Here is a 115,343-nt window from a genome sequence, read left to right as displayed (position 1 = left end):
TGATCGCGGTCGCGGTCCCCGTCAGGGACGCCGCGGGTCAGGCGCTCTGCGCGCTGAGCGTGGTCAGCCACACCAGCAGGCACACCATGGCCGGGCTGCGCGCCCACGCGGTGGCCAGGCTGCGTGAGACGGCCGCCCGGATGGAGGCCGCGCTGGCCGCCGTCCCGCCGCCCGCCCGTCCCGTGCCGCCTCCCCCCACCGTGGACGTCTCGCGCCCGGCGAAGGAGGCGCTGGGGGCGGCCTACCTGCAGTCACTCGCCCGTGGCCTGGCCGTGCTCGTGGCGCTCGGCACGGTTCCCGGCGGGCTGTCCCCCGCCGACGTCGCCAGGGTGACCGCTCTGCCGAGGGCCACCGTGGGACGGGCGTTGCAGACCTTGGAGCGGCTGGGATACGCCCGCACCGAGGGCTCCCGCTCCGTCCTGCTGCCCCGGGTCCTGGAGCTCGGATACGCCCACCTCTCGGGACTCTCCTTCGGCGAGATCGTCCAGCCACACCTGGCGGACCTGGCGGCCAGGATCCACGAGTCGACATCGGTCGCGGTGCTCGACGGCGACGACGTCGTCTACGTGGCCCGGGTGCCCACGACGAAGATCATGCGGGTGGACATCGTCGTCGGCACCCGCTTCCCCGCGTACGCCACGTCGATGGGCAGGGTGCTCCTGGCGGACCTGCCTCAGGAGCGGCTGGCCTCGATCGCCCTGCGCCCGCTGACCCGGGACACGGTCACCTCCCCGGCCGAGTTCGCGTCCGCCGTACGGCGCGCGGCCGTGGACGGCTACGCCGTGGTCGACCAGGAGCTCGAAGAGGGGGTGCGGTCCATCGCCGTCCCGGTGCGCGGCCGGGACGGCCGGGTCGTCGCCGCCGTCAACGTCGCCACCCACGTCGACCGCGCCACCCCTGCCGCTCTGGTCGAGAAGGTCCTGCCCGCGCTCGTCGAGACCGCGGCCAGGATGTCGGCCGACCTGGCCTGCGCCCGGGTGACTCCGCCGCAGCGCTGACCGGTGGCCGTCAGTCGTGGAGGGTCGTGGGGCGCACGACGCCGCTCTCGTAGGCGAAGACCACGACCTGGGCGCGGCTGCGCAGCCCGAGTTTCAGCAGAACGTGGCTGAGGTGCGTCTTCACGGTGGCCTCGGCCAGGTTCAGCGCCACGGCGGCCTCGGCGTTGGACAGTCCGCGCGCCACCTGGACCAGCACCTCGTACTCGCGGGAGGTCAGCCGCGCGAGCCGCTCGTCGCGTTCGGACGCGGACGGTGTGAGCTGGGGGGCGAACCTCTCAAGCAGGCGGCGGGTGACCCTCGGGGACAGCGCGGCCTCCCCCGCCGCCACGTCACGGATCGCGCCGAGCAGCTCGGCGGGCCGGGTGTTCTTCGGCAGGAAGCCGACCGCCCCTGCCTTCAGTCCGGCGAAGGCGTACTCGTCCAGGTCGAAGGTGGTCAGGATGAGCACACGTGAGCGTGGGCAGTCCCTGACGATCCTCCGGGTGGCCTCGATCCCGTCGAGGCCGGGCATGCGCACGTCCATCAGCACCACGTCGGGGCGCAGCCGCCGGGTCATCCTGACGGCCTCCTCGCCCTCGCCCGCCTCCCCTGCCACCTCCATGTCCGGCTCGGCCTCGAACACCATCCGGAAGGCCATCCGCAGCAGCGACTCGTCATCGGCGATCAGCAACCGGATCGTCACGGTCTTCTCTCCCCTGTCAGGTTCAGGTCGGCCGCCACCCGCCAGCCGCCGGGCACCGGTCCCGCGTGCAGGGTCCCGTCGTAGGCGGCGACCCGTTCGCGCATCCCGGTCAGGCCCCGCCCCGGCGTCCCGTCCGCCGTCCGTCCGGGGCGGCCGTCGTCGACGATCTCCACCTCGGCGCGCCGAGGCGTCAGCCGGACGCGGACCTCGGCCGTCGCGCCCGGCGCGTGCCTGAGCGTGTTCGTCAGCGCCTCCTGGGTCAGCCGGTAGACGGTGAGCTGGGCGGCGGCGGGGATCGTCCCGGGGTCTCCGGCGACCCGCAGGCTGGTCGGCAGCCCGGCCGCGCGCATCCGGTCGGCCAGGGGACCCAGCTGGTCGATCCCGGGCGCCGGGTGGCGCGAGGCGTCCGCCCGCTCGGCGGGGCCGGCGCCGAACTCGCCCGCCCCGGGTTCGTCGGCGCCGAGAGAGCGGCGCATGTCCTCAAGCGCCTGCCTTCCGATGCCGGCGATCCGCTCCATCGCGTCGGCCGCCCGCTCCGGCGCGCGGTGCCGTACGTGGGCGGCGCCGTCGGCCAGAGCCACCATGACCGACAGGTTGTGGGTGACGATGTCGTGCATGTCGCGGGTTATTCTGGCGCGTTCCTCGGCGACCGCGAGCCTGGCCCGCTGTTCACGGTCGTGTTCCAGCGAGGCGACGTACGCCCGCCGGGCCCGCGCCCACAGACCCGTGGTGACGGCGACGGCGGCCATCGCGGTCAGCGCGGCCACCGAGAACGGGAACTGGCCCGGTGGCGCCCACCGCGCCGCGGCCAGCACCACCCCGGCCTCCAGGACGAGGGCGGCCGTGAGCGCCCACCGCCACGGACGGTGGGCGACGACCGTGTAGAGGGCGACCAGCAGTGCGACGTCGGCGGGAAGCTGCACGCCGGCGGCCCACTGGATCGCGGCGGCGGCGCCGACCGCGCAGAAGACCGTCAGCGGCGCGCGACGCCGCCACAGCAGCGGCGCCGTCAGGGCCACCTGGAGCAACAACGTCCACGGCTCTCCCCGGGACAGCACCTGGCCGGGTCCGAGCGTGACGAGAAAGATCACGGCGGCCGGCAGCGCGTCGGCGGCCAGGGACGGCCATCGGATCGGATCCGTGGGCCAGGCCACCGGGCGGTCGCCTCTTTTCATGCCGCTCACCCTACTTGTCCTGCTGGTTCTCCCCCCATCCTTCTCAGGGAGGAGCGTCCGGGCACCTCAGCCGGAAGTCGTAGGTGTGGATCAGCCGTATGCCGCTGGCCCGGGGCCGTGTCCCGCTGCCAGCCTCGTCGGCGCAGGAATCCACCACTCGTAAGGAGTCCCACATGTCCCTCGGCACGATCGCCTCGGCGGTCGCCGGTCTGGCGCTGACCGCGGTCGCCGCGGCTCCCCTCGCCACTCCTGTCTCCGCGCCCCTTTCTGCGCCCCTCTCTGCGCCCGTCGCCGCCTCCGCCGTCCCTGCCGTGCACGCCTCGGACGGTGCCCCCGTCACGATGACGCTGCCCGCGCCCGGCGGGCCGTACCCCGTCGGCACCTTCGCCGTGCGCCTGGTCGACCGGTCCCGCCCCGACCCGCTGGTCAGGTCGAAGCCCTACCGGGAGCTGATGGTCAGCCTGTGGTACCCGGCCAGGGGCACCGGCGGGAACCCGCGCACGGCCCCCCACATGGCTCCCCTGGCCGCGGCCGACTGGGACCGGCACTCCGCGCCGCCCATGGGCGTTCCGGCGGGCGCGGTGAACTGGGCCGCCACCCCGACCCACGCCCGCCCCGGCGCGCCGGTCGACCGCGGCGCGGGCAGGCTGCCCGTCGTGCTCTTCGGTTCCGGGGACGGCGGGCCGCGCACCCTCGGCACCTCCCTCGTCGAGGATCTGGCCTCCCGCGGCTATCTGGTCGTCACCGTCGACCACACCTATGAGGCCGACCAGGTGGAGTTCCCCGGCGGGCGGGTCGTGCGCGCGCTGCCGCTGCCCTCGAAGCTGACCCCGCGCGTCATCGCCAAGCTGCTCGACCGGCATTCGCGGGCCCGTCTGGCGGACATGCGGTTCGTCCTCGGCCGGATCGCCGCCCTGGGACGCGGCGACGCCCTCGGCGCGGGGGAGCCCGCGGGGCTTCGCGGCGCCCCCGACCTGTCCCGGGTCGGGGCGCTCGGCCAGTCCCTCGGCGGGTCGGTCGCGGCGCAGCTCGTCCACGACGACCCACGTGTGGACGCGGGCGTCAACCTCGACGGCGGCTACGTCGGCGGGGTCGCGGACAGCGGCGTCGCCAAGCCGTTCATGCAGCTGGCGGCCGAGGCGCACACCCGGGCGAGCGAGCCGAGCTGGAAGTCCTTCTGGGACGCCTCGACCGGCTGGAAGCGGGAGCTCCGGTTCAAGGGGGCGGCGCACGGCTCGTTCACCGACCTGCAGGCGTTGCTGCCGAAGATCGCGGAGACGGTGCCGAAGGTGCCCGTCGCCGACTTCGTCGGCACGATCGACCCGGTCCGGTCCGTCGCGGCCCAGCGGGCCTACGTCGCGGCCTTCTTCGACCTGCACCTGCGGAGGAAGGCGACCACACTGTTCGAGGCCCCCGACGCCCGCTTCCCCGAGGTCTCCCTCATCCCCTGACCCGTCGTCCGGGGTAACCGGTCGCGATGGAGCCCCGGCCGCCGTGGCCGACTGGTTAAATCATGACATGTAGGTTCGCAAGATCCCGGTGACGGATCACCGGGCGTGGCCGAAGAGACGGGACGAGGATATGACGGGCCGTGCTGGCGCCCGGTGACCCGGCGACGGCCCACCCGAGCCGTGTCCCGGCGGGCCGTGCTCCAGGAGGCCTCCCGTGACGGCCCGCCGTACGCGCCTGGAAGGCCTGCTCGCCCGGTCCCGCGCCACCGTCGACGCGCTCGATCACCTCGTCGGCGGGGTGGGGACCGGGATCCTGGCCTTGACCGCGCTGCTCTGGCTCGCCGTGGTCGCGCTGCTGTGCCTGGTCGGGGTCGGGCTGCCGATGGCGCCCGTCGCGCTGCGCGGGCTGCGCGTCGTCGCCGACCGGGAACGGGTCCGGCTGTCGCAGCGGGATCCCGAGCTGGTCGGCCCCGGGCCGCCGCCTCCGGGGCTGCGCGCCGCCCTGGCCGACCCGGGTGTCCGGGGAGAGCTGGGCTGGGTCGTCTGCCACTCGACGCTGGGGTTGCTGACCGGTGTGGTCGCCATGTCGCTGCCGCTCGCCGCGGTGCGCGACCTCACCTTCCCGCTGTGGTGGCGGCTGCTGCCGCCGGGTGAGGCGGAGGACGCGGCGTTGAACCTCTGGCGGGTCGGCGACCAGCGCAGCGCGCTGGCGGTGTGCGTGTTCGCCGTCGGCTGGACCGCGCTCTCGTTGCTGGTCATCCCGGGCCTGGAGCGGCTGCAGTCCTGGCCGGGACGGCGATTGCTGAGCGCGCCTCCCGGCGGCGACCTCGCCCTGCGGGTCGCGCACCTCACCGCGACCCGGGCCGCGGCGCTGGACGCGCACGCCGCCGAGCTGCGGCGGATCGAGCGTTCCCTGCACGACGGCACCCAGAACCGGATCGTGGCCGTCACCGTCCTGCTCGGCGCCGCCCGCCGGGCGGTGGCCCGCGACCCCGCGAGCGCCGGGGAGATCCTCGAACGCGCCCAGGGCGCCGCCGAGCAGGCCCTGGCCGAGCTGCGCGCCGTGGTGCGCACCATCCTGCCGCCGGTCCTTGAGGACAGGAGCCTGGCCGACGCCCTGTCCGGGCTCGCCGCCGCCTGCCCGGTGCCCTGTACGGTCACCGCCGACCTGCCGGGCAGGTGCGCCGCCTCGGTCGAGGCCACCGCCTACTTCACGGTGGCCGAGGCGCTGACCAACGTCGCCAGGCACAGCGGGGCGGGCCGTGTCTCCGTCGCCCTGAGCCTGCGGCGCGACCGGCTGCTCGTCCAGATCACCGACGACGGTCACGGCGGCGCCGACGAGCGCGCCGGGTCCGGACTCGTCGGCATCCGCCGCCGGGCCGAGGCCCACGACGGGACGTTCATGATGACCAGCCCCCCGGGGGGACCGACCACGCTGAAGGTGAGCCTGCCATGCGGATCGTGATCGCCGAGGACGACCCCCTGCTGCGCGAGGGCCTCGCGCTGCTGCTGCGCGCCGAGTCGCTCGACGTGGTGGCCGCCGTGGACGGCCCGAAGGCCTTCCTCGACGCCGTCGACACCCACGAGCCGGACGTGGCCGTCGTCGACGTGCGCATGCCGCCGACCCACACCGACGAGGGCATCGTCGCCGCCGTCGAGGCCAGGCGCCGCAGGCCGGACCTGGCCGTGCTGGTGCTGTCGGCCTACGTCGAGCAGGCCTTCGCCACCGACCTGCTGATCCACGGCAGCTCCCGCCTCGGCTATCTGCTCAAGGAGCGGGTGGGACGGGTCGAGGAGTTCATGACGGCCCTGCGCCGCGTGGCGGGCGGCGGGACGGCCATCGACCCGGAGGTGGTCGCGCAGCTGCTGTCGCACAGTCGCCCCGGCAGGCGGCTCGACCGGCTCAGCCCGCGTGAGCTGGACGTGCTGGCGCTCATGGCGGAGGGGCTGGGCAACACGGCCATCGCCGAGCGGCTGGTGGTCACCGAGGGCGCGGTGCACAAGCACATCCGCAACATCTTCGCCAAGCTGGACCTGGCGCCGAGCGACCGCACCGACCGGCGGGTGGCCGCGGTGCTGCAGTATCTGGAACGGGGGGCGCCCTGAGGATCACAGCCCGGTGAGCTCCGGCGCCCGGGTGACGGCCCGCAGGATGCCGGACAGGGCGGCGCGCATCTCGCCGACGGTCTCCTGGGGCAGGTCGAGGCTGATCTCGAAGACGGTCTCGGTCTCCAGGGTGTCGGCCGTCCTGGGGGACAGCTCGAACCGGAGCACCCGGCCGTCCAGCGTGACCGCGCGCAGCCCCTCGCCGCTGCCGCGCATGCCGTGGCGCGCCATCCAGAAGGTGTCCCGGTGCCGGGAGACCAGCAGATGCCCGGCCTGCCGGTCTCCGGGACGCTCCCGCAGGAAGACCGTCGGCTGGCCGTACTCCCAGGTGTGCTCGAAGGAGCGGGCGGTCATGGTGGCCTCGGGGAGGTAGGACAGCTCGCCGGTGACCGGCAGGGAGGGCGGCGGGGGCTCGCCGGGGCTGCGGCGCCCGTGGTCTCCGCCGTAGGCGACGGTGAGCCCGAGGGGCGCGGCGGTCGGCAGCGCGGCCAGCAGCCAGTCCGGCGGTTCGTCGCGGGGGAACAGGGTCAGCTCCGTCAGCGCCGCCGTCGCGGGCACGCGCTCGAACGGCTGAGCCCGGGAGTCGACGTGACCGGTGTAGCCCCTGCCGCCCGGGGAGAAGGACAGCTCGCAGGTGAACCAGGTGCCCTCCCCCGCCCGGTGTGACAGCTCACGCAGCCGCCTGAACGGCCCCGCGAGGTCTTCGGCGAGCCCTTCGACGGTGATCTCGTGGCCGTCGCGCAGGACGGTGGTCCTCGTGCGCGTGCCGACCTGGGCGTGCCGGACGGTGAGCCGTGACCAGCCGGGCTCCGCCGCGGCGCGGACGAGGTCGCCGACGGCGGCCCGCATGCCGTGCCCCTCCTCGTGACGGGAGCGCCAGTATCCGGATTCCATGATCATCCTTTCTTGGCGGTGCCGCCGGTGAGCAGGTCGTGCAGCGCGCGGACCTCGCGGAGCAGCCCGCTGCCGCCCTTGCGTGCCGCCATGTCGCGCACCTGGGGGATCTCGCCGCGCGCGCCGCACCACCCGGCGACCGTGGCGGCGAGCATGACGAACCCGGCCAGCCCGTTGCGCGGACGCTCGCCGGGGGCGGGAAGCAGTGCGGGCAGCGCGGCGGCGGCGATCCGCCACACGCTCTCGTGGGCGCCCCGCCTGGCCGCCGTGTCGAGCGCGGCGGCCACGTCGGTCACCCTGACCTCGCCCGCGGTCACCAGGAGCCCGATCTGACGGCCGATCTCACCGGTGGGCAGCCCGTCCCGGGAGGCGGCCTCGACGAGCGCGTCGACCGCCTCCGGTGCCCGCGGGTCGGCGAGGAAGCGGGCGAGCACCGCGGAGAACGCCGCTCCGGCGGGTCCCTCCGCCCTGACGAGGTCGCGGATCTGCTCCGGCCCGGCGGCCGGGGCGCCCCAGGAACGCCTGAGCGCGTAGGGCACGAGGTGCGCGGCGGCCACCTCGCGGTGCGAGGGCAGGGTCGAGGGCCACCAGCCGGAGTGCCCGGCCCCGGCGCCGTGCCCGGGGGCGCGGAACATCAGGTCGACCAGTGGCAGGCCGGTCGGCGGGGCGGTGATCACCGGGACCGGGCGTGTGCCGTCCCGCCCGCCCTCATTCTCCGTCGTCCAGCCGAGTTCGACCTCGGCCTCGACGGCGGCCCCGGGGCGGATCCACCCGGCGAGGATCTCGCCCGCGGCCGACGTCAGCCGGGCCGCCCGCTCCGCCGCCTCGGGGTCGGGGACGCGCGGCAGCCGAAGCAGCGCCTGCTGCAGGTCGGCGGCGAGCGGCCGCGCCCCGGCCGCCTCGACGACCTCCATCCGCCCGACCAGCTCGGCCGCCGCCACGTGCCCGGTCTCGTGGGTCGGCGTGGCCAGCAGTACCGGCGGCAGGGTGTCCTCCTCGACCGCGCGCAGGACCTCGGCCGCGCGGTGCAGCAGCAGGACGTACGGGGCGGCCAGATCCTTCGACGGCATGAGGGTCCGCCAGGCGCCCCGGCCCGAGCCGGTCGTGCTCAGTGAGCGGACGGCTCCCCAGAGCCACTGGTCCGTCCGCTCCCAGGTCTCCTCCCGGTACGGCCAGGCGGGCTCGCCGAGCAGCCAGGGGCGCAGCGCGGCCGTCAGCGCCGCCCGGTCGCGGACGGCGAGGGTGACGAACCCGGCCAGCAGCCGTTCCCACGACTGCCAGGAGTCGTCCCGCCGCTCCAGCAGCTCGGCCAGCTCCTCGGCCGAGGCGGGCGGGGGCGGCAGGGTGGGGGAACCTTCCGCGGGCTCGGGCAGCGGCGGCGGAGCGAACACGGGCCCGGGACGCGGAGCCGTACCGGTGCCGTGGCCCTCCTCGAAGGCGGCGGCGGCCCGGTCGGCGAGGTGGGGGGCGAGCAGGGCCGCCGACTCGCGCACGCGGGAGCGTCCCTCCGCACCCATGGCGTCCGCGTGCGCGAGGGCCAGCTCGACGGCCCTGGCCTGGAGCTCCACGGACTCCGCGGCGAAGGCCCTGGCCAGTGGCGCGGCCGCCACCCCGGCCAGGGCGGGGTCACGCCGTACGGAACGGTCGAGCCATGACAGTCCGGCGCGCACCAGGACCCGTTCCTGGCGGAACAGCAGGCAGTCCCACGCCTCGGCGAGGTCGTCCGCGGTGAGATCGTGCCCGCGCAGGCGCCGTACGGCCAGCGTGGCGACCGGGCCGGGGGAGACGGCCAGCAGGCGCAGGTAGTCGCGCGTGCGGGAGGCGACCTCCTCGGGCGAGGGGTCGAGCGCCTCGTGCAGGTGGACGAAGAAGCGCAGGTCGGTGGCGGTCCCGCCGAGCAGGAAGCGGCGCAGGCAGCCCTCGACCAGGGTCTCGCGCCGTACCCTGCCCGTCTCCGCCAGCCCGGACAGGGCGGCCAGCCAGCCCCTGTCCCGCTCCTTCTCGCCCCGCAGTGCCCGGCCTGCCCCCTGGGCCTCGAACAACCTGGGCAGCAGGTGACCGAGCAGCGGGTCGGCGGCCAGGCGCGAGGGTCTGCGGCTCACCCAGCCCGCGACCAGCGGGTCGTGCGGCGGAGGCTCGACGCCGGTCTCGCGCAGCAGGGTAAGGGCGAGTGTCATTCCCCGGTCGTCGGGGGTGCGGGTGCGCAACGCGAGCCGCCGGGCAAGGTCGGCGCGCCAGGCGGCGGGGCGGTCGGCGATCACCGCCAGGACGAGGTGCACGTCGTTGTCGGGACCCGCCCACTGCGGGGCGAAGTCGCGCCGGTACAGCCAGGACGCGACGGCCGCGGCGCCGCCGAGGGTGCCCGCGCCCGCGACCCGCAGCGCGGTGCCGTGGCGGACCAGGGAGTCGTCCCACCGGTCGGAGCGGCCCCGCAGCTCCTTCAGCAGGCCGGGCAGCCGGGTCGCGACCTCCTTGCGGGCCTCGGCGCCCAGCGTCGTGATCCGCCCGGCGAGCCGGTCGGCGCGTCTTTCCTCGATCAGTTTCCTGATCTCGTCCCAGTGCTCCACGGCTGGGGACACTAGCCAGCGACGCCGACACTTTCGACCTTCGCCGGCCCGCCGGGGACGGCCTCTGCCCGCGGGTGACCCCGGAAGCGTCTGACAAAAACACCAAATACCCCTTTACACGCTTCCCTCTTGATAGGGACCTAAAAGGCCATAAGTGCTGGCTAATCGCTATATACCTGCGCCTTTTTGGGGTGGTATATCGTGTGATTTCCGTCACACGACACCCGCCACGCCGAGGAAAGAGGCGCCGGACGGCGGGAAACGCCGTGGAAATAGGCGGCGGCAAAGAGGGAACGGCCGCCATCCTCCGGGGAAACGCGGCGCCCTCCCGGCGGGGCCCGAACCCCGGAGAGGCCGCATAGATGAGCAGACCTCGTCTTTTATCCCGGACAGCCCTTCACTTCTCCACCCCGATCCCGCTTTGCGCGCACATCCCGGACATTCATAGTTACGCCCAGCGTAACCAGCCGGTCACGGAATTATGCCTGCGATGAATCGTGGGAACGGCCCGTTCTGTCGATTAGCATTTGCGGTGAAAGTCGTCTCAGCGGCGATAACGCTAATGTCATGGAGGTTTGTCGTGGCGCGTCACGTGCCGGCCTGGATCATGGCCGTGGTGACCGCCTTCCTGTTGACGAACGTCGTCGTCGCTCCTGACGGCGACCGCAGGACGGCGCCGCCGAGCGCCGTCTCCGCCTTCATGACGATCTTCACCTCGGGTGGCACGGGTGGCACGGCGCGGACCGTCAGGGCCGCCTCCGCCTCCGCCCCGGGAGTCTCGGCGACTCCGAGAGGCCCGGGCCGGGAGGCCGAGCCGAACCCCGACCACGGCGGCACCGACCTGCCCACCCGTGGCTGCCGCCACCAGGCGCCCGCGCGATGGGCGGGCGGGCCGCAGTGCCTGTCCCCGCTGCGCGGTCCGGGTCAGCACATGACGACGGCGCTCCCTTCTCCGGAGACGTCGACGCGGTCTCTCTCACGTCCCGGAGCCGGGCGGCGAGAAACGGCCGTCGCGGCTCCCTCACAGTCCCGGCTGCAGGTGTTCCGCTGCTGACAGGGCCCGCCGTCTCCCGGGTGCCCGCTTCGGCCTCCTTCCCCGCCACCGCCCCGCTGGACGGGCGGACGTGTGAGGCGCGAGCCGGGGCCGCGTGAGACGGCGCCGCGGTGCGACGCGCACCGCTCAATCCCCCCTGCGAGGAAGGCGGTAACCGCCCCTCGCCCGTCCTCCCCTGCCGCCCTCCGCGCCTGACCGGCCGGAGGCGCCTCGGGAGCGAGCCCGGCCCTCCCCCAGGCCGGGCGAGTGAGCCGGCCCACGGGCCCGCGCCGCCGGTCGCGAGCACCGGACGTCCGCGTGTCCCGCGTGCCCTCGGGCACGCCCGGCTCCCCGGTCCTCACGACCACCTCCGCTTCACCGACGTGTCCGAAGCAACGACTGTCCGAAGGGCTTTCGCATGCACGCATTCATCGAGCACGCCCGTTCCTTCCCCGCCCGCGCCGCCGTCGCCGGGGAGCGGCTCGACCGGCACGCCGCCGGTCAGGCCCCGCTCGCGCTCTTCATCACCTGCTCCGACTCCCGTGTCGTCCCGTCCCTGATCACCGGCGCGCGCCCCGGTGAGCTGTTCGAGCTGCGCACCGCGGGCGGCATCGTGCCCCGCTACGACCTCGACCGCCCCTCCGGCGAGGCCGCCACCATCGAGTTCGCGATCGAGGCCCTCGGTGTCGGCGACATCGTGGTCTGCGGTCACTCGCACTGCGCCGCGGTCGGCGCCGTGGTCCGCCGCGACGACCTGGCCGCCGTCCCCGCCATGGGCGGCTGGCTGGCCCACGCCGCCGACTCCCTCGGCGACGAGCGGACCGACCTCGGGTCGGCGACGAAGCAGCACATCCTGGCCCAGCTGGACCGGCTGCACGCCTACCCCGCCGTGCGGCGGCGGATCGAGGAGGGCCGGATGCGGCTGCACGGCTGGTTCTACGAGGTGCACACGGGCATGGTGTTCGCCCACCGTCCCGGCCACGACACGTTCCTGCCCCTGTGACGGTGACCACCATGCTGAGAACCTCGACCCTGCGTGGCGACGTGGCCGCCTCCGTCGTCGTCTTCCTCGTCGCCCTGCCGCTGTGCGTCGGCGTCGCCGTCGCCTCGGGTGTGCCCGCCGAGCTCGGGCTGATCACCGGCATCGTCGGCGGCCTGGTCACCGGACTGCTGCCCGGCAGCAGCCTGCAGGTCAGTGGCCCGGCCGCGGGCCTGACCGTCCTGGTCTTCGAGGCCGTCCGGCTCTACGGCCTGCCCGCCCTCGGCACGCTCGTCCTGGCGGCCGGGCTCCTGCAACTGCTGCTCGGGGCGCTGCGGTTCGGCCGCTGGTTCCGTGCCATCTCCATCGCCGTCGTCGAGGGGATGCTCGCCGGGATCGGGCTGACCATCATCGCCGGGCAGCTGTACGCGATGGCCGGCGTCGCCGCCCCCGGCTCCGGTCTCGGCAAGCTGGCGGGCCTGCCCGCGCTGGCCGCGAGCTCCCTCACCTCACCCGGTGTCCTGGCCGCCGTCGCCGTCGGCACGGGCACCGTCGTGCTGCTGGCGCTGTGGCCGCGGCTGCCCGCGCGGGCCCGGATGGTCCCCGCGCCGCTCGCCGCGGTCGCGCTGGCCACCGCCGCCGTCGCGCTCCTCGGCCTGCCGGTGGCCAGGCTTGAGGTGAACGGCCTGCTCGGCGCGATCAGGCCACCCGGCCTCGACGATCTGGCACCGCTCGCCGAGCTCGGCTTCCTCGGCACCGTCGTGGCGTTCACCCTGATCTCCTCCGCCGAGAGCCTGTTCAGTGCGGCGGCCGTCGACCGTATGCACGACGGCCCCCGCACCGACTACGACAAGGAGCTGATGGCCCAGGGAGTGGGCAACGCCGTCTGCGGGGCGCTCGGCGCGCTGCCGATGACGGCGGTGATCGTGCGCAGTTCGGCCAACGTGCGGGCGGGCGCGCGGACCAAGGTGTCCCGCGTGCTGCACGGGCTGTGGCTGCTGCTGTTCGCCGCCCTGCTGCCCGCGGCGCTTGAGGTCATCCCGCTGGCCGCGCTCGCGGGCGTCCTGGTGCACACCGGCTGGAAGCTCATCCCGACCACGCAGCTGCTCTCGCTGTGGCGGCGGCACCGGGGCGAGGCGGTGGTCCTGGTGTGCACCGCGGTCGCGGTCGTCGCCCTCAACCTGTTCGAGGGGGTGCTGATCGGGTTGCTCATGGCGGTGGTCAAGACCGCCTGGGAGACCTCGCACATCCATCTGGAGGTGGATGAGGAGACTCCGGACGGGCCGATCAGGGTCACGCTCAGCGGCAACGCCACCTTCCTGCGGCTGCCCAAGATGCTCGACACCCTGGAGGCGCTGCCTCGTGACCGGCACATCGAGCTGGAACTGTCCGGGTTGCGACATCTGGACCACGCCTGCCGTACGGCGCTGACCTCGTGGGCCGCCGGGCACAACCGGGAGGGAACCCCCGCGGTCTCGGTGCCCCCGGTCCTGACCGGCACCTGACAGGACGGTGCGCGAAACGGTGCCGGGCACCGGGCCGACGGGCCTGGCACCGTTCCGGAACCGGCCGCCAGGAAGGGTCCGGCAAGTGAGCAACAGGCAAAATTAACTGACAAGAATCTTAACAGTTAGGCACGGATCGAGTTATGCTGCCGACGGTGTCACCGCCCCCGGTGACGCCGTACACCCCCCAACGGCACCGACGGCGCGCGCCACAACCCCCCGGGCGCGTCGGCTGAAAGGAGCCCCAATGAGTATCAGGCAGCGCCTGATCACCGCCCTGTCCGTGTTGCTGGCCGTACCGCTGACGGTGGTTCTCACCACCGCGGCCCCGGCCAGCGCCCACGGCTGGATCACCTCCCCGCCCAGCAGGCAGGACATGTGCGCCAGCAGGCGGGTCAGCGGATGCGGCGGACTCGAGTACGAGCCGCAGAGCGTCGAGGCCCCCAAGGGCTCGAGGCTGTGCAGCGGCGGCAGCGGATGGCGTGTCCTTGACAACGAGGGCAAGGGCTGGCCCGCGACGGCCGTCTCCAGCACGGTCACCTTCCAGTGGCGGCTGACCGCCGCCCACCGCACCAGCACCTGGCAGTACTACGTCGACGGCGCCCTGTTCAAGACCTTCAACCAGGGCAACACCCAGCCGCCGTCGAACATCTCGCACACCATCAGCGGGCTTCCCGGCGGCCGCCACAAGATCCTGGCCGTCTGGAACGTCGCCGACACCGTGAACGCCTTCTACAACTGCGTCGACGTCCAGGTCCGCTAGCCCGGACCCGACCCGCGGGAGGGCGTGCGCCCCGCCCTCCCGTTTCCCCGATCGCGGCCCCCACACCCGCTTCTCCCCAACGAGGCCGCCAATTCTTCCGGCGGGAAACGCAAACCCGCAGTGCGGGAACCGGCCACGGAAGGGCCAACCACCCTCCAGGAAACCGGCGTTTCCCCTGGTCAGCAACCCGAAGCCAAACATCTCCCCTTAAATCCATTAAAGCAATTTAATCGCCATATTTCACCCAAAGAATCAAGCGGTATTGCCTTTCCGGCATACCGTATTAAATCGGGGTGATCTTATGGCAGAACCGGCGGTTTCCCCGCCTCCACCGCCCGGCGGCAAGCCCGCCGAGGCGCTGCTGCGCGCCGCGCAGTTCTTCACCACGGGCACGCCCTCGCGGGATGGGCACGACCTGTACCACGTCGACGGCCGGGGCGCCGAGGAGTTCTACCGCGAGCGCTGGCGCCACGACAAGGTGGTGCGTTCGACCCACGGGGTGAACTGCACCGGATCGTGCTCCTGGAAGGTCTACGTCAAGGACGGGATCATCACCTGGGAGACCCAGCAGACCGACTACCCCTCGACCGGGACGGACTCCCCCGAATACGAGCCACGCGGCTGCCCGAGGGGCGCGGCGTTCTCCTGGTACACCTACTCCCCCTCCCGGGTGCGCCACCCGTACGTGCGGGGGCCCCTGCTGGAGATGTGGCGGCAGGAGCGCGAGCGGCTCGGCGACCCGGTCCTGGCCTGGGCGGAGATCACCGGCGACCCCGAACGGGCCGCCCGGTACAAGCAGGCGCGGGGCAAGGGCGGGTTCGTCCGCTCGACCTGGCCCGAGGTGAGCGAGCTGATCGCCGCCGCCCACGTGCACACCATCAAGGAGTACGGTCCCGACCGGGTGGCGGGCTTCTCCCCCATCCCGGGGATGTCGCTGGTGTCCTACACGGCCGGGACACGCTTCCTCTCGCTGATCGGCGGCACCATCCTGTCGTTCTACGACTGGTACGCCGACCTGCCGATCGCCTCGCCGCAGGTCTTCGGCGACCAGACGGACGTGCCCGAGTCCGGTGACTGGTGGAACTCCTCCTACCTGATGGTCTGGGGGACGAACCTGCCCATCACCCGCACCCCGGACGCGCACTTCATGACCGAGGCGCGGTACCGGGGGCAGAAGGTCGTCGTGGTCTCCCCCGACTACTCCGACCACACCAAGTTCGCCGACGACTGGCTGGCGGCCCGTCCCGGCACCGACGGCGCGCTGGCCATGGCCATGGGGCACGTCGTGCTCTCGGAGTTCTTCCGCGACCGCCAGGTGCCCTACTTCACCGACTACGTCAAGTCCTACACCGACCTGCCGCTGCTGGTGACGCTGACCGAACGCGGTGACGCCCACGTGCCCGGCCGTTTCCTGACCGCCGCCGACATCGGCGAGACCGGTGAGGGCGCCGCGCACAAGCAGGTGCTGCTCGACGCGGCGGACGGCGCGCCGAAGGTGCCCAACGGCTCGCTCGGCTTCCGCTTCGGCGAGGAGGGAAAGGGCCGCTGGAACCTCGGCCTGGACGGGGTCGACCCCCTGCTGACCCTGTACGGCAGGCACACCGACGCGCTCGCCGTCGACCTGCCCCGCTTCGACACCGGGGCGACCGAGGGCGGCACGAGCGTGCGCCGGGGAGTCCCGGTGACGCGGGTCGGCGGCCACCTGGTCACGACGGTCTTCGACCTGGTGATGGCGCACTACGCCGTACGGCGCGACGGCCTGCCCGGTCGGTGGCCCGCGGGCTACGACGACCCCGAGCCGTTCACCCCCGCCTGGCAGGAGGCGATCACCTCGGTGCCCGCCGCCGCGGCGACCCGGGTGGCCAGGGAGTTCGCCCGCAACGCGGAGGTCTCCCGGGGCCGGTCGATGATCTGCATGGGCGGCGGCACCAACCAGTGGTGCAACTCCGACCAGACCTACCGGGCCTTCCTCACGCTGATCATGCTGTGCGGCTGCCAGGGGGTCAACGGCGGCGGCTGGGCCCACTACGTCGGGCAGGAGAAGATCCGCCCGCTCACCGGCTGGTCGCAGCTCGCCTTCGCGCTCGACTGGCAGCGGCCCGCCCGGCAGACGGCCGCGACGCCGTACTGGTACCTGCACACCGACCAGTGGCGCTACGAGCTGTTCGGCGCGGGAGAGCTGTCCAGCCCGCTCGGGCCCGGGCTGTTCGAGGGCCGCTCCTTCGCCGACTGCGTCGTGCAGGCCCAGCGGCTCGGCTGGACCTCCGCGGCCCCCGCCTTCGACCGCAACCCGCTCGACCTCGCCGACGAGGCCGCGCGGGCGGGACGGCCCGTCGCCGACCACGTCGTGGCGGAGCTGAGGGCGGGACGGCTGCGCTTCGCCGCCGAGGACCCCGACGACCCGCGCAACTTCCCGCGTGTCCTGATCGCCTGGCGGGCCAACCTGTTCGGCTCCTCGGGCAAGGGCATGGAGTACTTCATGCGGCACCTGCTCGGCACCGTCGACGCGGTCAGGGCCGAGGAGTCACCGCCCGCCGTACGGCCCGCGGAGGTGACCTGGCGCGCGGAGGCACCGCGCGGCAAGCTCGACCTGCTCGTCACGATCGACTTCCGGATGACCGGCACCTGCACCTACTCGGACGTGGTGCTGCCCGCGGCGACCTGGTACGAGAAGTACGACCTGTCCACCACGGACATGCATCCGTTCATCCACTCCTTCAACCCGGCCATCGCCCCGCCCTGGGAGGCGCGCAGCGACTTCGAGGCGTTCATGACGATCGCCGAGGAGGTGTCCCGGCTCGGTGCCGTGCACCTGGGCACCCGCACCGACGTGGTGGCCTCTCCGCTGGCCCACGACACCCCGGACGAGCTGGCCCAGCCGGGCGGCAGGGTGCTCGACTGGAAGGCGGGGCAGTGCGAGCCCGTACCGGGTGTGACGATGCCGAAGCTGGTCACGATCGAACGGGACTACGGCGCCGTGGCCGGCAAGATGGCGGCGCTCGGCCCGCTCGTCGACACCCTCGGCACCGCGTGCAAGGGCATCTCCTGGGTGCCCTCTGCCGCCGTCGGTCAGCTCGGGCGCGACAACGGCCTGGTGCGCGGCGGACCCGGCGACGGCCGCCCCTCGCTGGCACGCGACGTGAACATGGCCGAGGCCATCATGGCGCTCTCCTGCAGCACCAACGGGCAGGTCGGCGTCCAGGGGTGGCGGGCGCTGGGCGAGCGCACCGGGGTGAGCTTCGCCGACCTGGCCGAGGAGAACGCGGGACGGCGGATCAGCTTCACCGACACCCAGGTCCAGCCCAGGACCGTGTTCGCCTCCCCCGAGTGGTCCGGCCTGGAGAACGGCGGGCGGCGCTACTCGCCGTTCACGATGAACGTCGAGCGCCGCAAACCATGGCACACGCTGACCGGGCGCATGCACTTCCTCCTCGACCACGACTGGCTCGCCGAGTACGGCGAGATGCTGCCGAACTACCGTCCGCCGCTCAACTACGCCCGGCTGTTCGGCTCCCAGGGGCTGGGCGAGGACGGCCGCCCCGAGGTGACGGTGCGCTACCTCACCCCGCACTCCAAGTGGTCGATCCACTCCGAGTACCAGGACAACCTGCACATGCTGCGGCTGTTCCGCGGCGGCCCGGTCGTCTGGATGAGCCGTCAGGACGCCGAGCGGATCGGGGTCGCCGACAACGACTGGATCGAGGCCTACAACCGCAACGGCGTGGTCGCCTGCCGTGCCGTGGTCACCCACCGGATGCCGGAGGGGACGGTCTTCATGTACCACGCCAAGGACCGCAACCTGATGACCCCCCACTCGGAGATCTCCGGCTGGCCCGGAGGCGCGGACAACTCGCTGACCAGGGTGATCGTCAAACCCACCCACATGATCGGCGGGTACGGCCAGCTCACGTTCGCCTTCAACTACTACGGCCCGTCGGGGTTCCAGCGGGACGAGTTCGTCGTCATCCGCAGGCGGTCACAGGAGGTGCGGTTCTGATGCGCGTCATGGCGCAGGTCGCGATGGTGATGAACCTCGACAAGTGCATCGGCTGTCACACCTGCTCGGTCACCTGCAAGCAGGTCTGGACCAACCGGCCGGGCCTGGAGTACGTCTACTTCAACAACGTCGAGACCAAGCCGGGGGTCGGCTACCCCAGGCGGTACGAGGACCAGCGGCAGTGGCGGGGCGGCTGGAAACTGGACGGAAAGGGGCGGCTCACCCTCAGGGCGGGCGGCAGGCTGCGCCGCCTGCTGGAGATGTTCTACAACCCCGACCTGCCCACGATCGACGACTACGGCGAGCCGTGGACCTACGACTACCGCACCGTCATCGACGCGCCGCTGGGCACGGTCAACCCCAGCGCGCACTCCGTCTCCACCCTCACCGGTGAGGACATGCGCATCCGGTGGGGCAGCAACTTCGACGACGACCTGGCGGGCGCGCCCGAGCACGCCCCGGGCGACCCCGACCTCGAAGGGCTCCAGGAGCGGGTGCGGATGGAGTTCGAGCAGGTCTTCATGTTCTACCTGCCGCGCATCTGCGAGCACTGCCTGAACCCCTCGTGCGTGGCCTCGTGCCCGTCGGGGGCGATGTACAAGCGGCAGGAGGACGGCATCGTCCTGGTCGACCAGAACCGGTGCCGGGGCTGGCGCTTCTGCGTCTCCGGCTGCCCGTACAAGAAGGTGTACTTCAACTACAGGACCGGCAAGGCCGAGAAGTGCACGTTCTGCTTCCCCAGGATCGAGTCGGGCCAGCCCACGATCTGCTCGGAGACGTGCGTGGGACGGCTGCGCTATCTCGGGCTGCTGCTCTACGACGCCGACGCGGTGCTCGCCGCCGCCTCGACGCCGGACCCGCAGGACCTCTACGAGGCGCAGCTGTCGGTGTTCCTCGACCCGGGTGACCCGCACGTCAGGGCGGAGGCCGCGCGCTGCGGCATCCCGGACGACTGGATCGAGGCGGCCCTGCGTTCCCCGGTGCACGCGCTGGCCGTACGGCACCGGGTGGCGCTGCCGCTGCATCCCGAGTTCCGCACGCTGCCCATGGTCTGGTACATCCCGCCGTTGTCGCCGGTCGCCGACGTCGCGCACGCCGAGGGCTACGACCCGGCCGACCCCGACCGGGTCTTCGCCGCCATCGACGCGCTGCGGGTGCCCGTCGAGTATCTGGCCAACCTCTTCACCGCGGGCAGGACGGAGACCGTGCGCCTGGTGCTGCGCAGGCTCGCCGCGGTCAGGGCGGTCATGCGGGCCGTACAGCTCGGCAGGGACCCCGGGGAGGAGGTGCCGCACTCGGTCGGCATGACCCCCGACGACGTGGACGACCTGTACCGGCTGCTGGCGATCGCCAAGTACGAGGACCGCTACGTCATCCCGCAGGTCCACGCCGAGGAGGCCGGGGCGCTGAGCGCCCAGCACCAGGAGCTGTTCTGCAGCCTCGACGGTGAGGGCGGGCCCGGCATGGGCGGTCACGGACCGCCTTCCGCCCCGGCCGGGGAGGCGCCCGTCTTCCGCGGGCAGGACGGGCGGCTGCACGCCAACCTGCTCGGCTGGGACGGCACCGGCGACCCGTCGCGGCTGTTCCCCGGGGCCCAGTTCCCCGAAGCTCAGTTCCCCGAGGCTCAGGGGGAGGCGACGTGAACGCGGCCGAGACGGCGTGCAAGCTGGCCTCGGTGCTGCTGCAGTACCCTCGACCGGCCCTGTTCGAGGGGGCCGACCGGCTCGACGAGGCCGCCCGTGCCACGCCCAGGGCCGCGCGGGCGGGGTTCGCCGCCTTCCTGGCCTGGCTGCGGGCCGAACCGCCCGGTGAGGTGGTCGGGCACTACGTGGAGACCTTCGACCTGCGTCACCGCTGCGCCCTCTACCTGAGTTACCACCGGCACGGCGACACGCGCGGGCGCGGGATGGCGATGCTCGCCTACAAGGCCGCCTACCGGCGGGCGGGGCTGCTGCCCTGCGAGGAGGAGCTGCCCGACTTCCTGCCGCTCGTGCTTGAGTTCGCCGCCCTCCACCCGGAGGGGATGGCGCTGCTGCGCCGCCGCCGTGCCGACCTCGACCTGCTCAGGCGGTCGCTTGAGGCGGCGGGCACGCCGTACACGCATGTCGTCGAGGCGGTCTGCGCACTGCTTCCCGGGCTGCGGCGCGCGGAGCTGAGGGCGGTGCGGGCGCTGTGGGAGAGCGGCCCGCCCAGTGAGGAGGTCGGGCTCGAACCGTTCGCGCCCCCGGAGTACCTCTCCGGCCTGACCGGCGGACAGGAGGCACGATGAACGGCGCCGGTGCCCTGGACGTGTTCTGGTGGGTCGTGCTGCCCTACGTCGCGATGACCGTCTTCGTGGTCGGTCACGTGTGGCGGTGGCGCTACGACAGGTTCGGCTGGGACTGCTACTCGACCGAGCTCCTCGAACGCCGGCTGCTCAAATGGGGGGCGCCGCTGTTCCACTACGGGGCGTTCGCCGCGATCCTCGGGCACGTCATGGGCATTCTCGTCCCGGCCTCCTTCACCCACGCCCTCGGGATTCCCGAGGAGGTCTACCGGTGGTTCTCCGCCGTCGGCGGCGGGCTGGCCGCGGTCGTGGTGGTGGTCGGCATCGTGATCCTCGCCGGCCGCAGGATGCTCGTCCGGCGGGTCAGGGCCACGACGGCGAAGATCGACTACGTCGCCCTGGTGCTGCTGCTGGTCATCGTGATCACCGGGGTCGTGCCCACCATCTGGTGGAACCTGCTGGGGCCGGGATACAACTACCGGCTCACCGTGGCCCCGTGGTTCCGCGGCCTGTTCACCGGCTCGCCCGACGTCGCCGCCGTGGCGAACGCGCCCGCGGTCTACCGGCTGCACGCGACGGCCGCCTGGGTCCTGTGGGCGGTCTGGCCGTTCAGCCGCCTGGTCCACGCCTGGAGCTTCCCGCTGTGGTACCTGTGGCGGCCGTTCGTGGTCTACCGCAGCCGCGGGGTCATCCTGCCACCCGAGCCCGGTACGGCGGGCCGCAGATGGCGCAGGATCGGCGGACCCGCCTGAGATGCGCCTGCCGTCCCCGGGGGACGTACGGCGGGCCGCGGTGCGGAATCTGGAGCCCGCCTGCTTCGCCATGGTGATGGCGACGGGCATCATCTCGGTCGACACGCGCGCCATGGGCCTGAAGGTGCCCTCTGCCGTCCTGCTCTGGGTGGGGATCGCGGGCTACGCCGTGCTGCTGGTCCTGTCCGGGTGGCGGCTGCTCGGCTGCCGGGCGGAGACGGCCCGCGACCTGGGCGACCCGGCGAAGGCCTTCGGTTTCTTCACCTTCGTCGCCGCGACCGACCTGCTCGGCACCCGGATCGCCATGGACGGCCGTCTCGGGGTCGCGACGGTGTTCCTCGTCGTCGGCGCGCTCAGCTGGCTCGTCCTGGCCTACCTCGTTCCCTGGGCGAGCGTGCTGCGGCACGAGAGCGTCAAGGCCCTGGCGCGGGCCAACGGGACCTGGTTCGTCTGGGTCGTCGGCGGGCAGTCCGTCGCGATCCTCGCCGCGACGCTCGAACGCGCCGGGGCCGGTCCCCGCGACGCCCTGGCGCTGTTCGCCGTGGCGGTCTGGTCGATCTCCATGTGGCTCTATCTGCTGGTCGGCGTCGTCGTGTGCTTCCGGCTGATGCTGTTCGAGATGGACGCCGACGAGCTGAACCCGCCCTACTGGGTCGCGATGGGCGCCAACGCGATCAGCGTCGTCGCGGCGGCGAAGATCGCGGGCATGCGGGAGGCGCCCGCCGCCGAGGTGGTCCGTGACTTCGCCCTGCACGTGGGCGTGGTCTTCTGGGGGTTCGCGACCTGGGTCTTCTTCGCCCTGCTCCTGGCGGGCTGGTGGCGGCACGTACGGCGCGGCGTCCCGTTGCGCTACGGGCCCGGGATGTGGAGCCTGGTCTTCCCGCTGGGCACCTACGCCGCCGCCTCCCACGGTCTGGGCGAGGCGACCGGTCTCGGCCTGGTGACGGCCTTCGGCGACGTCGAGGTGTGGTTCGGGCTGGCGGCCTGGGTTCTCACGTTCTGCGCGATGGCGGTCCACCTGGCCCGCGCCGCCCGCTCGCTCACCCGTTCCCCCGGTTGACCTGAGCGCCACCCGACGACCACCCATTGTGGCGATATATCAGCTTCAAATGCGATTTATCGCACATGGCGGTAATGGTCGGTAGCATGCCAGAAGATCAACACGAGACAGATGTCAGCGGCCCCGCTGCGGCCCGGGATCGCCCCCACGGTCCGGGGGCCGGCATCCGGTGAGCCTCCGATGCGGCCACGCGCGGCACGGCCAGGACCGATCCCCCGCCGCACGAACGGCTTGATCTGCCAATCGACGATTGGAGCAACGTTGCGGAGAGGACTCTCCAAACTCGCCGTCGTCCTCGTGGCGGTGGCGGCCCTGTGCCCCGCCATGACGGCCCTGTGCCCCCTCACGACGGCCGAGGCGGCCGACACCACCGGAGGGAACGGCATCACCTGGGGTCCGTGCGAGGAGGACCCGGCCATCGAGTGCGGCACGCTGACCGTCCCGGTCGACTGGTCGAAACCGTACGGGGACACACTCGACCTGGCCCTCGCCCGGCGCAGGGCCACCGACCCCTCGGCCAGGATCGGCTCCCTCCTGACCAACCCCGGCGGACCCGGCGGATCGGGCGTGAACGACGTCCTGCGCGCCCCCAGCTTCAGCGAGGAGATCCGTCGGCGCTTCGACGTCGTCGGCTACGACCCCCGGGGCGTCGCCCGCAGCAACGCGGTGGTCTGCTCGGCGTCGGTGTACAACCGGATGCCGGACCCGATCATGAAGAGCCAGGCCGACTACGACAGGTGGATCGCCTACAACAGGACGCTGCGCGCGGACTGCAGGCAGCGCACCGGCCCCGTGTACGACCACGTCGACTCGGTCAACGTGGCGCGCGACATGGACGCCATCCGCGCCGCCCTCGGGGAGAGCAAGCTCACCTCCTACGGGGTCTCCTACGGCACGCTCGCCCAGCAGATGTACGCCGAGCTCTTCCCGCGGCGGGTCCGGGCCATGGTGCTGGACAGCAACATGGACCACAGTCTCGGTGTCAGGGCGTTCCAGGAGACCGAGGCGGCCGGCGTCGAGGACGCCTTCGACGAGTTCGTCGCCTGGTGCGACCGGGACGCCTCCTGCGCGCTGAACGGACGCGACGTCCGGCAGGTGTGGCAGGGGCTGATCGCCAAGGCCCAGCGCGGGGAGCTCTACTACCCCGGCGTCACCGACCGCCCGCTGAGCGCCCACAACCTCCTCTGGCTCGGTGTGGTGCTCAACGAGGGACCCGCCTGGCAGTCGCTGGCCCAGGTGATCCTCGCCCTGGACGGCGGCCCCGTGCCGTCCGACCTGCCGCCCCCGCCCGGCAACGGGCCCGTGGGCGGGGAACTCGCCGAACTGCCGACCGCGATCCTCTGTGAGGACCACGACCTGTCGGTGCGGAGCTACGCCGAGTACGAGCGGCTGCTGCGCGGCGCCAACCGCCTGGCCCCCGACATGCGCTACAACCCGATGCCGATGGGGGACATGCCCATCTGCCAGGGCCATCCCGTCAACAACCCGCAGCACCGGCTCCGGTACACGGGCACCGCGCCGCTGCTGCTCGCCAACTCCCTGCACGACCCCGACACTCCGTACACGTGGTCGGCCAACGCGGCCCGCCAGCTCGGCCCCAGGGCCGTGCTGCTCACCTACGAGGGCTGGGGACACGGCGTCTACGGCATGACCGAGTGCACCACGAAGGCGATGGACGACTACCTGATCTCACTGACCGTGCCGTCGCGGGGCCTGCGCTGCCCGGCGACGGACGACGGCGGACGACGGTAGGAGCGGGCCGCGGGAGGAGGGTCCGGCGTTCGGGCTCCGTGGTTCCTCCTCCCGCGGCCGGGCCGGGTGCCCGCCCCCGGTGGGCGGGTTCGCTCCGGCAGGGCTTCCCTCCCGGCGCCCCTGGCGGAAGCCCAGGTGAGGACCTCCGCCTCTACCGTCCCGCCGGCGTTCCGGGCTGGGATGGCGGTGAGGACACATGACCGCGGGAGTGACGAGAGGCGGGTGACGACCATGCTGGTCCGGGAGGTGATGACCACGGACGTGGTCACGGTCGGCCCCTCCGATCCGGTACGGCGGGCGGTGCGCGTCCTGTACGGGCACGACGTCACCGCGGCGCCCGTGCTGGACGGCGACGGCCGCCTGGCGGGGGTCGTCAGCGAGATGGACCTGCTGCGCGGTGAGTTCGAGCGCGACCCCCGCTCCAGCGCCAGGATCGTGCTCGGGCACTCGGCGCCCGCGCCGTACACGGTCGCCGACGTCATGACCTCCGAGGTCACGACCGTGACGGAGACGACCGACGTCACCGCGGCGATCGACCTGATGATCTGCAGGCGGGTCAAGAGCCTGCCGGTGACCAGGGGGGATCGGGTGGTCGGCATGCTCAGCCGCCGTGACCTGCTTGCCCTGCTGGCCCGTCCCGACGAGGACATCCGCGCCGACGTGCTGGCCGCGCTGCGTGAGCGCTACCCCGCGGGACCGTCCTGGGAGGTCGTGGTGCGTGACGGGATGGTCGAGCTGCGCGGCCGTCACGCCGCGAGCGTGGACGACATCGCCGACCTGCTCGCCCGTACGGTCCCCGGGGTGGTCAGGGTCAGGCACCTGGGCTGATTCGGGTCTTTCGGCCCTGCCGGAACCCGTCTCCCGGCCGGAGACTGGCCCTAAGGGGGGAGCCGACATGGAGGCCTGCGGATGATCACCCCGATGCGGCTGTTCGGCCGGCACCTGACGGGCAAGGCGAACCCGGGTCCCTCGAAGGACCCGCCGCCTCCCGCGACGCCGCCCTCCGGTGGCTGGCGGAGCTGGCTGCTGCCGATCGGCACGCTGATCATCCTGGTCTGGCTGCTGGTCCCGCTGTTGCTCGGGGGGAACCCGCCCGCGCCGTACTCCTACAGCGACCTGCTGACCAGGGTGGACGCCGGGCAGGTCAAGACCGTCTCCATCGACGACCAGGGCGCGGTCACCGGCGCCCTGAAGGACGGCACGAGGTTCACCAGCCAGATCCCCACCGCGCCCAACTCCGCCCAGCTGGAGAACCGGCTGCGTGCCAAGGACGTCCAGACCACGGCGACCCAGTCGGGAGGCTCCCTCTGGTCGGCCCTGATCGGATTCCTGCCGCTGCTGCTGCTCATCGGCCTGTTCGCCTGGACGGGCCGGCAGGCGCAGCAGTCCCTCTCCGGAGGCATCGGTGGCATCGGCGGCTTCGGCCGCTCCAAGGCGAAGATCATCGAGGCGGAGCGCCCGACCACCAGGTTCTCCGACGTCGCCGGGTACGACGGCGTCAAGCAGGAGATCAGCGAGATGATCGACTTCCTGCGGGCGCCCGAGCGGTACGCCGCCGCGGGCGCCAAGCCACCCCGGGGCGTGATCATGGTCGGCCCGCCGGGAACCGGCAAGACACTCATCGCCAGGGCCGTCGCCGGTGAGGCGGAGGTGCCGTTCCTGTCGGTCACCGGCTCGGGGTTCGTGGAGATGTTCGTCGGCGTCGGCGCCTCCCGGGTGCGCGACCTGTTCGACGAGGCGCGCAAGCGCGCTCCCTCGATCGTGTTCATCGACGAGATCGACGCGATCGGGGGCCGCCGGGGCTCGGGGACGGTGACCGGGGGCAACGACGAGCGTGAGCAGACCCTCAACCAGCTGCTCGCGGAGATGGACGGCTTCGACCAGGGCAGCGGGATCGTCGTCCTGGCCGCGACCAACCGGCCGGAGACCCTCGACCCGGCCCTGCTGCGGCCGGGGCGCTTCGACCGTCAGGTGACCGTGCCGTTGCCCAACCAGGCCGAGCGGGCGGCGATCCTGACCGTCCACTCGACGGGCAAACACCTCGCCCCGGACGCCGACCTCGGGGTCGTCGCCCGCGCCACCCCCGGCTTCTCCGGCGCCGACCTGGCCAACCTCGTCAACGAGGCCGCGATCAACGCGGTCAGGGCGGGCCGTACCACCATCACCCCCGGCGACCTCGGCGCGGCGCGTGACCGCGTGCTGCTCGGCCGCAGGGACACCTCCAACGCCCTGCTGCCCCAGGAGCGGCACGCGGTCGCCGTCCACGAGTCGGGGCACGCCCTGCTCGCGGCGCTGTGCGAGCACGCCGACCCGGTCGCCAAGGTGACGATCCTGCCCGCGGGCATGACCCTCGGTGTCACCGAGCAGCTTCCCGAGGCCGAACGGCACCTCTACGGCGAGAGCTACCTGGCCGACCTGCTGGCCGTACGGCTCGGTGGCCGGGCGGCCGAGCTGGTCGTCTTCGGTGAGGGTTCGACCGGCGCGGCCAACGACCTGGCGGGCGCGACCCAGATCGCCACCCGCATGGTGCGCGACTTCGGCCTCTCCCCGGCCCTCGGCCCCGTCGGCTACTCCTCGTCGAGCCCCCAGTATCTGGGTGAGGAGGCCGAGACCCTGGCGCGCAGGCCGTACTCGGAGCGGACCCAGCAGGTCATCGACGAGGAGGTGGCCCGCCTGCTCGCCGAGGCGGAGCGGCGCGCGGTCGGCCTGCTGCGCACCCACCGCGGCGCCCTCGACCGGCTGGCGGCGATCCTGCTCGAACAGGAGACCGTCGACGGCGAGGTCGTCGGAGGCGTGCTGCGCGCGGAGCGCGCGGCGGGCCCGCACGCCCGGGCCTCGTGAACCCCGTCCGGATCCCGCCGCGCCCGGCGGAGGCGAGGCGTCCGGTGCCCTCCCCCGCCTCTCGCCCGGTCAGCTCTTCTTCTGCTGCTGCCGTGTCTGGGACTCGACGGGGATGCGCTTGCCCTCCCGCTCGCGCCCGGCGCGTCTGACGCTGACCTCCAGGATCCCCTTGTCGTAGGTGGCCTTGATGTCGTTCTCGTCGGCTCCCGGCGGGAGGCTGACCGAACGGGTGAAGGAGCCGTAGCTGAACTCCGTCCTGTGCTGGTCGCGGTGCTCGTCGCGCCGTTCCGCGTGTACGGTCAGGACCCCGTTCGACACCGTGATCTCCACGTCCTTGCCCGGGTCGATCCCCGGCAGCTCGGCCCGCAGGACGTAGCGGTCGTCCTTGACGTAGTCCTCGAACTTGATGGGCTGTGCCGCGGGCGGCCGCAGCGCCGCGAAGGGAAGCTCAAGCCAGTCGAACAGCTCCGGAACGAGGCCTCTCTGCTCACGGCGCATCGGTGTGCTCATGGGTTCCTCCCTGTTGTGGGTTCCATCCCCCTCTCTCATTTCCCGACATAGGTGGACACAGCGGCAAAAATCCCTAAAGCAAGGGTCTTTCCGGATTACGGTTCAGTACGGCCAGGCCCAGTCACGCACCTCCGGCAGGTCCTCCCCGTACTCCCGCGTGTGGGCCCGCGCCCGCAGCCGGGTGTCGGCCATCCGCTGGCGCAGCCACGCGGCCCTGACCGCCAGCCCGGGAACCCGGTCGATCACGTCCATCACCAGGTGGTAGCGGTCGATGTCGTTGAGCATCGCCATGTCGAACGGGGTGGTCGTCGTGCCCTCCTCCTTGTAGCCCCGCACGTGCAGCCCGGCGTGGTTGGTACGCCGGTAGGTGAGCCGGTGGATCAGCCAGGGGTAACCGTGGAAGTTGAAGATCACCGGTTTGTCCGGGGTGAACAGCGCGTCGAACTCCGCGTCCGGCATCCCGTGCGGGTGCTCCGACGGCTGCTGCAGGCGCATCAGGTCGACCACGTTGACCACCCGGACCCTCAGCTCGGGCAGGTGCTCGCGCAGCAGCGCCGCCGCGGCCAGCGTCTCCAGGGTCGGCACGTCCCCGGCGCAGGCCAGCACCACGTCCGGCCCGGCCTCGGCGGCCGTGTCCTGCTGGGGCCGGTGCTCGGTGCCCGCCCACTCCAGGATGCCCAGCCCCCTGGTGCAGTGCGCGATCGCCTCGCCCATGGGGAACAGGTCGAGCACCGGCTGTTTGCCCGCCACGACCACGTTCACGTAGTCCCGCGAGCGCAGGCAGTGGTCGGCGACCGACAGCAGCGTGTTGGCGTCCGGCGGCAGGTAGACCCGCACCACCTCGGCCTTCTTGTTCACCACCACGTCGAGGAAGCCCGGGTCCTGGTGGCTGAACCCGTTGTGGTCCTGACGCCACACGTGCGAGGACAGCAGGTAGTTCAGCGACGCGACCGGCGCCCGCCAGCCGATCTTCCTGGACGACTCAAGCCACTTGGCGTGCTGGTTGAACATGGCGTCCACGATGTGGATGAACGCCTCGTAGCAGTTGAAGAGGCCGTGCCTGCCGGTCAGCAGATACCCTTCGAGCCAGCCCTGGCACAGGTGCTCGCTGAGCACCTCCATCACGCGTCCGCCGGGGGCCAGGTGCTCGTCCGTCGGCAGGATCTCGGCCTCCCAGGCCTTGGCCGTGGTCTCGAACACCGCCGACAGCCGGTTGGAGGCCGTCTCGTCCGGCCCGAGCAGCCGGAAGGTCTCCGGGTTGGCGGCGATCACGTCGCGCAGCCACCCGCCGAGCACCCGGGTCGGCTCGGACGACTCGACGGCCGGGGACTTGACCTGCACCGCGTGGTCACGGAAGTCGGGCAGCGTCAGCGGGCGCAGCAGCACACCGCCGTTGGCGTGCGGGCTGGCGCTCATCCGCCGCTCGCCCTCCGGCACGGTGACGGTGATCTCGGCCACCGGACGGCCCAGCTCGTCGAACAGTTCCTCCGGCCGGTAGGAGCGCATCCACTCCTCAAGCATCGCCCGGTGCCCGGCGTCGTCGCGGACCGCGGCCAGCGGCACCTGGTGCGCCCGCCAGGTGCCCTCGACCGGCAGCCCGTCCACGACCGCGGGCCCGGTCCATCCCTTCGGGGAGCGCAGCACGATCATCGGCAGTCTGCCGCCCCGGTCCTCCTTGTAGGCGGCGATCTCGTCGAACACCGTCTCCATGGTCGCGGCCATCAGCTCGTGCATGGCGGCCGGGTCGTCCCCGGAGACCAGGTGCGGGCGGTAGCCGTACCCTTCGAGCAGCTTGACCAGGTCACTCTCGGGAATCCTGGCCAGGACCGTGGGGTTGGCGATCTTGTAGCCGTTCAGGTGCAGGATCGGCAGCACCACCCCGTCGCGGACGGGGTCGGTGAACTTGTTGGAGTGCCAGCTCGCGGCGAGCGGGCCGGTCTCGGCCTCGCCGTCCCCGATCACACAGGCCACCACCAGGTCCGGGTTGTCGAAGGCCGCGCCGTGGGCGTGGGCCAGGCTGTAGCCGAGTTCGCCGCCCTCGTGGATCGAGCCGGGGGTCTCCGGGGCGACGTGGCTGGGGATGCCGCCGGGGAAGGAGAACTGGCGGAACAGCCGCCGCATCCCGGCCTCGTCACGGGTGACGGCCGGGTAGCGCTCGGTGTAGGTGCCCTCAAGCCAGGCGTGCGCCACCGCCGCAGGCCCCCCGTGCCCGGGTCCGGCGATGTAGATCATGTCCTGGTCCCTGCCGGTGATGATCCGGTTGAGGTGGGCGAAGCAGAAGTTCAGGCCGGGGGTCGTGCCCCAGTGCCCGAGCAGCCGGGGTTTGATGTGCTCCGGAGCCAGGGGCTCGGTCAATAGGGGGTTGTCCAGCAGGTAGATCTGCCCGACCGACAGATAGTTCGCCGCCCGCCAGTACATGTCGACTTCCCGCAGCGTGTCCATGTCCATGAGCATTTCCGTCCTTCACGTGGTCGGCCAGGGACCTTGGTCCCCTCTTGCGCCCTCTTCCGTACCGCGCCCCTACCCCGTCATCCGGGTCGTACGGCCCTGGCGGGGAGATCCCCGTGGCCGGACGCACGACAACACCGGGCGGCCTGGGCCGCACACCGGTCAGGAAGGGCTGGAGCGGCTCGTCCGGAGCGCCGACACCACGTCGGTCCGCGCCTCCTCAGGGACCGGGGCTGAGCACCTGCCGGGAGGGCAGCGCGAACTGCATGGTCGTCACGGCGATCAGCCCGCCCTCGGCGTCGCTGATCCGCCCGTTCGCCACCGCCGTCCGGCGGCCCAGCCTGACCACCTCGACGACGACCGTGAGCGGGCCGGGTTCCGCCGCTTCGAGCAGGCTGACGCTGCCGTGCGTCAGCACCCCGGTCAGCACCCTGCCCGCGTAGGCGTTTATCGCCAGGAAGGACGACAGGTCGGCCGCCTTGAAGATCGCCGGGCCGGACAGGGTGCCGCCCGGCCTGCACTCCAGCCCCTCCGGTCCCGCCGTGACGACCACCCGGTACGGCGAGACCTCGCTCACCCACAGCCCGGAGTCCGGCCAGAACTCCGTGACCAGCCCGCGCACCTCGTCGAGGGAGAGGCGCGGGCTCAGGGGCGCGTGCTCCCCCACCCGTTCCTGTGGCCGTGTCATGCCTGTCCCCCGTCCCTCTCGACGACGTGCCGGACGTGCTGCCAGGGATAGGACGGCAGCGACGCGACGACGCGCGCGCCGGCCGGGGCGGGCCACGGTGCCGGCTCGTCCTCGGCGAGCGGGCGCACGGCCGGATGGTCGAGGCCGTGCGCGAACGCCTCGGCGGCCTCGCACGCCGCCGCCGCCGAGTCCGCGCCGACCCACACCGTGCGGGCGTGGCGTGTCCTGCCGTGGGTCGCGGTGTGGGCGAAGGCCGGGTAGCCGTCCTCGGCGAGCCCCGCCAGGTGCTCGCCGTACCGGCCGGCGAGTTCCCCGAGCGCGGCCGGGGTGCGGGCGGAGATCGTGAACCCGGGCACGGGACCGGTGTCCCGGGCGGGGACCGGGTCGGGGGCGGGCGCCGCGGAGAGCACCGCGTAGGCGTTGGTTCCGCTCATGCCGTACGAGCAGACCGAGGCCCGCGCGCCCGCCTCCGGGCCCCAGGGCAGGGCCCGTCCCGGGACGACCACGCCTGTCCCCGTCAGGTCGATGAGCGGGTTGAGCGTCTCGAAGCCCGCCTGCGGGGGGATCAACCGGTTCTCCAGGCACAGGACGGCCTTGACCAGTCCCATCACCCCGGCTGCGGACTCGGTGTGGCCGAGGTTGGCCTTGACCGAGCCGACGTGGAGAACGCCTCCGCCGGTGCGCAGCGCGGTGGTCACGGCCCGCATCTCGACCGGGTCGCCGAGCTGGGTCCCGGTGCCGTGCGCCTCGTGGTAGCCGATGTCCGCGCCGGTCAGGCCGATCCTGGCCAGCAGCGACCCGATGAGCCTGGCCTGGGAGTCGCCGTTGGGGGCGGTGAAGGTGGCCGAGCGGCCGTCCTGGTTGATCGCGCTGCCGTCGATCACCGCGTGGACGCGGTCACGGTCGCGGAGCGCGTCGTCCAGCCGTTTGAGGACGACCGCCCCGCACGCCTCACCGCGCACGAACCCGTTCGCGGCGGCGTCGAACGGCCGGGAGACGCCGTCCGGGGACAGCGCCCCGGTCCTGCCGACCTCCCGGGTCGTGCGGGGGGACAGGACCAGGTTGACCCCGGCGGCGACGGCCAGGTCGCAGTCGCCCGCCGTGAGGGCCCGGCAGGCGGTGTGGATCGCGACGAGGGAGGAGGAGCAGGCGGTGTCCATGGCGACGGCGGGGCCGCCCAGGCCCAGCGTGTGCGCGATCCGCCCGGCGGAGAAGCTGTGACCGTTGCCGACCGTCCAGTACGAGTTGGGCTCCCCGGACAGCCAGTGCCGGTAGTCCTGGCCGGTTATGCCCACGAACACACCGGTCGCCTCCGCCCCGGCGCCCGGCGGTGTGCCCGCGTCCTCGAACGCCTCCCAGACGACTTCGAGCAGCAGCCTGTGCTGGGGGTCCACCGTGCGGGCCTCACGCGGCGACATGCCGAAGAACCGTGCGTCGAAATCGAAGGGATTGTCCAGGTAACCGCCTCGGGTCACCACGTCATCCCATTCGGCGCCGAAGGCCTCACGACGGTCGGCCGGTAATTCACCGGTCAGGTCGCGGGCCCGGACAATGGCGTCCCAATATGACGCGGTGTCCGTCACGCCGCCCGGCGCGCGTATTCCGATCCCGATGACGGCGACACGTCCTGAGGGCGTATTCTCCGTTTCCCGGCCCGATAAGGCGGACGCCACCTTTAAATCACCCGGCGAAGCCAGTTGCGGGTGTCGGGGGCCAGGCCGTACTGAATGTTCAGAATGTGATTCCTCATACTTGTCGTCACTTCCCCGGGAACGCCGCCGCCGACGGTCTGCTCGTATTCTCTTCCCTTGAATCCGAGAATCGGGTTGATGACCGCGGCGGTTCCCGAGGCGAACATCTCGGTGATCGCCCCGCTCGCGCAGCCCTCACGCAGCTCGGCCAGGCCGACCTGCCGCTGCGCCGGCTTCAGGCCGTGCTCGTCGGCCAGTTCGAGCACGCTGTCCCTGGTGACGCCGTCGAGGATCGTGCCCAGGCCCGGCGTGACCAGCTCGCCGTCCGCGGTGACCAGGAAGAGGTTCATCGTGCCTGACTCCTCCAGGTAGCGCTCCTCGTCGTCGCTGAGGTAGAGCACCTGGTCGCAGCCCTGCTCCTGGGCCTCGACCTGGGCGGCGAGGCTGGAGGCGTAGTTGCCGCCGCACTTGGCGGCGCCGGTGCCGCCCTTGCCCGCCCGCGCGTAGTTCTCGCTGACCCACAGCTTGACGCCGCTGAGACCGGAGGAGAAGTAGGAGGCCGCGGGGCAGGCGATGACGCCGTAGGTGACGTGCGCGGCCGGGCGCACCCCGAGGAAGGCCTCGGAGCCGAACATGAACGGCCGGAGGTACAGGCTCCGCCCGCCCTCGTACGGCGGCACCCACGCCTCGTCCGCGCGCACCAGCGCCTCGACGCTGGCGACGAAGAGCTCCTCGGACAGCACGGGCAGGGCCAGCCTCCTGGCCGAGTTCACGAAACGGCGCGCATTCAGGTCGGGCCGGAAGAGCCAGATGCTCCCGTCGTCGTGCCTGAATGCCTTGAGGCCCTCGAAAATCTCCTGGGCGTAATGCAGGACGGCCGCGCCGGGGTGCATTGGAATTGGTTCGAGAGCGGTTACCCGAAAGTCATGCCAGCCGGTCTCCGGCGTCCACGTCGCGGAGGCCATGTGGTCGGTGAAGAAACGACCGAAACCCGGAGCAGCGAGGATTTCCTCCCGTTCGGCCGCGGGAAGGGGATGCGTTGTGCGAAGGAGCTGGAAACCATCGTTCATGAATGCCTCCTGTCGGGTGTCGACTTATTCTAGGCCGCTGAACACGGCCACGCAGTTCTGCCCCCCGAACCCGAAGGCGTTGGTGGCCGCGACGCGGACCGGTGTCCGCCGCGCGGCGCCTGGAACGTAGTCGAGGTCGCAGGCGGGGTCGGGCACCTCCAGGTTGATGGTCGGCGGCACGACCCCGTCGCGGATCGCCATCGCGCACACCATCGCCCCCAGGGAGCCCGCCGCCCCGATGAGGTGGCCGACCATCGACTTGGGGGCGCTGACGGCGACCCGGTCCGCGGCCGAGCCGAGCGCCGTGCGGATGGCCCTGGTCTCGGTCGCGTCGTTGGCTGCGGTCGAGGTGCCGTGCGCGCAGACGTAGTCGAGGTCCCCCGGCTGGACCCCCGCGCGCCGCAGCGCCTGGCCGATCGCCTCCGCCGCGTGCCCGCCGTACGGGTCGGGCGCGCTGATGTGGAAGGCGTCGCAGGTCAGCGCCCCGCCCGCGACGGCGGCGTACGGTGTGACCCCACGTCCTGCGGCGTGCTCGGCCGACTCGACGACCATGATCACCGCCCCCTCCCCGAACACGAACCCGTCCCGGTCCGCGGAGAAGGGCCTGCTGGCGCCCCGGGGGTCGTCGTTGCGCTCCGACATCGCGCCCATGCCGACCAGGCCCGCGAACATCACCGGGGTGATCGCGGCGTCCGTCCCCCCGCAGACGACCGCGTCCGCCTCACCGGAGAGGATGAGCCGCCGCGCGTCGAGCAGGGCGTACAGGCCGCTGGCGCAGGCCAGCGCGCTGGCGTTGACCGGGCCGTGCGCGCCGAGGTCGATGGCCGTCTCGCAGGCGGGCATGTTCGTCAGCGAGGACGGGACGAAGTAGCTGTTGGGCGTGACCGGCGAGGGGGACAGCAACCCCCTGGTCGCCGTCTCGACCGTGTCGAACCCGGCGACGGCGGCGTTGACCACCACCCCGACCCTGGCGGCGTTGTCCCGGCCGATCTCCAGTTTCGCGTCGGCGACGGCCTCGCGCGCCGCGGCGACCGCGAACTGGGAGAAGCGGGCCGAGCGGCGGACCCGTTTGGCGTCGAGGTAGGCGGCCGGGTCGAAGCCCTTGACCTCCGCCGCGATCCTGGTCGGCAGCCCGCTCGCGTCGAACGCGGTGACGGGGCCGACGCCGGAACGCCCGGCCAGCAGGTTGCGCCAGGTCTCCTCCCTGCCGATCCCGACCGGGGTGACCGCGCCGATCCCGGTTATCACCACCTCGTGCCCGTTACCCATTGACAGTCCCTCCACGGTTTCCCGGACCGGCGGGCTCAAGCGCGCCCGGCCCCCGCTCGTCGAACTCGGCCGCGGCGGCGAACCCCTCGGCGAAGGCCCGCACCGCGTCGAGCCCTTCGGCGTCCCTCGCCCCGCCGGCGAGGCGGTGCCACACCCCGGCGTCCCCGGCGAGCGCGGGGACCGCCCGGTCGGTGACCTGGCCTGCGGCGACGACGACCGTCTCGGCCTCGACGAGCCGTTCGGCGCCGTCCGGCCCGGCGATCCACACCCCGGCCGGGGTGATCCGCAGGCAGGCCGTCTCGCGCAGGACGCGCACGCCCTGTTCGCGCAGCTCCGCCAGCACCGCCCACCGGGTCGACCTGCCGGTGCGCCCGGCGGTGCGGGCGCCGCGCTGCACGAGGGTGACCTCGGTCCGCGCGGTGACCGGCACGGGACCGGCGGCCAGACCGTGGCGGCGCAGGAAGCGCTCGTCCTCCCCCAGCGGGCCGTGGCCTCTGCTGAGGAGGTGGGCCAGGTCGGCGGCGACGCCGCCACCGCCGACGATCGCCACCCGCCCCTCCAGGTCCTCCCGGGCAAGGCGGGCGAACGCCTCGGGGTAGGTGAGCACGTTCGGCAGGTCGGCGCCGGGGACGTCCACCCGGCGGGGGCGGGTGCCGCTGGCGACGATCACGCCGTCGTGGGAGCGCAGCAGGCCGAGGTCGGCGGCCCCGATCGCGCGGCCGAGGTGGACGCGGACGCCGAGCCGGGCCAGTTCCGCGGCGAAGTAGGCGATCGTCCCGCCGTAGTCGGCCTTGCCCGGCACCTGGCGCGCCATGCGGAACTGACCGCCGAGGGCCTCGGCCGCCTCGTAGAGCTCGACCCGGTGCCCGGCCAGCGCCGCCCTCCTGGCGGCCTGCAGCCCGGCGGGCCCGCCGCCGACGACCGCGACGGTGCGAGGCCGTACCGGGCGGACGGACCACCGGGGGACGGACTCCCGGCCCGCCCTGGGGTTGACCATGCACGACACCTCGCGCTCGGTCAGCGAGTGGTCGACGCACGCCTGGTTGCAGGCCAGGCAGACGTTCACCGGCCGGCTCCGCCGCGCGGCGGAGACCAGGCCGGCGTCGGCGAGGAAGGGGCGGGCCATGGAGACCAGATCGATCGGGGTCCCCGCGAGGATCGCCTCGGCGGTCTCCAGGCGGTTCACCCGGTTGCCCGCGATGACCGGGAGGTCGCCGACGACCTCCTTCACCCGGACGGCGAACGGTGTCCACACCCCGGGCGGCACGACGGCCTGCACGCTGGGCACCGGGGACTCGTGCCAGCCGACGCCGACGTTGAGCGCGTCCGCCCCGGCCGCGGCGAGCGCCCTGGCGAAGGCCAGGACGTCCTCCTGCGGGGTGCCGCCGTCCATCAGGTCGATCCCGGTGAAACGGACGACGACCGGGAAGTCCTCCCCCACGGCCGTGCGGACCGCCCGGGTGACCTCGGCGCCGAAACGCCCGCGCCGTACGGCGTCGCCGCCCCACTCGTCGTCGCGGAGGTTGGTCAGCGGCGAGAGGAACTGGTCGACCAGGTATCCCTCGGATCCCATCACCTCGACGGCGTCGAACCCGAGGTCACGCGCGAGGGCGGCGCCGCGTGCGAAGTCCTCGACCGTCCCGTGGACCCGCTGCGGGGTCATGGCGTACGGCTCGCGCCCCGAGAAGCGGCTGTGCACGGCGGACGGCGCGACCGGCGGCGGCCCGGAGGGCGCGGGCCGCGCGTAACGGCCCGCGTGGAACAGCTGCAGCGCGATCAGCCCGCCCTCCCGGTGCACCCGCCGGGTGACCCGCCGCAGCCGGGCGTGGAAGGCGGCGTCGCCGAGCACGCCGTACCCGGGGCCTCCCGCGCCCTCGGCGCTCACCGCCGCGCCGCCGGTGACCATCAGCCCGGCGCCACCCCTGGCCCGTTCGGCGTAGAACGCGGCCAGCGCGGCGCCGCCGTCGTCGCGCGCCTCGAAGCCGAGGTGCATCGCGCCCATGACGACGCGGTGCGGGAGTTCGAGCCGCCCGATCCGCCCCGGGGACAGGACGTGCCGCAGGTCAGTCATCCCAGGCCAGCGGGGGTGTCAGGTCCTCGTGGAAGGGCGGCGCGATCACCGAAAGGCCGCCGTCGACCACGAGGGTCTGCCCGGTGACGTACTCGGAGGCGGGCGAGAGCAGGAACGCGACGCAGTCGGCGACCTCCCGCGCGGTTCCCATCCGCGCCTTGGGGATCTTGGACAGCACTCCGGGCAGCGGCGCCATGCCGGGGATGTTGTAGAAGTACTCCGAGGAGTCGGACTCGATGATGCCGCCGTTGACCGCGTTGACGTTGACGCCCTTCGGCGCGAACTCCACCGCCATGTAGCGCACCCACGCCTCGATCGCCGCCTTGGCCGCGCCGAGGTTGGCGTAGGTCGGGTAGGCGCGGATGCTGCCGTAGCTGGACAGCGCGACGATCCGCCCGCCGCCGGTCATCAGCCGTACGGCGTGCTGCGCGCCGAGCACGAAGGAGCGCACGTTCATCGCGTAGGAGCGGTCGAGGTGGTGCTGCCTGAGGTCGGCGATGTTCTTGAACGCGCTGGCCGCCGCGTTGCACACGAAGTGGTCCAGCCTGCCGAAGGTCTCGCCGACCGTGCCGAAGAGCCTGTCGATCTCCTCCGGCTGCTCGACGTCGGCCCGCACGGCCAGCGCCCTGCCGCCCGCCTGCTCGATCTCCTTGCAGGTCTGCTCGGCCAGGGCGGTGTTCTTCTTGTAGTTGACCACGACGGTCGCGCCGCCCGCGGCGAGCGTGAGCGCCAGGGCCCGCCCGATGCCGCGCGAGCTTCCCGTGATCACGACGATCTTGTCCTGATAGATGCTCAATTTCCCGCCCTCAGTACGTCCCTGGCGATCACGGTCTTCTGGATCTCGTTGGTGCCCTCCTCGAACCGCTGGGCCCGGGCGTCCCGGTAGACCCGTTCGATGGGGCTCGACTCCCAGTACCCGATGCCGCCGTGCACCTGCAGCGCCTTGTCGGTGACCCTGGTCAGCATGTCGACCGCGGTGAGCTTGGCCATCGACGACAGCGTGCCCGCCCGTTCGTCGCCGTCCTCCCACCGGCGGGCCGCGTACAGGGTGAGCTGGCGGGCCGCCTCGATGTCGGCGGCGTTCTCGGCGAGGGCGAACGCGATCGCCTGCCGGGCGGCGAGGGGCTTGCCGAAGGTGTGGCGTTCCCGCGCGTGCTCGGCCGCCAGTTCCTGCGCCCTCCTCGCCAGCCCGACGCAGGTCGTCGCGACCGCGATCCTGCTGGGGGTGAGGAATCCGCCGAGCGCGACCTCCAGCCCCTGGCCCTCCTCGCCGAGCCGGTTGGCGACCGGGACCGGCGTGCGGTCGAAGGTCAGCCTGGCGTGGTCGGTGCCGCGCACGCCCATGGTGTCCGGCATGGCCTCGACCGTCACGCCCGGCGCCCCGCGCTCGACCAGCAGCGCGACCGTGCCCTCCTTGCCCGCGGTGCCCTCAAGGCGCGCGAACAGCAGCCAGTAGTCGCAGCTCACCCCGAAGGTGATCAGGTGCTTCCTGCCGGACAGGAAGTAGGTGTCCCCCTGCCTGGTCACACTGGCGCGCAGGTCCGCGCCGGTTCCCGCGTCCGGTTCGGTCAGTGTGAAGGCGACCCTGATGTCCCCGGCGATCTGCGGCAGCACGAACTCCTTGCGCTGCTCGTCGGTGGCGAAACGGTCCATGGACCGCCACACCCCGTTGCACACGTGCACGATCATCCGCACCGAGGCGTGCGACATGGAGATCAGTTCGAGGACCTCCAGGTAGCGGGAGAAGGGGACGCCGTGCCCGCCGTACTCCACCGGCGCGGCCAGGCGCAGGAAGCCGCGTTCGCGCAGGTCCTCCCAGAGCCGCGCGGGGACGGCGCGGGTCCGTTCGATCTCGGCCGCGTACTCCTCGCCCGGGCCGCGGACGAACGCCTCGGCCTCCCTGAGCAACGCCGGGAAGGCGCTCTCACCGCTCCACATCACCCATGCACCTCACTGTCGACACCGTCAAGCTGTCTCGCCCGTTCGCGCAGCAGGAACTTCTGCACCTTGCCCGCGGGGTTGCGGGGCAGTTCCCCGACGAGCTCAAGGCGTTCCGGCCAGTACTGCTTGGCCACCCGGCGTTCGTCGAGGAAGCGCCGCATCTCGCCGAGGTCCATCTCGCCGGTCGCCACGACGTAGGCGCAGGCCCGTTCGCCGAGCCGTTCGTCGGGCATCGCGACGATCGCCACGTCGCCGATCGCCGGGTGGGTGTGCAGCAGCTGCTCGATCTCGGCGACGGGCACCTTCTCCCCGCCCCGGTTGATCACGTCCTTGACCCGCCCGGTGATCCGGACGAACCCGGCCTCGTCGATCACGGCGAGGTCGCCGCTGCGGTACCACCCGTCGGGGGTCATGGCCTGCGCGGTCTGCTCCGGCTGGTCGAGGTAGCCCTCGAACAGGCATTTGCCGGTGACCTCGAAGTTGCCCTCCTGGCCGGGGCCGAGGACCCGGCCAGCGTCGTCGGTGACCCGGACGCGCACCCCGGTCAGGGCCCGTCCGTCGGTCCCCCACACCAGGGCCTCCTCGTCGCCGGGCGCCGACAGGGTGCCCAGGCCGGTCTCGGTCGTGCCCCACGCGCCGCACACCGCGGCGCCCAGCGTCCGGGTGGCCCGTTCCGCCAGCGCGCGCGGGACCGCGGCGCCGGTCGCCACGAAGATCCGCAGCGCCTCCGGGCGTCGTCCGGTCTCCTCGACCGCGCCCAGCAGGTCGCCGAGGAACGGGGTCGCCGCCTGGGTGAAGGTGCACTCCCAGCGGCGCAGCGCGTCCAGCGCGGCCCGGCCGTCCCAGACGGGTTGCAGGACCTGCGGGACGCCCAGCGCCATCGCCAGCCACATGCCGTAGAGGAACCCGGTCTGGTGGGCCAGCGGGGAGGGGACGAAGACCCGGTCCCGCCGGGTGAGGCCCAGGTGCCTGACCTCCATCATGGCGGCCCTGGTCAGCGCGTCCATCCGGTGCAGCACCCCCTTGGGCGTGCCGGAGGTGCCCGAGGTGAACAGCAGCTGGGCCAGCGCGGTCGGCGCGGGCCCGCGCGCGTCGATCACGGCGCGGCCGGGGGAACGCCCGGCCGTCGCCTCCTCCCAGCGGTGCCACGCGGTCGTGCCCGTGCCGTACGGCAGGGGCCCCTCGCCACCGGTCACCACGACGTGGTCGAGCCGTGGCGCGCCCGGCAGCGCGAGCAGCCCGGCGATCTCGGCGGCGTGGTCGCGCCCCCGGAACCGCTCCGCGACGACGAGGACCCTCGCCCGGGAGGCGCCCAGCATGAAGGACATCTCCCGCTCACGGAAGATCGGCATGAGCGGGCAGCACAGCGCCCCGACGCGGGCCGTCGCCAGGGCCAGGACGGGGAACTCCGCCCAGTTCGGCAGCTGCCAGGCGACCGGCTCGCCCGGTTCGACGCCGAGGTCGAGCAGCAGTGCGGCGGCGGCGTCGGCGCGCTCGTCGAGCTCCCGCCAGGTGAGGACGCGCTCCCCGCGGCCCTCCGAGGCGGTCTCGACCACGGCGACGTCGTCCGGCCGCTCCCCCGCCCTGCGGCGCACGAGCGCGCCGACGGTCGTGGCGGCCGTTCTGCCGGGATCGACCCGCGGGGTCCGTGTCTCCTGTGTCCCCTGTGTCGCCCGGGGCCCCCGCTCCGGGGCCTGCACCGTCATGGACATGCCGACCGTGTTCATCTCGTTGAGGAAGCGCGGGTAGGAGATCCGGTAGGCGTTGGGGTAGGTCAGCCTGCTCTCCCCGTCGGCCCTCGACGCGGCCACCGCCAGCGCCATCAGCACCCGGTGGTCGTTGAAGGAGGACAGGTCGGCCGCGGCGAGGCTCTCCACCCCGTGGCAGACCAGCCGTTCGCCGCGCAGCCCGAGCCGTGCCCCCATCCGGTTGAGCTGCAGCATCGCGGTCACCCGGTCGGACTCCTTGAGCCGCACGTGGGCCACGTTCTCCAGCACCGAGGTGCCCTCGGCGTGGCAGGCGAGGGCGCTCAGCACCGGCAGCGCGTCCGGGACCGTACGGCAGTCGACCGTGACGGGGGCAAGGCGCAGCCCGTCGTGGCGCACCCGCACGAACCCGCTGTCCGGGTCGCGGAGCAACGGCACCCCCATGCGGGTGAGGATGTCCAGCAGGTCCGCCTCCGGGTGGTCGGTCTCCGCGGCGCTCGTCGTGCGCAGACCGCGCAGCAGCACGTCCGACGGGTGCAGCGCGGTGGCCGCGATCCCGAAGGCGGCCGAGCCGATGTCCGGCGGCAGGGTGACCGTCGCGGGACGCGCCCGCTGGCCCGGTTCGACGGCGAAGGCGCGGCCGTCGTCGCCGACCTCGACGGTCAGGCCGAAGGTCCGCATCATCGACACGGTCAGGTCCACGTAGGAGCGTTCGTTGAACGGCCCGGTGACCTCGATGAGGCTGGGGCCCGTCGCGAAGGGCGCCAGGAGCAGCAGGCCGGAGATCCACTGCGACAGCGTGCCCGGCACGCTCACCCGCCCTCCCGAGGGGCGGTGCGGCAGGACCGAGATGGGCGGGCAGCCCGTCGGCGCCTCGACGGTCACGCCGAGCGCGGCGAGCGCGGCGAGCAGCGGCCTGATCGGCCTGCGCCGGAAGTAGCGCTGCCCGGTGATCGTGACGGGCGCCTCGGCCAGGCAGGCCAGCGGGGTCAGGAAGTACAGGGTGGTGCCCGAGCTGCCGACCGAGACCACGCCGTCCCTCGGCCGGTACGGCCCGCCCTCAACGACGAAGGTGTCCCCCTCCACCCTGATGGACGTGCCGAGGCTCCGCAGCGCGGCGACGGTGTGCCGGACGTGCCCCGCGTCGGTCAGGCCGTGGATGCGGCTGGTCCCCGGCGCCAGGGAGGCCAGGATGAGGGCGCGGTGCGCGTGGTATTTCGAGACCGGGATGTCCAGCTCCCCGGCGAGCGGTCCGGCCGTTCCCTTGACGAGGAGACGCATGCCGACCTCCTTCAACCAGTCGTGGCGGCCGACGCCCCGCGACCGGTCGTCGGTGGCTTCGGCCCGTGTGCGGCGCTCACCGCCGCCCGGAGGGGGCCGCGGGGTCGGGGACGCCGACGCCGCCGGTCACCGCGTGCATCCCGCCGTCGGCGTACAGCACCTGTCCGGTCGTGTACCTGGCGAGGTCGGAGAGCAGGAACAGCACCGCGCCGACCACCCGCGACGGGTCGTTGCGGTCCCAGCCGAGTGGAGCCCACCGCTCGTAGTGGTCGGCCAGCCGCCCGAAACTGCTCACCCCCGAGGCCGAGACGGTCTCGACCGGGCCCGCGGCGACCAGGTTCACCCGGATTCCCGACGGGCCGAGATAGAGGGCCAGGTACTGGGCGACGGACTCAAGGGCCGTCTTGTAGACGCCCATCCAGTCGTAGCCGGGCAGCGCCCTGCCGGTGTCCACGGTCATCCCGGCGATCGCGCCGCCGTTCTCCGCCCGCGCGAGCACGGGGGCCAGGGCCTGGGCGAGCTGCTGCAGGGAGTAGGCGGAGACGCGGAAACCGTCGAGCGCGCTGGCCGCCGGGGTGGTCAGGAAACCCGAGCCGAGCGCGTCGGCGGGCGCGTGGGCGACGCTGTGCAGCACACCGTCGAGGCGGTCCCACTCCGCGGCCTCCTCGGCGACCGCCTGGAAGTGCGTGTCGTCGGTCATGTCCAGTTCGAGGACGTCCGCGGGCGACGGCAGCAGGGCCGCCGCCTTGCGGGTGACGCGCAGGGCACGCCCGAAGGAGGTGAGCACGACGTCCGCGCCCTGCGCCTGCAGCGCGGCGGCGACGTGCCAGGCGATGGACTCCTCGTTGAGCACTCCGGTGATGAGGTACTTCCTGCCCGTGAAAAGTCCGGACACCTGCATGTCTCCGTTCGGGGGTTCTCGTTCTCCTGCGCGCCGCCGGTGTCCTCACCCGGTGCCGGTCACCCCGCCTCGGCGGCCTCCTGCACGGCCGCGGCCCGCTCGGAGACGACGCGGTCGACCAGCTGGCCGAGCGTGATCCCGACCAGGTCGCGGCGCGGGATCACGACGCCGTAGTCACGTTTGATCGACGTCATCAGGTCGGCGACGTCGAGGGAGTCGATGTCCAGTTCGTCGAACCTGGCGTCGGCGTCGAGCGCGTCCTCCTCGACCCCGAGGTCGACGAGTTCCTTGTTGATGAAGTCCCGGATGGCGGACGGGGCGACCTCACTCGTCATGCCTGTCTTTCCCTTCTGTCTCACTGGGCCTGTCTCACTCGGCGGATGCGGATGCGGTACGGCGCGCGAAGTTCGGCGAGTGACGCTGCGACCAGTACCACTGCCGCCAGTAGGCCTCGGCCAGGCCGGTCCACGTCTCCAGCCGCTCGGGGCTGTCCAGGAACCGGTTGAGGCTGACGACCAGCCAGGTGTAGACGGCCTGGCTGTCGCGGCAGCCGCCGCAGTCTCCCGAGGTGCAGCAGAACTGCAGCGTCTTGTAGTCGGCGCCGTAGACCGCGAACCCGTCGATGACCGGGTGGCCGTTGCCGACCCGCGCGGCGTGCTCGGGCAGTTCGACGCTGATGCTCGGGCAGACGTCGTAGCCGAACCGGCCTCCCCAGTGGGTGCGCCCGGTGATGAGGGTCTCGATGAAGTAGGGGTGGGAGACCACGGTCTCCGGGAACAGCTCCTTGACCCGCAGCGCCTCGGCCAGGGTTCTCTTCTCGTTCTCGATGCGCAGCGGATGGTCCGTACCGTGCGCGCTGTAGAAGTTGAAGGTGACCTGGTTGCCGTTGTCGGCGATGGCCCGCACGGTCGGTTCGACGTGGCGCAGGCCGTCCTCCGACAACGCGAAGACGAACGTCACACGCGGGTCGTCCCGGTAGTGCCCGAGCGCCTTGTCGAAGAGGCCGGTGAACGTCGAGCCGTTGGGCCGGTGCGCGCGCAGGTCGTCGTCGAGCGGACCGCCGCCGAAGAGGCTGATCGCGACGGCGACGTTCTCGAAACCCTCCCTCGGCAGCGGGCGCAGCCCGTTGGTGGAGATGGTGATGTACGGCAGCAGCTCGACGAACGGCTGGACCCGGTTCAGCACCAGGGTCGGCTCGCCGCCGATCAGCGTGGCCTGGGTCACCCCCGAGGCGTCGAGCCGTTCGACGAACGCCCTGATCAGGCCGATGTCGGAGGTCTCGGGCACGGCGGCGTCGAAGCCGCCCTCGAAGTACCAGCACCCCTTGCAGCGGATGTTGCAGGTGGTGGTCAGGTGGACCTCGCAGGCGCGGACCCGGCGTCCCATCTCACGGATGGCCTGGACACGTTCGGCGAGGTCCGGCCGGTCGGCGAGCAGTTCGCGCAGCCGTACCTTGGCGGCGCGCCGTTCCGGCTCCGGAGGGTTGTAGGGAGCGAGGGTGAGCGGAACCGTGGCCATGGTCAGCCCGCCTGGGTCGTCGGTACGCGCAACCCGAGGTTGATCGCGCGGGCCGAGACGGTCTTGATCCACTGGTCGCGGGCCTCGGCGTTCGTGGTCTGGCGCAGGCCGTACCTGATGGCCAGTTCGGCGCGTTTGGAGTTGGGGTTGCCGAAGACGCCGATGAAGGTGGGCCACAGCCGGTCGAGCGCGGCCTGCAGCTGCTGCCTGCCCTCCTCGGTGGTGGCGAGGTTCCTGCACACCCGGGCGCCGTGGGCGATGTGCACCTTCTCGTCGAGGATGATGGTGCGCACCGCCTCCGCCCACGGTTTGTAGCTGCTCTCGGCGAACTCGCGGATCATCAGCAGCGCCGCCTCCTCGCCGATGTAGGAGAACACGCCCCGCTCGGCCCAGGTGGTGCAGGTGTGCAGTCCCTGGTCGGCGAACAGGTTGCGCTCGTCGAGCGACTGCTGCTCCATGTAGGTGGTGTCGACGCCGATCTCGGCGAGGATCCGCTTTCCGATCTTGTAGTGGTCGTACTCCTCGACCGCACGCTCGGCGCAGACCTGGCGTTCCTCGGCGTTCGGCGCCAGCGGGAGGAAGACCATGGTGTAGTCGTCGCCGCCGGACAGCTCACCCTCTGTGTTGATCATGACCTGGCTGATCAGCATCTTCTGATAGTCGCCCGGCGCACGATGGAATTCTTCGGGTGTTCGCACCACAAGCAATTCGTCGTCCAGAACCGCGACTTTCCGGGTCACCGTCACCCTCCAATGCCGAAACAGGCCTGATGCTTTCTCCAGAAAAAGTACGCGAGCGGTAATTCTTACGACATAGGAAACCGAGCCGACCAGCCGGCGTCCTCGCGGTCAACGGCCATAAAATTCCCTTACAGGCCTTTAGTCGGAGGAATGCTAACACACGGTCAAGACCGATACCAGGGAGCGTCCACAACCGTCGCACGGTGCTCGATCCGTCACGGAATACCGAATCCATCAGGCCACTCTGGTAACACACGTTTCACAGGTAACACAAAAAGCCGGGGATTCCGGGGCCCCTGGTTTCGGGCGGCTTTTTATTCCGATATTCGGCTCCGCCCTTTTCCGGTCCGCGCTGGGACCGGAATTCCCGCCCCGCGGACCCGGACCCGGCGGGCGTCGGGTACGACGGGGTGTCAGGCGCGCGGCGGGCGCGCGATCGGGTTCGCCGGAACGGAGGAGGCCGGCGCAGGCGGGATAAGGACCCGCCGTGATCTCCGGCGAGAAGGGGTCGAAATCGCCGCCGAGCGGTGCCGTGGCCATTACCCCGCCCCGGGGTCGAAATGGTCTTCGTGTCGGCCCGTACCCTGCTCCCCGGATTTAACCGGCCCGGCGTACCCCATGCGGGAAGAAAGAAACGAAAACCCGAATCAGCACCGCGGGAACTGTTCCGTCGTTGACAACGGGCCGTTTCGGGCGCATTCTCCGAGGGCGGTGTGACACCGCCGCGAAGAACCACCGCACATGATCCCGGTTATCCGCTGATCATCGCGACGTCACTTCTGACCGTCCGTGGGGCGACGGATGAATATCACCGCGGGAGAGAAAAGGGGACCGGCGCGGCGGCAGAACGGTCCGTGAATTGAACGGAGGCGTTCTTCGGTGGCCACGACCGATCTTGAGGCGCGGGTGACCTCCATCTGCGCCGAGGCCCTCAACCGTTCCCGTCTCGGTCCCGACGACGACCTCATGGAAGCCGGGATGGACTCACTGGTCGCCGTGGAGATCGTGACGCGCCTCGAACTGTCCTTCGGCGCGGACGTCGTCGACGTCGTCTTCGAGACGCCCACGGTCAGCCACCTGTGCGCCGCCGTACGACGTGCCCTGCGGGAGGGGTCACGGAGCGTCGCCCTGCCCGGACCCGCCCCGCCGGCCGTGACCGGGCCGTCCCTCCCCGCGGCGACGACCCTGCTCGGCCTCGTCACCTCGGCCGCCGCCAGGTACGGCGAGCGCCCCTACCTGCTGCCCGTCGAGCCGGAGAGCCGCGTCCTCTCCTTCGCGGACGTCCTGACCTTCACCAGGGGATGCGCGACCCTGTTCGAGGAACGCGGCGTCCCCGCCGGGGCGCGGGTGGCGACGGTCATGCACAACTCGTCGCTGGCGGCGCTGCTTTTCCTCGGCGTCGTCGCCTCAGGGCGGGTGCTGGTGCCGCTGAACCCGAAGGCGGGCGCCGCCGAACTCGAAACGCTCCTGGCGCACTGCGGGCCCGCGCTCGTCCTCGGCCGCGAGGCCACGGCCGTGAAGCTGCGGCGACGCCCGGAGTGGATCGGCACCGACGACGAGGAGTCCCTGCTGACCGGCCTGCTCGCGCGGGGTGAGGCGTACGGCAGGCGGCCGATCCTCTCCGGCGGCGACGGCGCGGCCGACGCCGAGATCGTCTACACCTCCGGTTCCACCGGCACCCCGAAGGGGGTCGTCCTGTCGCACCGGAGCCTGCTGTCGGGCTCCCGGTCCCTGGCCGGATGGGCGCGGGCGGGCCAGGACGACGTCTTCCTCAACGTGGGCCCGCTCTTCCACGCCGGCGGGCAGGTCTTCCCGACGCTGACCCCGCTGTGGTGCGGCGGCCGTACCGTGTGCGTGCGCCCGGAGGCGGCGCTGGCGCGGTTCTGGACCTACGTCGACCGCTACGAGCCAACGTGGACGCTTGTGGTCAACGCCTACCTCGCCCACCTGGTCGAACGGCCGGAACGACCGGTCGCAGGCCGGTTGAAGGGGGTCCTCGCCGGAGGCTCCCCCCTCTCCGTCGAGCTGATCCACCGCTTCGAGGCCACCTTCGGCCTGCCCGTCCACCAGGTGTACGGCATGACCGAGACGGCCTCGATCGCCACGGTCGAACCACGCGGGAGAAAGAGCGGCGACCCCAGGAGCGCCGGGCTGCCCCTGGACTGCTCCCGGGTCCGCGTGGCCGGCCGGGACGGGCGGGACGTCGCGACCGGTGAGAGCGGCGAGGTGCTGCTGAGCGGGGACAACGTGTTCACCCGTTACCAGGACGCCCCCGGCCTCACCGGGGAGCGGGTCGACGACGGCTGGATACGCACCGGCGACCTGGGACGCCTCGACGAACGCGGGGAGCTGTCGATCGTCGACCGCCTCGACGGCATGGTCGTCGTCAACGGCGAGAACCTCTACCCCGCCGAGGTCGAGAACCTCGTCCCGCACCTCGAAGGCGTCGAGGACGCCGTCCTGGTGGCGCTGCCGCACCCGGTGACGGGGGCCGAGCCGGTGCTCGTCTACACGCTGCTGCCCGATGCCGTCGCCCGCGTCGACGGCTGGCGCGCGACGCTGCTGAGGTTCGTCAGCACCTTCAAGGTGCCGCGCAGGTTCGTCCCCGTCGAGGACCTGGGCCTGGACGCCTTCCCGAGAACCCCGCTGGGCAAGATCGTGCGGTCTGAGGTGCGGCGGCTCGCGGCCGGACGCCTGTCGTGACCGGGAGCCTCCGGGCCCGGCGCGCGCCGGGCCCGGAGGAGGGGTCAGCCGGCCTCCGCCCTGACCACCCGGGCCGCGGCGACCATGTTGTCCAGGGAGACACGGACCTCGCCCCAGCCACGGGTCTTCAGGCCGCAGTCGGGGTTGACCCACAGCCGCCCGGCCGGGATGCCGCCGAGTCCCTCGCGCAGCAGGGAGGCGACCTCCTCGACGTCCGGCACCCTCGGGGAGTGGATGTCGTAGACGCCCGGCCCCACCTCGCGGGGATACCCGGCCCCGGCCAGCTCGCCGGCGACCCGCATGTGGGAGCGGGCGGCCTCCAGGCTGATCACGTCGGCGTCAAGGTCGTCGATGGCGGCCAGGATCTCACCGAACTCGGCGTAGCACATGTGGGTGTGGATCTGGGTGTCGGCCCGCACCCCGCTCGTGGCCAGGCGGAAGGCCTCCGTCGCCCAGGCCAGGTAGGCGGGCCGGTCGGCCGCGCGCAGCGGCAGCGTCTCCCGCAGCGCGGGCTCGTCCACCTGGATGACGGCGATGCCCGAGTCCTCCAGGTCGGCGACCTCGTCGCGCAGGGCGAGGGCGACCTGGCGGGCGGTCTCGGCCTGCGGCTGGTCGTCGCGGACGAAGGACCAGGCGAGCATGGTGACCGGGCCGGTCAGCATGCCCTTGACCGGGCGCCTCGTCTGGGACTGGGCGTAGGTCGTCCAGCGCAGCGTCATCGGCCCGGGGCGGGAGACGTCCCCGGCCAGGATCGGCGGGCGCACGTAGCGGGTGCCGTACGACTGCACCCAGCCGTGCTGGGTGGCCAGGTAGCCGTTGAGCCGCTCGGCGAAGTACTGGACCATGTCGTTGCGTTCCGGCTCTCCGTGCACCAGGACGTCGATGCCCGCCCGCTCCTGGAAGACCAGGACCGAGCGGATCTCCGAGGCGATCAGCTCGTCGTAGGCGTCCTGGTCGATCCGCCCGGCGCGCAGGTCGGCGCGGGCCGCCCGCAGCCGCCCGGTCTGCGGGAAGGAGCCGATGGTGGTCGTGGGCAGCTCCGGCAGGCTGAGGCGGGCGCGCTGGGCCGCCGCCCGCTCACCGTACGGCTGGGGCCTGCGGGTGTCGGCGGGGGTGACCGCGGCGGCGCGGGCCCTGACCCCGGGGTCGTGGGTGAGCGTGGAGGCCTCGCGTGAGGCCAGGTCGGCCTGGTTGGCGGCCAGCCGTCCGGCGACGGCCCCGGTTCTCTCGCTGAGCCCGGTGGCCAGGGTGACGACCTCGGCGACCTTCTGCCTGGCGAAGGCGAGCCAGCGGCCGACCCGCGGGTCGAGGCCGTGTTCGAGCCCGAGGTCGACGGGGACGTGCAGCAGCGAGCAGGAGGGCGCGACGTCCACCCGGCCGGCCAGGCCGAGCAGGGTGGCCAGGGTCGCCAGCGACCCGCCCAGGTCGTTGATCCACACGTTGCGGCCGTCCACGACACCGGCGATCAGGCGCTTGCCGGGCAGACCGCCCGCGCGGGCCAGGTCCTCCAGGTTGGCCGCGGCCGGGCCGGTGAAGTCCAGTCCCAGGCCCTCGATCGGCGCCCTGGCCAGGACCGGCAGCGCGTCTCCGAGCCGGTCGAAGTAACCGGCGACGAGGATCTTCGGCCGGTCGGTCAGGGCGCCGAGCTCACGGTAGGCGTGGGCGGCGGCGTCGAGCACCGCCCGGTCGCGGTCCTGCGCCAGCGCGGGCTCGTCGAGCTGCACCCACTCGGCACCGGCCGCGCGCAGGGCGGCGAGCACCTCGGCGTAGACGGGCAGCAGCCGGTCGAGCAGGCCGATGGGTTCGAAGGCCGGGTCCGCGCCGGGGGCGGGCTTGGCCAGCAGCAGGTAGGTGACGGGGCCGACGAGCACGGGGCGCGCGGTGTGCCCGAGCGCGACGGCCTCGCGCAGTTCGCCTACCTGTTTTGCCGGGTCCGCGGCGAAGACGGTGTCAGGTCCCAGCTCCGGCACCAGGTAGTGGTAGTTGGTGTCGAACCACTTGGTCATCTCCAGCGGGGCGACCTCCTGGGTGCCCCGGGCCATGGCGAAGTATCCCGCCAGGGGGCCTTCCGTCTCCACGACGGCTCGGTGACGCGGGGGGACGGCGCCGACCATGACGGTGGTGTCGAGGACGTGGTCGTACAGCGAGAAGTCGCCGGTCGGCACCTCCCGCACCCCCGCCTCCGTCAGGTGCCGCCAGTTGCCTGCGCGCAGCCCGGCCGCGACGTCCAGCAGGTCACGCTCGGTCACCCGGCCCGCCCAGTGGCCCTCGATCGCCTTCTTCAGCTCACGGTCCGGCCCCTGACGGGGGTAGCCGTACACGGTGGGGGAGGAAGTCTCGGTCACGGAACTCTCCTTCGCGAGTCACGAAAGGACTCCGGTGCCCCGAGGGGAGAGACGAAGGAGAGGCGGGCGCACCAGGCCCGTCCCATGCCGCCGACCCACCCGCGAGGTCACCGAGGTCACCGCGTGCGTGGTCGCACGCGGGCAGTGGCAGGTCTTCGGACTCGCGGGCACGTCCGGGCCGTTGTCTCGCCCTGACACCTAGTGGCCGTCGCTTCCCGGACCCGATCTGCCGGATCCAGTGCGTTTGACGGCGGTCGTTCCCACTCACCGCTGCGGGGCAGTCCCGGAGTCACACCGGGTTCCCTCTTACGACGCGTCTGCCTGGCGGGCAGGGCGAACCGACTGCGTCCCCAACCCTACGCGCATCCGATGGCGGAGCGACAACCATATTCGGGCCCGCCGGCGGGTTCGCGGGATCGTTCTCCCGTCGCCCCGGACCGCCTGAAACCGTACGGGGGAATTCGCGGGTCGCGGGAAAATCTCCGTCCCCCGCTTTCGCGACTCAACAACCGTGACCTAAGACCCCATTTCCTACAATTTCCGAAAGAAAAGGTCAGGATATATTAGACCCGGCAAACCCCCCAGCCATCGGAGTTAACCATGTATCGGACTAAAGGGTCACATCTCCATCAAGGGCGTATACCAAGCGCCCTAACCGGTGTCAAGTCGCGAGTCGCCGCCATTCTCCACCGGCGTTTCCCGGTCATCATGCGAGGGACGCTTGGCCTGGTGTTCCTGTGGTTCGGCGTGCTGAAGGTGGCGAACGTCAGCCCGGTCGGCGCCCTGGTCGCCGACACCCTGTCCTTCGTGCCGCTGCCCGCGTCGTTCGTGGTGCCCGCCCTGGGCGTGTTCGAGGTCGCGGTGGCCCTGGCGCTGTTCACCGGCCGGTGGCTGCGCCCGTTCCTGCCCGTGCTCCTGCTCCACCTCGTCGGCACGTTCCTGGTCCTGGTGCTCCACCCGGGTGTCGCGTTCAAGGACGGAAACCCGCTCATGCTCACAATGGAGGGCGAGTTCGTCGTCAAGAACGTCGTCCTGATCGCCGGGACATTGGTCGTCGCCGCGACCCTCCCCCGGCGCGAGGGGCACGAGGAACAGCGGGAGGAGTCCCGCCTGCCGGTTTCCACCACCTCGCGTTAGAGAACTCACGACGGGCCCGTCGCGGGCCCGTGGAGAACGAGTGCCGGGAAACGGGAAACGGGATCGCCCCGTTTCCCGTTTCCCCAAAGGCACGACGCCCCGCCCAGGACCTGTTTTGTGGATCTTCGCCGTGGCGAGGATCGTCCAGGTGGATGCCCCGCGAGGCGGAGGAGGAGCTCATAACGGAGTTATGGGCGACAGATTCTCCCCGGCCCCCCACGGCAAACGCGGAGCCTGCGGAGCGTTTTCGTGGGGTGGGGCGCCAACGCGGCGGGGCGCCGCCTGGGCGACCGCGGCAGGCGGAAAGATCCGCAAAACGGGTCCTAGGGGAGCCCGTCCCCCAAGGGCGGGACCTTCGTCCCTGATGGTCACGCCGTACGGCTCCGACAATGGAGATGACGGCTTCGCGCCCGGAGAGCGGGCGCCGCCACCGTCACGAAGAACGGGGGTTCAGATCATGCGATCCAAGCAGTGGGACGTCCGGGTCTCCATCACCGAGGACGGCGACGAGACCTTCGCCAGGGCGGTCCTGCCCATCGCGGGTGCCGGGGAACTGGCGGGGATCGGCCGGGCACGCCGCAACCCGTCCGACGATCCGGTGGCCGAGATCGGCGACGAGCTCGCCGCCGCCAGGGCGCTGGCCGACCTGTCCGGCAGGCTGATGAGCGTCACCTCGGCGGACATCGCCCAGCTGACCGGCCCTACCTCGTGGTGAGGGGGCCCCGCGCACGGACCGGCCCGCCCGCCGTCGCCCTCACGGACTCCGGCGGACGGGCCCCGGTTCACCGCCGGCCGTAGACCTGGTGGACGAACTCGGCGAGCTTGTCGTCGGGCAGGCCCTTGGCCAGGTCGGCCTCACTGATCATGCCGACGATGCGGTGGTTCTCGATCACGGGCAGACGCTTGATCCGGTGCCGTTCCATCATGGTCAGCGCCTCGTCGACGCTGCCTTCGACGTCGATCCAGATCAGCCCCTGGGCGAGCTCACTCGCCGTCGTCTCGTCGAGGTTCCCGCCCTCTGCGCAGCACTTGATCACGATGTCACGGTCGGTGATGATCCCCTTGAGCCGGTCGTCGTCCCCGCAGACCGGCAGCGCGCCCACATCCAGGTCGCGCATCATCCGCGCAGCCGTACGCAGACTGTCGTGTTCACCGACGCACCGCGCGTCCGGGTGCATCAGGTCCCGGACCGTCCTGCCTGTCTCCGTTCTCGTCATCGTCACCCCTCCTGACGGTAGGTTTGTGGGCCTCTATAGCCCTATGCCCGATAAATTCGGATTCAGTGGGGCGATTCTGGAGAGAAAGGCTGTGATCCACGATCACGGCCTTCTCGGCGGGCCACCCGGATGTCAGGATGTCGGGTGTGACCCTCGCGGCGTCGGCGCTTCGCGTGCCACGTGCCATCGTCTTCGCGACGCTGTGCACCGTGGTCTCCGCGGGCGGCCACGCCCTGGCCGGAGGCGGTCTCGTCCCGCCGTTCCTCGGGATTCTCGGCGTCGTCGTCTCCTTCTGCGTCGCCTACCCGCTCGGCGGTCGTGAACGCGGCCCCGAGGTGGTGCTCACGGCCACCGGTGGCGTGCAGCTCCTGCTGCACGAGCTGTTCAGCCGGGCCGCGCACGGGCCGCACACCACGATCCTCGGCGACCACGGCCATCCCACCTCCGGCATGACCGCGGTCCACCTGGCCGTCGCGCTGGGCACCGGCTGGTGGCTGTACCGCGGTGAGAGCGCGGTGTGGCTGATGATCCGCCTGTACGGCCGCCGCCTGCCGGTGATCCGGCTGCTCCTCACCGTCCCCACCGAGGTGGTCGCCCCCGTCCGGCGGCCGGTGACCACCCATGAGGCCACGCCGTACGGCGGGCGGGACGTCCTTCCCGCGCTACGGCGCCGCGGCCCACCCCTGCCCGTCCCCGTCGGCTGAGCCCCACACGGACCCCGGGTGTTCCGTCGCCCCTCCATGACCGGAGCGCTCTCCGCTCCTTCGTGACCGGGCGTTCTCTCCGGTCTTCGTGACCGGTACTCCTCCGGCTCCTTCGGGATCGGAGGTTCCCTCCGGTCTTCCAGGACGCCCCTTCCCGGACCCTCCGTGGCCAGGCGCTCTCCCAGTCCCCGGTCGGGTGCCCTCCCCTGCCCGGTGACCGGGCGATCCTCCCGAAGCCAAGGGGTCGGCACCACCTCCCGCCGAGCCCGTCCCTGGCCCGGCCAACCCGTCATGCCCGGACGTGCCCTACGTCCTCGCCGTGCTTCTTCGCTGGGCCCCTTCCCTGGGCTCCTTCTCCATGCCCGAACACCCCCCGCAAGCCGTCGATCACCTGTCTGGCGGGCACCTTCCGATGCCCTCGGCCCGTCTTGACCAGCGCCGAAGGAACCCCTATGCCTCCTGTCACACCCATCCCGTCCACCCCCTCCTGGCTCTCCGACGAGCAGGTGACGGCGCTCGCGCTGGCCGCGCGTGCGGGGGCGCCCGACACCGTCGAGGCCTTCGCCCGCGCCGTCTACCCGGACGTACTGCGCTTCGTCGCCCACCTGGCCGGAACCCACGCGGCGGAGGACCTGACGCAGGAGACCTTCGTACGGGCCCTGCTCGCCCTGCCCCGTTTCGCGGGCCGCTCCTCCGCCCGGACCTGGCTGCTGTCCATCGCCCGGCGGGTCGTCATCGACCGCTTCCGGTCCGCGGCCCGCCGTCCGCTCCTCTCCGACCTCACGGACTGGCAGTCGGCGGCCGAACGCCGTCAGCCCCTCGGGCTTCCCGGACGCGAGGACGGAGTCGCCCTGGCCGACCTGCTGTCCAGGGTCCCGCGTGAACGCCGCGAGGCCTTCGTGCTGACCCAGCTGGTCGGGGTGCCGTACGGCGAGGCCGCCGAACTGATCGGCTGCCCGGTCGGCACCGTACGCTCCCGCGTTGCCCGCGCCAGATCCCAGCTGATCGCCTCCCTGACCGCCGCCGACCGGGCCGCCTGACCCCCGCCCCGAACGATCGTCACGCCCTGACCTGCGCGAGAAGGCCAGATCCCCGGATGACGGCGGCGGGCTCACCGGGACCCGACCGGGCAGAACTCGGCCGACAGGACGTCGGCGAAGACGTTCAGCCCGCTCCAGTCGCCGTTGATCTCGGTGGCCAGCATGTGCCTGCCGTCTCGCCGCCCCATGGCGTACGTCCATGATCCGTAGGTGGCACCGGCGTTACCCCAGACCCACGTGCCGCACGACAGTCTCTGGGTGAAGACGCCGAGTCCGTAACGGGTGTCGGGGATCCAGGCGGGCCCGCCCTTGGTCTCGACGGTGGTGAACATCTCCTTCTGCTGGGCGGCGGGCAGTAATCGGCCGCCCAGCAGCGCGCCGAAGAACCGGTTGAGGTCACCGACCGTCGAGACCATCCCGCCGGCCGACCAGGCGGCGGACTGGTTCATGTCGCCGGCGTCGTAGATCGCCGGGTTGGGTTCCTGGGAGAACAGGGTGGAGTAGTGCACGGGGTGCGGACCTCGGATCCTCGCCTCCGTTCCGGGAAGGTATGTCCCGGTCAGGCGCAACGGCCGGATGATCCGCCGGGTCACCTCGTCACCGAAGGTCCTGCCTGTCGCCTTCTCCACGATCATGGCGGCCAGGATGTAGTTGGTGTTGGAGTAGGCGAAGCCCCCGCCGGGGGCGAAGTACGGTGGGTTGCGCAACGCGATCCCCACCAGCTCCTCCGGCGTGACGACGTCGTAGCGGTGCTCGAACCACGCGGCGCCCCGCCCCTTGGCGAAGAATTCGGGGTCGTTGCCGTAGTTGAAGATTCCGCTGGTGTGGTTGAGCAATTGCCGGACGGTGATCCTTCCGCCGTCGTATCCGTTGCCCCGCACCAGTCCGGGCAGCCAGTGCTGAATACGGTCGTCCAGGCTCAGCCTGCCCTCTCCGGCCAGTTGCAGTACCACGGCGGCGGTGAACGCCTTGGTGGCACTGCCGATTCTGAAACGCTCGTTCGGGCGGCGCCCGCGAGCCGTTTCGGTGTTTGAGAACCCCGCCGAACCGAACCACCGTTTGTTCCCCTCGCGTACCTCGGCGGCGATGCCGGGTGCCCCGTTTTCGGATACGGCCCGGTCAAGCGCGGGCTGTACCTGGGCGGGGCTCGCCACGAGCGCGGCGGCGAGAAGAAGGGATGCGATCACATCGAACTCCGATACACGAGACAGCGCGTGTTTTACAGACACAAAAGCTAGTTTGCATTCAGGGCGCCGTCAATAAAATCCGAGACATTCACCCGGCATTTTGCAATGACAATGAAGGTGAATGCAAAATCCCTACTTGCAATGAGCTGCCAGCGAATGCAATATTTGTTTTCAACGGGAGGAGGCGCAGCGCCGATGCCAGGCGGCAGACTGACATACGAGGAACGCCGGGAAATCGCCAGGGGACTGGCCGAAGGGCTCACCTACACCGAGATCGCCAAATGCCTCGGACGCCCGATCTCCACCGTCACCCGCGAGGTCATCCGCAACGGCGGGGCCGGCGGTTACCAGGCCGACCGGGCCCACCACGCGACCGGGATCCGGGCCCACCGCAACAGGTCCGCCGAGTCCCAGCCGGCGCCGGCGGTCAGAGACGGGCAGGGACGGAATCCGGAGACGATCAGGCAACTGGAAGACGACTTCAGCACCATGCTGGTGGACACCGGACTGCCCCGCATGACCGCTCGGGTGCTCGCCTGCCTCTACACCACCGACAGCGGCAGCCTCACCGCCGCCGAACTCGTCCAGCGGCTCCAGGTCAGCCCGGCCTCCGTCTCGAAGGCCGTCACCCAACTTGAGCAGCAGCGGTTGATCCGGCGCGAACGCGATTCCCGGCGGCGTCGTGACCGCTACGTCATCGACGGCGACATCTGGCACCGGTCGTGGCTGGCCAGCGCCCGCAGGAACGCCCGACTCGCCGAGGTCGCCGACGACGGTGCCGAGGTCCTCGGTCCGGCCACCCCCGCCGGTGCCCGGCTGAAAACCATGGGCGCGATCCTCAACCGGCTCAGCGACGACATGATCCGCGCGGCCGAGCGCCTACGCGGCGCCGGCGGCGATCAGTGAGCTCCGACCGCCGGCACCCGCCTCCTCCCCACCGCCGCCCGAGGCGTCGACGGACCCGGTCGCGGCCGGGCCGAACCGGGTTCACGCGCGAGCGTCCGGCCCGGCCGAAGGGAAGGGACTCACCGCCGGCCGGTCACCGTTCCTCCTTCATGCCGTCCAGTCGAAGCAGAGCGCTCCGGCCGGTGCTCCGCCGCCTCGCAGGCGCGCGTAGACGGACTCCGCGTCCACGGGGGACACCCGTTCGGAGATCATCGCGGCGGTCCTGAACGTTCCCGAGGCGAGACGGCGGAAGTACAGCTCGGTCACCGCGTCACGGTTGAGCGGGCCCGCCGACGGGTCGTCGGAGACGAGGTCGGCGTGCGCCCCGAGGATGGTCAGCGAGTTGCTGACCACGCCGGGACCGAGCGTCTGCCGGGACGGTGTGGGCGTGTCACCGAGCAGGACGACACGGCCCAGCGTGCGCGCCAGCCGTACCGCCTGGGAGAGCACGGCGGGGTTGCCGGTGACGTCGAAGACCACGTCGGCGAACCGGCCACCGGTCAGGTCGGCGACGGCGGCGAGGGCGTCGCCCGCGGTGGCCGCGAGCAGGTCGCTCGCCCCGCTCGCCCGCGCCAGGTCGAGCCGCCTGGCGTCGGTGTCGACGGCGACGACGCGGGAGGCTCCGTGCGCGACCGCGTACTGCACGACCAGCTGACCCACCGGGCCGAGCCCCAGCACCACGACGGTCTCGCCCATGGTGATCGCGGCTCTGGCGGCGCCCGCCGCCGCGGTCACGACGAGGGGGATCCACACCGCCTCCTCGTCCGTCACGCCGCCGGGCAGCGGCCGGGCCTCACGCTCGGTGAGGGTGACCAGCTCCTGGTGGGGCGCGTAGCTCTGCACGCGGTCACCGGGCCGCAACGTCGTGACGCCCTCGCCGACCGCCTCCACGACCCCGGCCATGCTGTAGCCGGGCCGGAACGGGTGACGCACCCACTCCTCCCAGTTGGTGCCCGGGTCGAACTCCCCGCGCAGGCAGGCCAGCTCGGTGCCGGGGCTGATCAGCGACAGCGTGGTACGGCACAGCACCTCGCCGGGGCCCGGAGGGGCGACGTCCTCATGCGCCACCCGCACCTCGCCCGGACCCGGGAACTCCACGAACAACGACCTCATCGGTCCCTCCCAAGATGTACGGTCCGCCCGTGGGCGGCGCTCTGGTACGCCGCTTCGATGATCCGCATCGAGGTGACGCCGTGCGACGCACCGGGGGTGGGGTCGGCCCCGGCCAGAGTGTCCAGGAACGCACGCATCTGCGCGTCGTATCTGCGCTGGAGCGCCGCTTCGGTGAGCTCGCCGGGAAAGGTCTCCGCGCCCGGCTGCCCGGCCCGTACCAGCGTGCCGGGGAAGGTCTGCGCGTACGCCTCGGTGCCGGACACGCGCACGCTCCCCGTCGGACCCGGCGTGTGCGGATGCCACCAGCCCGACTCCACGCCGGAGGTGACCCCGTTGTCCCAGACGATCGTGAGGATCGCGGTGTCGTCGACCGGCAGGTCACGGTAGTGCGTCCCGCAGTGCGCGCTCACGCTGACGGGCTGGGGGTCGCCGAGGATGTGGCGGGTGACGTCGATGGCGTGGACGCCGAGGTCCATGAGCGCGCCGCCGCCCGCCAGCGCCGGGTCGGTGAACCAGCCCTCGGGGCCGAACCCGGCGTGGACGGCGTAGGCGGTGGTGTGGACGGGCCTGCCGAGTGTCCCGTCGCGCACCAGGTCGCGCAGCCAGCCGACCTGCTCGTCGAAACGCAGGCAGTGGGCGAGCATCACCCGGGCACGCGGGCCTTCCGCGGCGGCGATGGCCAGGGATTCGGCGACGCTCAGCGCCATCGGCTTCTCCAGCAGCACCGAGACCCCGGCCCGCAGCGCCTTGACCGCCTGCTCGGCGTGCAGGGAGTTGGGCGTGGCCACGATGAGGCCGTCCACGTCGCCGTCCGCCAGGAGACGGTCGAGGTCGAGGTAGCGGCGGGCGATGCCGTACCGCTGTGACAGGGCGTCGAGGGACTCCGGCCGGTGGTTGACCGCGGCGACCAGCACGGCGCCGGCGTCGGCGACGGCGCGTGCGTGGTAGTCGGCGATGTAGCCGGTCCCGGCGATGGCCAGGCGCGGTGGGTGGTTCATGCGAGTTCGTCCATGCGAACGAGGCGGGCACCGGCGGCGCGCAGACCGTCGATGACCAGCGGCAGGGCACGGCCGGTGGCCTTGGTCCACGGATGGAGCAGCACCACGGCGCCGTCGCCGTGCGCGACGGCCTCCTCCACGACCAGGCGGGCGACGCCCGGCCCGGTGGCCTTGCCGCGCCAGTCGAACGGGTCCACGTGCCAGCTCGTCTCCCGGTAGCCGAGCCGGTCCAGCGCGGACCGGATCGCCGGGTCATCGCTGCCGTCGCCGAACGGGCAGCGGAACCAGGGGCTCGGGTCGTGGCCGGTGGCGCGGCGGATGGCGCGTTCGGCGAGCCGTACGTCCTGGTCGAAGGCCTTGGGCGACAGCCAGCTCATCGGCGCGTGGTGGTGGGAGTGGTTGCCGATCAGGTGACCGTGGGCGGCGAGGTCCTTGGCCAGCGCGGGGTTCGCCTGGGCCCAGCGCCCCTGGATGAACATGGTCCCCACGGCCTCGCGCTCGGTGAGCGTCTCAAGCACGTGCCGGGTGCCGTCCGGGTGGGCGGGATGGTCGCCGTGCTCGACGTCGAAGGTCAGCGCCACTCGCCAGGGCGCCGGTTGGGTTCGGGGTGACTCCGTCACGCCTTCTACCTGCCTCTGATTCGGGGGGTGCCGCCTTGACAGAGGTAGCGGCCGTGATCAGTATTGCTGACAACATTATAAGCAATCAACCGCTCGGCAGATTTCGGAAGGAAGCGAACTCCCGATGGCCCGCTATCGGCTCGAAGCCGGTCCGATCCCCCTCCACCACCAGGTCTACCTGGACCTGAGCGCCGCGCTCGACGAGGGGGAATGGCAGGCGGGAGACCGTCTGCCGCCGGAGAGAGAGCTTGCCCGCCGCTACGGATGCAGCCTCATCCCGGTACGGCGAGCCCTGGCCGAGCTGGCCCGCGAGGGCCGTCTGGAGCGCACCCGCGGGCGCGGCACGTTCGTCCAGCACTCCCGGCTCGAAGTCGATCTGGGCACCAGCCAGAGCTTCGCCGACCTGATGAACATGCACGGCCTGGACCCGGACACCAGACTGGTCGCCTCCGGGATCGAGATGCCGGGAGAGATGGTCGCCGCCGCGCTGGCCCTGGCCCCCGGCGCGCAGGTCGTCTATCTCGAACGTCTGCGCATCGCCAACGGCGAGCCGTTGATCCTGGAGCAGGTCTACCTACCGGCCGGCCGCTTCGCCGGGCTGCTCGACCACGATCTTGAGCGCAACTCCCTCTACAGCCTGCTCGGCGCGCACTACGGCGCCAGGATCGTGCGCGCCCGCGAGGTCATCGAGCCGGTACGGCTGCGCGCCCACGAGGCGCGGCTGCTCGACCAGCCCGTGGAACGCCCCGCCATGCTCGTCGAGGGGGTCGCCTTCGGCTCCGGCGACGAGCCCATCGAGTTCACCCGCAGTTACGTGAGAGGCGACAGAGCCCGCCTCTCTTTTGAGCTCTCCATCACCCGCCCCCCGGACCCCCCAGCCTAGGGAGAGACACATGAATCGGTTATGGCACACCCTGGCCGCGATCTTATTGGCCACGACGCTGGCCGCCTGTGGAGCAGACTCCCCTCCCGGCGGTGACGACGCGGCTGTCGAGCTGCGCTGGTACTGCTGCCTCGGCACCGGTGAACAGGCCGAACAGGTCAAGGCGCAGCAGAAGGTGATCGAGAGGTTCAACGCCTCCCAGCGCCGGATCAAGGTCAAGCTGGAGGTCGTCACCTACGACTCCGCCCGCGACACGCTCGCCACCCAGATCGCCTCGGGCAACGTGCCCGACCTCGCCGGTCCCGTGGGGGTCGGCGGTGCGGCCGCCTTCCACGGCCAGTGGCTCGACCTGGCCCCGCTCATCAAGTCCAGCGGCTTCGACCTCAGCCCCTACGCCAAGGGCAGCGCCGACCTCTACCGGATCGGCTCCGTTCAGGAGGGCGTCCCGTTCGCGATCTACCCCTCGACCCTGTACTACAAGGCCGACATGTTCGAGGAGGCCGGCCTGGCCGAGCCGCCGCACAAGTACGGCGAGAAGTACACCTGGCCCGACGGCCGCCAGAGCGAGTGGAACTACGACACGCTCAGGGAGCTGGCCCTCAAGCTCACCGTCGACAAGAACGGCAAGGACGCGACCCAGGAGGGCTTCGACCCCGGCCAGATCGTGCAGTACGGCTTCGAACCGGCCCGTGACGACCTGCGCTACCAGGGCGCCGCCTTCGCCGCCGGATCACTGGACACGGGCGACGGCAAGACCGTGAAGATCCCCGACGCCTGGGCCGACTCCTGGCGCTTCTTCTACGACGGCATGTGGAAGGACCGGTTCATCATGACCGGCCCCGTCTTCCAGACCGAGCAGTTCAACGGGGACGGCGCCGCCTTCTTCTCCGGGCACGTCGCGATGAGCGTCAACTTCCTGTGGTCCACCTACGGCGTGGCAGGCGCGGGCGACGACTGGGACCTGGCGGCGATGCCCTCCTACAAGGGCAGGACCACCTCACCCACCAGCGCGGACACCTTCCGGATCCTGGCAGGCAGCAAGCACCCCGCCGAGGCCTTCGAGTTCCTGAGCTACCTGGTCGGCCCGGCCTCCCAGGAACTGCTCTCCGCGTACGGCGCGATGCCCGCCCGCACCGCCGACCAGGACGCCTTCTTCGCCAAGCTGGCCGGGCAGTTCCCCAACAAGGTCGACTGGCAGGTCGCCAAGGACAGCGTGGCCTTCGCCGACAACCCCCACTCGGAGTCGTACACGCCCAAGTACAACCAGACGCTCACCATCCTCGGCACCTACAGGAGCCGCTGGATGACCCAGGGCGGGCTCGACATGAACGCCCAGCTCAAGGCGATGCGCGAGGAGATCCAGGACGTGTGGAACCGCTCATGAGGAGCGAGACCACATCCTGGGTGGCCCGCAGGGAGGCCCGGTACGGGCTCCTGTTCGTCCTTCCGTGGATCATCGGGTTCCTCGCGTTCACGGCGGTCCCGATGGCGGCCACGTTCGTCTTCACCTTCCTCAACATCTCGCTGACCGAGCGGGAGCCGCTCATGTTCGTCGGCCTGGCGAACTACCAGCGGCTCTTCGCCGACCAGCAGGCGTGGGCCTCGCTGTGGGTGACCGCCCGCTTCGCCCTGCTCTGGCTGCCGCTGGTCGTCGTCCTGCCGTTCCTGCTCGCGGTCGCGGTCAACAGCAGGTACGTGCGCGGCACCGGGCTGTTGCGGGTGCTGTTGTTCATGCCGTACGTCGTGCCGTTCGTGGCCAGCGCGCTGATCTGGCAGAACATGCTGGTCGACGACGGATGGATCAACACCGCGCTGCGCGTGCTCGGCGTCGGCGACGCACCGAGCTGGCTGAGCGACCCCAGCTGGGTGATCCCCGGGCTCGTCATGATCGGCCTGTGGGGGCTCGGCTCGGGCATCATCATCAACCTGGCGGGGCTGCGCGGCATCCCCACCGAGTTGTACGACGCCGCGCGGCTCGACGGTGCCGGATGGTGGCGCCAGCTGTGGCACGTGACGGTCCCGATGATGTCGCCGGTGATCTTCTACACGATGATCCTCGCGGTCGTCGAGGTCATGCAGTACTTCCTCATCCCGCTGGTGCTCTTCGACGGCAGCGGCGACCCCGGCGGCGCGACCCGTTTCTTCAACCTCTACCTGTACCAGACCTTCTTCACCTATCAGGAGATGTCCTACGGCTCGACGCTGGCGTGGCTGCTATTTGTCATCACCCTCGTCGTGACCCTGGTGCTGTTCCGGCTGTCCAGGCACTGGGTCCACTACACGAGTGAGAGGTGACCCGGTGACCCCGTACGCCGCCCGCCGCATCCGGACGGCGCTGATGACGATCGTGATGTTCGGCATCGTCGTGGCGTTCCTGTCGCCTCTCGTCCAGATGACGCTGTCGTCGCTGAAGAGCGAACGGCAGGTCAGCCAGGCGCACGCGCCGCTGCTGCCGTCCGACCCGCGCACCTTCACCCATGAGGGCCGGCAGTACGACGTGTACCGGGTGCCGCTCGACGGCACGGTCCGCGAACTCGCCCTGGTGAAGAAGGGTCGCGCCGAGAGCGAGTTCCTCGACCCGGCGGCTCCCGAGAGGGGAACCGTCGTCTGGCGCGGCTCCTGGCGCACCCTGAAACCCAGCTGGGTCCTGGCGCCGCAGTGGTCGAACTACGCCGCGGTCTGGAGGCTGATCGACTTCCCCCGGCTGCTGCTCAACACCATCACGCTGGCGGTGATCAGCACGATCGGGACCGTCCTGTCGTGCACGCTGGTCGCCTACGGCTTCGCCCGGTTCCGCTTCCCCGGCCGCGGGCCGCTGTTCACCCTGCTCATCGCCACGATCTTCCTGCCCACCGCGGTGACGCTGATCCCGACATACACCATCTTCGTGCAGATCGGCTGGGTCGGCACCTGGCTGCCGCTGCTCGTACCGACCTTCTTCGCCAACGCCTACAGCGTCTTCCTGCTGAGGCAGTACTTCCTGACCATCCCGCGCGAGATGGACGAGGCGGCCTCGATCGACGGTGCCGGACCGCTGCGCACGCTGCGTTCGGTGATCGTGCCGCAGGCGTGGCCGGCGATCACCGCCGTCATCCTGTTCAACTTCGTCTACACCTGGAACGACTACTTCACCCCGCTCGTCTACCTTTCCGGGCGGCCCGAGCTCCAGCCGCTGCAGGTGGGCCTGGCCGTCTTCAACGGCCTGTACTCGACGAAACCCGCCTACATCCAGGCCGGCGCCATGATGACGATCGCCGTTCCGGTGATCCTCTTCATCTGTTTCCAGCGCACGTTCGTGCGCGGCATCATGAGCACCGGAGTGGAGAAGTGACCGTGGCGGCCGAGGGCCGGGGAGGCGGGTCGGCGGGGTTCAGCCGAGACGGCGGGCCGCGTACAGGATCCGGTCGTGGCTCTCCTCGTCGGCCGGTTCCCGCGCCGAGGTCTCCACCAGTCCCCGGGTGGCGACGACGCGCAGCCCGGCCCGTTCGGCCGCCCGGCGTACCGTCCGGTCGGAGTGGTGCCGCTGCACGTGCCGCATCGAGACCCGCCGCCAGGTCGTCCCCGACCGCTCGAACAGGTCGAACCGGGTGACCACCACCGCGTCGGCCTCGATGGGCGGGGACTCCGCGAACCACGCCACGTACCGGTCCCCCCGGTCGACGACCGTGGGGGCGCCGAACACACGCCGGTAGTAACCGACGGTGTTCATGTCGAAGACCAGCACCCCGCCCTCGGTGAGCTGGTCGCGCGCGGCCGCCATCGCCGGGGACAGATCGTAGCCGGTCACCTCGAAGCCCCGCTCGCGGAAGGCCACACTGCTGCGACCGGTTCCGCAGCCCGCGTCCAGCAGCCGCCGTCCGCCCTGGCCGTACCGGTCGACCAGCTCGACGTAGCGCTCCACCAGGTCGACGGTGTCGGTCCGCGCGTTCAACTCGTCATAGCGGGGCGCGATGCCCTCGTACGCCGCCAGCGTCTCATCCGCATGTGTCACGCGCGCCTCCTGTAAGCCGGGCCGGGGACCGCGCCGGACCGTCGGGCCCGGCGCGGCCGGTAGGGGGACCTACCAAACACGCCACGCCTGCCGGTTGACCCGGCGGCCGGTAACCCGGCGCATCAGCTTCCTCGTGACTCCTCCGTTCCCTGAAGGAAGCGGCTTCTCGCTACACCGCTTCCGCGGCCTGGCGAAGGGCAAGCCCTGCCCTCAAGATGTTGACCGCCGCGTTCACATCGGCGTGCGCGGCATGCCCGCACTCCCGGCATCGGAACTCGGCTTGGGTGAGGCGGTTCTCCGCAGCGCGGTGCCCGCAGGCGGCGCAGGTGCGGGAGGTGTGGGCGGGGTTCACCGCGATCAGCTCTCGACCGGCGCTCTCAGCCTTGTACGACAGAATCGTCAGGAACACCCCCCACCCCGCATCCAGAATGCTCCGGTTCAACCCGGACTTGGCGGCGATGTTCCGGCCGGGCCGCTCGACCGTGCCCGCAGCCGAGCGGGTCATGTTCGCGATCCGCAGATCCTCGTGAACGATCACGTCATAGGCGCGGACCAGGGCGAGCACGGCCTTGTGCCCGTGGTCGAGGCGCTGACGGCGGACCTTGCCGTGCAGGGCGGCGACACGGGCGACCGCCTTACGGCGCCGCGTGGAGCCTCTCTTCTTACGGGCCAGGGCCCGCTGCGCGTCCGCGAGACGATCGGCGGTCGCGGCCAGGTGGCGCGGGTTGGCGACGTGCTCGCCGCCGGAGGTGGTCACCAGCGAGGCGACGCCCATGTCGATGCCGACCGCCGTGCCCGTGGCGGGAAGTGGTTCGGCGGACACGTCGTCGCACGACAGGATCACGTACCAGCGGTCGCCCTCCCGTTTGACGCCGATCGTCTTCACGCGGCCCTTGACCGGCCGGTGCCGGTGCACCCGGACATGCCCGACACCCTGAAGGCGCACGAACGCCGCGGTGGGGTGTTCGGGCTGGGAGTCCCACCGGCAGCCGTCACCGTCCCTGGGCCACTCCACCGTGTCGAACCGGCCCCGACCCTTGAAACGCGGGAACCCGGGCGTGCGGCCCGCTTTGACGCGGTCGAAGAACGCGCGGAACGCCCTGTCGAGCCGTCGGAGGGTGGCCTGCTGGGAGGAGAACGACCACCGGCCCTGCCCACCGGTGTCGTCGGCCCGGATGTGCTTCAGGTCGGCCGACTGATCGCCGTAGCGGATCGTGACGCCCGCCTTGCGGTAAGCGGTGCGGCGGTGCTCCAGAGCGGCGTTGTACAGCGTGCGGTGGTCTTCCAGGCACGCCGCCAGCGCGATCTCCTGGTGACGGGTGGGGCGCAACAGGAACTTAAACGACCTGCGCACACCCCACCCCCATCACGTTCGGCAACGAAACCGTCACGGTATCGACCGACACCGACAAAACCAGGAAACAGACCAGGCGGGTCAACGCGCGTTCGGGCCTTGGCGGCCCTCCCGCTCCCGATTCCCCCGTCATCTGAAGGCGACGGCCCCTCGGGAGAATCTGATGAAGTCGCGGAGCGGCCACATTTCCCATCCGCCCCCGGAAAACACCGGAAAATGTCGGAAAGCGCCGGGGAACCGGCCGCGCGGGTGACTTCTGTGAAGGAACCTGTACGGCCCGCGCGGCGGACCCCCAGCCCTGGCGCGGGCCGCACAGGAGACCCGGGCGGTCAGCGTTTGCGCCAGCCGGAGACGAGGACCCAGACCAGGTAGACACCGCCGAGGGAGCCGGTCATCACCCCGACGGGAAGCTGGGTCGGGGCCAGCAGGCGCTGGGCGGCCATGTCTCCGGCGACCAGCAGCAGCGCGCCCATGAGGCCCGACAGGACCAGGACGGGGGCGGCGGATCTGGCGAGTCTTCGGGCCAGCTGGGGGGCGGCGAGCGCGACGAACGGGATGGGCCCCGAGGCGACCGTCGCCACGGCGGTGAGGGCGACCCCGAGCAGCATGAGCCAGAGCCGGGAGCTCTCCACCCGCACGCCCAGGGCGGTCGCCAGTTCGTCGCCGAGTTCCATCAGCTTCAGCCGCCGGCCGAAGGCCAGCGTGACGGGGACGAGGACCAGGAGCGTGCCGACCAGCAGGTTCACATGGCCCCAGCCGCGCCCGTTGAGGTTGCCGGTCATCCAGGTCGCCGCGACGTGGGCGTCGGCGAACTCGGCGCGGGCGATCAGGTAGATGTTGGTCGCCACCAGCCCCCCGTTGACGGCGATGCCGACCAGGATCAGCCGGTAGCCCTGTACCCCGTCCCTGAAGGCGAGGAGATACACGACGAGGGAGGTCAGCAGGCCCCCGGCCAGGGCGCCGCCCGCGACGGCGACCATCCCCCCGCCGAGCACGATGATCTGGATGAGCGCGCCGGTCGCGGCGCCCGTGGTGAAACCGACGATGTCGGGGCTGCCCAGCGGGTTGCGGGTGAGGCTCTGGAAGACCGCGCCCGCCAGGCCGAGGGCCGCGCCGACGAGCAGTCCGGTCAGCACGCGCGGCAGCCTGAGCGTCTCGACGACGAACATGTGGGCGCGCTGGCCGTTGCCCGCGAGGGCGCGCAGCACGTCTCCGGGGGCGATCGGGTACTGCCCGGTCCCGATGGCCAGGACGGTCAGCGTGGTCACGGCCGCCGCGAGCACGGCCCCGGTCAGCACGACCCGGAGGCCGACGCGGAAGGAGGCGCGACGCCCGGGGAGGGTGACCGTGAACCCGGGGCGCTTCGTGGTGTTGAGCGCGTTCACAGCTGGGCGATCCTCCTGCGGCGGACGAGGGCGAGAAAGACCGGCATGCCGACGAAGGCGGTGACCACCCCGGCCTCCAGCTCCGCGGGCCACAGCACCAGACGGCCCACGATGTCGGACACCAGCAGCAGCACGGGGCCGAGCAGCACCGAGTACAGCAGCACCCAGCGGTTGTCCTGGCCGACCGCCAGCCGGGCGGCCTGCGCCACGACCAGGCCGACGAACCCGATGGGCCCGACGGCCGCGGTCGCCGCGCCGCACAGCAGGGTGACGGCGATGACACCGAGCACCCGGGTACGGCCCGGCCGTACTCCCAGGGCGCGTCCCGCGTCGTCGCCGAGCGCGAGCGCGTTCAGGGAGTTGCCCAGCGACATCGCCACGATCAGGCCGACGACCATGAAGGGGACCGTCCTGGTCACGACCGTCATGTCGTGGCCGCTGAGGGCTCCGGTCCCCCAGTAGCGGTACTGCTTGAAGGCCTCGGGGTCGGTCAGCGCGATCGCCTGGGTCGCCGAGGCCAGGGCGGCGCTGACCGCCGTCCCGGCCAGGGCGAGCCGTACGGGGGTGGCGCCGGAGCGCCCGCTTGAGCCGATGAGGTAGACGACGACCGCGGCGGCGGCCGAGCCCGCGAAGGAGAACCAGACGAGGCCCCCCAGGTCCTGCAGCCCGAACAGGCCGACGGCCGCCGCGATGGCGATGACCGCGCCCGCCTCGACGCCCAGGATGCCGGGGTCGGCCAGCGGGTTGCGGGTCAGCGCCTGCATGAGCGCGCCCGCCAGGGCCAGGGAGGCGCCCACCCCGATCCCGAGCAGGGTCCTGGGGACGCGCAGGTCGTGGATGACGTGGGCCGCATCCGAGTTGTCCGGGTGCAGCAGGAGCCTGACGACGTCTCCGGCCGGGATGGCCTTCGAGCCGATGGCCAGGCTCGCGAGCACCGCCAGGACCAGCAGCAGGAAGGCCAGCAGCGCGCCCGCGGAGCGCAGCGCCGTGCCGCGCGCCCGGCCTCCCTTCGGCCTGACCGGCGGGGGCGCCAGGAGTCCGACGCCCTCCCCGGCGGTCATGACGGCGCCTTCGCGGACGCGGTGCGGGTCACCGATGGTAAGGGGAGGTCCACTCGGTCCTCTTCCTCCTTGTGAACGCTCCGGTGAACGTCCTTGTGAACTGACGGTCGCCTAGGCGAGCTTGGCGAGGATGGCTTCGAGCTGGCCGACGATCTCCAGGACGCCCTTGTAGCTGTACTGGTAGCCGTACTTGATCGGGTAGACGTGCCCCTCCTTCGCGGCGGGCAGCAGCTTCCACGATCCCTGGTCGAGCAGCTTCTGCGTCGCGGGGTCGACGCCGCCGTCGGGCTGCGCGCCGTACAGCAGGACGGAGGTGTCCTTGAAGCGGGAGATCTGCTCGTAGGAGAGCCGGACGCCTCGGTTGGCGCGCTCGTCGGTCGCGACCTTGGAGAACTTCAGGCCGGTCTCCTCCATGAACAGGCCGGGCCAGGAGACCGGGGAGTTGGCGACGAAGCCCTCGGGGCCGCCCTCGACGTAGTCCCAGGTGGTCTTCTCCAGGACGGCGGAGTACTTGGACTTGATCTCGGCGATCTTCGTCTCGTACTCGGCGATCTTCCCGGCCATCGCGTCCTTCTTACCCAGCGCGTCGGCGATCTCGGGCAGGGCCTTGCGGACGTCGGCCGGGTTCTCCGTCACGAAGAAGGCGGTCGGCGCGATGGCGCTGAGCTTGTCGTAGCCGAAGTCCTCCTCCCTGCGCTGGGTGCTGACGATGAGGTCGGGCTGGAGCTGGGCGAGCTGCTCGTAGTTGATCGACGTCTCGTCGGTCCCGACGACGGGGATGGTCTTGACCTTCGCCCAGTCCTCGGGCGAGTAGTCGCTCTCGGCCTCCTGGAGGACCGCGATGGGGGTGATGCCCAGTTCGAGGACGGCCGCGGTGGTGTTGAGCAGGGAGACGACTCTCCTGGGCTCGGTGGGGACCTGAACGGCGCCGTGGACGGTCTGGACGGTCCTGGTGGCGGCGGGTGCCCCTGAGGGGTCGCTCGCCGAGCCCGCGGAGGGGGCCGAGGAGGGACCGCACGCGGTGGTCAGGGCGACCAGCCCGGCGGTGAGGAGGCCGAGAACGGCCCTGGTGAGATGCATCCCGCGTCTCCTGGATCACTATTGTTAGGTAAGGCAAACCTAAGTAAAGAGTCAGGTTTCCTTCACGTCAAGTCGGGGCCCCCCGTCACCCGGGCACGGGCGGCCCCGGTCAGTTCTCGTACCGGGGGTCGAGCGCGCCCGCGCGCAGCCCGACCAGCCGTGGCAGCAGCTCGATGGTCGCGGGACGGTGGGCGATGACGATGAGCGCGCGCTCGTCGCGCAGCCGGGCGAGCGCCGTCTCCAGGCTGCGGGCGGTGACCGGGTCGACGTCGGCGGTCGCCTCGTCGAGGATGAGCACGGCCGGGTCGGCGAGCACGGCCCTGACCAGCCCGAGGATCTGCCTCTCCCCCGCCGACAGGTCCCCGGCGGGGGTGTCCAGTCCCCGGGGCAGACCTCGGAGGAACGCGCCGATCCCCAGGGTCTCGAAGGCCGCCTCCATCTCGGCGCGTCCCGGCTCGCCCCTGGCGAGGGCGAGGTTGTCGGCGACCGAGCCGGAGACCATGTGGACCTCCTGCGGCACGAGGGCGATGCGTCTGCGCACCTCCTCCGGCGAGGCCTCGCCGAGATCGACGCCGCCGAAGGTGACCCGCCCCGAGTCGGGCCGGTAGAGGCCGCTGAGGAGCTTGGACAGGGTCGTCTTGCCCGATCCGGTCTCCCCGACGAGCCCGGCGTGGGCGTTCTCGGCGAAACGCACCGAGACCCCGCGCAGCACCTCGGTCTCGTCCTCGTAGCGGAAGGTGACCTCCTCGGCCAGCAGCTCTCCCCTGGCGGGCAGCGGCCGGTCCCCGCCCGGTTCCGGGGCGCCCGCCGACAGCAGGTCGAGCAGCCGGGCCAGCCCGGCCCTCACGGTCTGCATCTCCCCCGCGAGCTGGGACAGGTCGCCGAACCCCTCGAACAGGTTGCGCCCGGCCAGCACGAAGACGACCGCAGTGGAGACGCTCAGATGCCCTCCGGCGGCCAGCCAGGCACCGAAGCCCAGGAGCACGGCCATCGCCGCCCCCTCGACCAGGGTGATCGCGCCGATCCTGTTCTCCACCACGACCGTGCGGCGCTGGGTGAGGAGGGCGGCCAGGTTGTCCCGGTCGAAACGGGCCAGCCAGGCGGGCATGCCGCCCGCGGAGCGCAGTTCCTCACGCGCGTCGAGGGTCTCGGCGAAGGTGCCCGCCATGGTCGCCTCCGCCCCGGCGTGCGCGCCGAACGCGGAACCGGCGTCCTTGGCGAACCAGCGGGTGATCAGCAGCGCCGGGGGCAGGAAGACCGCGACGACCACGAGGGTCAGCGGCCAGGAGTAGCCGAGCAGCACGACGGCGGTGAAGGCCAGCGTCGCGGTGACGCCGAGCAGGTTCGGCAGCGCGGTGCGGACGAACATGGCCAGCTCGGCGATCTCCCCGGTGGCGCGCTGCAGCAGCGAGCCGTCGCGGTGCGCCTCGATGAAGCGCAGCGGCGCCCCGGCGAGCCGTTCCGCGGCGCGTTCGCGCAGTTCCCTGGCGACCCGCTCTCCCGCGTCGGCCAGGGTGGTCGCGGCGAACCTGGCCAGCAGCGCCTGCGCGACGACGAGCCCGGCCAGCAGAGCAACGGCCGTGAGCAGCCGGTCGCGGTCGCCTTCGGTCAGCGCCTCGACGGCCAGGCCGATGAACGGCGCCAGGGCGACCAGCGCGGCGCTCTCGGCCAGGCTGAGCAGCAGCGCGAGCAGGATCCTGCCCGAGTGCGGCCGCAGGTACGGCCAGGCGCGGCGCAGCAGCCTCCTGGTGGACGGCTCGTCGGACAGCATGACGACCTCAGCCATGGGAGACCTCCGCTCCGGTGAGGTCGAGCACACGGTCGGCGGCGTCCGCGACCGCGGCCCTGTGGGTCACGAAGACGACGGCGGTCCGCGGCGACCAGCGGCGCAGCCGGTCCAGGACGTGCGCCTCCGTCGTCTCGTCGAGGGCGGAGGTGACGTCGTCGAGCAGCAGCACGGCCGGTCGGCCGAGCAGGGCGCGGGCGAGGGCGAGCCGTTTCACCTGGCCGCCGGACAGGGCCCCGCCACGCTCGCCGACCTCCGCGTCGAGGGGCAGGTCGATGGCCGCGGTGTGGCAGGCGGCACGCAGGTCGTCCTCGTCCAGGTCACGGCCGAGCCTCAGGTTGTCGGCGACGGTCCCGGAGACCAGCACGGGCCGCTGGGAGACCAGGACCAGGCTCGCCGCCACCTCGTCGGGGTCGGCGGCGCGCAGGTCGAGGCCGCCGTAGGAGACGGTCCCCTCCGAGGGGTCGGCGCGACGGCACAGCAGCCGCAGCAGCGTCGACTTGCCCGAGCCGCTCGGCCCGGTCACGGCCAGCAGCTCCCCCGGCTTCACCGAAAGCGACAGCGGGCCGAGCACCCGCCGCCCGTCGCGGACGACCGTCACGTCCTCGCAGGCGAGGACGGCGTCCGCGGGCAGCGGGAGGGGGTCGGCCGGCCGGTCGAGCGCCGGGCGCAGCGCGAGGACCTCGGCGATGCGGCGGGCGGCGACGACGGCCTGGCCCCGGTCGGCGAAGCGTTCGACGGCCACGCCGACGGCCAGGGTGAGTGTGACCATCCACGTGGTGAACGCGACGAGGCCGCCGACGGTGAGGTCTCCGGCGAGCACCGCCATGCCGCCGAAGCCGATCCCGGCGACCACCGCCAGGCGGGGGATCATCGGCCCGAGCGCCGACCAGGTCGCCGAGATCCGGGCGGCGCGCATGGTCGTCTCCGTGACGCGGGCGCTGTGCGCGCGGTGCCTGCCGAGCAGGACGTCGGCGCCGCCGAGGCCGCGCAGCGCGCCGCCGACGGTCAGCAGGTCCGCGACGGCGTCGGCGCGGGCGGCGTGCGCGTCGGACAACTCGGCGAGCGCGGGCTCGAACCTGCGGGAGAACACCACGTTGACCAGGATCAGCGGCGGGATCATGGCGAGCGTCACGTAGAGCAGGACGGGTTCGAGCGTGGCCAGGGCGGGCAGCACGACCGCGAACGTGGTGGCGATGACCGCCCAGGTGGTCAGGCCGTGCACCCAGATGCGCACCAGGTCCACGTCCCGGGTCACGCTCATGGCCAGGTCGCCCCGGCCGCCCCGCCCGGCCAGGTCGTCGTCGCCGAGCGCGGCGACGTGCCGGACCAGGCGGTGCCGCAGCGTGACGCCCGCCCGGGCGTCGGCCAGGTTCGCCCACCACTGCCAGCCGGCGAGCCCGGCCCACTGGACCGCGGCGGCGGCCAGGACGGCCAGCGCCCAGGTGATCGTGGTACCGACGTCGGAGCGGGAGATGCCGTCGTCGACGGCGCGCTGCACGCACCAGGGGATGGCCAGCAGCGCGACCTGCCTGACGACGGCCGAGACGACGGCGGCGGCCAGGGTGCGCCGCTGCGCCAGCAGGCACTGGCGCAGCAGCGAGGAGGGCCGGGGTGGCCGGGGTGAGGAGGGATCGGAGAGCGGCAAGCTCAGCCGCCCATCTCGGCGACGAGGCTCTTCGGGCGCATGTCGGTCCAGTTGGCCTCGACGTAGGCCAGGCAGTCGGCGCGGGAGGCCGGGCCGTGGACGTTCTCCCAGCCGCCGGGCACGTCGGCGAAGGCGGGCCACAGCGAGTGCTGCCCCTCGGCGTTCACCAGCACCAGGTAGCGGGCGTCGGCGTCTTCGAAGGGATTGGTCATCGGGGGTTCTCCTGTGCTGGTCTCGTGGTCTGGATCTCGTTGAGCGCGCGGTCCACGATGGGGCCGATCACGGTGAGCGCCCTGGGGGTGAGCAGTTCCGCGTGGGTGAAGTCCACGTCGTGGTTGACGATCGCCCCGTCCACGTGGGCGGCCCACTGCAGGTGGTCACCGGTCTCCACCCGATCCTTGGTGGCGGTGACGACGAGCAGGTCGCCGTCGTAGCGGGCGTAGTCCGCGCCGAGCAGCAGGTCCATGCAGGCGCGGTGGACGGTCGCGATGGCCCGTACCGTGGCGTCGTCGAAGTCGGCGAGCACGCCCGCCGACTCGCGCAGCCCCTGCAGGAACTCCTCGGTCTCGGCCCGGCTGAGCTCGTCCAGTTCCTGCGGGGTGCGGCTCGGCTCCTCCTCGGCGTCCATCGGGAAGGTGTCGAGCACGCCGAGGAAGGCGACCTCCTGCCCCCTCTCGCGCAGCGCCGTGGCGATCGCGTAGGCGACCTGCCCGCCGAAGGACCAGCCGAACAGGTGGTACGGCCCGGCGGGCTGGACGGCGGCGATCCGGTCGGCGTAGGCCCGGCCCAGGTCGCGGATGGTCGCCGGGGCGAAGTCCTCCCCGGTCAGCTGGGGCGCCTGGATGCCGTACAGGGGCCTGCGCGGGTCGAGGTGGGGCAGCAGCCCGCCGTACAGCCAGGCGAACCCGGCGGGCGGGTGCGCGCAGAACAGCGGCGGCAGGTCGCCCGAGGCGCGCAGTGGCAGGATCACGTCGAATCCGCCCGGCGCTCCCCCGGCCAGCCGTACGGCCAGCTCCGCCGGGGTCGGGGCGGCCATGACGGTGGCCAGCTTGAGCGGCGTGCCGAGCTCCGTCCTGATCCTGGCGGCCAGCCGCATGGCCAGCAACGAGTGGCCGCCGAGTTCGAAGAAGCTGTCGTCGACGCCGACCCTGGGCAGGCCGAGCACCTCGGCGAAGACCCGGCACAGGGCGGCCTCGCGTTCGTCGCGCGGCTCGCGGGAGGAGACGGCGGCGGCGAAGTCCGGGGCGGGCAGCGCCTTGCGGTCGAGCTTGCCGTTGATGGTCAGCGGCAGCTCGTCGAGGGTGACGAACGCCGAGGGCACCATGTAGCCGGGCAGCAGCTCCCGCAGGGACGCCGCCAGGTCGCCGGGGCCGTCCCCCGAGGGCACGACGTAGGCCACCAGGCGGGTGACCGGGCCCGGCTGGGCGACGACCGCCACCTGGCCGACGCCGGGTTCGGCGGCGATGACGGCCTCGATCTCGCCGGGTTCGACCCGGAATCCACGGATCTTCAGCTGGTCGTCGGCCCTGCCGAGGAAGTCGAGGTTGCCGTCGCCGCGCCAGCGCACGACGTCGCCGGTGCGGTACATGCGCTCGCCGTCCTGGAAGGGGTCGGCGACGAAGCGCTCCGCGGTGAGGCCGGGCCGGTTCAGGTAGCCGCGGGCCAGGCCGATCCCGGAGACGTACAGCTCGCCCGCGACGCCGACGGGGACCGGGCGCAGCCGGTCGTCCAGCACGTAGACGCGGGTGTTCCAGATCGGGCGGCCGACGATGGGGGTGACGCTGTCGCCGGTGCCGCCGCCGAGGGTGTTGATCGTGTACTCGGTCGGGCCGTACAGGTTGTAGCCGAGTGTCCCCTCCGTGGTGCGCAGCGTCTCCCACAGGGCGTGGCCGACGGCCTCGCCGCCGAGCAGCACCAGCGGCGGGACGTGCCCTTCGAGCAGGCCGTGTTCGACGAGCTGCTGGGCGTAGGAGGGGGTGACGTTGACGACGTCGACGAGGTGCTCGGCGCAGTAGGCGGTGAGCGACTGCGCGTCGCGGCGCATCTCCTCGTCCAGGACGTGCACCTCGTGCCCCTCGACGAGCCACAGCAGTTCCTCCCACGACATGTCGAAGGAGAAGGAGACGGTGTGCGCGATCCGCAGCCGCCGTCCCGCCGAGGCCACGACCGGGTCGAAGATCTCGCTGCGGTGGTTGAACTGCATGTTGGTCAGGCCCGCGTACGGCACGACGACGCCCTTCGGCCTCCCCGTCGAGCCCGAGGTGTAGATGACGTACGCCGGGTGGCTCAGCGGGAACTCCAGGCCCAGGTCGTCGCCGGGCAGCCCGTCCAGGCCTTCCAGGTCCCCGGGGCGCAGCACGCACACCGGCCCGGCGTCGTCGATCATGTGCTCGATCCGGTCGGCCGGGTAGTCCAGGTCGAGCGGCAGGTAGGCGGCGCCGGTCTTGAGCACCGCGAACAGCGCGGCGACCATGTCGGCCGAGCGCGGCAGCGCGAGCCCGACGATCCGCTCCGGCCCGGCGCCCCTGCCGACCAGCATCCTGGCGATGCGGTTGGCGCGGGCGTTGAGCTCGGCGTAGGTGTGGCGTTCCCTGCCGAAGACCAGCGCGACGGCGCCGGGGGTGCGCGCGGCCTGTTCCTCCAGGAGGCGGGCCACGGTCTTGTCCGGCAGCGGGTGATCGGTGGCGTTCCATTCCTGGAGCACCAGCCGTCGTTCGTCCGGCCCGAGCGGGTCGAGGCGGCCGACGGGTGTCGTCAGGTCCCCGGCGATCTGTTCGAGCAGGCGGGTGAAGCGGGCGAGCATCGCCTCGGCGAGCGGCCGGTCGAACACGTCGGGCCGGTAGGCCAGCGACACCTTGAGCCGTTCGTCCGGGGTGACGACGAGGGTCAGCGGGTAGTGGGTGCCGTCCACGCTGTCCATCTCGGCGATGCCGTAGGAGGCGGTGACGCGCAGGCGTTCCTCCTCGTCGTCGCCGAAGTTGCGCAGCACGTACAGGGTGTCGAAGAGCTGGCCGAGTCCCGCCGCCCGCTGGATCTCGCCGAGCCCGAGGTGTTCGTGGGCCAGTACGGCGGAGCGGCCGCGCTGCAGGCGGGTGAGCAGGTCCAGGAGGGACTCGTCGGCGTCGAGGGTGATCCGCACGGGGACGGTGTTGAGGAACAGGCCGATGGTCGACTCGACGCCGGGGATCTCGGCGGGCCGTCCTGAGACGGTGCTGCCGAACACGACGTCGGAGCGGCCGGTGACCCCGGCCAGGACCATGCCCCAGGCGGCGGTCAGCAGGGTGCTGAGCGTCAGGCCGTGCCGTCTGGCCTGGGCGACCAGACTCGGCCCGAACCCGTCGGGCAGTTCGGCCAGCACGGCGTCGGGCACGACCGCGGTCAGCTCGCCCCCGGTGGGGGCCAGCAGCGTCGGCTCGGCGAGCCCGGCCAGGGCCTGCTTCCATGCCTCGAACGCGGCGCCGGTGTCCTGCCGCGACAGCCAGGCCAGATAGTCCCGGTAGGGGGTGACCCGCTCGGGCTCGCGCCCGTCGTACAGGTCGAACAGCTCCCGCAGGAACAGCCCCTCCGACCAGCCGTCCCACAGGATGTGGTGGTGGATCATGACCAGCAGGTGGTGGTCGGGGGCCAGCCTGACCAGGGTGAAGCGCACCAGCGGCGGCCTGGTCAGGTCGAAGCGCCTGGCGCGGTCCTCGGTCAGGATCCGCGCGACCGCGTCCCGCTGCGCCGGGTCGGTGAGGAAGCCGAGGTCGATGCCCTCCGCCCGCGCCTCCTGCCCGGTGAGGGGCCGCCCGGTGAGGCCGGTCAGGTCGATCTCGGTCAGCGGCAGCTCCGCCGTCCTGGGCACGAACTGGACGGCCCGGTCGAGGCCGTCGTACCGGAACCCGGCCAGCAGGTTGGGGTGGCGGGCGGTCAGCCGCCGCCAGGCCTCGCGCAGCCGTCCGGCGTCCATCGGGCGGCGCAGTTCGAGGAAGTTCTGCACGGTGTAGACGTCGAGCGCGCCCTCGCCCACGGTGGCGTGGAAGAGCAGGCCCTCCTGCAGCGGCGCGAGCGGCAGCACCTCGGCCGTGCCGGGGGGCAGCTCGTCGATCTGCGCCTGGGTGAGGGAGACCAGCGGCAGGTCGGAGGGGGTCAGCGCGTCGTCGAGGGCGCCGGGGGCGCCGAGTTCGGCCAGCGCCGCCTCCCAGCGCCCGGCCAGACCGGCCAGTTCCGCGCCGTCGAGGACGGCCGAGGTCCAGGTGACCCGCAGCGTCGGCCCCTCGGGCCTGTCCTGGGTGACGGCGTCCACCTCAAGCCCGTACGGCGAGGCGCCGGTCCCGATCTCGGGGAGCGTCTCGTCGGCGATGCCCCAGTCCTCGGCGCCGCCGACGCCGAACCTGCCCAGGTAGTTGAACAGGATCTCCGGGCGGGGCGCGGCGGCGAGCACGGCGGCCGTCTGCGGGTTGAGGTGACGCAGCAGGCCGTAGCCGAGGCCGCCGTCGGGCACCGCGGCCAGCTGTTCCCTGATCCGCTTGAACGCCGCGACCGTGCCGATTGTGCCGCCGGGGGTCCCGGGGTCGAGACGTACCGGGTGGACGGCGGTGAGCCAGCCCGCGGTGCGCGACAGGTCGAGTTCGGCGTGTTCGCGGCCGTGGCCCTCCAGCTCGACCAGGGCCGGGCCGTCGCCGGGCAGGGCCAGGGCGAGCGCGGTGAGCAGCAGCGCGTTCATCCCGCCCCTGGCCGAAAGCAGGCTCCGGGTGAGCGCGGTGTCCAGGACGGTCTCGTGCGTGGCGGGCGCCGTAGCGGACACCGGGGACGCCTGGGGCGTCACCGCCAGGCGGGTGGCGCCGGGGGCGACGGCCGCCAGCCAGTGGTCGAGTTCGGCGAGCCGCCCGGGAGTGTGCGCCTCCTCGCTCAGCCGCCGTGACCAGCGGCGCAGGGAGACGGGGACGGGGGCGGGGTCGCGGCCCTCGACGGCGGCTGCCAGGTCGGGCAGCAGGAAGCGCCAGGAGACGCCGTCCACCACGAGGTGGTGGGCGACGACGAGCAGGCGTCCCGGCTCCTCGCCGAGGTCGAACCAGACGACCTGGACGACCGCGCCGGTCGCCGGGTCGAGCCGTCCGACGGCGGCGCGGTACTCGGCTTCGAGACTGGCCAGGCCGGTGACCCGGCGCACCTCGAAGGGGGCCGCCTCAGGGGTGATCTCCGCCGACCAGATCGCGGGGTGCGGCCTGGCCAGGCGCAGCCGCAGCGCGTCGTGGCGGCGGGCGAGGACGTCGAAGGCGGCGGTGATCCGCTCGACGCCGAGCGCGGGCGGCACCCGCAGCAGCCTGGCCTGGTGCACGTCCTCGACCGGGACGCCCTGTTCGCGCAGCCAGTGCATGACGGGCAGCAGCGGCAGCGGGCCGCCCGCCTCCTCCTCGGGTTCCGCGGGCGTCGCGGCGACGGGCTCCGCCGCCGTGGCGACGGCCGCGAGCCCGGCGACGGTCGGGTGCTCGAAGACGTCCTTGGCGGTGATCGTCAGCCCGGCGGCGCGGGCCCTGGCGACCAGGGTGATGGACATGATGCTGTCGCCGCCGAGGCCGAAGAAGTCGTCGTCGACGCCGACCGCGCCCAGGCCGAGCACCTCGGCGAAGGCGGCGGCCATGGCCTCCTCGCCGGGCCTGGCGGGCTTCGCGGCGGCGGGCGCCTCGGGCGCGGCGGGGACGGGCAGCGCGCGGCGGTCGAGCTTGCCGTTGACGGAGAGCGGCAGCGCGTCGATCGGCACGATCACCGAGGGCACGAGCTGGCCGGGGACACACGAGGCCAGTTCGGCGCGGAGCGCCGCCGGGTCGAGCGGGCCGTCGGGGGCACCGTCTGGAGCACCGTCTGGAGCACCGACGACGTAGCCGATCAGGCGGCCCTCGACGGCGGCCGCGGCGGCCTGCCGTACGCCGGGAAGGGCGCGCAGCGCGGCCTCGACCTCGCCCAGCTCGATCCGCTGCCCGCGGATCTTCACCTGGTCGTCGGTGCGGCCGAGGAACTCGACGGTGCCGTCGGGGCGCCGGCGGGCCAGGTCCCCGGTGCGGTACATGCGCTCGCCGTGCCCGGACGGGTCGGCGACGAACCGTTCGGCGGTCAGGCCCGGCCGGTTGAGGTAGCCGCGGGCGAGCTGGACGCCCGACAGGTACAGCTCGCCGGGGACGCCGACCGGCACCGGGCGCAGCGCGGCGTCGAGCACGTGGACGCCGGTGTTCCACACCGGGCGGCCGATCGGGACCGTGGCGGCTCCGGGGTCACCGGTGTACTCCTGGTAGGTGACGTCCACGGCGGCCTCGGTCGGGCCGTACAGGTTGTGCAGCCCGGCGCCGAGCGCCCTCCTGAAGTCGGCGGCCAGGTCGGCGGGCAGCGCCTCACCGGAGCAGACGACGTGGCGCAGGCTCACGCAGCCGGGCACGCCGGGGTCGGTCAGGAAGGCCCGCAGCATGGACGGCACGAAGTGGGCGACCGTGACGGACCGCTCCCGGATGAGCCGGACGAGCCTGGCGGGGTCGCGGTGGTCGCCGGGCGCGGCCAGGACCACGGCGGCGGCGCCCTCGCAGAGCGCCCAGAAGAACTCCCACACCGACACGTCGAACCCGGCGGGGGTCTTCTGCAGCACCCGGTCGTCCGGGGTGAGGCCGTACTCGGCCTGCATCCAGGCCAGGCGGTTGACGATCGCCCGGTGCTCGACCACCACGCCCTTCGGCCGTCCCGTCGAGCCGGAGGTGTAGATCACGTAGGCCGGGCCGCCGGGGGCCGAGGCGTCGGGGAAGGGCCGGTCCCCGCCCTCGCGGGGGACGTCGGCGGCCGTCAGCAGCCGGACGGGGCGGGCGTCGTCGAGCATCAGCTCACGCCGCTGCGCCGGATAGTCGGGGTCGATCGGCAGGTAGGCCGCCCCGGTCTTCAGCACGGCCAGCAGCGCGACCATCAGCTCCGCCGAGCGGGGGACGGAGACCGCGACGATCGTCTCGGGCCCGGCGCCGCCCTCGGCGAGTTCCCAGGCCAGCCGGTCGGCGCGCCGTTCCAGCTCGGCGTAGGTCAGCTCAAGCCAGGTCCTCCCCTCAGGTCCCTCGGGTGCGGCCACGGCCAGGGCGTCCGGGGTACGGCGGGCCTGGGCGGTGATGCGGCGGCTGAGCGTGCCGGAGGGCACCTCGCGGGCGGTGTCGTTCCACTCGCCGGTGATCCGGCCGCGTTCGGCGGGGGACAGCACGTCGACCGCGCCGACGGTCAGCGCCGGGTCGGCCAGCACCTGGCGCAGCACGTGGACGAGCCGGTCGCCGAGCAGGTGGGCGGTCGCGTCGTCGAACAGGTCGCGGGCGTAGATGATCGACAGGTGCGTGGCCTCGCCGTCGTCCACGGCGTTGAAGGCCAGGTCGAAGCGGGCGTGGACGCTCAGGTCGGGTTCGAGCTCGCCGAGGGCGACGGCGGGTTCCGCCCGGTGGTACTGGGTCATGACCTGGAACAGCGGGTGCCTGGCCAGTGACCTGGTGGGGGCGACGATGTCGACGAGCCGCTCGAACGGCAGGTCCTGGTGGGCGAGCGCGGCCAGTTCCGTCTGGCGCACCCGGCCGAGCAGCGTGTCGAACGACGGATCGCCCGACAGGTCGGCGCGCAGCACGAGCGTGTTGACGAACAGGCCCATGACGTCGTCGAGGGCCTCGTCGGGGCGGCCCGCCACGGGTACGCCGAGCGGGATGTCGTCCCCGCCGCCGAGCCTGCCCAGCAGGAGGGCGACGGCGGCCTGCAGCACCATGAAGGGGGTCGCGCCGCCGCGCCCGGCCAGCGCCGCGACGCCCCGGTGGACGTCGTCGGGCAGGCGGAGCCGTACGGTCGCGCCCCGGTGGGTCGGGGTGTGCGGCCTGGGCCGGTCGTAGGGCAGCGCCAGCTCGTCGGGGATGCCCGCCAGCGCCTCCCGCCAGTGGCGTTCGTCCTCCTCGGTGGGGACGTCCCGGTGCCAGAGGGTGTGGTCGGCGTACTGCAGGACGTCGGGCCACTCCGGTTCCCGCCCGGCCAGCCTTGCCTCGTAGGCGCTCGCCAGGTCGCGCAGGAACACCCCCTCCGACCACTGGTCGCTGGCGATGTGGTGGAAGACGGCCGACAGGACGAGCCGTCCGTCGCCGAGGGTGAACAGCGTCCCGCGCAGCGGCGGCTCTGCGGGCAGGTCGAAGCCGTACTCCTCGGCCTCGGCGAGGTCGTCCGCCAGCCGCTCCGCCGTGCTCGCCACGGTCGTCAGCGGCGGCCGGACGTCCAGGACCACCTGGTACGGCGTGCCTTCGGCGTCCGGGTAGACGGTGCGCAGGATCTCGTGGCGGCCGGTCACGTCGTGCCAGGCGGCGCGCAGCGCGGCGGCGTCGGCGCCCGGCGTCAGGTGCAGGCGCAGCGGGATGTTGTAGACCGGGCTCGGGCCTTCGAGGTGGTGCAGGAACCACAGGCGGCGCTGGGCGGCCGAGAGCGGCACCCGTTCCGGGCGCGGCATGCGGGTGAGCGGCGCGCGGGCGGCGCCGCCGAGCCTGGGCATGAGCCTGGCGACGGTGCGCGCCTCGAACAGGTCCCTGATCGCCAGGCCGGTGCCCAGGGCGCGCCGGATGCGGTTGACGGCGCGGGCGGCCAGCAGCGAGTGGCCGCCGAGGGCGAAGAAGTCGTCGTCGGCGCCGATCGCGGGCACGCCGAGCAGGTCGGCGAGCACGCCGCGGACGAGTTCCTCCCGTTCGTCCCTGGCCGCGCGGCCCGCCGTACGGCTCACCCCGGGGGCGGGCAGGGCGGCGCGGTCGAGCTTGCCGTGGACGTTCATCGGCAGCGCGTCGAGGGTGACGACGGCGGGGACCATGTAGGCGGGCAGGCCGAGCGCGCCGGGGTCGACCGGCCCGTCGGCGACGACGTAGGCGACGAGCCGGTCGTCCCTGACGATCACGGCGGCGCGGGAGACCCCGGGCTGTGCGGTGAGCGCGGCCTCGACCTCGCCCAGTTCGATCCGGTAGCCGCGTACCTTCACCTGGTCGTCGGTGCGGCCGAGGAACTCCAGGGTGCCGTCGGGCCGCCAGCGGGCCAGGTCCCCGGTGCGGTACATGCGCTCGCCGTACCTGAGGGGGTCGGCGACGAACCGTTCCGCGGTCAGGCCCGGCCGGTTCAGGTAGCCGCGGGCCAGACCGGCCCCGGCGATGTACAGCTCGCCGGGGACGCCCGGCGGCACCGGGCGCAGCCTGCGGTCGAGCACGTAGACGCGGGTGTTGGCGATGGGCCGTCCGACGACCGGGGCGGGGCTGTCGGCGAGGTCGGCGCCGAGGGTGTCCACGGTGTCCTCGGTCGGGCCGTAGTAGTTGTGCGCGAGCACGCCGGGGGTCTCACGCAGGCGGCGCCACAGCGCGTCGGGCACGGCCTCGCCGCCGAGCAGCACGAGCACGGGCCGGTGCTCACCGTCGAGCAGGCCGCAGTCGAGCAGCTGCTCGGCGAAGGTCGGGGTGACGTCGAGGGTGTCGATGCGCCGTTCGGCGACCAGCGCGACGGTCGCCTCGGCGTCGCGGCGGGTCTCCTCGTCGAAGACGTGCAGTTCGTGGCCGCACAGCAGCCACAGCAGCTGCTCCCAGGAGGAGTCGAAGGAGAAGGACGCGGTGTGCGCGGCGCGCAGCCGCCGCCCGCCCGCCGCCTCGACCGCCCTGGCGAAGACGGTGTCGCGGTGGTCGCGGTAGAGGTTCATCAGGCCGTGGTGGGCGATCTGCACGCCCTTGGGGCGTCCGGTCGAGCCGGAGGTGTAGATGACGAAGGCCTGCTGCGCGGGGTCGCGTTCGACGACGGGGTCGGTCTCCGGGCCGTCGTCGGTCTCCGGGAGCTTGGTCAGGACGAGCACGGGGCGGGCGTCGGCGAGCATGAGCCGCCGCCGCTCCTCCGGGTAGTCGAGGTCGATCGGCAGGTAGGCGGCCCCGGTCTTCAGCACGGCCAGCAGCGCGACGACCAGGTCGGCCGAGCGGGGCAGCGCGAGCGCGACCAGCGTCTCCCGCCCGGCGCCGAGCCCGGTCAGGGCGTGCGCGAGCCGGTTGACGCGCCGGTTGAGCTGGTCGAAGGTCAGGGCGGTCGTGCCGGAGACCACCGCGGTCGCGTCCGGGGTCGCGGCGACCTGCGTCTCGAAGACGTCCACGACGGTGCCTGCGGGGATCTCCGCCTCGGTGGCGATCCAGTCGCCGAGGACGCTCTCGCGTTCGATCAGCACGTCGATCTCGCCGACGGCGACCTCCGCGGTGAGCTGCGCGAGCACCCGGGCGAAGCGGGCGGCCACGACCCGGGCCTCGTCGTCGCCGAACGCGTCCGGCCGGTACTCCAGGACGAAGCGGGGCCCGCCGCCGTCGGGGCCGAGCACCGGGTTGCCCGAGGGAAGCACGAGCAGCGTCAGCGGGTAGTGCGTGTGGCCCCGGTTGCCTGCGCCGGTCACGGTGACCTCACCGCCGGGCACGCCCTGCCCGGCCGGGTAGTTCTCGAAGACGAGCAGCGTGTCGAAGAGCGTCCCGGCCCCGGCGAGGGCCTGGATCTCGGCCAGGCCGAGGTACTGGTGGTCGAGCAGCCTGGCCTGTTCCGCCTGGAGCCTGGTGAGCGCGGCGAGCGCCGCCTCCTCCGGGTCGAGCCGCACCCGGACGGGGACGGTGTTGCTGAACAGGCCGATCATGTTCTCCACGCCGTCGAGGTCGGCGGGACGGCCGGAGACGGTCGCGCCGAAGACGACGTCGTCGCGTCCGGTGAGCACGCCGAGCAGGATCGCCCAGGCCCCCTGGACGACGGTGTTGAGGGTCAGGCCGTGCCGCCTGGCGAACACGCCGAGCCGCTCCCCCACGGCGGCGGGCAGCTCGACGGCCACCTCACGCGGCGGGACGGGGGTTCGCGCGGCTTCTGCGCCTCTGACCAGAGTCGGTTCGACCGGCCCGGCCAGCGCCTCGCGCCAGGCCGCGGCGTCGGCCTCGGTGTCCCTGCGGCCCAGCCAGGCCAGGTAGTCCCGGTACGGCGGCGCCGGTTCGGCGGTTCCCGAGACCAGTTCGCGCACGATGAGCGGGGTCGACCAGCCGTCGGCGACGATGTGGTGGCCGGTCAGCAGCAGCCGGTGGCGGTCAGGGCCGAGCCGTACGAGCAGGCAGCGCAGCAGCGGCGAGCGGGTGAGGTCGAAGCGGTGGGCCAGTTCGGCGCGTTCGACCTCGTCGAGGCGTTCCGGCTCGCCGGACAGGTCGAGTTCCCGCCAGGACAGTTCCGCCCGGGCCGGGATGACCTGGACGGGCCGGTCGAAGCCGTCGGACAGGAAGACCGCGCGCAGGCTGTCGTGCCGGGCGAGCAGCCGTTCCATCCGCCCGCGCAGCCCGTCGACCGGCCCTTCGAGGTCGAGGTGGGTCAGCGAGGTGTAGACGTCGAGTTCGTCGGCGCTGGCGTGGAAGAGCAGGCCCTCCTGCAGCGGCGAGAGCGGCAGCACGTCGGCGGCGTCCCCGGGCAGGCGGTCGACCTCCCGCTGGGTGAGGGCGACCAGCGGCAGGTCGGACGGGACGAGCGCGTCGGGCGTCGCGGCCAGTTCGTCGAGGGCGGTGTCCCAGCGCGCGCCGAGGTCGTCCAGGTCGAGCACGCCGGGCGGGCTCGACAGGTGGACGGCCAGCGAGGGTCCCTGCGGCGTCTCGTGCAGGAAGGCGTTGACCTCAAGGGCGTACGGCGTGGGCATGGCGGGGTCGTCGGAGGCGGTGAAGGCGGCGCCCGCGGCGAAACGGCCGAGGTAGTTGAACAGGATCTGCGGCTGCGGCAGCCCGTCGAGCAGTCCGCGCAGGTGGCGCAGGACGCCGTAGCCGAGTCCGCCGCCGGGCACCGACCTGACGGCCTCCTTCACCCTCCTGAGGGTGCCGGCCGGGGTCGCGGCTCCGTCGAGACGGACGCGGACGGGATGTTCGACGGTGAACCAGCCGACGGTGCGCGACAGGTCGAGGTCGTCGATCAGGTCACGGCCGTGCCCCTCGGTCTGCACCAGCAGTTCGTTCCCGCCGACGGCCCTGGCCAGGACGGCTAGCAGCAGCTCGTCCATCCCGGCGCGGCAGCGGGCCGCGGCGGCCAGCAGCGGCGCCGTACGGCCCGGCGGCACGGTGACGACGGAGCGCACGGCGGTGCCGACGGTGTCGCCGGGTCCTGGCCTGCGCGCGCCGAGCCTCGGCCCCGGCCGGTCGAGAACCCCGGTCCAGTAGGGCAGTTCGCCGGAGACGTCCAGGTCGGCCACGGTGGCCGCCCAGGTGCGCAGCGAGGTGCCGACCGGTTCGAGCGGCCGTCCTTCGAGGGCGGCCCGCAGGTCGGGCAGCAGGACACGCCAGGAGACGCCGTCCACGACGAGGTGGTGGACGGCGACGGTGAGCCGTCCCGGTTCGTGGGTGAAGGCGACCATGCGGCCCGCCGCCGGGTCGAGGTCCTCCCCGGGGTCGGCGGTCGTACCGACGACGTCGGCGGCGGCGACCGCGCCGGGGGGCCGGACGTCGAGGGTCCAGTCGGGGTTGAGACGGGCGCGCAGCGCGTCGTGGTGGTCGAGCAGGGTCTGCACCGCCTGAAGCACCCGCTCGCCGGTGACCCCCTCGGGAAGGTCCACGGAGGCGGTGTGCCGGAACGCCGTGACCGAGCCGCCGAGGTCGCGCAGCCAGGCGACGATGGGCGTGAGCGGGACGGTCCCCACGCCGTCGTCGGGGCGGGCCTGCCGTACGGCTCCCGCGACGGCGGCCAGACCGGCGACGGTCCTCAGCTCGAAGACCTGGCGGGGCGTCACCGCGAGCCCGGCCTTGCGGGCGCGCCCGCAGACCTGGATGGAGGTGATGCTGTCGCCGCCCAGCTCGAAGAAGTTGTCGTCGATGCCGATCTCGGGCAGACCGAGGACCTCGGCGAAGATCCCGCAGAGCGTCTCCTCCGTCGCGTCGCGCGGCGGGCGGCCCGTGGCGGTGAACTCGGGGGCGGGCAGGGCGCGCCGGTCGAGCTTGCCGTGCCCGGTCAGCGGCAGGGCGGCGAGCACGACGACGGCGGCGGGCACCATGTAGCCGGGCAGCCGGGCGGCCAGCGTGCCCCGCACCCGGGCGGCCTCCAGGCCGTCGCCGACGACGTAGCCGGTCAGCAGCCCGCCGCGCACGGCGGCCGCGGCCTGGGTGACGCCGGGCACGGCCGCCAGCGCGGCCTCGACCTCGCCCAGCTCGACGCGGTGGCCGCGGATCTTGATCTGGTCGTCGGTGCGGCCGTGGAACTCCAGGGTCCCGTCGGTGCGCCAGCGGGCCATGTCGCCGGTGCGGTACATCCGCCCGCCCGGCTGGAAGGGGTCGGCGACGAACCGTTCCGCGGTCAGGCCGGGCCGGTTCAGGTAGCCGCGGGCCAGGCCGCCGCCCGCGACGTACAGCTCCCCGGTCACGCCGGGCGGCACCGGGGCCAGGCGGGCGTCGAGCACGTAGGCCCTGGCCCCGCCGACGGGACGGCCGACGACCGGTTCCTCACTGTCGTCGAGCCAGGCCCACAGGGCGTCCACGGTGAACTCGGTCGGGCCGTACAGGTTGTGTGCGCGCACACCGGGGGTCTCGCGCAGCCGCCGCCACAGCGCGGGCGGCACGGCCTCCCCGCCGAGCAGCACGAGCCCGGGGTGTCCCGCCCGGTCGAGCATGTCGGCGTCGGCCAGTTGCAGGCAGAACGACGGGGAGACGTCGATGACGTCGAGCCCGGTGAAGGAGGCGGGGTCACGCCGTTCGTGCTCGTCGAGGACGACCAGTTCGTGCCCGGAGACCATCCACAGGAACGGCCCCCACGCCGAGTCGAAGGAGAAGGCGTAGGAGTGCGCGACCTTCCTGCGGGGTCCGGCGTGCAGGGTGACGCGGTGGTGCTCCCACAGGTTGGCGAGGGTGGCGTGGGTGACGGCGACGGCCTTGGGCAGGCCGGTCGAGCCGGAGGTGTAGAGCACGTACGCCAGCGAGGCGGGCCGTACGGTCACCTCGGGGAGGGTCTTCGCCCCCGCTTCGGTTTCGGCTTCGGCGAGCGTCTCCGGGGTGACCACGAGCACCGGGCCGGCGTCGGCCAGCAGGAAGGCGCGCCGTTCCTCCGGCAGGTCGGTGGGGAGCACCAGGTGGGCGGCGCCGGACTTGAGGGCGGCGAGCTGGGCGACGATCATGCCGGTGCCGCGGGGCAGTTCGAGGGCGACGGTCCGCTCGGGGGCCGCTCCCCTGCCGAGCAGCAGCGCGGCCAGCCGGTCGGAGCGGGCGTCGAGCTCGGCGAAGCTGAGACCGCTCCCGGTGCCGGACAGGTCGCGGACCGCGACCGCCTCCGGCGTCCTGCGGGCCTGGGCGCGGAACGCCTCGGCGAGGGTCGCGCCGGTGACGGGCGTCCCGGTGGCGTTCCAGCCGTCGACGACGAGGTCGCGTTCCGCCGGGGTGATCAGCGGCAGTTCCGCGACCGGCGTTCCCGGCGCCGCGGCCATGGCGTCGGCGAAGGCGAGGAAGCGCCGCAGGTGCGCCCTGAGGGTCTCGGGCGTGCACCTGCCGGGGTTGCCGTCGAGTTCGACGACCAGGACGTCGTCGGGGGTCTTGTAGAAGGAGAACTCCAGGTCGTCGACCGGGCCCGCGGCGAGGTTGCGGGTGACGCCGTCGACCCCGGCGAAGGAGAGCTCGTAGTCGAAGGCCTTGACGTTGACCGAGGGGCCGTACAGCCTGCGTCCCGAGCCGACCAGGTCGAGGTCGCGTTGCAGGTCCTCGCCCCGGTAGTGCTGGTGGGCCCGGACGGCGACGATCTCGGCGGCGGCCTGGCGGACGAGGCCGGTGAGCGTCGTCTCCGCCTCGTGGAGGAGCCTGACCGGCAGGACGTTGACCGTCATGCCCGGCACGCGCATCGACGCCACGCCGAACCGTCCGGCGAACGGCATGCCCAGGACGACGTCCGCGGCGCCGGTCATCCGCCAGGTGTAGGCGGCGGTGACGGCGGTCACCGCGTCGGCCCAGGTCCCGCCCGCCTCCTTGGCGACGGCGAGCAGTGCTTGGCCGGGGAACTCGGCCCGCTCGCGCAGGAAGCCGTACGTGGAGGTCCCCGAGGTGATCTCCGCGACCTCCGGCCGGTCGGCGAGGTGCTCGCGCCACCAGTCGCGGTCCTGCTCGCGCCCGCCGGAGGTCCGGTAGTCGACCTCCTGGCCGACGACCGCCCCCAGCCGCCCGAACGGGCTGTCCCCGTACGGCCTGCCCGCGGCCAGCGCCGTGTAGATCTGCGCGACCCGCCCGGCCAGCAGGGCGAAGCTGTAGCCGTCCATGAGGATGTGGTGGAAACGCTGGTACCAGAGATAGCGCTGGGGGCCGACCTCGTAGAGGGTCTCGGCGACCAGCGGCCCGGTCAGGATGTCGACCGGGGTCGCGAGGTCGGCCCGCATGGCGCGCAGCGCCTCCTCGGGGTCGCAGCGGACGACGCCGAAGTCCCAGTCCGCAGCCTCGCCGATCACCTGCCACGGCCCGTCGGGGCCGTCCACGATCCGCACGTTCAGGGCCTGCGTCTCACCGACTCCGATCCGTACGGCCTCGCCGAACAGGTCCAGGTCGAGGGGTCCGCACAGCTCGACGTACTGGCCGACGTTGAAGCTCGGGTCGGCGGGGTCGAGGCGCTGGGCGTACCAGACGCCCAGCTGCGCGCCGGTCAGCGCGAGCACGTCCGCGGGCAAGGGGAACCTCTTTCTCGGATCTCGTCTTCCATGGCGGATCCCGGGCGCCTGCGGCCCGGCCCGCCGAACGTGGTTCAGGCGCCGTCGGCCCGGCTCACCGGCCGCCGTCCTCCATGCGGTCGCTGATGAGCCGCCACCAGGCGGCGACGGTCGGCTGCTCGGCCAGTTCGATGAAGGTGGTGCTGACGCCCGCCGCGCGCCAGCGTTCGACGAGGCTCATCACGCGGATCGAGTCGAGTCCGCGGTCGAGGAGGTTCTCGTCGTCGGAGATCTCGGCCGGCTGCTCGGACAGGACGTCGGCGACGTCCTCCCGGACGCGCTCGTGGCTCAGCGACATGGGGTGACCGTTGCTTTCTCGTCGGGTGGTCGGGGGGCGGGCTGTCTAGCCGAGGGCGGCCACGGACGCGGAGTCCACGCCGGGCAGGCCGCTCGCGCGGGGGCCGCCCGCGATCGAGCGGACGATGTCCCCCGCCCTGACGGCCACGTTGGACAGCAGGGAGGACGACAGGCCGTGGGCGTACTCGGTGCCGCCCTGCAGGTAGATCCCGGCCTTGACGGACGGCTCGGTGAGCACGCGGTAGTCGGCGCCGACCAGCAGCCGTCCCTCGTCGTCGAGGCGGCAGTGCCCGGCCAGGTCACCGAGCAGTTCGGCCGGGTCGACGGGGCGGTAGCCGGTGGCGAAGACCACGGCGTCGCAGTCGAGGACGGTGCTCGTGCCGGTCGCCAGGTGGTCGACGTGCACACGCACGCCGTCGGTGACCTCGTCCAGGCCCGCGACGCGGGAGACGTTGAGGATGCGCAGCCGTTCCCGGCCGACGACCTTCTCCTGGTAGGCGCGCCGGTAGAGCTCCTCGATGAGTTCGAGGTCGACGACCGAGTAGTTGGTGTTGGCGTGGTAGTCCAGCAGGGATCGCCGGACGTCCTCGGGGGCGGCGTGGAACTCGTCCACGGCCTCGGCGTCGAAGATCCGGTTGGCGAACGGGCTGTCGTCCGCGGGGCTGTAGCCGTACCGGGTGAAGATCGAGCAGACCTCGGCCTCCGGGTAGGTCCGGTGCAGGTGGTCGGTGACCTCCGCGGCGCTCTGTCCCGCGCCGACGACGGCGAAGCGCCGCCGGGTGAGCGGGGGCAGCCCGGCCAGCCGGGTCAGCAGGTCGGCGTTGTGCCAGACGCGCTCGGACAGGCGAACGCCCTTGGGCAGCCGGGGCCGCAGGCCGGGGGCGAGCACCAGGTTGCGGGTGCGGCCGAGGACCTGGCCGTCGTCGCCGAGGACCTCGATCCGCCCGGCGTCGCCGTGGGCGTCCCACACGGGCCGGGCGCCGCGCACCGTGGTGCCGTAGGTGACCTGGTGGGCGAACAGCGCGGCGACCCACTCCAGGTAGTCGTTGAACTCGACGCGGGTCGGGAACAGCGTCTTGTGGTTGACGAAGTCGGCGAGCCTGCCCTTGGCGTGCAGGTAGAACAGGAAGCCGTACTCGCTGGCGGGGTTGCGGAGGGTCGCGAGGTCCTTGAGGAAGGAGACCTGCAGCGTCGCCCCTTCGATGAGCATTCCCGGGTGCCAGCCGAATCGCTCACGGCGCTCGAAGAACGCCGCCTCCAGAGCCGTTCCCGTCGTGCCGTGCTCTCTCAACGCCACGGCCAGGGCGAGGTTGGCCGGACCGAATCCGACGCCGACCAGGTCGAGTGGCCGCCGAGACCGTGATCTCTCCGCGGGGGGTTCCGACATTCCGCTCCTCGTGTCTGGGCATGGCTGAGCCCCCCTCAGAAAAAGGGCATGCGTAATGGAAGGGCCCAAAATTCACCTAAAGCACTTAGGTAAGTCTTACCTAAGATCTATCCCGTCAAGACGGACGTCAAGGGGCAATCCAGTGTGAACCAGATCACATCAGCCGATCTCTTGACAGATCTTGTTGAGACGTGGAAGGTAAAGTTAGGCTTACCTAAGTTTAGGCTTACCTAAGTTGACCAGTGAGGGCAGAGCGATGAACGAGCCCGGCCTCTCGGGTGCCGTGGCACTCGTGACGGGTGCCGCACGAGGTATCGGAGCGGCCGTGACGACCGCGCTCGCCCGCGCGGGGGCCGCCGTCGCCGGGGTCGACCTCCTTCCCGAACCCTGGGAGGACCGGGACGAGAAGGTGACCCGGCTGGTCGCCGACGTCACCGACCCCGCACGGATGGAGACGGTCGTCGCGGAGGTCGAGGATCTCCTCGGCCCGATCGGCGTCCTGGTCAACGTGGCGGGCATCCTGCGCACCGGCGCGGTGACGGACTTCGGCGAGGACGACTGGAACCGGGTGTTCGCGGTGAACGCCTCGGGCGTCTTCCACGTCTCAAGGGCCGTCGCGCGCAGGATGGTTCCCCGCCGTTCCGGGACGATCATCACCGTGGCGTCGAACGCGGGCGGCGTGCCCCGGATGGGGATGGCGGCCTACGCCGCCTCCAAGGCCGCCTCCGCCATGTTCACCCGCTGCCTCGGGCTCGAACTCGCCGAGCACGGCATCCGCTGCAACGTGGTCTCCCCCGGTTCCACGGAGACCGTGATGCAGGCCGGGCTCGACCGGCGCTCCGTGCTTGAGGGCGATCCCGCGACCTTCAGGGTCGGCATCCCGCTCGGCCGCGTCGCCGAGCCCGCCGACATCGCGGACGCCGTGACCTTCCTCGCCTCCGACCGTGCGCGGCACATCACCATGCAGGACCTGTACGTGGACGGCGGCGCCACGCTGCGAGCCTGACTTCTGTAGGAAAGGCTAGTTTTGAGCATCGCATACGAGGCGGTCACCGCCTCCGAGCTGCTGCACGGGTACCGTCCCGGGCTCTCCTCCCTCTTCTCCTCCCCCCAGCACACGCTGCTGGGCCAGGGGTGCGCCGACGTGGTGCCCCCCGCGGCGACGCTGCGCGAGCTGGCGGGCCACGTGCGGGAGCGGGCGGGTCTCGTCATGGGCGCCATCCCGTTCGACGAACCGGGTGCGGCGCACCTCGTCGCGCCGGAGCGGGCCCGGTGGGCCGACCCCTTCGTCCCCTGCGACCCGCCGGAGGCCGAACCGGGGCAGCCGTGGCGGATCGTCGCGGTCCCCAGCCCGGCCGACCACCGCAAGGGGGTACGGCGCGCCCTGGACCTGCTGGAACGGGGCACCCTGGACAAGATCGTCCTGGCCCGGTCTCTGGAGCTGACCCGACCCGAACCGGTGGACGTCGTGACGATGGTGCGCCGCCTGGCGGGCCGCGACCCGCACGGCCACATCTTCGCGGTGCCGCTGCCCGGTGACAGGACCCTGGTCGGCGCGAGTCCCGAGCTGCTGGTCTCCCGTACCGGACCGGCCGTGGTGGCCAACCCCCTGGCGGGGTCGGCGCCGCGCAGCGCCGACCCGCAGGAGGACCGCCGCCGCGCGGCGGCCCTGCTCTGCTCCGCCAAGGACCAGCGGGAGCACGCCGTCGTCGTCGAGGCGGTCGCCGACGCGCTCGCCCCGCACTGCCGCGCGCTCAGCGTGCCCGCCGAGCCCTCACTCGTCTGCACGGCCACCATGTGGCACCTGTCGACCAGGGTCACCGGCCGCCTGACCTACCCGGCGACGACCTCACTCGACCTGGCCGTCGCGCTGCACCCGACCCCGGCCGTCTGCGGCACGCCCACCGGGGCGGCCCGTGCCGCCATCGCCGACATCGAGCCGTTCGACCGCGGCTTCTACACCGGCATGGTCGGCTGGTGCGACGCCTCGGGCGACGGCGAGTGGGCCGTCACCATCCGCTGCGCCGAGGTGTCGCGGACCGGGGTCCGCCTGTTCGCGGGCGGCGGCATCGTCGCGGGCTCGGTCCCCGAGGCCGAACTCGACGAGACCTCCGCGAAGTTCCGCACCCTCCTGCACGCCCTCGGTCTCGGCGCGCAGGCCTCAACCCACGATTGACGGGAACCACGATGAGCGTTGTGCCGTACCCGCCGGAGTTCGCCGAGCGGTACCGCGCCGCCGGATACTGGCGCGGCGAGACATTCGGCGGTCTGCTCCGCGAACGGGCCGCGGCGCACGGCGACCGCGTCGCCCTGGTCGGCGGCGGCGAGCGGGTGACCTACCGCGAGCTGGACGAACGCGCCGACGGGCTGGCGACCGGCATGCTCGGGCTCGGGATCGGCCCCGGTGACCGGGTCGTCGTCCAGCTCCCCAACCGGATCTCCTTCTACGAGGTCTGCTTCGCGCTGTTCCGGATCGGGGCGCTGCCGGTGTTCGCGCTCCCGGCCCACCGCTCCTCGGAGATCTCCTACTTCTGCGAGTTCACCGAGGCCGCGGCGTACGTCATCCCCGACGTCCACGACGGCTTCGACCACCGGCGGCTCGCCGAGGGGCTGAAGGTGCCGCACGTGATCGTGGACGGCGACCCCGGTGGGCACGTCGCCCTGGACTCCCTGCGCGCGGACGGCGCGGGCCCCACGGACATCCCCGGCCCGGTCCCCTCCGACGTGGCCTTCCTGCAGCTGTCCGGCGGCAGCACCGGGCTGCCCAAGCTCATTCCCCGCACCCACGACGACTACATCTACAGCTTCCGCGCCAGCGCCGAGATCTGCGGGCTCGACGAGGCGAGCGTCTACCTGTGCGCGCTGCCCGCCGGGCACAACTTCCCGATGAGCTCCCCCGGGGTCTTCGGCGCCCTGTACGCCGGGGGGCGCGCGGTGCTGGCCCCCCACCCTGGGCCGGACACCTGCTTCCCGCTGATCGAGGCGGAGGGTGTGACGATCACCGGGCTGGTGCCGCCGCTGGCGCTGCTGTGGGTCGAGGCCGCCCGACGCGCCGAGCACGACCTGTCGAGCCTGCGCGTGCTGCAGGTCGGCGGGGCGAAGCTGAGCGAGGAGGCGGCGCGCAGGGTGAGCCCCGCCCTCGGCTGCGCCCTGCAGCAGGTCTTCGGGATGGCCGAGGGACTGGTCAACTACACCCGCTTCGACGACCCCGAGGAGATCGTCGTCACCACGCAGGGCAGGCCGATCTCACCCGACGACGAGATCCTGATCGTTGACGACTCCGGCTCCCCGGTCGCCCCCGGGGAGACCGGTCACCTGCTCACCCGCGGGCCGTACACGATCCGCGGCTACTACCGCGCCGAGGAGCACAACGCGACCGCCTTCACCCCCGACGGCTTCTACCGGACCGGCGACATCGTACGGCGGACGCCGACCGGCCACCTCGTCGTCGAGGGACGGGCGAAGGACCAGATCAACCGGGGTGGCGAGAAGATCGCGGCCGAGGAGGTCGAGAACCACCTGCTCGCCCACCCGGCCGTGCACGACGTGTCGGTCGTGGCGATCCCCGACGCCTATCTCGGCGAACGGTCCTGCGCCCACGTCGTGACCCGATCCCCCGTCGGCGTGCCCGAGCTGAAGGCCTTCCTGCGGGAGCGGGGTCTCGCCGACTACAAGATCCCCGATCGGATCGAGTTCACCGAGACGCTGCCGACGACCGCCGTCGGCAAGGTCAGCAAGGTCAGGCTCAGAACCCGTTGACGACCGAAGAAAGGAACGACGTGGCCATTCCCGCCATCGCCCCCTATCCCATGCCGGGAGAGGAGGGGCTGCCCGAGAACCGGGTGGAGTGGACGCCGGACCCACGGCGTGCGCTGCTGCTCGTGCACGACATGCAGAACTACTTCGTCAGCGCGTTCACCCAGGGGGCGTCGCCGATGTCCGACCTGGTGGCGAACGTCTCCGCGCTCCGCGAGACCGCCGGGCGGCTCGGTGTCCCCGTCGTCTACTCGGCCCAGCCCGGCGGGCAGACCCGCACGCAGCGCGGCCTGCTGCAGGACTTCTGGGGGGCGGGGATCGGCCCCGAGCCCGGCGCCCAGGAGATCATCCCGGCCCTGGCCCCGGGTCCCGACGACGTCCACCTCGTGAAGTGGCGCTACAGCGCCTTCCACCGCACCCGCCTGCGCGAGCTGATGACGGAGACCGGCAGGGACCAGCTGGTCGTCACCGGGATCTACGCCCACATCGGCTGCCTGATGACCGCCTGCGACGCGTTCATGAGCGACACGCAGGTCTTCTTCGTCGCCGACGCCGTCGCCGACTTCTCCGCCGAGCACCACGCGATGGCCCTGACCTACGCCGCCGAGCGGTGCGCGATGGTCCTGACCACCCGGCGTCTGAACGAGCGGCTCACCACCGCGGCCACCGTGGTGGCCCACTGATCCCGTACGGCGTCGTCACCAGGGTGTCCCGGCGTGGGGACGCCCTGGTGACCCCGTCCTCGCAGGGGCCCGGCCGCCTCAGGCGTCTCCCCTGAGGCGGGCCAGGACGATCGGGTCGATCCTGCCCTCGACCAGCCTGCCCTCCAGGTTCTCGACCCCGGCCCACTGGTCGAGTGTGTCGTGTCCCAGCTCCTTCAGGCGGGCCTCGATCTCCTCGGCCAGCTCTCCCCGGATATCCAGCAGGCTCTCCGGGTCGGGCCTGCCGAACAGCAGCTCGTGGACGTCCAGCAGCCTGCGCAGTTCGGTCACCGGGTCGGGGTGGTCGTCGACGCGCAGGTCACAGGCGACGTCGCCCGCGCCCGCGTAGCCCGCGCCCGCCTCGACCACGTAGACCGCCGCGCTCTGCCTGCCCCTGCTGTCGCCGCCGGCGGCGTCGCCCGCGGCCAGCGCGGCCACCAGCCGTTCGGCGAGGGGCAGTTCCGCGGCGGCCAGCCAGGCCGCCTCCATCTCCCGGACCACCTCGGGGCCGGTGAGGATGTTGCCCTGGATGGCGTAGCCGTCACCGCTGACCCCGCCCGCCCAGGCGGGGCACTCCTGCCCGGTGAAGGTGGCACCCGCGCCGTCGGCTCCGACCACGCCGAGCTGACGCTGGTCCCGCCCGGGGTCGGAGGCGATCAGCCCGGCCACCGCGTCCTCGGCCCGCGTCCCGGTACGCAGCAGCGCCAGCCCCTGCGGCCGGAAGGCGACGTTGGCCCACGCCTGGGTCGCCAGCGCTCCGGCGCCCGCCTCCGCGGCGGGCACGATCGCCCCGGCCGCCAGGAACTTGCTCGCCACGGCGACCCCGTAGGCGTCACCGGCCCTTGCCACGATCGAAAACGTCACGCGCCGACCGTACCCGGACAAAACGGCGAGGTCCATATCACCCCCGCACGGCCCCGTCTCCACAGGAGGTCCGTCGTCCTGGCACGGTCCATCCGCGAACTCAACGCTTGATCGCGATCAGGGCCTTCACCAGACCGGCCATCCACTCGTAGTGGAGCTCCGAGTCCGGGAAGTAGTGCCGCATCTCGGTCTTGCTGAGCAGTTCGATCTCGGCCACCGAGCGCACCGCGCTCGCCCGGTCCGCCGGGCGGGTGTGCACCAGGGGCCAGCGCCGCACGGTCGCCGCCCGCACCGCCATCGGCATGAACTGCAACCCGGGGAAGACGTAGTGCGGCTCGACGGGGAAGTAGCGGTAGGGCGTCTGCACCCAGTGCCGGTCGGCCAGGTCGTAGACGGCCTCGGCGAAGCTCTCCCGCCTGGCGTGGCCGCCGACGTGCTCGATGACCGCGTTCGAGAAGACCAGGTCGTAGCGGCCGTGGGTGGCGGCGCGCAGATCACAGGCGTCGCCGTTCTCCACGGTCACCCACGGGGGCAGCTCGGCGGGCGGGGTGGAGAGGTTGACGATGTGCACACGTGCGGGCTTGACCGGCGAGCGGAGCCAGGCGCTGGCCGTACCGCCCAGGTCGATGACCGTCATGTCGCCCACGTCGGGGAAGACCCGCGCCAGCCACTGCCAGCGGCGCGCGCGGGCCTTGGCACCCAGGGAGTCAGGAGCGTCCACGAACCTGCTACGCAGGGCGGTCAAACGGCTCATCGGGCATCCATTCTCGGAGTCGAGCAATACACCGGACAGCAGGGTCAGATTTCCTGAACGTTCGCGATGCCTCGCCGTCGTCAGCCGACGGCCCCCGATTCCCCGTTCGCGAGACAGCAGGGAGATACCCCTTGATTCTCATGAACTTCAGGAAGTTTTCCATAGCGGGGATATCCGTCGTTAGTGCATCGTTATAGTGCGCGATCAGGTGACACGCGCGACTCATGAGGCATATAGCGAAATATCACATTTGACCGGATTTACCTGCTGGACATCTCGCCCAAAAATACCAATCGTTCCCTCCTTGCCATCCCGAACAGAAACTTCCTTCCAGGCGCCGCCCCCTCTCTCAATTCGCAAAATTTACGACTATTCGGCCGGTTCTTAATGAGAAACCAGGAACGGTCCAAAAACCATGACCAATGCCATACGGATCACGCCCCTCGTAATACCTCTAAGCATCACGAATAGGCAGCGACCACGCCGACGACGAGACCGGCCAGAGAGACGGCCGTGAGCAGACATCCGACGGCCACGGCCGGGCGCCGGCCACGCCGTACCCGCAGGACGTACAGCAGCGCGTACGGCAGGAAGCCCAGCACCCCGACGCCGAGGAAGGGCAGGGTGAGGGCGGCCAGCACACCCGAGGTGCCGGCCGGGACCGCGCGGTCGCCCTCCGGGGTGAGCCGGGCGCGCCTGACGTCGCCGACCGTCGAGTCGGGCGAGGCGGCGACCTGCACCGTCTCACCGGTACGGTCCAGGACGAAGCTGCCCCGGCAGTCGTAACGCCCCTGCCCCAGAGGCGCGCACGAGACGACCGTCAGGGTTCCCGGGGAGCCGGTCCTCCCCGTGGCGAGCTTGAGATCCTCGACCGCGAAGACGAAGGGCGCCAGGCCGAGCGCCGCCCAGAGGATCATCAGCACGGCCATCCCCACCGGCCCGGGAGTACGCCCCGGCCCCGGCGACGGGGCGGGCTGGAAGGCTTCGGCGAGGTTGTCGAACACGTCATTCATGGGATCAGCGTGGACCACACCGCTTGTGGCCCACCTGACACCGGCTTGCGGACCTCCCGGGCTCGCGGGGCGGGCCTTCAGGACAGGTCGTCGCCCTGTCTCGCCTGCGCCTCCGCGGCGTCCAGCTTGGCGGCCTCCTCCGGAGTCGGGGCGCCGCCACCGAGGTGGCTGGGCTGCCACCACGCGCCCGGCGGGATCTCCGGATAGGTCCGCTGCGCCCGGTCGAGCAGCTCGGCCATCCTCCTGCGCAACTCGGCGGTGACCGCGTCGTAGTCGTCACCGCGCTTGGGCTCCAGCGGTTCGCCGACCAGGACCGTGATCGGCACGTGCCGCTGCAGCAGCCTCCTGGGCCGCCCCTTGGTCCACAGCCGCTGGGTGCCCCACAGGGCCATCGGGATCAGCGGCACCTTCGCGCCGACGGCCATCCTGACAGCGCCGTTCTTGATCTCCTTGACCGTGAAGGACCGGCTGATCGTGGCCTCGGCGAACACCCCGACGACCTCACCCGACTTGAGCGCCTTCAGCGACGCGCCGAACGCGGCGGCACCCGCGGCCCTGTCCACCGGGATGTGGTGCATGCCGCGCATCAGCGGACCCGAGATCCGGTGGTCGAAGACATCCTTCTTCGCCATGAAGCGGACCAGACGCTCGGCGGGCAGGGCCGCCAGGCCCGCGAAGATGAAGTCCAGATAGCTGATGTGGTTGCTGGCGAGCACCGCGCCGCCGGTCCGCGGAATCCGCTCCGCGCCCTCGACATGGATCTTGAGGTCCAGCGCGCGGAACAGGGTCTTCGCCAGCGCGATGACCGGGGGGTACACGATCTCAGCCATGGCTGAACCGTACCTCAGTCCTCCCCCTCCCCCGGTACCCCCGCCCCGCCGAGAGTTCCGCCCCGCCGTGCTTGCCACGACACGGGAGCGGGAAGAGCTAAGGAATGTGAAGAAGCTCATCAACAGCGCCGAAACGGTCGTCACGGACGCGCTGCGCGGGCTGGCGGCCGCCCACCCCGACCTGAGGGTCGACCCCGGCGGCCGGATCGTCTCCCGTGCCTGCGGTCCCACCCCGGGCAAGGTCGGGCTGGTCTCCGGCGGCGGCTCCGGCCACGAGCCGCTGCACGCGGGCTTCGTCGGGTACGGCATGCTCGACGCGGCCTGTCCCGGCGAGATCTTCACCTCCCCGGTGCCCGACCAGATGGTCACCGCGACCGCCGCCGCGAACGGCGGCGCGGGCGTGCTCCACGTCGTGAAGAACTACACCGGCGACGTCCTGAACTTCGAACTGGCCGCCGACCTGTGCGCCGAGGAGGGCGTCGAGATCGCCCGTGTGCTCGTCGACGACGACGTGGCCGTGCGCGACTCCCCGGACACCGCGGGCCGCAGGGGCACCGGCGCGACCGTCTTCGTGGAGAAGATCGCCGGAGCCGCCGCGGAGGGCGGCGCGCCGCTGGCCGAGGTCGCGCGGGTGGCCCGGGAGGTCAACGCCAGGAGCCGCTCCTTCGGCATCGCGCTGGAGGCCTGCACGACTCCCGTCTCGGGCAGGCCGACCTTCGAACTGGGCGAGACCGAGATCGAGCTGGGCGTCGGCATCCACGGCGAGCCCGGACGGTCACGCGCCGCCATGCGCGACGCCCGGGAACTGGCCGCCGTCGCGCTCGACGCCGTCAGTGAGGACATGCCGCTCTCCGGCGACGTCCTGGTCATGGTGAACGGCCTGGGCGGCACGCCGCTCATCGAACTCCACATCGTCTTCGCCGAGATCGCCGAGCGGTTGTCCGGCAGGGGCGCGCGGGTGGCGCGCAGCCTGGTCGGCGACTACGTCACCAGCCTCGACATGCGGGGCTTCTCCGTCACGGCCTGTCTGCTGAGCGAGGACCTCGCCCGCCTGTGGGACGCCCCGGTCCAGACCCCCGCCCTGCGCTGGGGCCGCTGATGGACACCGCCCTCCTCACCCGGTGGATCACCGGGATCGCCGAGACGGTGCGCGCGAACCGGGAACGGCTCACCGAACTGGACGCCGCGATCGGCGACGCCGACCACGGCGTCAACCTCGACCGGGGCTTCGGCGCCGCCGTACAGGCGCTGGCCGAGGAGCCACCGGTCAGCCCCGGCGCCCTGCTCCGTCTGGTGGGCGGCACGCTGATCCGCAGGGTCGGCGGCGCCTCCGGCCCCCTGTACGGCACGGCGTTCCGGGAGGCGGGCAGGCACCTCGGCTCTCTCGGCGACTCTCCCGAGGTGTCCCCCGCCGAACTGGCCCGCGCGCTCAGGGCCGGCCTCGACGGCGTCACGCGGCTGGGGTCGGCGGCGGAGGGCGACAAGACCATGGTGGACGCGCTCGCCCCGGCCGTCAGGGCGCTTGAGTCGGCCACCGCGTCACCCGCCGCCGCCCGAGCCGTCGCCGGAGAGCGGGAGGCGTTCGAGGCGGCGGCCTCGGCCGCCCTCGCGGGAGCGGAGGCCACGATCCCGATGGTGGCCCGTAAGGGCAGGGCCAGCTATCTCGGCCCTCGCAGCGCGGGTCACGAGGACCCCGGCGCCGCCTCCTGCGCGCTCGTGTTCGCCGCCCTGCTCTCGGCCGTGAACGATCCCGGGCAGGGGTAGGGCGCCGATGGTCGGCATCGTCCTCATCTCCCACAGCGGGCCGCTCGCCTCGGAGGTCGCGGCGCTGGCCGCCCAGATCTGCGGCGTCGCCGTACCCCTGGCTCCCGCGGGGGGCGCGTCCGACGGCGGCCTGGGCAACAGCGCCGACCTGGTGGCCGCGGCGATCTCCCGGGTCGACCAGGGGGACGGGGTGATCCTGATCCCCGACCTCGGCGGCTCGGTCCTGACGGCCCGCCTCTTCGAGGCCCCCGGGGTCGTGGTCGCCGACGTGCCGTTCGTCGAGGGCGCCGTCGCGGCGGTCGTCTCAGCGAGCACGGGGGCGTCCCTGCGGGCCGTACTGGCCTCGGCGGAGGAGTCCAGGACCTTCCGCAAGCTCTGAGGCCGGGCTCCGGGCGGCGACCGGCCGAGGCGTCGGGCCCGGCCGTCCGGTGAGGACCCAGGTGGGGGGTCGGGACCTCACCGGACGCGCCTCGCGGGTCCGCCGGACTACTTGACGAGCTTGCCGAGTGCCCCTTCGTACTCCTGGGCGTCCATCGGCATCAGCTCCTTCGAGACCCGCACCACGACCGGGCCCTTCACGTAGCTGTACTCGGCGAGTGTCGGGACCTTCTGCGCGCTCTCCTTCAGGAGGTTGGCGCGCACCTCCGCGTCTCCGGCCGTGGCGAAGACCTCGACGCTGCCGCCGAGGCCCACGTCACCCTGCTTGGCTCCGGGGACCTTGGCGGCGTCGACCCGCTGGTCGGTGAAGGAGGCCTTGGAGGTGTAACCGTTCGGCTTCCCGAGCAACTTGTTCGGGTCGTTGGAGGCGGTGTAGGTCACCGTGAGGGACACGGGCAGCCCCTGTTTGGCCAGCGCCTCGACCATCTGGGTGGCGTTCATGGTGGTGGTCGGAGCGCTCGCGCAACCCGCGAGGGTGAAGATCAGCAACCCGGCGGAAACCGCCGTGCCCGTTCGTCGCTTCTGGGGGGTTTTGAACATACCCCTTTCTTCGTTTGGAGCGCTCTCCTCATTACACGAACGACATCATCGGTTCCATACCGTGTCCTTCCGCGGGAGAGGGCCCCGTCCCGGGGCCGTCCGGGAGAGCGCTCCCCGGCTCGTGACTCACCCGGCCTTCCCGAGGTTCCCGCGGTACTCCTTGGTCAGTTCGAGGAACTCGGCTTCGGAGGCGGCGAACTTCGTGACACCCCTCTTCGGGTCGGTCGTCACGAAGTAGAGCCAGGGCCCGGCGGCCGGCTTCAGGGCGGCCGCGATGGCGTCGGCGCCCGGGTTGCAGATGGGCCCGGGCGGCAGGCCCCGGCGCGCGTAGGTGTTGTACGGCGAGCGGCTCCTGAGATCCTCCTGCGAGGCCTTGGCGCCGTACTTGCCCAGGCCGTACAGGACGGTGCTGTCCAGTTGCAGTCTCAGTCCGGGCGTGTGGTCCAGCCGGTTGTGGACGACCCGCGCGATCTTCGGCATGTCGCGTTTGTCGGCCGACTCGGCCTGGACGATGCTGGCGATGATCAGGATCTCCAGCGGCGTACGGCCGGCGCGCCTGGCGCCGGCCACCAGATCGCCGTCCCCGGCCACGCGGTTGAAGCGCGTCACCATCGCGGCGAGGATCTCGCCGGGGCTCGACGTGGACGGGACCTCGTAGGTTCCGGGGAAGGCGAATCCCTCCAGCGCGCCCCTGGCGTAGGACGGCAGGCCGAGCGCCCCGCCGTCCTTGGCGGCCCGCCAGAACTCCGCCTGCGGTCTTCCGGTGGCGGCCGACAGCCGCTCCAGGACCTGTGAGAGCCGTAGCCCCTCCCGCACGGTCAGGGTGATCCGTCCCCGCCCGGTCTCCACAGACGCCGTGCCCGGACCCTGCCCGGCGGCGTCCCGGGATGAGGACAGGCCCTGGGACACGAGCGTGGACCCCACCGCCATCGCGGTCACGGCCGCCGCCGCGACCAGGGCGAGTCCGCGCCCGCGGGGGCGCCCCCGCCTGACCTGGACGAACCGGTCCGGTGGGGGCGGCTGCTCCTCGTGGGCCATGTCGGAAAGGGTCTCGCGCAGCAGATCCTCGATGTTCATCCGAACTCCCTCACCGTGCTCAGTTCGGGCGCGGCCGCCCTCAGACGTTCCAGCGACCGGTGGATCTGGCTGCGCACCGACCCCACCCTGACGCCGAGCAGTCGTGCGATCTCGGTCTCGGACAGGTCCTCGAAGTAGCGCAGCACGAGGATGGTCCGCTGCCGGGGGGTCAGCCGGGCGAGGGCCTCGCGCATCACCAGGCGGAGATCCGCCGCCTCGGCGTGCCCGTCGCCGATCCGTTCGGGCAGCCATCCGGTGGGCACCTCCGCGATGCGGGAACGGCGCCGCCACCGGCTCACCTGCTCGTGGTACATGACGCGGCGGACATAACCCTCGATGGCCGCGGTGTCCCGCAGACCCCGCCATTTCGCCGCCGTTTTCGCCAGCGCCGACTGCACCAGGTCCTCAGCGGCGTGCCGGTCGCCGGTCAGCAGGTAGGCGGTGCGGAACAGCGCCCCCGATCGATCGATGACGAACTCCCTGAGGTCCGCCTCAAATCCTGGATCCACCCGTCCTCCTCTCGATGTCACCGGACAAGGACGCGGACGGGGCGCCGATCTATGCCGGTGGGACCGGATCGCCCGGTCTAGGCGTCGTCCGAGGTGGTCAGGCGGCGGCTCCGGCGAAGGTGGGCGTGGACGCGCAGGAGGCTGGGGACGAGGGCGTACACCACGGCGGGGACCACGATCGCGGTGAGCGCCAGGGTGCGCAACGGCAGCGGCAGCGACGCGAGGACGGGCCCGATCACGACCTGGACCAGCATGATCATCGCGTAGACCGACAGCCAGGTGATCACGGCGCGGTGGTGCACGGAGGGGACAGCGGACATGACGGTGCCTTTCGCTACACATTTCCAACTCGCTGGTTGGATTTTGTCACGACAGACTCCAACTGTCCAGTTGGAATTTCGGCTATGCTGGCCGCCATGGCGTGGAACACGGAGAGGACACGGCAGCTCCTGCTGGACGCGGCCGTACAGGAGTTCGCCCAGCACGGCCCCGAGGCCGCCCGGCTGGATCGGGTCGCCGCCGCCGCGGGCGTCAACAAGGAACGCATCTACCAGTACTTCGGCAACAAGGAGCAGCTGTTCGCCGCCGTGCTGACCTCGGCGCTGGAACGGCTGGCCGAGGCCGTGCCACTGGACGAGCACCTGGCCGGCGACCTGCCGGAGTACGCCGGGCGCGTCTACGACTACCACCGTGAGCATCCACAGCTCATCCGCCTGCTGCACTGGGAGGGCCTGCACCGCGGCGACGGGCCCATCGCGGCCGAGGAGCGGCGCGGTGCCCACTACGCCGCGAAGCTGGCCACGCTGACCGCCGCCCAGAAGGCGGGCACCCTGAACCCGGACCTCGCGGCCAGGGAACTGCTCTACGCCGTGGTCGCCCTGGCCGGATGGTGGTACGCCACCCCGCAGCTCGCCCGCATGATCATGGCGGAGGGCGCGGAGACCGCCCGGGACACCCTCGTCCGCCTGGTCGCCAAGCTGGCCGGCTGAGGCGGACGTCGTCCTCCCGATCTCCGAGTCGTTCGCGGGTCTCGCCACACTTGGCGGCCCGCCGTGGATCGGCCCCGTCGGTCTCCTCAGGCGAGAGGCCTGCCACCCACAGAGAGCCGATTCACCGGACATCCCGAATCTCGACGTCGCGCCGAGGGCACCCGGCGCGGCGGGGCGCCCGTGGTGCTCAAGCAGGGGCGGCCCTGGTTCGAAGCCGATGAGGACGGCAGGGACGTGCGTGGCCCGCCGCGCGACGAGGAGGCCGTTCTTCGGCACCCCTCTCAGGGAGCCGCGCCCTGCGCGCGGGAGTACGGCCCTCTTGCGGGACGCCGGTGCCTCAGTTGGTGCCTCAGAACGCGAAAAAGGTGCCTCTCATGTGAGAGACACCCTCGCTGACCAGCGAAACCCTGGTCGGGACGACAGGATTTGAACCTGCGACCCCTTGACCCCCAGTCAAGTGCGCTACCAAGCTGCGCTACGTCCCGGTTGTCCTTCGGACACCGTGAACCTTAGCGTAGATCAGCAGCGTGTGCACACGAGCGAGCCGGTGGCCGACGTCGACGGGAAAACCGGGATGTGTAATATCCCGGTTATGTTGATGGGTGAGGGCGTCGAGTGGGGTCTGCACTGCTGTCTGGCCCTGGCGTGGCTGGGAGATCAGGCGCCGGTGTCGACGGGACGGCTGGCCGAGGTGTTCGAGCTGCCGCCCGAGTACCTGAAGAAGCGTCTCCAGCCACTGGTGCGTGCGGGAATCCTGTCCTCCTCGCCGGGGCCGCGCGGCGGCTACTCGCTGGCGCGAACACCTGAGGAGATCAGCCTCATGGACGTGGTGGCCGCGATCGAGGGACGGCAGGACGCGTTCCGCTGCACCGAGATCCGGCAGCGCGGCGCCGGAGCCGAGGCCGCGGGCTCCGAGTTCGCCCGTCCGTGCGGGGTCGCGCAGGCGATGCGCAGGGCGGAACTCGCGTGGCGGCGGGAACTGGCCGCGCAGACCCTGGCGGATCTCATCGCGGTGAGTCCCGCGGCGGCCCCGGCGCGGGTGCGCCGGTTCTGCCAGACCCTTTCCTGACCCCGGTCCTCCGGCACGAGGAGATCCATCGCGCCCGGCCGGTCGGCCGGGCCTCATTGAAAGGTAAATCGGGATGTCAAATGTCTCGATATCGCGACCGGCCGCCCTCGGCGGCCTGGGCCGGACGTGGGTGCTGGCTCTGGGAACGTTCGCGGTGGGCACGGACGCGTTCGTCCTGGCCGGGTTCCTGCCGGACGTCGCCGCCTCGCTGCGCGCCTCGACGGCGGGCGCGGGGCAGGCGGTGACGGTGTTCGCCGCGGCCTACGCGCTCTCGGCGCCGGTGGTCGCGACCGTGTCCGCGCGGCTGCCGCGCCGGGCGCTGCTGGTGGCGGCGCTGGTGCTGCTGGCGGTGGCGAACGCGGGCTCCGCACTGGCGCCGGATCTGCCGTCGCTGCTGGTCACCCGGGTGCTTGCGGCGGTCGGCGCGGCGGCCTACACCCCGACCGCCGGGGCGGTCTCGGCGGCGTTGGTCCGTCCCGAGCTGCGGGCCAGGGCGCTGGCCGTGGTCGTCGGCGGCCTGACGGTGGCGACCGCGCTGGGCGTGCCGCTCGGCGGCGCGATCGGCGCGGTGATGGGCTGGCGGGCCGCCCTGGGCCTGGTGGCGGCGTTGTGCCTGGTGACCGCGCTGGCCGCGGGCGCGTTGACGCCGCCCCTTCCCGGAGGCGTCCCGGTGCCGCTGCGGACCAGGCTGGCGGCGCTGCGCCGGCCCGGGGTCGCCGTGGTGCTGCCGCTGACGGCCCTGGGCATGGCCGCCGCCTACACCGCCTACGCCTTCGCCGTCCCGGCGCTGGGCGCCCTGGGCGTCACCGGCTCCGGCGCCGTGTGGGCACTGTCCGCCTACGGCCTCGGCGCCGTCGCGGGGAACCTGGCCGCCGGTTTCGCCGCCGACCGGATCGGCCCGGTCAGGACGCTGGCCACCGGCTACACGCTGATGGCCGTGACCATGGCCGCCTTCACGCTGCTGGCCGTGACGGGCGTGCGGGCACCCGCCGCGGTCGCCCTGCTGGCCGTCACGTGGGGCGCGGCGAGCTGGTGCCAGACCCCGCCGCAGCAGTACCGGCTGATCGAGGCCGCGACGGCTCAGGCGCCGCTGCTGGTGGCGCTGAACTCATCGGCGATCTATCTCGGCATCAGCACGGGCACGGCGGTCGGCGGGCTGACGATGCCGGCCGGAACGGGGACGACGTTCGCCGTCGCGACGGCGCTGGCGCTGGCCGCGCTCGCCTGGCTGTCCGTGACCGCCGGGGTCACCCGTCGGTGAGGAACGCGAGCCGATCCGGATCTGCCGGCTTCGGGCGCCCGCTCCTCACCTCGGTCCGTGTCCCGCCGCCTCGCCGTCGAACACCCCCGGCCTGGCGCGGCACCCGAACACGAACCGGACAGAGCCCACGAGAGCAAACGCCCGCTCAGAGGACGGCGGTCATGTGCGCCGGTACGGTGGCGGCCTCCGCGAGGCAGGCCTCCTCGCCCGCCTCACGGACGGCGCGCAGGTACCAGGCCAGCAGGGCGTCCAGGGCTCGGGCGCGCTCGGGTTCGGGGTCCTCGGCCCAGGCGCGTTCGAGGGCGTACTCGCGGACCAGGTCGTGGAGGGCGTAGCGGCCCGGTTCGGTCTCCTCGACGAGCCCCGCGGCGGCGAGGCCGTACAGCAGGCGGTCGGCCTCGCCCGGGGGCGTGCCCGCGAGCGCGGCGGCCGCCTCGGCGGTGAAGACGGGCCCCGGGACCATGCCGAGCAGCCGGAACAGACGCCGGGCGGGCGGGTCGAGGTGGCGGTAGGAGCTGTCGAGCGCGCCGCGCGCGATCTCACGCGCCTCCCCGGCGGCGGGCACGGAAAGCCTGGCGCCGGCGAGCCTGCGGGCCCGGCCCGCCGTCTCCCCCACGGGCCCGCCCGCGACGTCGGCCGCGGCGACGCGCAGCGCCAGCGGCAGGTAACCGCAGGCCCTGGCCAGTTCCCCGGCCGCCTCGGGCTCCGCCGACAACCGTTCGCCGCCCGGGAGTTTGCCGAACAGGGTGACCGCCTCGTCCGAGGCGAGCACGCCGAGCGGGACCGGGACCGCGCCGTCCCTGGCGACGAGGCCCGCCAGGTGTTCCCTGCTGGTGACCACCGTGGCGCAGCGCCTGCCGCCGGGCAGGAGGGGACGGACCTGCTCCACACTGCCCGCGTTGTCCAGCACGACCAGCACCCTGCGGTCGGCGAGCAGGCTGCGGTAGACCGCGCCCGCCTCCTCCACGGTGCCGGGCACGCGCTCGGCGGGAACGCCCAGCGCGCGCAGGAACCGTCCGAGGACCTCGATCGGGCGCAGCGGCCGTCGCGGTGAGTGACCGTGCAGGTCGACGTAGAGCTGCCCGTCGGGGAAGCGGGAGCGGGTCCGGTGCGCCCAGTGGACGGCCAGGGCGGTCTTGCCGACGCCGCTCGTGCCGGTCACCAGCGAGATCGCCACCGTGTCGTCACCGGTCACGACCGAGTCCAGCAGGGTCAGTTCGGCGGCGCGGCCGGTGAACTGGCCGGGTTCCGCGGGCAGCTGGGCGGGGACCGCGTCCGCCTCGGCGGACGGCAGAAGAACGGTCCCGGTCCCGCGTACGGTGCCGCGCAGGATCGTCTGGTGCAGTTGCCGCAGCTCAGGGCCGGGGTCGAGGCCGAGTTCCTCGACGAGACGGCGCCGGGTGCGTTCGTATCGCTCCAAGGCGTCGGCCCTGCGGCCCGCCCGGCACAGGGCCAGCATGAGCAGGCCGACCAGTCCCTCCCTGAAGGGGTGCTCGGCCACGAGCGCGATCAGTTCGGGGATCAGCACCGTGGCGTGGCCCGCGCGCGCCTCGGCGTTCAGGCACTCCTCGGTGGCGGCCAGCCGTTCCTCGGTGAGGGTCTCGCGCAGCCCGTCGAGCAGCTCACCTCCGGAGACTCCGGTCAGGGGCTCCCCCCGCCACAGCGCGATGGCGCGCCGCAGGGCGACGGCCTGCGCCTCGTCGGTGTCGAGAGAGCGTGCCCTGGTGACCGAAATCCGGAACTCGTGGACGTCCACCTGTTCGGCCGCGAGTTCGAGAAGGTAGCCCTGCGGCGCGTAGGCGATCGTGACGCCCATCCCGGCGAGGGCCGGCCGCAGCCGCGAGACGTATCCCTGGACCAGGCCCCGCGCCCCCGCCGGTGCCCGCTCCCCCCATAAACCTCTGATCAGCCGTTCCATCGGGACCGTACGGCCCGCCTCCAGTGCGAGCAGGGCCAGCACCGCTCGCTGCCGAGGCGGGCCGAGGGGGACCTCCCGGCATTCGCAACGCGCCTGGACCGCTCCGAGCAGCCCGATTTTCAGAACGTGCCCCAGGCACCTTTCTGACATTTCGCTCTCCGTCTGTCACATCGTTGTCACAGGCAGCCATGCGAGAAACACGAGATGTAGTCCAGCCGAAATCCAGGCCGCATCAAGTCCACATCCAGCGCTCCTCGACAGCATGAACGCGATCCCTCGAATTCACTGCAAAACACCATTTGGCGTGTTAACTCAGAAAGAGGCAAGAGTGCCTTATTCGCATCCCGACGTGATAAGGGCGTTCGCGGACGCGGCCGAACGGTATCCGGAACGGCTCGCGACGGCGGACAACGGTCACCCCCTCACCTACGCCGAGCTCGCCGCGTGGGTCCGCGCGACGGCCGGGCGGCTCGGCCCCCGCCCCGGGACGGTCGGGGTGGTCGCCTCGCACTCGGCGGCGACCGTGGCCGCCCTGCTCGGCGTCCTGGCCGCGGGCGGCACGTACTGCCCCGTCGACCCGGCGCACCCGGAGCCCAGGCGGCGGGCGCTGCTGGCGGCGAGCGGGTGCCGCCTGCTGCTCACCCCCGACCCGGACGCGCCCGCACCGCCGGGAGTGCGCGCGCTCGCCCTCCCCTCTCCCGGGGAGGCCGTACCGGGGGCCGTGCCCGGGACGGGGGGCACCGCAGACGCCGACGACCCGGCGTACGTCCTGTTCACCTCCGGCTCAACGGGGGCGCCGAAGCCCGTGGTGACCCCGCGCGGGGCCGTCTCCACCGTGACCGGTGAGCTGCGGACCCTGTTCGGGCTGACCCCCGAGGACCGGGTGCTGCAGTTCGCGTCGCCGAACTGGGACACCTGCCTGGAGGAGATCCTGCCCGCGCTCACCACGGGGGCGGCGCTGGTCTTCGACGAGCGGGCCCACTCGGGCTCCTTCCCCCGGCTGCTACGGATGATCGAGACCGAGCGGATCACCCTGCTCGACCTCCCCTCGGCGTTCTGGCACGAGCTGGTGCGCCACCTGACCGAGGAGCGGGCCGTGCTGCCGGCCTGCGTGCGGACGGTCGTCATCGGCGGGGAGGCCGTCAGCCCCGTACGGCTCGCCGACTGGTGCGCGCTCGGCACCGACGGGATCCGGCTGGTCAACACCTACGGGTGCACGGAGACCACGCTCATCACCCACGCCGTCGACCTGCACGGCCCGCTCGCGCCCCGCAGGGACCGGCCGTGGACGGCGGGGGAACGGGTCCCGATCGGGCGCCCCCTGCCCCATGTCCGCCAGCACGTCACCGGGGACGGCGAACTGCTCGTCGGCGGCCCCTCGCTGGCGCTCGGCTACCGCGACCTGCCCGAGGCGACCGCGGAACGGTTCGCCGAGGCGGACCTGGGCGAGGGCCCCGAGCGCTGCTTCCGCACCGGCGACCGGGTGAGCCGGGCCGAAGACGGGACGCTCGTCCACGAGGGACGGCTCGACCACGAGCTCAAGGTCCGTGGTGTCCGGGTCGATCCGGGCGAGGTGGAGGCCCAGATCTCCGGCCACCCGAGGGTGGGCGCGGTGGCGGTCGCGGGCGCGACCGTCGCCGACCACACGACGCTCGCCGCCTACGTCGTGCCCCGCTCGCCCGCCGACGCCCCGACGCTCGCCGGAGACGTCCTGGACTATCTGCGCGACCGGGTGCCCGGTCATCTGGTGCCCAGCCGGATCACCGTCGTTCCCGAACTCGCCTATACGGCCAGCGGAAAGGTCGATCGAGCGGGTTCGCACCGGCGATACGCGTCCTCAGCCAATTGAAGGAGCAATGCATTCCATGAACGTAGACGCCATCTCCGACATATTCCGGCGTGTGCTGGAAAATGACGATGTAAGGGCCGATTCTGACTTTTTCGTCATGGGTGGAGACTCGCTACTCGCCACCCGTGTGCTGAGCGCGGTCGCCCGGTCCTGGGGGGTCGAGCTGGACTTCGACGACTTCATGACCGCCCCGACGCCGGACGCCCTGGCCAAGAAGATCGCGAGCATGGCATGAGCGTCGTCGTGGTCGGGGCGGGCCTGGCCGGGCTCACCGCCGCGACCGACCTGGCCGCGCGGGGCGTCGAGGTCACCGTCGTCGAGGCACGCGAACGGGTCGGCGGCCGTGTCCACGGCGTCGAGGCCGCCCCCGGCAGCTGGATCGACGCGGGCGCCGCCTACCTGGGGGAACGGCACACCGCGCTGACCGCCCTGATGGCGCAGGTGGGCCTGCGGACCACGCCGACCGCCATGACCGGCGACAGCCGCTTCGCGCTCGGCGACGACGGCGACGGCCGTACCAGGCCCGGACGGTTCCCTCCGTTGTCGGCGGTCGCGCTCGGCGAGCTGTTCGACGCGCTGGACGAGCTGACCCGCGCGGTGCGCGCCGACGCGCCCTGGCTGTCGGCGGACGCCGTACGGCTGGACGCGACGACCGCGGACGAGTGGGCGCGTGAGCACCTGCGTCACCCCGACGCGCGGCTGTTCTTCCCGCTGTTCCTCGGGGAGATGATGGCCGCCGACCCCCGGGACGTCTCGGTCCTGCACATGGGGTTCTACCTGCGCTCGGGCGGCGGGGTCCGCTATCTCAACGCCTTCGCCGGCGGCGCGCAGGAGGACCGCGTCGCCGGTGGCGCGCACCGGCTGTGCGAACTGCTGGCCGGACGGCTCGGCGACCGGGTACGGCTCGGCGAGCCGGTCCGCGCCGTCCACCAGGACGACGAGGGCGTGACGGTGACGACCACGGCCGGTTCGCTGCGGGCCCGCGCCGTGGTGGTCGCGGTGCCGCCGTCGCTCGCCGACGCCGTCGACCACCACCCCGCGCTGCCGGTCCCCCGCTCCGGCGGGCGTACGGCGCCCGGCTGCGCGGTCAAGGTGCACCTGGTCTATCCGAGCCCGGCCTGGCGCGAATGGGGCCTGTCCGGCTGGTCGGTCAACGCGCGCGGGCCGCTGCTGTCCACGGTCGACGACTCGCCGCCCGACGGCGCGATCGGCGTGCTGACCGGTTTCGTGACCGGCAGGCAGGCGCACGACTTCGCCCGGCTGTCCCCCGGCGAGCAACGCGCGCGGGCGTTCGAGCAGGCTGCGCGGCTGTTCCCCGGGCTGCCGGAGCCGACCGGCTTCCACGTGACCGACTGGGTCAACGAGGACTACAGCCGGGGGTGCTACGCGGCCCTGTTCGGCCCCGGGGACTGGACACGGCTCGGCCCGCACCTGGTCACCCCGCACGGACGGGTGCACTGGGCCGGCACCGAGACGAGCACGGAGTTCTTCGGCCTGATGGAGGGTGCCATCCGGTCGGGTCACCGCGTCGCCGCAGAAGTGATCACGACTTACGACAGGAGAGACGAGCATGTCTGAGACCACCTCGATCGCCCCCCTGGAGGTCCGGCGGAGGCTGATGACCGAGCCGGGACTCGGCGCGGGCAACTTCCTGGACCACGCCCTGGCCGCCAACCCCAACCGGGACGTCCCCTTCGTCTACAGCCACCACGACGACCACCTCGGCCGGGTCGTGTTACGCGGCCACAGCCTGACCGACCTGGCGGCGCTGCGGGACCGCTACGCCGGGTGGTACCGGGCCAACGGCGTACGGCCCGGCGAGCCGGTCGGCGTCGTGGTCGGCGAGGGGCTCCAACCCCTCATCCACTTCCTGGCGCTCACCTCCCTCGGCGCCGTCCCGGCGATGGTCAACGACGCCATGCGGCCCGACATCATGGCCGGCTACCTCGCTCACGTGGGGGCCGTCGGCGTCGTCGCCGACGACACGACCCGGCTGCAGGCCGCCTACCGGAACAACCCGCGGGAGCGGCCCAGGTTCGTCGCGCCGTCCTCCGAGGTGCGGGCCCACGACGCGGGCTCCGGCACGCCTGCCGGCGAGCCCTACCGGCACGCCCCCGACGACGTCGTCGGGCTGATCCACTCCTCCGGCACCACCGGCGTCCCCAAGTCGACGATCCTGGGTCACCTGCAGTTCTGGGACGGCAAACAGCCGAGGATGGTGCGTTTCCCCGCCGAGCCGTACGACAGGCTGATGTCGCTCATGCCGCACACCCACGCGGGCGGGCTGAGCTACTTCCTCACCGCGGTGCTGCTCGGGCTGCCGACCGTCGTCATGTCGGACTGGCGGCGCGTGGCCGTCGAACCGGTCATGGAGGCCTTCCAGCCGACGATGCTGGCCTCCTTCCCCAGGACGTTCGTCGAACTGGCCACCGGCGACCTGCCCGTCAAGGGCGCCGCCAAGGTGCACTCCTGGTTCAACACCGGCGACAGCGCGCACCACGGGCACATCAGGCGCCTGGTACGGCTCGGCGAACGGCCCGCGGGCCTGATCAAGCCGTGGCTGCTGCCCGGCGGGGCCGCCTCCGACGGGCCGCTGCCCGGCTCCCAGTTCGTCGACGGCCTCGGCTCCTCGGAGATGGGGATGGCGCTGTTCGGCCAGGTCACCACGCCGGAGACACCGAGGAACGACCGCTGCGTCGGCAAGGCGCAGGAGGCCGTGACCCGCGCGGCGGTGCTGGACGAGGACGGTGAGGAGGTACCCGACGGCACCGTCGGCCTGCTGGCGGTCATCACCCCCTCCAGGACCCCCGGCTACTGGAACGACCCGAAGCTGACCGGAAGCTTCGAGCTCAACGGCTACTGGCTGACCGGGGACGTGGCCCGCAGGGACGGCGAGGGCAACTTCTACCACCTCGACCGGACCATGGACGTCATCGACACCGTGGACGGCCCCGTCTACAGCCTGCCGGTCGAGGAGGTCCTCATCGCCGACTGCGCCGACCTCGTCCAGGACTGCTCGGTCATCGGCGTGCCGGGACGGCCCGGCGAGGGACAGCGCCCGATCGCCGTGGTCGTCCTCCAGGCGGAGGCAGGCGACGTCACCGCCGACGAGGTGCGGGAACGCGCCAACAAGGCCCTCGCGGAGGCGGGCCTGGCCACGCTCGCCGCGGTGGTCGTCGCGCGGGACGAGGCGGACGTACCGCTCGGCCCGACCGGCAAGGTGCTCAAGCGCGAACTGCGCACCCGGCACGCGACGCTGCTGGCCGGGTGATCCTCCGCATGAACGGCGAGGCCTCCCGGCCGTACGTCTACACGCGGCGGCCCCTCGTGGAACCCGACTGGCGACGGCTGCCCGGCTGGCGCGGCGTCGGCGACGACCTGTGGCGCGACGCCCAGTGGCAGCGCGCCCACTGCGTGAAGAACGCCGCGCAGCTGCGCGCGGTCGTCGGCGACCTGCTCCAGGAGTCCTTCTACGCCGACCTGGCCGCCGACGCGCAGCGGTTCGCGACCATGCCGACGCTGCTCACCCCCCAGCTGCTCAACGTGATGGCGCCGGACGCCGTGACCGGCCCCGCCTCCTTCACCGAGGCGTTCCTGGCCGACCCGGTCCGCCGCTACATGCTGCCGGTCTGCTCCGACCGCCACCCCGAGTGGCCGAGCCACCCGCTCGCGCGGCGCGACTCGCTGCACGAGGCGGAGATGTGGGCCGTGGAGGGCCTGACCCACCGCTACCCGACCAAGGTGCTGGCCGAGCTGCTGTCCACCTGCCCGCAGTACTGCGGGCACTGCACCCGGATGGACCTGGTCGGCACCTCGACCCCGCAGGTCGTCAAGGCCGGCCTCGCCCTCAGGCCGGTCGACCGGCAGGAGCTGATGCTGGACTACCTCAAGCGCACCCCCGGCGTGCGGGACGTGGTGGTCTCCGGCGGTGACGTGGCCAACGTGCCCTGGCCCCGGCTTGAGGCGTTCCTGCTGCGGCTGCTCGAACTGGAGTCCGTACGGGACATCCGGCTGGCGACCAAGGCGCTGGTCGGCCTGCCACAACACTGGCTGCGGCCGGACGTGGTCGAGGGAGTCGGCCGGGTGTCCGCCGTCGCCCGCGCCCGCGGGGTGAACCTGGCCGTGCACACCCACGCCAACCACGTGCGCTCGGTGACACCGCTGGTGGCCGAGGCGGCCCGCGCCCTCCTCGACGCGGGTGTGCGGGACGTGCGCAACCAGGGCGTGCTGCTGCGCGGGGTGAACGCCACCCAGGCCGACCTGCTCGACCTGTGCTTCGCCCTGCAGGGCGAGGCGGGCATCCTGCCGTACTACTTCTACCTCTGCGACATGATCCCCAACGCCGAGCACTGGCGGACGCCGCTGCACCAGGCGCAGCGCCTCCAGGAGGCCCTCATGGGCTACCTGCCCGGCTACGCGACGCCACGGATCGTGTGCGACGTGCCGTACGTCGGCAAACGCTGGGTGCACCAGGTCGCCGAGTACGACCGGGAACGCGGCGTCTCCCACTGGACCGGCAACCACGGGGTCGGCCCCGGCCGGGACGGGCCCTCCGCCCCGGGAGACCGCTTCCCCTTCTACGACCCGATCGACACCTTGCCCGAGCCGGGCCGCCTCTGGTGGGCCCGAGGAGAGGGACGACGATGACCCTGCCCCCCGAGAGCACACTGCGTCGTATGTGCTGGATCTTCCCCGACCGGGAGTCGTCCAGGACCGGCGCCATGTGGCGCCACTACTTCTGGGACATGTACGCCGAGGTGGCCGAGGAGCTCGGCCTGACCTGGACCAGGCATGCCCCCGAGGCGGTGACCGTGGACGGCCTCGAACCCGGCAAGCCACGCGTCTATGTGGACGACGAGCTCGTCACCCCGCAGGACACGCTCTTCATCACCGCGCTGTACTCGCTGCCCTACCAGGACATGGACGTGTTCAACCAGTACGGCCTGTACGCCGTGCTCGAACAGGCCGGCTTCTACCTGCCGTTCCCGCCGTGGCTGTCCCCGATCGCCAACGACAAGCTCGCCACCGTCCTGCACCTGCACGACTCCCCCATCCCGCCGATCCCCACGATCCGCGTCGGCAGCGGACGGGACGTGGGCAAACACCTGTACGAGGTGGCGCTGGACGGCCTCACCTACCCGGCCATCGTCAAGCCCGCCGGGTGGTGCGGCGGCGGCGGGGTCAACCTGGCCCGCGGCCCCGAGGACGTCAGAGGCCTGGCCAGCCTGGCGCAGGGCGGCGACACCACCCTCGTGCTCCAGCCCTACCTCGGCGACGGCACGGTCGACTACCGGGTCTACGTCGTGGACGGCAGGCCGTACGCGGTGTTGAAGCGGACCCCGGAGGCCGGGTCGCCGGTCGCCAACGCCAGCCGGGGCGGCGCGATGGAGTTCGCACCCGTCCCGCCCGAACTGGCGGAGGCGACGGCCTACTTCCACCGCAAACTGCCCATCCCGTTCTTCTGCGTCGACTTCCTCCACGACGGCGAACGGTTCTGGTTCTCCGAGCTCGAACCCGACGGGGTGATCGCCCCCGACTTCGGCGACCCGGGCCGGGCGGTGCAGCGGGACGTCACCCGGGCGCGCTGGACGGCCTACCGGGACGCCCACGCCCGCTGGATGACGCGGGACTCCTCGACGACCCACGAAAGCCGGTGACGACATGACCGAATCGTTCTCCCTGCCGCCGGAGGCCGCCGAGCCCCGCCTCGACGTCGCACGGCGCTCCCTGGAACGGCTCAGGGACGTGCCCGCGCTGGCGCCGCGCTACGCCGGCCACGGCAAGGTGCTCACCCTCGACGACCTCGCCGCGCTGCCCCCGCTGGTCAAGGACGACCTCAACGTGGCCCTGGCGCACCTGAGGCCCCGGGCGGAGCACGGCGCGACCTGGCTCTTCCAGAGCGGCGGCAGCACCGGAGAGCCCAAGGTCGGCCACGCTCCGACCGGGTTCTACATGCGCGGCGTCCACGAGCAGTGGCGACCGCTCGGGCGCGACGACGTCTTCGTCAACGGCTGGGGCGCGGGCCGGATGTGGGGCGCCCACTTCCTGGCCGCCGCCTTCGCCGACCTGTCCGGCTGCGAGGTCATCGCCCTCGGCTCGGTCTCCGCGCCGGAGTACGGCGACTGGCTGTCGTTCTTCGCCGCCAGGGGCGTGAGCGCGTTCGGCGGCACCCCGAGCGTGCTGCGGCTGTGGTTCGCGCACGCCAGGCAGGCCGGAATCCGCCTGCCCGCGCTGCGCAAGGTGCTCTGGCTCGGCGAGGCCTGGCACCCGCAGCTCGACGAGGACCTCGCCGAGGTCGCGCCGGACGCGCGCCGCTGGGGCATGTTCGGCAGCACCGAGACCTGGGTCGCGGGCACCAACACCCCCGACTGCCCGGCGGACGTCTTCCACCTGCTGCCCGAACAGCTCGTCCACGTGGACCAGGACGAGCTGCTGGACTTCACCACCCTCAACCCGGACATGCTCAACCCGGTGCTTCGCTACCGGACCGGCGACGCCGGACGGTTCACGACGTGCGAGTGCGGCAGGCCCGACCGGGCGCTGCGCATCCTGGGCCGCCGTGACTCGGTGGTGCAGGTGCGCGGACTCGGGCTCCACGTGGACGACATCGTCGCGCGGGCGGAACGGGAGCCCGGCGTCCTGCGGGCGCAGATCCTGGTCAACGAGCGGTGGGGCCGGGTCTCCTCCGTCGAGGTGCTGCTGCTCACCGCCCCGAACGCTCCCGAGGGCCTGGCCGTACGGCTGCGCGAGGACCTCATGTCCTCGACCTTCACCATCA

87 protein-coding genes, 1 tRNA gene and 1 riboswitch (2 of these 89 cut by a window edge) are annotated in these 115,343 nt (G+C 72.4%); of the genes, 43 read left to right on the top strand and 45 right to left on the bottom strand.

Translation table 11 applies throughout. The features are described 5' to 3' along the window. Nucleotides 1–998: the 3' portion of an IclR family transcriptional regulator C-terminal domain-containing protein gene (locus tag ACIBVQ_RS04305; protein WP_399175509.1), read on the top strand. Its footprint begins 481 nt before the window's first position; the window shows 998 of its 1,479 coding nt (coding positions 482–1,479); its start codon lies off the left edge, out of view; the stop codon is at nt 996–998. Nucleotides 999–1,008: 10 nt separating this feature from the next. Here the strand turns inward: ACIBVQ_RS04305 and ACIBVQ_RS04300 are convergent, their stop codons facing one another. Together ACIBVQ_RS04300 and ACIBVQ_RS04295 are read right to left on the bottom strand one after the other, a co-directional pair. Further along, nucleotides 1,009–1,680 (bottom strand): response regulator, encoded by a 672-nt coding sequence (locus ACIBVQ_RS04300; protein ID WP_399175507.1) that lies wholly within the window; start codon nt 1,678–1,680, stop codon nt 1,009–1,011. Then, nucleotides 1,677–2,855: a sensor histidine kinase gene (locus ACIBVQ_RS04295; RefSeq protein WP_399175505.1), complete on the bottom strand. Its 1,179-nt coding sequence runs from the start codon at nt 2,853–2,855 to the stop codon at nt 1,677–1,679. The genes ACIBVQ_RS04300 and ACIBVQ_RS04295 overlap by 4 nt, the downstream gene beginning before the upstream one ends. A 173-nt stretch (nt 2,856–3,028) precedes the next feature. Between ACIBVQ_RS04295 and ACIBVQ_RS04290 the strand changes: the two genes are divergently transcribed. The 3 genes from ACIBVQ_RS04290 to ACIBVQ_RS04280 all read left to right on the top strand — a co-directional run bounded on the left by ACIBVQ_RS04290 (nt 3,029) and on the right by ACIBVQ_RS04280 (nt 6,412). Then, nucleotides 3,029–4,306: an alpha/beta hydrolase family protein gene (locus ACIBVQ_RS04290; protein WP_399175503.1), complete on the top strand. Its 1,278-nt coding sequence runs from the start codon at nt 3,029–3,031 to the stop codon at nt 4,304–4,306. Between the two features lie 214 nt (nt 4,307–4,520). Next, a complete protein-coding gene (locus tag ACIBVQ_RS04285) occupies nt 4,521–5,771 on the top strand; it encodes a sensor histidine kinase (protein ID WP_399175501.1) in 1,251 nt (416 codons plus the stop codon). Then, nucleotides 5,759–6,412, top strand: coding sequence for a response regulator transcription factor (locus ACIBVQ_RS04280; protein WP_352009202.1), 654 nt, complete (start codon nt 5,759–5,761; stop codon nt 6,410–6,412). The genes ACIBVQ_RS04285 and ACIBVQ_RS04280 overlap by 13 nt, the downstream gene beginning before the upstream one ends. A gap of 3 nt (nt 6,413–6,415) precedes the next feature. Here ACIBVQ_RS04280 and ACIBVQ_RS04275 read toward each other — a convergent pair whose 3' ends face one another. Together ACIBVQ_RS04275 and ACIBVQ_RS04270 are read right to left on the bottom strand one after the other, a co-directional pair. Beyond that, nucleotides 6,416–7,306, bottom strand: a complete 891-nt coding sequence (locus tag ACIBVQ_RS04275) for a hypothetical protein (protein ID WP_362916822.1) — start codon at nt 7,304–7,306, stop codon at nt 6,416–6,418. A gap of 2 nt (nt 7,307–7,308) precedes the next feature. Beyond that, nucleotides 7,309–9,873 carry a DUF6493 family protein gene (locus tag ACIBVQ_RS04270; RefSeq protein WP_399175498.1) on the bottom strand — a complete coding sequence of 855 codons (2,565 nt, stop codon included), beginning with the start codon at nt 9,871–9,873 and terminating at the stop codon, nt 7,309–7,311. A gap of 580 nt (nt 9,874–10,453) precedes the next feature. On the opposite strand from ACIBVQ_RS04270, the gene ACIBVQ_RS04265 reads away from it, so the two are divergent. From ACIBVQ_RS04265 to ftsH, 12 genes are all read left to right on the top strand, one after another. Next, complete coding sequence (locus ACIBVQ_RS04265) at nt 10,454–10,927, top strand: hypothetical protein (RefSeq protein ID WP_399175496.1); 474 nt, start codon at nt 10,454–10,456, stop codon at nt 10,925–10,927. 397 nt (nt 10,928–11,324) lie between these two features. Next, nucleotides 11,325–11,909 carry a carbonic anhydrase gene (locus ACIBVQ_RS04260; protein WP_362916828.1) on the top strand — a complete coding sequence of 195 codons (585 nt, stop codon included), beginning with the start codon at nt 11,325–11,327 and terminating at the stop codon, nt 11,907–11,909. Between the two features lie 11 nt (nt 11,910–11,920). After that, on the top strand, nt 11,921–13,390 hold the full coding sequence (locus ACIBVQ_RS04255; RefSeq protein WP_352009197.1) for a SulP family inorganic anion transporter: 1,470 nt from the start codon (nt 11,921–11,923) through the stop codon (nt 13,388–13,390). Between the two features lie 247 nt (nt 13,391–13,637). After that, nucleotides 13,638–14,153, top strand: a complete 516-nt coding sequence (locus tag ACIBVQ_RS04250) for a lytic polysaccharide monooxygenase auxiliary activity family 9 protein (RefSeq protein WP_352009196.1) — start codon at nt 13,638–13,640, stop codon at nt 14,151–14,153. A 301-nt stretch (nt 14,154–14,454) separates the two neighbouring features. Next, nucleotides 14,455–18,150 (top strand): nitrate reductase subunit alpha, encoded by a 3,696-nt coding sequence (locus tag ACIBVQ_RS04245; RefSeq protein ID WP_399175494.1) that lies wholly within the window; start codon nt 14,455–14,457, stop codon nt 18,148–18,150. Continuing rightward, the gene (gene narH, locus ACIBVQ_RS04240) at nt 18,150–19,793 is read left to right on the top strand and encodes a nitrate reductase subunit beta (protein WP_386189881.1); all 1,644 of its coding nucleotides are present in this window, start codon (nt 18,150–18,152) and stop codon (nt 19,791–19,793) included. The genes ACIBVQ_RS04245 and narH overlap by 1 nt, the downstream gene beginning before the upstream one ends. Beyond that, nucleotides 19,790–20,419, top strand: coding sequence for a nitrate reductase molybdenum cofactor assembly chaperone (gene narJ, locus ACIBVQ_RS04235; RefSeq protein WP_362916836.1), 630 nt, complete (start codon nt 19,790–19,792; stop codon nt 20,417–20,419). Before narH ends, narJ begins: the two co-directional genes overlap by 4 nt. Beyond that, on the top strand, nt 20,416–21,168 hold the full coding sequence (gene narI / locus ACIBVQ_RS04230; protein WP_399175491.1) for a respiratory nitrate reductase subunit gamma: 753 nt from the start codon (nt 20,416–20,418) through the stop codon (nt 21,166–21,168). Before narJ ends, narI begins: the two co-directional genes overlap by 4 nt. 1 nt (nt 21,169) lies before the next feature. Next, nucleotides 21,170–22,228, top strand: coding sequence for a tellurite resistance/C4-dicarboxylate transporter family protein (locus tag ACIBVQ_RS04225; RefSeq protein WP_399175489.1), 1,059 nt, complete (start codon nt 21,170–21,172; stop codon nt 22,226–22,228). 261 nt (nt 22,229–22,489) lie between these two features. Then, nucleotides 22,490–23,980: an alpha/beta fold hydrolase gene (locus ACIBVQ_RS04220; protein WP_362916842.1), complete on the top strand. Its 1,491-nt coding sequence runs from the start codon at nt 22,490–22,492 to the stop codon at nt 23,978–23,980. Between the two features lie 231 nt (nt 23,981–24,211). Next, on the top strand, nt 24,212–24,808 hold the full coding sequence (locus ACIBVQ_RS04215; RefSeq protein WP_352009467.1) for a CBS domain-containing protein: 597 nt from the start codon (nt 24,212–24,214) through the stop codon (nt 24,806–24,808). Between the two features lie 81 nt (nt 24,809–24,889). Next, the gene (gene ftsH, locus ACIBVQ_RS04210) at nt 24,890–26,821 is read left to right on the top strand and encodes an ATP-dependent zinc metalloprotease FtsH (RefSeq protein WP_399175487.1); all 1,932 of its coding nucleotides are present in this window, start codon (nt 24,890–24,892) and stop codon (nt 26,819–26,821) included. Nucleotides 26,822–26,890: 69 nt separating this feature from the next. Here the strand turns inward: ftsH and ACIBVQ_RS04205 are convergent, their stop codons facing one another. The 14 genes from ACIBVQ_RS04205 to ACIBVQ_RS04140 all read right to left on the bottom strand — a co-directional run bounded on the left by ACIBVQ_RS04205 (nt 26,891) and on the right by ACIBVQ_RS04140 (nt 44,565). Continuing rightward, nucleotides 26,891–27,331, bottom strand: coding sequence for an Hsp20/alpha crystallin family protein (locus ACIBVQ_RS04205; protein WP_352009188.1), 441 nt, complete (start codon nt 27,329–27,331; stop codon nt 26,891–26,893). 102 nt (nt 27,332–27,433) lie between these two features. After that, a complete protein-coding gene (locus ACIBVQ_RS04200) occupies nt 27,434–29,773 on the bottom strand; it encodes a phosphoketolase (protein WP_399175485.1) in 2,340 nt (779 codons plus the stop codon). Nucleotides 29,774–29,999: 226 nt separating this feature from the next. Next, nucleotides 30,000–30,467, bottom strand: coding sequence for a PaaI family thioesterase (locus ACIBVQ_RS04195; protein WP_352009186.1), 468 nt, complete (start codon nt 30,465–30,467; stop codon nt 30,000–30,002). Then, nucleotides 30,464–32,140, bottom strand: a complete 1,677-nt coding sequence (locus ACIBVQ_RS04190) for a polyketide synthase (protein WP_399175484.1) — start codon at nt 32,138–32,140, stop codon at nt 30,464–30,466. The genes ACIBVQ_RS04195 and ACIBVQ_RS04190 overlap by 4 nt, the downstream gene beginning before the upstream one ends. 2 nt (nt 32,141–32,142) lie before the next feature. After that, a complete protein-coding gene (locus ACIBVQ_RS04185; protein WP_352009184.1) occupies nt 32,143–33,228 on the bottom strand; it encodes a branched-chain amino acid aminotransferase in 1,086 nt (361 codons plus the stop codon). A 24-nt stretch (nt 33,229–33,252) separates the two neighbouring features. Further along, nucleotides 33,253–34,497, bottom strand: coding sequence for a beta-ketoacyl-ACP synthase II (locus ACIBVQ_RS04180; RefSeq protein WP_362771707.1), 1,245 nt, complete (start codon nt 34,495–34,497; stop codon nt 33,253–33,255). Continuing rightward, on the bottom strand, nt 34,490–36,568 hold the full coding sequence (locus ACIBVQ_RS04175) for an FAD-dependent oxidoreductase (protein ID WP_399175482.1): 2,079 nt from the start codon (nt 36,566–36,568) through the stop codon (nt 34,490–34,492). The genes ACIBVQ_RS04180 and ACIBVQ_RS04175 overlap by 8 nt, the downstream gene beginning before the upstream one ends. Then, a complete protein-coding gene (locus ACIBVQ_RS04170) occupies nt 36,561–37,364 on the bottom strand; it encodes an SDR family oxidoreductase (RefSeq protein ID WP_362771703.1) in 804 nt (267 codons plus the stop codon). Before ACIBVQ_RS04170 ends, ACIBVQ_RS04175 begins: the two co-directional genes overlap by 8 nt. Next, nucleotides 37,361–38,506, bottom strand: a complete 1,146-nt coding sequence (locus ACIBVQ_RS04165) for an acyl-CoA dehydrogenase family protein (protein WP_386189890.1) — start codon at nt 38,504–38,506, stop codon at nt 37,361–37,363. The genes ACIBVQ_RS04170 and ACIBVQ_RS04165 overlap by 4 nt, the downstream gene beginning before the upstream one ends. Continuing rightward, complete coding sequence (aroA, locus tag ACIBVQ_RS04160) at nt 38,506–41,496, bottom strand: 3-phosphoshikimate 1-carboxyvinyltransferase (RefSeq protein ID WP_399175480.1); 2,991 nt, start codon at nt 41,494–41,496, stop codon at nt 38,506–38,508. Before aroA ends, ACIBVQ_RS04165 begins: the two co-directional genes overlap by 1 nt. Nucleotides 41,497–41,572: 76 nt before the next feature. Further along, nucleotides 41,573–42,391, bottom strand: coding sequence for an enoyl-ACP reductase FabI (gene fabI, locus ACIBVQ_RS04155; RefSeq protein ID WP_362916858.1), 819 nt, complete (start codon nt 42,389–42,391; stop codon nt 41,573–41,575). A gap of 65 nt (nt 42,392–42,456) precedes the next feature. Then, nucleotides 42,457–42,732, bottom strand: coding sequence for an acyl carrier protein (locus ACIBVQ_RS04150; RefSeq protein ID WP_399175478.1), 276 nt, complete (start codon nt 42,730–42,732; stop codon nt 42,457–42,459). 34 nt (nt 42,733–42,766) lie between these two features. Further along, a complete protein-coding gene (locus ACIBVQ_RS04145; RefSeq protein ID WP_352009176.1) occupies nt 42,767–43,915 on the bottom strand; it encodes a radical SAM protein in 1,149 nt (382 codons plus the stop codon). Between the two features lie 2 nt (nt 43,916–43,917). Further along, complete coding sequence (locus ACIBVQ_RS04140) at nt 43,918–44,565, bottom strand: Phenylacetic acid catabolic protein (protein WP_352009175.1); 648 nt, start codon at nt 44,563–44,565, stop codon at nt 43,918–43,920. A 969-nt stretch (nt 44,566–45,534) separates the two neighbouring features. Here ACIBVQ_RS04140 and ACIBVQ_RS04135 point away from each other — a divergent pair. After that, nucleotides 45,535–47,358: an AMP-binding protein gene (locus tag ACIBVQ_RS04135; protein WP_399175475.1), complete on the top strand. Its 1,824-nt coding sequence runs from the start codon at nt 45,535–45,537 to the stop codon at nt 47,356–47,358. A 44-nt stretch (nt 47,359–47,402) separates the two neighbouring features. On the opposite strand, the gene metE is transcribed toward ACIBVQ_RS04135, so the two are convergent. After that, on the bottom strand, nt 47,403–49,703 hold the full coding sequence (metE, locus tag ACIBVQ_RS04130; RefSeq protein WP_399175473.1) for a 5-methyltetrahydropteroyltriglutamate--homocysteine S-methyltransferase: 2,301 nt from the start codon (nt 49,701–49,703) through the stop codon (nt 47,403–47,405). A gap of 146 nt (nt 49,704–49,849) precedes the next feature. Further along, a riboswitch (cobalamin riboswitch) is annotated at nt 49,850–50,025 on the bottom strand. Nucleotides 50,026–50,411: 386 nt separating this feature from the next. On the opposite strand from metE, the gene ACIBVQ_RS04125 reads away from it, so the two are divergent. Together ACIBVQ_RS04125 and ACIBVQ_RS04120 are read left to right on the top strand one after the other, a co-directional pair. Further along, entirely contained in the window at nt 50,412–50,840 is a 429-nt protein-coding gene (locus tag ACIBVQ_RS04125; RefSeq protein ID WP_362771692.1) for a hypothetical protein, read from the top strand. A 457-nt stretch (nt 50,841–51,297) separates the two neighbouring features. Continuing rightward, the gene (locus ACIBVQ_RS04120; RefSeq protein WP_352009171.1) at nt 51,298–51,555 is read left to right on the top strand and encodes a dsRBD fold-containing protein; all 258 of its coding nucleotides are present in this window, start codon (nt 51,298–51,300) and stop codon (nt 51,553–51,555) included. 67 nt (nt 51,556–51,622) lie between these two features. Here ACIBVQ_RS04120 and ACIBVQ_RS04115 read toward each other — a convergent pair whose 3' ends face one another. Then, nucleotides 51,623–52,057, bottom strand: coding sequence for a CBS domain-containing protein (locus ACIBVQ_RS04115; protein WP_352009170.1), 435 nt, complete (start codon nt 52,055–52,057; stop codon nt 51,623–51,625). 146 nt (nt 52,058–52,203) lie between these two features. Here ACIBVQ_RS04115 and ACIBVQ_RS04110 point away from each other — a divergent pair, with 146 nt between their 5' ends. Both ACIBVQ_RS04110 and ACIBVQ_RS04105 read left to right on the top strand, forming a co-directional pair. After that, nucleotides 52,204–52,761, top strand: a complete 558-nt coding sequence (locus tag ACIBVQ_RS04110) for a hypothetical protein (protein WP_399175471.1) — start codon at nt 52,204–52,206, stop codon at nt 52,759–52,761. A gap of 452 nt (nt 52,762–53,213) precedes the next feature. Beyond that, a complete protein-coding gene (locus ACIBVQ_RS04105; RefSeq protein WP_399175469.1) occupies nt 53,214–53,801 on the top strand; it encodes a sigma-70 family RNA polymerase sigma factor in 588 nt (195 codons plus the stop codon). 71 nt (nt 53,802–53,872) lie between these two features. On the opposite strand, the gene ACIBVQ_RS04100 is transcribed toward ACIBVQ_RS04105, so the two are convergent. Next, entirely contained in the window at nt 53,873–54,988 is a 1,116-nt protein-coding gene (locus tag ACIBVQ_RS04100) for a serine hydrolase domain-containing protein (RefSeq protein WP_399175467.1), read from the bottom strand. A gap of 195 nt (nt 54,989–55,183) precedes the next feature. Between ACIBVQ_RS04100 and ACIBVQ_RS04095 the strand changes: the two genes are divergently transcribed. Further along, nucleotides 55,184–55,894, top strand: a complete 711-nt coding sequence (locus ACIBVQ_RS04095; RefSeq protein ID WP_399175465.1) for a MarR family transcriptional regulator — start codon at nt 55,184–55,186, stop codon at nt 55,892–55,894. Nucleotides 55,895–56,041: 147 nt separating this feature from the next. Here the strand turns inward: ACIBVQ_RS04095 and ACIBVQ_RS04090 are convergent, their stop codons facing one another. From ACIBVQ_RS04090 to ACIBVQ_RS04080, 3 genes are read right to left on the bottom strand one after another with little or no spacing between them, the layout of a single operon-like run. Continuing rightward, a complete protein-coding gene (locus ACIBVQ_RS04090; protein ID WP_362916368.1) occupies nt 56,042–57,046 on the bottom strand; it encodes a zinc-binding dehydrogenase in 1,005 nt (334 codons plus the stop codon). Continuing rightward, nucleotides 57,043–58,044, bottom strand: coding sequence for a Gfo/Idh/MocA family protein (locus ACIBVQ_RS04085; protein ID WP_399175462.1), 1,002 nt, complete (start codon nt 58,042–58,044; stop codon nt 57,043–57,045). The genes ACIBVQ_RS04090 and ACIBVQ_RS04085 overlap by 4 nt, the downstream gene beginning before the upstream one ends. Continuing rightward, a complete protein-coding gene (locus ACIBVQ_RS04080; protein ID WP_362771679.1) occupies nt 58,041–58,664 on the bottom strand; it encodes a polysaccharide deacetylase family protein in 624 nt (207 codons plus the stop codon). Before ACIBVQ_RS04080 ends, ACIBVQ_RS04085 begins: the two co-directional genes overlap by 4 nt. Nucleotides 58,665–58,788: 124 nt before the next feature. Between ACIBVQ_RS04080 and ACIBVQ_RS04075 the strand changes: the two genes are divergently transcribed. From ACIBVQ_RS04075 to ACIBVQ_RS04060, 4 genes are read left to right on the top strand one after another with little or no spacing between them, the layout of a single operon-like run. Continuing rightward, nucleotides 58,789–59,547, top strand: a complete 759-nt coding sequence (locus ACIBVQ_RS04075) for a GntR family transcriptional regulator (protein ID WP_399175460.1) — start codon at nt 58,789–58,791, stop codon at nt 59,545–59,547. A 10-nt stretch (nt 59,548–59,557) separates the two neighbouring features. Beyond that, on the top strand, nt 59,558–60,931 hold the full coding sequence (locus ACIBVQ_RS04070; protein WP_399175458.1) for an ABC transporter substrate-binding protein: 1,374 nt from the start codon (nt 59,558–59,560) through the stop codon (nt 60,929–60,931). Then, complete coding sequence (locus ACIBVQ_RS04065; RefSeq protein WP_399175456.1) at nt 60,928–61,842, top strand: carbohydrate ABC transporter permease; 915 nt, start codon at nt 60,928–60,930, stop codon at nt 61,840–61,842. The genes ACIBVQ_RS04070 and ACIBVQ_RS04065 overlap by 4 nt, the downstream gene beginning before the upstream one ends. A gap of 4 nt (nt 61,843–61,846) precedes the next feature. Continuing rightward, complete coding sequence (locus ACIBVQ_RS04060; RefSeq protein ID WP_399175454.1) at nt 61,847–62,878, top strand: carbohydrate ABC transporter permease; 1,032 nt, start codon at nt 61,847–61,849, stop codon at nt 62,876–62,878. Nucleotides 62,879–62,917: 39 nt separating this feature from the next. Here ACIBVQ_RS04060 and ACIBVQ_RS04055 read toward each other — a convergent pair whose 3' ends face one another. The 11 genes from ACIBVQ_RS04055 to ACIBVQ_RS04005 all read right to left on the bottom strand — a co-directional run bounded on the left by ACIBVQ_RS04055 (nt 62,918) and on the right by ACIBVQ_RS04005 (nt 89,233). Continuing rightward, on the bottom strand, nt 62,918–63,538 hold the full coding sequence (locus ACIBVQ_RS04055; RefSeq protein ID WP_399175452.1) for a methyltransferase domain-containing protein: 621 nt from the start codon (nt 63,536–63,538) through the stop codon (nt 62,918–62,920). Nucleotides 63,539–63,707: 169 nt separating this feature from the next. Beyond that, nucleotides 63,708–64,892, bottom strand: a complete 1,185-nt coding sequence (locus tag ACIBVQ_RS04050; RefSeq protein ID WP_399175450.1) for an RNA-guided endonuclease InsQ/TnpB family protein — start codon at nt 64,890–64,892, stop codon at nt 63,708–63,710. Between the two features lie 329 nt (nt 64,893–65,221). Beyond that, nucleotides 65,222–66,277, bottom strand: coding sequence for an iron chelate uptake ABC transporter family permease subunit (locus ACIBVQ_RS04045; RefSeq protein WP_352009156.1), 1,056 nt, complete (start codon nt 66,275–66,277; stop codon nt 65,222–65,224). Further along, the gene (locus ACIBVQ_RS04040; RefSeq protein WP_399175447.1) at nt 66,274–67,338 is read right to left on the bottom strand and encodes a FecCD family ABC transporter permease; all 1,065 of its coding nucleotides are present in this window, start codon (nt 67,336–67,338) and stop codon (nt 66,274–66,276) included. Before ACIBVQ_RS04040 ends, ACIBVQ_RS04045 begins: the two co-directional genes overlap by 4 nt. Nucleotides 67,339–67,449: 111 nt before the next feature. Next, complete coding sequence (locus ACIBVQ_RS04035) at nt 67,450–68,418, bottom strand: ABC transporter substrate-binding protein (RefSeq protein ID WP_399175445.1); 969 nt, start codon at nt 68,416–68,418, stop codon at nt 67,450–67,452. A gap of 109 nt (nt 68,419–68,527) precedes the next feature. Next, entirely contained in the window at nt 68,528–70,204 is a 1,677-nt protein-coding gene (locus tag ACIBVQ_RS04030) for an ABC transporter ATP-binding protein (protein ID WP_399175443.1), read from the bottom strand. Continuing rightward, a complete protein-coding gene (locus ACIBVQ_RS04025) occupies nt 70,197–71,852 on the bottom strand; it encodes an ABC transporter ATP-binding protein (protein WP_399175441.1) in 1,656 nt (551 codons plus the stop codon). Before ACIBVQ_RS04025 ends, ACIBVQ_RS04030 begins: the two co-directional genes overlap by 8 nt. 2 nt (nt 71,853–71,854) lie before the next feature. Further along, the gene (locus ACIBVQ_RS04020; protein WP_399175439.1) at nt 71,855–72,064 is read right to left on the bottom strand and encodes an MbtH family protein; all 210 of its coding nucleotides are present in this window, start codon (nt 72,062–72,064) and stop codon (nt 71,855–71,857) included. Then, nucleotides 72,061–87,510, bottom strand: a complete 15,450-nt coding sequence (locus ACIBVQ_RS04015) for an amino acid adenylation domain-containing protein (protein WP_399175437.1) — start codon at nt 87,508–87,510, stop codon at nt 72,061–72,063. Before ACIBVQ_RS04015 ends, ACIBVQ_RS04020 begins: the two co-directional genes overlap by 4 nt. A gap of 94 nt (nt 87,511–87,604) precedes the next feature. Continuing rightward, the gene (locus ACIBVQ_RS04010; protein ID WP_352009149.1) at nt 87,605–87,847 is read right to left on the bottom strand and encodes a phosphopantetheine-binding protein; all 243 of its coding nucleotides are present in this window, start codon (nt 87,845–87,847) and stop codon (nt 87,605–87,607) included. Nucleotides 87,848–87,892: 45 nt separating this feature from the next. Continuing rightward, entirely contained in the window at nt 87,893–89,233 is a 1,341-nt protein-coding gene (locus ACIBVQ_RS04005) for a lysine N(6)-hydroxylase/L-ornithine N(5)-oxygenase family protein (RefSeq protein WP_399175435.1), read from the bottom strand. Nucleotides 89,234–89,489: 256 nt separating this feature from the next. Here ACIBVQ_RS04005 and ACIBVQ_RS04000 point away from each other — a divergent pair, with 256 nt between their 5' ends. The 4 genes from ACIBVQ_RS04000 to ACIBVQ_RS03985 are packed head-to-tail and all read left to right on the top strand — an operon-like array spanning nt 89,490 to nt 93,672. Continuing rightward, nucleotides 89,490–90,239, top strand: coding sequence for a 2,3-dihydro-2,3-dihydroxybenzoate dehydrogenase (locus ACIBVQ_RS04000; protein ID WP_399175433.1), 750 nt, complete (start codon nt 89,490–89,492; stop codon nt 90,237–90,239). Between the two features lie 21 nt (nt 90,240–90,260). Next, nucleotides 90,261–91,409, top strand: coding sequence for an isochorismate synthase (locus ACIBVQ_RS03995; RefSeq protein ID WP_399175431.1), 1,149 nt, complete (start codon nt 90,261–90,263; stop codon nt 91,407–91,409). Between the two features lie 11 nt (nt 91,410–91,420). Next, the gene (locus ACIBVQ_RS03990; RefSeq protein ID WP_399175429.1) at nt 91,421–92,992 is read left to right on the top strand and encodes a (2,3-dihydroxybenzoyl)adenylate synthase; all 1,572 of its coding nucleotides are present in this window, start codon (nt 91,421–91,423) and stop codon (nt 92,990–92,992) included. A gap of 20 nt (nt 92,993–93,012) precedes the next feature. Next, nucleotides 93,013–93,672, top strand: a complete 660-nt coding sequence (locus tag ACIBVQ_RS03985) for an isochorismatase family protein (protein WP_399175427.1) — start codon at nt 93,013–93,015, stop codon at nt 93,670–93,672. Nucleotides 93,673–93,750: 78 nt separating this feature from the next. On the opposite strand, the gene ACIBVQ_RS03980 is transcribed toward ACIBVQ_RS03985, so the two are convergent. The 4 genes from ACIBVQ_RS03980 to ACIBVQ_RS03965 form a co-directional block, all read right to left on the bottom strand. Next, nucleotides 93,751–94,554: a DUF1028 domain-containing protein gene (locus ACIBVQ_RS03980; protein WP_399175426.1), complete on the bottom strand. Its 804-nt coding sequence runs from the start codon at nt 94,552–94,554 to the stop codon at nt 93,751–93,753. A 100-nt stretch (nt 94,555–94,654) separates the two neighbouring features. Continuing rightward, nucleotides 94,655–95,308, bottom strand: a complete 654-nt coding sequence (locus ACIBVQ_RS03975; RefSeq protein ID WP_352009142.1) for a class I SAM-dependent methyltransferase — start codon at nt 95,306–95,308, stop codon at nt 94,655–94,657. Between the two features lie 461 nt (nt 95,309–95,769). Further along, on the bottom strand, nt 95,770–96,321 hold the full coding sequence (locus tag ACIBVQ_RS03970) for a hypothetical protein (protein WP_352009141.1): 552 nt from the start codon (nt 96,319–96,321) through the stop codon (nt 95,770–95,772). Between the two features lie 77 nt (nt 96,322–96,398). After that, nucleotides 96,399–97,151 carry a lysophospholipid acyltransferase family protein gene (locus tag ACIBVQ_RS03965; protein WP_362771649.1) on the bottom strand — a complete coding sequence of 251 codons (753 nt, stop codon included), beginning with the start codon at nt 97,149–97,151 and terminating at the stop codon, nt 96,399–96,401. A 106-nt stretch (nt 97,152–97,257) separates the two neighbouring features. On the opposite strand from ACIBVQ_RS03965, the gene dhaK reads away from it, so the two are divergent. From dhaK to ACIBVQ_RS03950, 3 genes are read left to right on the top strand one after another with little or no spacing between them, the layout of a single operon-like run. Further along, nucleotides 97,258–98,250, top strand: a complete 993-nt coding sequence (gene dhaK / locus ACIBVQ_RS03960; RefSeq protein ID WP_399175423.1) for a dihydroxyacetone kinase subunit DhaK — start codon at nt 97,258–97,260, stop codon at nt 98,248–98,250. After that, nucleotides 98,250–98,915 (top strand): dihydroxyacetone kinase subunit DhaL, encoded by a 666-nt coding sequence (dhaL, locus tag ACIBVQ_RS03955; protein ID WP_362916397.1) that lies wholly within the window; start codon nt 98,250–98,252, stop codon nt 98,913–98,915. The genes dhaK and dhaL overlap by 1 nt, the downstream gene beginning before the upstream one ends. Nucleotides 98,916–98,922: 7 nt before the next feature. Next, the gene (locus tag ACIBVQ_RS03950) at nt 98,923–99,294 is read left to right on the top strand and encodes a PTS-dependent dihydroxyacetone kinase phosphotransferase subunit DhaM (protein WP_399175420.1); all 372 of its coding nucleotides are present in this window, start codon (nt 98,923–98,925) and stop codon (nt 99,292–99,294) included. A gap of 107 nt (nt 99,295–99,401) precedes the next feature. Here ACIBVQ_RS03950 and ACIBVQ_RS03945 read toward each other — a convergent pair whose 3' ends face one another. The 4 genes from ACIBVQ_RS03945 to ACIBVQ_RS03930 all read right to left on the bottom strand — a co-directional run bounded on the left by ACIBVQ_RS03945 (nt 99,402) and on the right by ACIBVQ_RS03930 (nt 101,799). Beyond that, complete coding sequence (locus ACIBVQ_RS03945) at nt 99,402–99,893, bottom strand: hypothetical protein (RefSeq protein WP_352009136.1); 492 nt, start codon at nt 99,891–99,893, stop codon at nt 99,402–99,404. Nucleotides 99,894–100,019: 126 nt separating this feature from the next. Then, nucleotides 100,020–100,970, bottom strand: a complete 951-nt coding sequence (gene mltG / locus ACIBVQ_RS03940) for an endolytic transglycosylase MltG (protein ID WP_399175417.1) — start codon at nt 100,968–100,970, stop codon at nt 100,020–100,022. Continuing rightward, nucleotides 100,967–101,479 carry a SigE family RNA polymerase sigma factor gene (locus ACIBVQ_RS03935; protein ID WP_352009134.1) on the bottom strand — a complete coding sequence of 171 codons (513 nt, stop codon included), beginning with the start codon at nt 101,477–101,479 and terminating at the stop codon, nt 100,967–100,969. Before ACIBVQ_RS03935 ends, mltG begins: the two co-directional genes overlap by 4 nt. Nucleotides 101,480–101,556: 77 nt before the next feature. Then, nucleotides 101,557–101,799, bottom strand: coding sequence for a hypothetical protein (locus tag ACIBVQ_RS03930; RefSeq protein WP_399175415.1), 243 nt, complete (start codon nt 101,797–101,799; stop codon nt 101,557–101,559). A 96-nt stretch (nt 101,800–101,895) separates the two neighbouring features. Between ACIBVQ_RS03930 and ACIBVQ_RS03925 the strand changes: the two genes are divergently transcribed. After that, nucleotides 101,896–102,468 carry a TetR family transcriptional regulator gene (locus ACIBVQ_RS03925; protein ID WP_399175413.1) on the top strand — a complete coding sequence of 191 codons (573 nt, stop codon included), beginning with the start codon at nt 101,896–101,898 and terminating at the stop codon, nt 102,466–102,468. A gap of 408 nt (nt 102,469–102,876) precedes the next feature. On the opposite strand, the gene ACIBVQ_RS03920 is transcribed toward ACIBVQ_RS03925, so the two are convergent. Next, nucleotides 102,877–102,953: transfer RNA gene (locus tag ACIBVQ_RS03920), tRNA-Pro, on the bottom strand. 107 nt (nt 102,954–103,060) lie between these two features. Between ACIBVQ_RS03920 and ACIBVQ_RS03915 the strand changes: the two genes are divergently transcribed. Both ACIBVQ_RS03915 and ACIBVQ_RS03910 read left to right on the top strand, forming a co-directional pair. Beyond that, on the top strand, nt 103,061–103,537 hold the full coding sequence (locus ACIBVQ_RS03915; protein ID WP_362771639.1) for an Rrf2 family transcriptional regulator: 477 nt from the start codon (nt 103,061–103,063) through the stop codon (nt 103,535–103,537). A 73-nt stretch (nt 103,538–103,610) separates the two neighbouring features. Further along, nucleotides 103,611–104,798: an MFS transporter gene (locus ACIBVQ_RS03910; RefSeq protein ID WP_399175411.1), complete on the top strand. Its 1,188-nt coding sequence runs from the start codon at nt 103,611–103,613 to the stop codon at nt 104,796–104,798. A gap of 145 nt (nt 104,799–104,943) precedes the next feature. Here ACIBVQ_RS03910 and ACIBVQ_RS03905 read toward each other — a convergent pair whose 3' ends face one another. Continuing rightward, complete coding sequence (locus ACIBVQ_RS03905; RefSeq protein ID WP_362916409.1) at nt 104,944–106,866, bottom strand: AfsR/SARP family transcriptional regulator; 1,923 nt, start codon at nt 106,864–106,866, stop codon at nt 104,944–104,946. A gap of 178 nt (nt 106,867–107,044) precedes the next feature. On the opposite strand from ACIBVQ_RS03905, the gene ACIBVQ_RS03900 reads away from it, so the two are divergent. The 7 genes in view from ACIBVQ_RS03900 to ACIBVQ_RS03870 are tightly spaced (at most 8 nt apart) and all read left to right on the top strand, a layout consistent with a single transcriptional unit that may run on beyond the window. Beyond that, nucleotides 107,045–108,565, top strand: a complete 1,521-nt coding sequence (locus tag ACIBVQ_RS03900) for an amino acid adenylation domain-containing protein (protein ID WP_399175408.1) — start codon at nt 107,045–107,047, stop codon at nt 108,563–108,565. Nucleotides 108,566–108,572: 7 nt separating this feature from the next. Then, the gene (locus ACIBVQ_RS03895; protein ID WP_352009127.1) at nt 108,573–108,800 is read left to right on the top strand and encodes a phosphopantetheine-binding protein; all 228 of its coding nucleotides are present in this window, start codon (nt 108,573–108,575) and stop codon (nt 108,798–108,800) included. Then, complete coding sequence (locus ACIBVQ_RS03890) at nt 108,797–110,143, top strand: flavin monoamine oxidase family protein (protein ID WP_399175406.1); 1,347 nt, start codon at nt 108,797–108,799, stop codon at nt 110,141–110,143. Before ACIBVQ_RS03895 ends, ACIBVQ_RS03890 begins: the two co-directional genes overlap by 4 nt. Beyond that, nucleotides 110,136–111,836 (top strand): class I adenylate-forming enzyme family protein, encoded by a 1,701-nt coding sequence (locus ACIBVQ_RS03885; protein WP_399175404.1) that lies wholly within the window; start codon nt 110,136–110,138, stop codon nt 111,834–111,836. Before ACIBVQ_RS03890 ends, ACIBVQ_RS03885 begins: the two co-directional genes overlap by 8 nt. A gap of 8 nt (nt 111,837–111,844) precedes the next feature. After that, the gene (locus ACIBVQ_RS03880; protein WP_399175402.1) at nt 111,845–113,212 is read left to right on the top strand and encodes a KamA family radical SAM protein; all 1,368 of its coding nucleotides are present in this window, start codon (nt 111,845–111,847) and stop codon (nt 113,210–113,212) included. Beyond that, entirely contained in the window at nt 113,209–114,222 is a 1,014-nt protein-coding gene (locus ACIBVQ_RS03875) for a RimK family alpha-L-glutamate ligase (RefSeq protein WP_386189925.1), read from the top strand. Before ACIBVQ_RS03880 ends, ACIBVQ_RS03875 begins: the two co-directional genes overlap by 4 nt. Before the next feature lie 4 nt (nt 114,223–114,226). Continuing rightward, on the top strand, nt 114,227–115,343 hold the 5' portion of the coding sequence (locus ACIBVQ_RS03870; protein WP_399175400.1) for an AMP-binding protein. The gene runs 113 nt beyond the window's last position; only the first 1,117 of its 1,230 coding nucleotides appear in the window; its start codon is at nt 114,227–114,229; its stop codon lies beyond the right edge, outside the window.

This window comes from Streptosporangium sp. NPDC049376 (assembly GCF_044466505.1).
In the GTDB taxonomy this organism is placed as follows: domain Bacteria; phylum Actinomycetota; class Actinomycetes; order Streptosporangiales; family Streptosporangiaceae; genus Streptosporangium.
Note: the sequence above shows the minus strand (reverse complement) of the source record. Positions and strands in the feature narration are given on the sequence as shown.

What these genes read in the sequence shown, in the direction of transcription:
- ACIBVQ_RS04105 (WP_399175469.1), top strand. Translation starts at nt 53,214, where the DNA reads ATGCCTCCTGTCACACCCATCCCGTCCACCCCCTCCTGGCTCTCCGAC.
- narI (WP_399175491.1), top strand. Translation starts at nt 20,416, where the DNA reads ATGAACGGCGCCGGTGCCCTGGACGTGTTCTGGTGGGTCGTGCTGCCC.
- ACIBVQ_RS03945 (WP_352009136.1), bottom strand. Translation starts at nt 99,893, where the DNA reads ATGTTCAAAACCCCCCAGAAGCGACGAACGGGCACGGCGGTTTCCGCC.
- ACIBVQ_RS04120 (WP_352009171.1), top strand. Translation starts at nt 51,298, where the DNA reads ATGCGATCCAAGCAGTGGGACGTCCGGGTCTCCATCACCGAGGACGGC.
- ACIBVQ_RS03975 (WP_352009142.1), bottom strand. Translation starts at nt 95,308, where the DNA reads ATGAGCCGTTTGACCGCCCTGCGTAGCAGGTTCGTGGACGCTCCTGAC.
- ACIBVQ_RS04195 (WP_352009186.1), bottom strand. Translation starts at nt 30,467, where the DNA reads ATGACACGGCCACAGGAACGGGTGGGGGAGCACGCGCCCCTGAGCCCG.
- ACIBVQ_RS04255 (WP_352009197.1), top strand. Translation starts at nt 11,921, where the DNA reads ATGCTGAGAACCTCGACCCTGCGTGGCGACGTGGCCGCCTCCGTCGTC.
- ACIBVQ_RS03990 (WP_399175429.1), top strand. Translation starts at nt 91,421, where the DNA reads ATGAGCGTTGTGCCGTACCCGCCGGAGTTCGCCGAGCGGTACCGCGCC.
- ACIBVQ_RS04140 (WP_352009175.1), bottom strand. Translation starts at nt 44,565, where the DNA reads ATGCTGATCAGCCAGGTCATGATCAACACAGAGGGTGAGCTGTCCGGC.
- mltG (WP_399175417.1), bottom strand. Translation starts at nt 100,970, where the DNA reads ATGAACATCGAGGATCTGCTGCGCGAGACCCTTTCCGACATGGCCCAC.
- ACIBVQ_RS04250 (WP_352009196.1), top strand. Translation starts at nt 13,638, where the DNA reads ATGAGTATCAGGCAGCGCCTGATCACCGCCCTGTCCGTGTTGCTGGCC.
- ACIBVQ_RS04095 (WP_399175465.1), top strand. Translation starts at nt 55,184, where the DNA reads ATGCCAGGCGGCAGACTGACATACGAGGAACGCCGGGAAATCGCCAGG.
- ACIBVQ_RS04245 (WP_399175494.1), top strand. Translation starts at nt 14,455, where the DNA reads ATGGCAGAACCGGCGGTTTCCCCGCCTCCACCGCCCGGCGGCAAGCCC.
- ACIBVQ_RS04280 (WP_352009202.1), top strand. Translation starts at nt 5,759, where the DNA reads ATGCGGATCGTGATCGCCGAGGACGACCCCCTGCTGCGCGAGGGCCTC.
- ACIBVQ_RS04090 (WP_362916368.1), bottom strand. Translation starts at nt 57,046, where the DNA reads ATGAGGTCGTTGTTCGTGGAGTTCCCGGGTCCGGGCGAGGTGCGGGTG.
- ACIBVQ_RS04175 (WP_399175482.1), bottom strand. Translation starts at nt 36,568, where the DNA reads ATGACTGACCTGCGGCACGTCCTGTCCCCGGGGCGGATCGGGCGGCTC.
- ftsH (WP_399175487.1), top strand. Translation starts at nt 24,890, where the DNA reads ATGATCACCCCGATGCGGCTGTTCGGCCGGCACCTGACGGGCAAGGCG.
- ACIBVQ_RS04290 (WP_399175503.1), top strand. Translation starts at nt 3,029, where the DNA reads ATGTCCCTCGGCACGATCGCCTCGGCGGTCGCCGGTCTGGCGCTGACC.
- ACIBVQ_RS04030 (WP_399175443.1), bottom strand. Translation starts at nt 70,204, where the DNA reads ATGGCTGAGGTCGTCATGCTGTCCGACGAGCCGTCCACCAGGAGGCTG.
- ACIBVQ_RS04165 (WP_386189890.1), bottom strand. Translation starts at nt 38,506, where the DNA reads ATGTGGAGCGGTGAGAGCGCCTTCCCGGCGTTGCTCAGGGAGGCCGAG.
- ACIBVQ_RS03885 (WP_399175404.1), top strand. Translation starts at nt 110,136, where the DNA reads ATGTCTGAGACCACCTCGATCGCCCCCCTGGAGGTCCGGCGGAGGCTG.
- ACIBVQ_RS03965 (WP_362771649.1), bottom strand. Translation starts at nt 97,151, where the DNA reads ATGGCTGAGATCGTGTACCCCCCGGTCATCGCGCTGGCGAAGACCCTG.
- ACIBVQ_RS04145 (WP_352009176.1), bottom strand. Translation starts at nt 43,915, where the DNA reads ATGGCCACGGTTCCGCTCACCCTCGCTCCCTACAACCCTCCGGAGCCG.
- ACIBVQ_RS03875 (WP_386189925.1), top strand. Translation starts at nt 113,209, where the DNA reads ATGACCCTGCCCCCCGAGAGCACACTGCGTCGTATGTGCTGGATCTTC.
- ACIBVQ_RS03890 (WP_399175406.1), top strand. Translation starts at nt 108,797, where the DNA reads ATGAGCGTCGTCGTGGTCGGGGCGGGCCTGGCCGGGCTCACCGCCGCG.
- ACIBVQ_RS03915 (WP_362771639.1), top strand. Translation starts at nt 103,061, where the DNA reads ATGTTGATGGGTGAGGGCGTCGAGTGGGGTCTGCACTGCTGTCTGGCC.
- ACIBVQ_RS04275 (WP_362916822.1), bottom strand. Translation starts at nt 7,306, where the DNA reads ATGGAATCCGGATACTGGCGCTCCCGTCACGAGGAGGGGCACGGCATG.
- narH (WP_386189881.1), top strand. Translation starts at nt 18,150, where the DNA reads ATGCGCGTCATGGCGCAGGTCGCGATGGTGATGAACCTCGACAAGTGC.
- aroA (WP_399175480.1), bottom strand. Translation starts at nt 41,496, where the DNA reads ATGCGTCTCCTCGTCAAGGGAACGGCCGGACCGCTCGCCGGGGAGCTG.
- ACIBVQ_RS04215 (WP_352009467.1), top strand. Translation starts at nt 24,212, where the DNA reads ATGCTGGTCCGGGAGGTGATGACCACGGACGTGGTCACGGTCGGCCCC.
- ACIBVQ_RS04020 (WP_399175439.1), bottom strand. Translation starts at nt 72,064, where the DNA reads ATGACCAATCCCTTCGAAGACGCCGACGCCCGCTACCTGGTGCTGGTG.
- ACIBVQ_RS04180 (WP_362771707.1), bottom strand. Translation starts at nt 34,497, where the DNA reads ATGGGTAACGGGCACGAGGTGGTGATAACCGGGATCGGCGCGGTCACC.
- ACIBVQ_RS04125 (WP_362771692.1), top strand. Translation starts at nt 50,412, where the DNA reads ATGCGAGGGACGCTTGGCCTGGTGTTCCTGTGGTTCGGCGTGCTGAAG.
- ACIBVQ_RS04260 (WP_362916828.1), top strand. Translation starts at nt 11,325, where the DNA reads ATGCACGCATTCATCGAGCACGCCCGTTCCTTCCCCGCCCGCGCCGCC.
- ACIBVQ_RS03930 (WP_399175415.1), bottom strand. Translation starts at nt 101,799, where the DNA reads ATGTCCGCTGTCCCCTCCGTGCACCACCGCGCCGTGATCACCTGGCTG.
- ACIBVQ_RS04085 (WP_399175462.1), bottom strand. Translation starts at nt 58,044, where the DNA reads ATGAACCACCCACCGCGCCTGGCCATCGCCGGGACCGGCTACATCGCC.
- ACIBVQ_RS04205 (WP_352009188.1), bottom strand. Translation starts at nt 27,331, where the DNA reads ATGAGCACACCGATGCGCCGTGAGCAGAGAGGCCTCGTTCCGGAGCTG.
- ACIBVQ_RS04200 (WP_399175485.1), bottom strand. Translation starts at nt 29,773, where the DNA reads ATGGACACGCTGCGGGAAGTCGACATGTACTGGCGGGCGGCGAACTAT.
- ACIBVQ_RS03910 (WP_399175411.1), top strand. Translation starts at nt 103,611, where the DNA reads ATGTCAAATGTCTCGATATCGCGACCGGCCGCCCTCGGCGGCCTGGGC.
- ACIBVQ_RS04065 (WP_399175456.1), top strand. Translation starts at nt 60,928, where the DNA reads ATGAGGAGCGAGACCACATCCTGGGTGGCCCGCAGGGAGGCCCGGTAC.
- ACIBVQ_RS03970 (WP_352009141.1), bottom strand. Translation starts at nt 96,321, where the DNA reads ATGAATGACGTGTTCGACAACCTCGCCGAAGCCTTCCAGCCCGCCCCG.
- ACIBVQ_RS04005 (WP_399175435.1), bottom strand. Translation starts at nt 89,233, where the DNA reads ATGTCGGAACCCCCCGCGGAGAGATCACGGTCTCGGCGGCCACTCGAC.
- ACIBVQ_RS04010 (WP_352009149.1), bottom strand. Translation starts at nt 87,847, where the DNA reads ATGTCGCTGAGCCACGAGCGCGTCCGGGAGGACGTCGCCGACGTCCTG.
- ACIBVQ_RS03895 (WP_352009127.1), top strand. Translation starts at nt 108,573, where the DNA reads ATGCATTCCATGAACGTAGACGCCATCTCCGACATATTCCGGCGTGTG.
- ACIBVQ_RS04070 (WP_399175458.1), top strand. Translation starts at nt 59,558, where the DNA reads ATGAATCGGTTATGGCACACCCTGGCCGCGATCTTATTGGCCACGACG.
- ACIBVQ_RS04185 (WP_352009184.1), bottom strand. Translation starts at nt 33,228, where the DNA reads ATGAACGATGGTTTCCAGCTCCTTCGCACAACGCATCCCCTTCCCGCG.
- ACIBVQ_RS04040 (WP_399175447.1), bottom strand. Translation starts at nt 67,338, where the DNA reads ATGACCGCCGGGGAGGGCGTCGGACTCCTGGCGCCCCCGCCGGTCAGG.
- dhaL (WP_362916397.1), top strand. Translation starts at nt 98,250, where the DNA reads ATGGACACCGCCCTCCTCACCCGGTGGATCACCGGGATCGCCGAGACG.
- ACIBVQ_RS03880 (WP_399175402.1), top strand. Translation starts at nt 111,845, where the DNA reads ATGAACGGCGAGGCCTCCCGGCCGTACGTCTACACGCGGCGGCCCCTC.
- ACIBVQ_RS04295 (WP_399175505.1), bottom strand. Translation starts at nt 2,855, where the DNA reads ATGAAAAGAGGCGACCGCCCGGTGGCCTGGCCCACGGATCCGATCCGA.
- ACIBVQ_RS03950 (WP_399175420.1), top strand. Translation starts at nt 98,923, where the DNA reads ATGGTCGGCATCGTCCTCATCTCCCACAGCGGGCCGCTCGCCTCGGAG.
- ACIBVQ_RS03925 (WP_399175413.1), top strand. Translation starts at nt 101,896, where the DNA reads ATGGCGTGGAACACGGAGAGGACACGGCAGCTCCTGCTGGACGCGGCC.
- ACIBVQ_RS04075 (WP_399175460.1), top strand. Translation starts at nt 58,789, where the DNA reads ATGGCCCGCTATCGGCTCGAAGCCGGTCCGATCCCCCTCCACCACCAG.
- ACIBVQ_RS03905 (WP_362916409.1), bottom strand. Translation starts at nt 106,866, where the DNA reads ATGTCAGAAAGGTGCCTGGGGCACGTTCTGAAAATCGGGCTGCTCGGA.
- ACIBVQ_RS04150 (WP_399175478.1), bottom strand. Translation starts at nt 42,732, where the DNA reads ATGACGAGTGAGGTCGCCCCGTCCGCCATCCGGGACTTCATCAACAAG.
- ACIBVQ_RS04000 (WP_399175433.1), top strand. Translation starts at nt 89,490, where the DNA reads ATGAACGAGCCCGGCCTCTCGGGTGCCGTGGCACTCGTGACGGGTGCC.
- ACIBVQ_RS04035 (WP_399175445.1), bottom strand. Translation starts at nt 68,418, where the DNA reads ATGCATCTCACCAGGGCCGTTCTCGGCCTCCTCACCGCCGGGCTGGTC.
- ACIBVQ_RS04225 (WP_399175489.1), top strand. Translation starts at nt 21,170, where the DNA reads ATGCGCCTGCCGTCCCCGGGGGACGTACGGCGGGCCGCGGTGCGGAAT.
- ACIBVQ_RS04115 (WP_352009170.1), bottom strand. Translation starts at nt 52,057, where the DNA reads ATGACGAGAACGGAGACAGGCAGGACGGTCCGGGACCTGATGCACCCG.